Raw genomic sequence first — 114,492 nt, forward strand, 5'->3', positions numbered from 1 at the left:
TCTGCGGCGGTTACGCGGCGGGGGCGATCATCGGCTGGGGATCGTCCCAACTGGCCCTCGTCATGGGTGACTTCGGGCTGAGCGCCGCCGCGTTCGCCGCCACGGCCTCCTGTCTGTGGCACGGCCGCCGGCACGCCGGGCGGCTGCGCCCGGCCTGGCTGCTGTTCGCCGCCTCCTCGGCCATGGCCGGGCTGGGGAACGCCGTATGGGGCTGGTACGAGGTGGTGCTGGGCCGCCCCGTGCCGACGCCCTCGGTCGCCGACTTCTGCTTCCTGCTCTTCGCGCCGCCCGCCATCGTCGGGATGCTGGTGCTCGCCAAGCGCCCCACGAGCCGCGCCCGGTGGATCTGTCTGGGGCTGGACGCCTGGCTGATCGCCGGATCGCTGGTCACGCTCTCCTGGAGCCTCGCGCTCGCCCACACCGGGGAGTTCGGCGCGGACGGCGCCTCCGTGGCCCGCGGCGCCCTGTCGCTCGCCTATCCGCTGCTGGACATCGTGCTGGTGAGCATGGTGATCGTGCTCCACTTCCGGCGCTCCTCGGGCAACCGCTCCGCGATCAACACCGCGATCGCCGCCTTCGCGCTCACCGTGCTGTGCGACGCGCTGTTCACCTCGCCGCTGCTGCGCGAGCACTACCGCTCCGGGCAGATACTCGACGCCGGGTGGTTCGCCGGTTCCGCGCTGCTGGCGTACGCACCATGGGTGGCCCGCCGCGAGGCCGCCCAGAACCCGCCGCCGGCGCGCCGCTCCCCGCAGCAGAGCGTTCCCATCGCGGGCTCGCTCGCCGCACTCGCGCCCTATCTCGCCGCCGCCGTCTGCACCTTGGGGGTCCTGTTCAACGTGATGGACGGCCGGCCGATCGACGGGGTGGTGCTCTTCACCGCCTGCGCGGTCGTGCTCGCCCTCGTCGTCCGACAGGCGATCATGCTGATGGACAACATCAGGCTCACCCAGGAACTCGCCCACAAGGAGAACCACTTCCGCTCCCTGGTGCAGAGTTCCAGCGATGTGATCATGATCGCCGCGCCCACCGGAATCCTGCGCTACGTCAGCCCGGCCGCCTCCGGGGTCTACGGCCGCGACGCGGACGAGATGATCGGCTCCGAGCTGGCCTCCCTCATCCACCCCGAGGATCTCGGATCGGTGGTCCACGAGGTCCGCCGGTTCCTGGCCGCCTCACCGGGCGAGGAGCCCACCACGCGGATCGAATGCCGCTTCCGCTCCGGCTCCGGCGACTGGCTCAACGTGGAATCCACGATCAACCGCCACCACGGCGGGCTGATCTTCAACAGCCGCGATGTCACCGAGCGGGTCCGGCTCCAGGCCCAGCTCCAGCACAACGCGGAGCACGACCCGCTCACCGATCTGCCCAACCGCGCCCTGTTCACCCGTCGGGTCGCGCACGCCGTCGCCGGCCGCCGCCGTACGGACGCCGGCACCGCCGTGCTCTTCATCGACCTCGACGGCTTCAAGGCGGTCAACGACACCGTCGGCCACCACGCCGGGGACGAGCTGCTGGTCCAGGCCGCCCGCCGGCTCCAGGAGTCCGTGCGGTCCGGGTCCGGCGACTGCGCGGCCCGGCTCGGGGGCGACGAGTTCGCCGCCCTCATCCTCGGTGACGGCGAGGGCGACGCGGGCACCCGCGAGCAGCGCATCATGGAGATCGCCGACCGGCTGCGGCTCCGGCTCTCCCAGCCCTACCGGGTCGAGGGCGGCACCGAGGTCCGCGTGGCCGCCAGCATCGGCGTCGCCTTCGCCGAGTCCGGCACCAGCCCCGGCGCCCTGATGCGCAACGCCGACCTGGCGATGTACCGCGCCAAGGCCGCGGGCAAGAACCGCGTGGAGCTCTACGCACCGCAGATGCAGGCCGAGGTGGCGCGGCGCGCCGAGGTCGCCACCAGACTGCGCGCCGCCCTGCACGACGGGGAGTTCGTACTGCTGCACCAGCCCGTCGTCGAGCTGACCAGCGGCCGGATCACCGCGGTCGCGGCCCAGGCCCGCTGGCGCTCGGCCCAGGGCATCCTGTTCACCCCCGCCGAGTTCCTCCGGGTCGCCGACAACGGCCGGGGGAGCGGCGAGGACACCGCCCGTACCGCCGAGCTGTCCCGCTGGATGCTGGAGGCGGCCGTGGAGCAGGCCGCCCAGCGGCGCCGCGACGGCCATCCGGTCCCGGTCTGCGTACGGCTCCCCGCGAGCCGGCTGGTGGACAAGTCGATGCCGCCCAAGGTCGTGGAGACCCTGCTGGCCCGCCATGGGCTGCCGTCCGGCGCGCTGATCCTGGAGCTCACCGACAGCGATCCACGGGTGCCGCTGGACGAGCTCGAGCACCGCCTCGGCGCGCTGCGCCGTCTGGGGGTGCGGATCGCCCTCGACGGCTTCGGCAGCGGCTATGCCGCGATCAGGGCGCTGCGCAGGCTCCCCATCGATGTGCTGAAACTGGACCCCGGACTGGTCGAGGGAGTGGTCGAGTCCTCACGGCTGCACAAGATCACCGCAGGGCTGCTGAGGATCGCCGGCGACCTCGGAATGCAGTCCATCGCAGAGGGGGTGGAGTTGCCCGAGCAGATTGTCACCCTGCGCGGTATGGGATGCACCCACGCCCAGGGGGCGGCCTTCAGCGGGCCGCTGGACGAGCACCGGCTGCGCCGGGCGCTGCTGCGCGGCGGCTATCCGGTGCCGCGCCCGGAGCCCCCGCTGCTGGTCGGCGGCGCCCTGCCGATCCGGCACGGCGTTCATGGCGGGCACGGCGGCTCCCACGGCCCGCGCCGTACGGAGCCGCACACCCACCCGCCGACCCGCTCAAATACTGAGACGCCCGTCCCACCCACTTGACACCCGATATGCGCGGGGGGGAGGGTCGGAGCCATGCGCACCCGAATTCTCGTACTTGGACAGCGCGTCGGCTGAGCAGGGCTCATCGAAGCCCTGCGGACCCTCACCGGCGCGCTCCCCTCGCTTGCCTTACGGCACGAGGGGTTTTTTGTTGCACCGGCAGGGTCCGGTGCACTGCCCCGCCCCCTCCCTCCCGCACCGAACCTCATCTTCGAGAAGAGAATGCCGATGACCGAGCAGGCCTCCGGGTCCCATCACCCCCAGCCTCGGCCCCGTAGCGGCGGACCGCAGTCCGCCCCCGTCGAGCACGTCACGGGCGCGCAGTCCCTCATTCGTTCCCTCGAGGAGGTGGGTGCCGACACCGTCTTCGGCATCCCCGGTGGCACGATCCTCCCCGCTTATGACCCGATGATGGACTCCTCGAAGGTCCGGCACGTGCTCGTCCGCCATGAGCAGGGCGCCGGCCACGCGGCCACCGGCTACGCCCAGGCCACCGGCAAGGTCGGCGTCTGCATGGCGACCTCGGGCCCCGGAGCGACCAACCTGGTCACCCCCATCGGCGACGCCCATATGGACTCGGTCCCGATCGTCGCGATCACCGGCCAGGTGGCGTCCAAGGCCATCGGTACGGACGCCTTCCAGGAAGCGGACATCTGCGGCATCACCATGCCGATCACCAAGCACAACTTCCTGGTCACCCAGGCCGAGGACATCCCGCGCACGATCGCCGAGGCATTCCACATCGCCTCCACCGGCCGCCCCGGCCCGGTCCTGGTCGACATCCCCAAGGACGTGCTCCAGGCGCAGACCACCTTCTCCTGGCCGCCGCAGACCGATCTGCCCGGCTACCGCCCGGTCACCAAGCCGCACGCCAAGCAGATCCGCGAGGCCGCCCGCCTGATCAGCCAGGCCGAGCGCCCGGTGCTGTACGTCGGCGGCGGTGTGATCAAGGCCCGGGCCACCGCCGAGCTGAAGGTGCTGGCCGAGCTGACCGGCGCGCCGGTCACCACCACCCTGATGGCGCTGGGCGCCTTCCCCGACAGCCACCACCTCCACCTGGGCATGCCGGGCATGCACGGTACCGTCGCCGCCGTGACCGCGCTCCAGAAGGCCGATCTGATCGTGGCGCTCGGCGCCCGCTTCGACGACCGCGTCACCGGCAAGCTGGACTCCTTCGCCCCGTACGCCAAGATCGTCCATGCGGACATCGACCCGGCCGAGATCGGCAAGAACCGCGCCGCCGACGTGCCGATCGTCGGGGACGCCCGCGAGGTCATCGCGGACCTGGTCGTCGCCGTCCAGGCCGAGCACGACGCGGGCCACGCCGGTGACTACAGCGGCTGGTGGGAGGACCTGAACCGGTGGCGGGAGACCTACCCGCTCGGCTACGACCAGCCCACCGACGGCAGCCTCTCCCCGCAGCAGGTCATCCAGCGGATCGGGCAGCTGGCGCCGGAGGGCACGATCTTCGCCGCGGGCGTCGGCCAGCACCAGATGTGGGCCGCCCACTTCATCGACTACGAGACCCCCGCGACCTGGCTGAACTCCGGCGGCGCCGGGACGATGGGCTACGCCGTCCCGGCCGCCATGGGCGCCAAGGCCGGCGCCGGCGAGGGCCGTACGGTCTGGGCGATCGACGGTGACGGCTGCTTCCAGATGACCAACCAGGAGCTGGTCACCTGCGCGCTGAACAACATCCCGATCAAGGTCGCGATCATCAACAACGGCGCGCTGGGCATGGTCCGCCAGTGGCAGACCCTCTTCTACAACCAGCGCTACTCCAACACGGTCCTGCACTCCGGCCCCGACGCCCCCGCGCAAGCGAGCCTGGGCACCCGCGTCCCCGACTTCGTGAAGCTCTCCGAGGCCATGGGCTGCGTCGGACTGCGCTGCGAGGACCCGGCCGACCTCGACGCCGTGATCGAGAAGGCCAACGCGATCAACGACCGCCCGGTGGTCGTGGACTTCATCGTCCATGAGGACGCCATGGTCTGGCCGATGGTCGCGGCCGGCACCTCCAACGACGAGATCCTGGCGGCGCGCGACACCCGCCCGGACTTCGGCGACGGCACGGACGACTGAGACCAGGACCGAGAGAGAGAAGAGACCGAGCCCATGTCCAAGCACACGCTCTCCGTCCTGGTGGAGAACACCCCCGGCATCCTGGCCCGGATCGCCGCCCTGTTCTCCCGCCGCGGCTTCAACATCGACTCGCTGGCCGTCGGCGTCACCGAGCACCCCGACATCTCCCGGATCACCATCGTGGTCAATGTCGAGGAGCTGCCGCTGGAGCAGGTCACCAAGCAGCTCAACAAGCTGGTCAACGTGTTGAAGATCGTCGAGCTGGAGGACGGCCAGGCGATCCAGCGGGAGCTCGTCCTGGTCAAGGTCCGCGCCGACAACGAGACCCGCTCCCAGATCGTCGAGATCGTCCAGCTGTTCCGCGCCAAGACCGTGGACGTCTCCCCGGAGGCCGTGACCATCGAGGCCACCGGCAGCAGCGACAAGCTCGAGGCCATGCTCAAGATGCTGGAACCGTACGGCATCAAGGAGCTGGTCCAGTCCGGCACCATCGCCATAGGGCGCGGCGCCCGCTCCATCACCGACCGGAGCCTGCGCGCGCTCGACCGGTCCGCCTGACCCCGCCCGACCAGCGGAGCCACGGTCCGGCGCCACCCGCGCGCCGGACCGGATGGCGAGACCCCGAAACCTTCACCCGCCCGCCCGTCATACGGTGGGAAGCACAACCCACACGCTAGGAGATTCCCGAAGTGGCCGAGCTGTTCTACGACGACGACGCCGACCTGTCCATCATCCAGGGCCGCAAGGTCGCAATCCTCGGCTACGGCAGCCAGGGCCACGCCCACGCGCTGTCGCTGCGCGACTCGGGCGTCGACGTCCGGGTCGGCCTGCACGAGGGCTCCAAGTCCAAGGCCAAGGCCGAGGAGCAGGGCCTGCGCGTGGTCACCCCGGCCGAGGCGTCCGCCGAGGCCGACGTGATCATGATCCTGGTCCCGGACCCGATCCAGGGCAAGGTCTACGAGGAGTCCGTGAAGGACAACCTGAAGGACGGCGACGCGCTGTTCTTCGGGCACGGTCTCAACATCCGGTTCGACTTCATCAAGCCCCCGGCCAACGTGGACGTCTGCATGGTCGCCCCCAAGGGCCCGGGCCACCTGGTCCGCCGCCAGTACGAGGAGGGGCGCGGCGTGCCGTGCATCGCGGCCGTCGAGCAGGACGCCACGGGCAACGCCTTCCCGCTCGCACTCTCGTACGCCAAGGGCATCGGCGGCACCCGTGCCGGCGTCATCAAGACCACCTTCACCGAGGAGACCGAGACCGACCTCTTCGGTGAGCAGGCGGTGCTGTGCGGCGGCACCTCGGCGCTGGTCAAGGCCGGGTTCGAGACCCTGGTCGAGGCCGGTTACCAGCCGGAGATCGCGTACTTCGAGTGCCTCCACGAGCTCAAGCTGATCGTGGACCTGATGTACGAGGGCGGCCTGGAGAAGATGCGCTGGTCGATCTCCGAGACCGCCGAGTGGGGCGACTACGTCTCCGGTCCGCGGATCATCAACGAGTCCACCAAGGCCGAGATGAAGAAGATCCTCGGCGAGATCCAGGACGGCACCTTCGCCAAGAACTGGATGGCGGAGTACAACGCCGGCCTGCCGAAGTACAACGAGCTGAAGAAGGCCGACGAGAACCACCTGCTGGAGACCACGGGCAAGGAGCTGCGCAAGCTCATGAGCTGGGTCGACGAGGAGGCGTAACCGCGCCTGGTGGCGCGGAGGCCGTGCCCCGGGTGCGGCGGGGGTCCCCGGACCCCCGCCGCACCCGGTTCGCGCTTTGTCCATCGCGCACCACCACGTGCGGGTGATCCTGCCGCAACGGCACATGACGAAGGCCCGACCGCCACTACACTCATCAACAGCAAGCGCGTCAGGCTCACAGCGTCGTGCGTCTCCCACGCGGCTGACCCCTTCACCGCCAGCGGCCGTCGGGACGGCCGTCCGCTGAGGACTAGTGAGGACTGAAGACCACGTGAGCACTGCTTCCACTGGTAAACCCGTCGTACTCATCGCCGAAGAGCTCTCTCCGGCGACGGTCGAGGCCCTGGGCCCGGACTTCGAGATCCGGAACTGCAACGGGGCGGACCGAGCCGAGCTCCTTCCCGCCATCGCCGATGTGGACGCGATCCTCGTCCGCAGCGCGACCAAGGTCGATGCCGAGGCCATCGCCGCCGCGAAGAAGCTGAAGGTGGTCGCCCGCGCGGGCGTCGGCCTGGACAATGTGGACGTCTCGTCCGCCACCAAGGCGGGCGTCATGGTCGTCAACGCGCCGACGTCCAACATCGTCACCGCCGCCGAGCTCGCCTGCGGTCTGCTGGTGGCCACGGCCCGGAACATCCCGCAGGCCAATGCCGCGCTGAAGAACGGCGAGTGGAAGCGCAGCAAGTACACCGGTGTGGAGCTGAGCGAGAAGACCCTGGGCGTGGTCGGCCTCGGCCGCATCGGCGTCCTGGTGGCCCAGCGGATGTCCGCCTTCGGCATGAAGGTCGTCGCGTACGACCCGTATGTGCAGCCCGCGCGGGCCGCGCAGATGGGTGTGAAGCTGCTCTCGCTGGACGAGCTGCTCGAGGTCGCCGACTTCATCACGGTCCACCTCCCCAGGACCCCCGAGACGGTCGGCCTGATCGGCGACGAGGCGCTGCACAAGGTCAAGCCCGAGGTCCGGATCGTGAACGCCGCGCGCGGCGGGATCGTGGACGAGGTGGCGCTGGCCGCCGCCCTCAAGGAGGGCCGGGTGGCCGGGGCCGGGCTCGACGTCTTCTCCCAGGAGCCGTGCACCGAGTCCCCGCTGTTCGAGTTCGACAATGTGGTGGTCACCCCGCATCTGGGCGCCTCGACCGGTGAGGCCCAGGAGAAGGCGGGCATCGCGGTCGCCCGCTCGGTGCGGCTGGCGCTGGCCGGCGAGCTGGTCCCGGACGCGGTGAACGTCCAGGGTGGCGTCATCGCCGAGGACGTACGGCCCGGGCTGCCGCTGGCCGAGAAGCTGGGGCGGATCTTCACCGCGCTGGCGGGCGAGGTCGCGGTCCGCCTCGATGTCGAGGTGTACGGCGAGATCACTCAGCACGACGTCAAGGTGCTGGAGCTGTCGGCACTCAAGGGCGTCTTCGAGGACATCGTGGACGAGACCGTCTCGTATGTGAACGCGCCGCTGTTCGCGCAGGAGCGCGGGGTCGAGGTGCGGCTGACCACCAGCTCGGAGTCGAGCGAGCACCGCAATGTGGTGACCGTGCGCGGCACCCTGTCGGACGGCGAGGAGGTCTCGATCTCCGGCACGCTGGCCGGCCCCAAGCACCAGCAGAAGATCGTCGCGGTGGGGGAGTACGACGTGGATCTGGCGCTCGCCGACCACATGGCCTTCCTCCGCTACACCGACCGCCCGGGTGTGGTCGGCACGCTCGGTCGCATTCTCGGCGAGGCGGGCATCAACATCGCGGGGATGCAGGTCTCGCGGGCCACGGCGGGCGGTGCCGCGCTGGTGGCGCTCACGGTGGACGACACCATTCCGCAGCCCGTGCTCACCGAGATCGCCGAGGAGATCGGCGCCACCTCGGCCCGCTCGGTCAATCTGGTCTGAGCCGCTCAAGGCATCACCCACCTGGGCCCGGTCCCCGCTTCGGCGGGGGCCGGGCCCAGGTCTTTGTGCGTCCACGGCGGCAAGGCGCGCCGGGGGGTTCCGAATCTTTTTCATCGTGTGTTGAATAATGGCGGTGGGCTCGCTACGCTCGCAGTTATGTGGAGAGAATTTCTCCACATAACTGTAGGTATGTGCCGTGCTGTCAGGAGAGCCCCGTGTCCGCAGACGCCGAGACCGACGCCCTTACTGGCGTCCCGTCGCACCCCATGCGCGCCGACGCGCGGCGCAACCGGGAGCAGATCCTGCGCGCCGCCCGCGAGGTCTTCGCCGATCAGGGGCCGGACGCCCCGCTGGATGAGATAGCCCGGCGCGCCGGGGTCGGCATCGCGACCCTCTACCGGCGGTTTCCGCACCGTGCCGATCTGCACCGAGGGGTCGCCATCGAGGTGCTGACCGCGCTGGTGGAGGCCGCGAGCCGGGCCGCCGCCGAGGAGGACGATCCCTGTCTCGCGCTGCGCCGCTTCATGCATGCCGCCCTCGACTTCAAGATCGGCTCGGTGATGCCCTCTCTGCTGGGCCGGTTCACCGTGGACGAGATCCTCGACGGCGTCCCCGGCGACGCCGTCGACCCGATCGACGCGATGCTCCTGCGTGCCCAGGCCCAGGGGCTGGTCCGGAGTGATGTCGTCTTCGGCGACATCACGCTGATGATCATCCGGCTGACGCGGCCGCTGCCCGGCGGCGGCCTGTTCGCCCCGGATGACGCCCTCGCCCATCGCCAACTGGACGTCTACATCGACGGGTTGCGCCCCACCGGTTCCCCGCGCCCCACCACCCCGCTCGGCGGCCCGGCCGTCGACGCGGAGGCGTTCAAGCGCATCCGGGAGCGAGTGGTCGACGACGCTCGCGAGGCCCATGACGTCCGGGAGGCCCGAGGCGCCCACGACGCCCCGGGGGCCCGAGGTGCCCACGACGCTCGCGAGACCCGCTCCGACCCCGACCCCGGCCCCGACGCCGACGCCGCTCCTGGTCCCGCCTGACCTCCCACTCCGCTCGCCTTCCGCAAGACCAGAAAGGCATCGTCATGTCCCAGCCCTCGCAGGCACCGCCGCAAGCCAACCCCCGGCGCTGGCTCGCCCTCGTCTTCATCGGCCTGGCCCAGCTGATGATCGTCCTCGACATCACCATCGTGAACATCGCCCTGCCGTCGGCCCAGAGGGACCTCGGCATCTCCGACGGCGACCGGCAGTGGGTCATCACCGCCTACACCCTGGCGTTCGGCAGTCTGCTGCTGCTCGGCGGCCGGATCGCGGACTACACCGGCCGTAAGCGCACCTTCCTCATCGGCCTGCTGGGGTTCGCCGGGGCCTCCGCGCTCGGCGGTGCCGCCTCCGGTTTCGAGATGTTGCTCGCGGCCCGCGCGCTGCAAGGCGCCTTCGCCGCGCTGCTCGCCCCCTCGGCGCTGTCGCTGCTCGCGGTGAACTTCACCGAGCCCCGTGAGCGCGCCAAGGCGTTCGGCATCTTCGGCGCGATCGCGGCGGGTGGCGGTGCGATCGGGCTGGTCGTCGGCGGACTGCTGACCGAGTACCTCGACTGGCGCTGGTGCCTGTACGTCAATGTGCCGATCGCGGTTGTCGCGGCCTTCAGCTGGTCCGTGCTGCCCGCCGACACCCGCGCCGAGGGCCGGGCCCGGTTCGACCTCCCCGGTGTGCTGCTGGCGGTGTGCGGGCTGGTGGCCGTGGTCTACGGATGCAGCGAGGCCGAGTCCGAGGGCTGGGACTCCAGGCTGGTGACCGGGCTGCTCATCCTGGGCGCGGTGCTGCTCTTCGCCTTCGTGATGGTGGAGCGGAACGTGGCACGGCCGCTGCTGCCGCCGCGCGTGGTGGCGGACCGCACCCGTGGCAGCGCCTATCTGGCGGTCGGCCTCTCGGTGGTCGGCATGTTCGCGATGTTCCTCTTCCTCACGTACTACATGCAGCTCGTCAAGGGGTACTCGGCGCTGCTCACCGGTGTGGCGTTCCTGCCGATGACCGGGGCGGTGCTGGTCGGCGCGGGCGGCGTGGCCTCGCGCCTCATCCCCAAGGTGCCGCCGCGACTTCTGGTGGCCCCCGGTCTGCTGATCGCGGCCACCGGAGTCGTCCTGCTGGTGCCGCTGGACGTCGACAGCTCGTACGCGGCGGGGGTGCTGCCCGCCGAGCTCCTGGTCGGCTTCGGCATGGGTCTGGTGATGGCGCCCTCGATGAACTACGCGACCCATGGCGTGGGCGCGGGGGACGCGGGGGTCGCCTCCGCCACCGTCAACACCGCTCAGCAGATCGGCGGTTCGATCGGCACGGCGATGCTCAACACCATCGCCACCAGCGCGACCTCGGACTACATGGCCTCGCACGCCCGGCAGATGACACCGCGGACGGCCAAGGCGACCGCCAAGGCCGGTCTGGTCGAGGGCTTCTCGCACGCCTTCGTCGTCTCGTCCTCGATCCTGGTGGGTGCCGCGGTGGTCGTGGCCCTGCTGATGAACACCCCGCGCCCGGTACGCGAACCCGGCACCGAAGGCGCCACCCCGCTCCCCGCCCACATGGGCTGACGACGCCCCGCGTCCCGTTGGCCCTCCACTCCACGCCCGGAGCGGAGGGCCTCTGGCGGTGGTGGGTCAGGGAGTGGGGTCGGGGCGCGGCGCGCGGGCGGCCAGCTCCAGCAGCTCATCCACCGACCACTGGTCATAGGCGTGCTCGCCGTGCTTGGCGGCGATGACGCGGCCGTCCCCGCCGATCAGGAAGTCCGCGGGCAGCCCCAGCCGGCCCCCGGGCTGGCTGGGCTCGGGGAGCTTCTCCCTGCCGCGGAGGATGGCCCACACGCCGGTGACCAGCGCCCACGCGATCGGCCCCCAGGCGCGCGGGCTGAGCAGCGCCCTGCGCGCCTGCTCCACCCCGAACTCGCGGTACAACCGCTTCCCGGGGTCGGCGACGACGGCGAACGGCAGCCCGTCCGTGTGCTCGCGCAACTCCTCGGCTATGTGATCGGCGCGATCCAGCTCGAACACCTCGGACCGCTGTCCGGCGCGGGCACGGTCACGATCTCCGAGCTGCCGTCCGACGAGTTCCCCTACCTGGCCGACACGGCACGACAGGCCCGGAGCGTGGGGATGGAGCCGGCCCGGGTCAATGGCGGGAGGCGCCTCCACTCGTGTGGGTGGCGTCTCCGGCGTTCCTGCCCGCTACCCTTGGTCACGCGGCCAGAATCCCGTCCATGGGAGGAACCATGACTGCTGAACCGCTTCCGGCCTGGGCCTTTCCGCCCCCGGGCGGATTCACCGCAGACGACCTTGACCGCATTCCGGATCTCCCGCCGCACACTGAGCTGATCGACGGGAGCCTGGTTTTCGTGAGTCCGCAGAAGAGTTTTCACTCGCTGGCGATGTATTTGCTGGAGAAGGGGCTCCGGGCGTCGGTGCCGGAGACGCTGCGGGTGCGCCGCGAGATGACGATCACTCTCGACAGCGGCAACCGTCCCGAGCCGGATATCTCCGTCGTGCGGGCCGAGGCGACCACCGCTGACGCCCATGAGACGGGCTACAAGGCTGTTGACACCGTCCTCGCCGTAGAGGTGGTGTCGCCGGAATCGCAACTTCGCGACCGCAAGCGGAAGCCGCAGCTCTATGCCGAGGCGGGGATCCAGCACTTCTGGCTGATCGAGAAGGACGCGGGCAGCCGCCCCGTTGTGCACGTGTACGAGCTGGATTCAGTGACCGGCTGCTACGTCCCCTCCGGTATCCACCACGACCGCCTGAAGCTCACGGTCCCCTTCGACATCGACATCGACCTTACCGAGATCGACCGGCTGTAGGCCCCTCGGAGGCCGAGGGGCCGGCCGGTGGCTAGCCCGCCAGCTCGTAGGCGTAGTCCGGTGAGAAGGCGCCCGCCGGGCCCGCGCAGCCGTCGACTTCGCCCGGGGGCTTGACCCAGAGGTAGGCGTCGATGGCCGGGTCGCCGGTGTTCGCCGTGGGGTTTTCGCCGACCTTGCGGCCGTGGGGGTCGCACCAGGCGTTGTCGGGGGCGGGACCGTTGCCGTTGCGGCTGGTGTCGATGACGGCGGTGAGCCCGGAGGAGGTGCCGAGCTGGGCGAGCACGCTCTTGGTGAAGGCCACCTCGTCGGCGGTGCGGCGGAAGTTGGAGACATTGCTGTAGATGCCGTCGCCGCTGGTCAGCACCCCGGCCGAGCGGAGCCGCGACGCCTGGACGGCGGCGCTGTTCCAGGCCGAGTGCCCGGCGTCGAAGTACACCCGGGCGTTGGGGTTCGCGCTGTGGATGGCGGTGGCGGCGCGGGCCAGGGAGGCGTAGCGGCCGCTCAGCTCGGTGGACGAGAGGCAGCTGATGAGCGCGATCGAGTCGGGTTCGAGGATGATCACGGCGGGCCCGCTGCCCAGCCCGGCGGCGAAGCCGCGCACCCATGTGTCATAGCTCGCGAGGTCGGGCGCGCCGCCCGCGGAGGCCCCGCCGCAGTCGCGGTTGGGGATCTGATACGTCACCAGCACGGGGATCTGGCCCTTGGCGGAGGCGGCGGAGCTGACCTTGCGGACGTCCTCGGTGACGGTGGCGGGGGAGTACCGGGAGAACCACACGGCCTGGGGCTGACTGGCGATCCGCGAGGCGATGCGCTGCTGCCGGGAGTCGTTCGGATTGGCGGCGACCCACTTGTTGACGAGCGAGTCGGGGTTGTTGAAGAACCGGGTGTCGCCCGGCAGTTCGCCCGCGACGGCCCGCGGTGCGTGGGCCGCGCCGATCAGGAAGGCGGCGGCGAGCCCGGCTGCCGCTAACGCTCTGGTGATGCGCACGGTGCGTCACTCCTCTCGCGTGGGGTGGCTGCTCAGACCTCTGGCCGCCGTATCCGGCCGCCGTCCTCTGGTCGCCGCCGGGCGGGGAATGGTTGCCGTGGTGTTCGAGGAAGGCCGTACGGGTGCGGTCAACTCGCCCTGCACATAACGCCTGTTGGGGCCCCACCATCGTGGTGGGGCCCCCAACAGGCGTCACGCCGTGGCTCAGCGACTCGGCACCGCCTCGTCCGCGTCGGTCGAGCGCGCGTCCTCGACCGCCGGGCCGACGTCCTCCGCCCCGACCCGGCGCAGTGTCACCAGGGCCAGGATCGCGCCCGCCACCAGGACGGCCGCCCCCGCCCCGCACGCGATCCGCATCCCGTGGGTGAACGCCTCGCGCGCCGCGTCCAGCAGATGCTCACCGGCCCGCCCCCTCAGCGAACCCGCCACCGCGGCGGCCGCGCCCAGCGTCTCGCGCACCTGGTCGAGGGCGTCGGCGGGCAGTCCGGCGCCCAGCGAGTCCTTGACGTCGCTCCGGTAGACGGCGGTGCCGACGCTGCCGAGCACCGCCATGCCCATCGCCCCGCCGAACTCCTGGCCGGTCTCCAGCAGCGCGGCCGCCGAGCCCGCCCGCTTCGGTGGGACGGTGCCGATGGCCAGGTCGGTGACGAGCGACATCACCGCGACGATCCCACTGGCCAGGACGGCGGCGCCGATCAGCACGGTCCACAGCGCGTCCGTACCGGCCAGGGCCAGAATCCCGTAGCCGATGGCCGCGGTGAGGAACCCCGCGCCGATCACATACGCCCGGTTGGCGCCGCGCTGGACCGCCGCGGCCGCCGCCGGACCGGCGACACCGACGCAGACGGACGGGGCCAGGCTCCACAGCGCCGCCTCCAACGGGCCCTTGCCGAGCACCGACTGGAGATACTGGGTGGTGAAGTAGGCCGAGCCCATCATGGCGAAGGTGGCCAGCGCGTTGAGCGCGATCGACGGGCCGAAGCCGCGGTGGCGGAACAGCTCCGGGCTGATCATCGCGTCGCGCCGGATGCGCTGGCGCCGTACGAAGACGGCGCCGATGGCGAGACCCGCCAGGATGGACAGCACCGGGACCGGGCCGGCGCCGTTGTCGGCGGCGATCTTCTTCAGCCCGTAGATCACCGGGAGCACGGCGGCCATCGACAGCGGCACGCTCGGCAGGTCGAACGGGCCGGGCGCGGGGTCCTTGAACTCCGGCACCAGGAGCGGCACCAGCGCCAGCAGCAGCACCATCGCCGGGACGTTGATCAGGAAGACCGAGCCCCACCAGAAGTGCTCGATCATCACCCCGCTCAGCACCGAGCCCAGCGCGACACCGCCCGCCATGGCCGACGACCAGATCGCGATCGCCTTGGTCCGCTGCTTCTCGTCGAGGAAGAGGTTGCGGACCAGCGCCATCGTCGAGGGCATCAGCGTGGCGCCGCCGATCCCCAGTACCGCCCGTGCGGCGATGAGCATCTCGGCGCTCCGCGCGTACGCCGCCGCCACGGACGCGGCGCCGAAGGCCGCGGCCCCGAACAGCAGCAGCTTCCGCCGTCCGAAGCGGTCGCCCAGCGCTCCCATGGTGATGAGCAGCCCGGCGAGGGCGAAGGCGTAGATGTCGAAGATCCACAGCTGCTGGGTGGAACTGGGGTGCAGCTCCCGGCTGATGGCCGGCACCGCGAAGTACAGCACCGACACATCCATGGAGACCAGGAGGAGCGGAAGCATCAGGACCACGAAGGCGGTCCATTCCCTGCGTCCGGCGCGTGGGCCGGTGGAAGTCGGGGTCATGACGGTGACTATACGAGCGTCTTAAACAGTCGTCTAGTACAACTGTGTAAGACAACCGTGTGGGACGTTCGTCTAGGACGGTCGTATGGGATCGGGATACCCTGGCGCCATGGGACATCGAGAGGATCTGCTGGCCGGGGCCAAGCGCTGCCTTGAGGAGAAGGGCTGGTCCCGTACGACGGCGCGGGACATCGTGGCCGCCTCGGGCGCCAACCTGGCCTCCATCGGCTACCACTACGGCTCCAAGGACGCCCTGATGCGGGAGGCGCTCTTCGCCTCCATGGGCGACTGGGCCGATGACGTCCAGCGGTCCCTCGAGGCGGACGCCCCGGCGGGCGAGGGCCCGGACACCGGGCTGCGGGAGCGGTTCGAGGCCCGGTGGACCCGGGTGCTCGAGCTGTTCGACAAGCACCAGGCGGTGTGGCGCTCCCAGTTGGAGGCCATCCTCCAGGTCCAGCACGATCCCGAGCTGCGCGCTGCCTTCGGCCGGGCCCAACCGGAGGGGCGCCAGGGGCTGGTGGGGCTGATCCACGGCATCGACGAACGCGATGTGGACGAGGAGACCTCCCGGGTCATGGGCTCGTTCTATATGACGCTGGTGAGCGGGATGGTCGTCCAGATGGCCATCGACCCCGACCTCATGCCCAGCGCCCATGACCTCGTCGAGGCGATGCGCCGGATCGTCGGCGACGCCCCCGTGACACCGGCCGCCCCAGACGCCCCGGACGCGCCCAGCGCCCCCGTCGGCTGACCCCCGGGCTCAGTGCCCCGGCGGCCCGAGCCGCGCGGCCTTCAGCGTCATATGGAGCAGCAGCCGGTCCTCGCCCGCGTCCAGGTCGAGACCGGTCAGCTGCCGCACCCGCGAGAGCCGGTAGTACAGCGTCTGCCGGTGGATGCCCAGCCGCTGGGCGGTGCGCCCGGCCTGGCCCGCGCAGTCGAGGAAGGTCTCGGCGGTGCGGGCGAGCTCGGCGTGCGCGGGCTCAAGCAGCGGCCGTACGGCGGCGTCGGGCGGCAGCGCGGGCAGCGCGGCCAGCAGTCGGTACGGGCCGATGGCGGACCACTCCGCGACCGGGCCCAGGTGGGTGTCGGCATGCGCCGCCCGCGCCGCGGCCAGCGCCTCCTGCCAGGCGGCGGGCAGATCCTCCAGCCCGCGCCGGGGAGCGCTGACCCCGGCGGCGGCCCCGGGCGCCGGTCTCCCCGGGCCCCCGCCGCCCGCCGTGGCCCGGGGCGAGCGCAACAGCTGCTCGGCCGTCGCGCGGGCCGGGTCCAGGGCGGAGGCCGCACGCAGCCGGACCAGCGCCGCCAGCCCCGCTCCGGGCGCCCCGGACACCCCTGTCGCCGCGTCCCCCGGCAGCGCGCACGCGGCCACGATGCCCGGTAGATGGGGGAGGCCCGGGTGGTCCGCGTCCTCGCCGGTCCCCGGCGTCCACGGCACCACCGCCACCAGCGCCAGCGGCCCGTCGGCCGCTCCGCGCAGCGCGGTCCGCAGCCCGGAGCGGGCGGCGTCCCGTCCGGCCGGCGGTCCGGTCAGCGCATCGCGCAGCAGCTCCCCGAGTTCCTCCCCGGCCCGCGCCTCGGCCGCCAGCAGCGCCCCGATGCGGTCCGCCGTCTCCATCGCGCGGACCAGCCGGGGGTCCCGCGCGCCCGCCGGGCCGCCCAGTTCCAGATCGGCGAGATGGCCGTCGTCCAGCAGCCAGACATAGCCGTGCACCACCCCGCGGTGCCGGACGGGCAGACAGATGCGGCCCATGAACACCCCGGCCGCCGGGTCGGGCGGAATCCGCAGCGGGGCCTGCGCCCGGGCGATCCCGAACGCCTCGAACCAGGCCCGCACCGCCGCCGTCGAGCGGCGCTGGAGGATCGAGCGGGTGCGCACCGGGTCCAGCGCGGGCTCCGCCGTGCCATCGCCGTCCTCGCTGTCCTGGGCACCGAAGGCGATCAGCGCGAAGTCGCGGTTCTCCAGGGTCGCGGGTGCCCGGAGCACCGCCGTGATCTCGTCCACCAGCTGCTGGTAGTCGTCGCGCATGGGGTCCGCCTCTTCCCGCTTTCGCCTCCCACACTCTCATACAGATGTCTGAGATCCCGGCCACGGATGCGTGACAGCTGTCGATGGTCCGGAATCCGCGCCATCCTTAAGTTTCACGGTGAGTTGCCGTTGCCGTTCATCGGCCGTCATCGTGGAGGTGCCCCGTGCTGGGACCCGTGCTGCTCGCCGCTTCGCGCAGTGCCGCCATCCGCCGTATCGTTTCGGCCGCGCCGGTCACCCGCCCGATGGTGGACCGCTTCGTCGCCGGGGAACGGCTGGCCGAGTCCCTGGGGGCGGTGCGGTCGCTGACCGCCCGCGGCCTGGACGTCACCCTGGACCATCTGGGCGAGGACGTGACCGACCGGTCCGAGGCGCTGCGCAGCCGCGACGCCTATCTGGCGCTGACCGAGGCGCTGGCCGCCGAGGGACTCGCCGGGCGCGCCGAGATGTCCGTGAAGCTCTCCGCCTTCGGCCAGGCGCTGCCCGGCGGCCACGATCTGGCGCTGGCCAATGTGACCCCGGTCGTGGAGGCCGCCGCCGCGGCGGGCACCACCGTCACCCTCGACATGGAGGACCACACCACGGTGGACTCCACCCTCGCCGTCCTCGGCGAGCTGCGCAGCCGCTTCCCGCAGACCGGCGCGGTCCTCCAGTCCTATCTCTTCCGGACCGAGGACGACTGCCGGGCGCTGGCCGGGGAAGGCTCCCGGGTGCGGCTGGTGAAGGGCGCGTACAACGAGCCGGCGAGCGTCGCCCACCAGGACAAGCGCGAGGTGGACCGCGCGTATGTGCGCTGTCTGAAGATCCTGATGGCCGGTGACGGCTACCCCATGATCGGCTCGCACGATCCGCGCATGGTCGCCATCGCCCAGGACCTGGCGCACCGCCTCGGGCGCAAGCTGGACGAGTACGAGTTCCAGATGCTGTACGGGATCCGCGTGGCCGAGCAGGAGCGGCTGGTGGCGGAAGGTCACCGTATGCGGGTTTACGTCCCGTATGGCACAGACTGGTATGGGTACTTCATGCGCCGCCTCGCGGAGCGTCCCGCCAACCTCACATTCTTCCTGCGCTCGCTGGTCGGCCGCCGCTGACCGCTCTCGGAATCGCAGAACTCGTAAACCCCCGACGCCCCCGACGATCGAAGGAGACAAGGGTCATCATGGACGCCGTCACCCAGGTCCCCGTGCCGGTGAACGAGCCGGTGCACACCTACGCCCCCGGTACCCCGGAGCGCGCCCGCCTCGAGACCAAGCTCAAGGAGCTCGGCGAGAACCCCATCGACCTGCCGATGACCATCGGCGGCCAGAAGCGGATGGGAGCGGGGGAGCGCTTCGACGTCGTCCAGCCGCACAAGCACTCCGCCCGCCTGGGCACCTACGGCAACGCCACTCGAGCGGACGCGCGGGACGCGATCGACGCGGCCCTGGCCGCGGCCCCGGCGTGGCGCGCGCTCAGCTTCGACGACCGTGCCGCGGTCATCCTCAAGGCCGCCGATCTGCTCTCCGGCCCCTGGCGGGAGACGCTCGCGGCGTCCACCATGCTGGGCCAGTCGAAGACCGCGCAGCAGGCGGAGATCGACACCCCCTGTGAGCTGATCGACTTCTGGCGGTTCAACGTCCACTTCGCCCGCCAGATCCTGGCCGAGCAGCCGGTGACCAACTCGCCCGGGGTCTGGAACCGCACCGACCACCGGCCGCTGGAGGGGTTCGTCTACGCGATCACCCCCTTCAACTTCTCCGCCATCGCGGGCAACCTCCCGACCGCCCCCGCCCTGATGGGCAACGTGGTGGTCTGGAAGCCGTCCCCGACCCAGACGCACGCCGCCGTGCTGCTGATGGAGGTGCTGGAGGCGGCCGGGCTGCCCAAGGGCGTGATCAACCTGGTCACGGGCGACGGCAAGGAGGTCTCCGAGGTGGCGCTGGCCCACCCGGACCTCGCGGGCATCCACTTCACCGGTTCGACCCGTACCTTCCAGTACCTGTGGAAGACGGTCGGCAACAACATCGAGAACTACAAGACCTATCCGCGGCTGGTCGGTGAGACCGGCGGCAAGGACTTCATCGTCGCCCACCCCTCCGCCGACCCGGCGGTGCTGAAGACGGCGATGACCCGCGGCGCCTTCGAGTTCCAGGGCCAGAAGTGCTCCGCGGCCTCCCGCGCCTATGTGCCGCGCTCCCTGTGGGAGAACGGCCTCAAGGAGGAGTTCGCCACCGAGGTCAACGGGCTGACCATGGGCGATGTGGCCGACCTCGACAACTTCATGGGCGCGGTCATCGACGAGCGCGCCTTCGCCAAGAACAAGGCGGCGATCGACCGGGCGAAGTCCGACCCGACGATCGAGGTCGTCGCGGGCGGCTCCTACGACGACAGCGAGGGCTGGTTCGTCCGCCCGACCGTGCTGGTCTCCACCGACCCGGAGAACGAGATCTTCAAGGACGAGTACTTCGGCCCGATCCTCGGGGTGCACGTCTACGAGGACGAGGAGTACGACACGATGCTGAAGCAGATGGAGTCGGCCGCCCCGTACGGGCTGACCGGCGCCGTCATCGCCCAGGACCGCGCGGCGGCGGCCGCCGCCTGTGAGGCGCTGCGCTTCGCGGCCGGCAACTTCTACATCAACGACAAGCCGACCGGCGCCGTCGTCGGCCAGCAGCCCTTCGGCGGCGGCCGCGCCTCCGGCACCAACGACAAGGCGGGCGCCAAGCAGAACCTGATGCGCTGGACCTCCACCCGCTCCATCAAGGAGACCCTGGTCCCGCCGACCGACTACCGCTACCCGCACATGGGCTGACCCCCGGGCCCGGCGACCCGCGCCCCCGGACCGCGCTGAAGTGGTCCGGGGGCGCGGTGCTGTCGGGGGGCGCGTCGGGGGAAATCTGTGGACGCCCGATGCGCGGCGGTGCTAGCGTCAAGCAGTCAAGTAGGCACTATTTACCGCAGTTTACGTGGGTAACCAGGCGCGGGATCGCCCACGGACTTGCGATCGGCCGCCGTTGGTCGAGGTCGGACGGGGGTCGGCCTCGATCATCGGCGTGACGCCGAGAGATGATCACCCTGGGTCAGTGGCCGATATCACGCTGTTCGCGTCTCAGATAGTAGGACGTCCGACTAATTGTGCAGACACTGACGCTCCGCTGCCTTACTTTTGTGGAAGCCGAACGTCTCGCTGCATCCAGCGATGGCGGCCGCGGCCGGTGCACACCGCGCAGGCGACCCCTGCCGCACCCAGGCCCCCGCCCCTTCCGGCAGCCACCTTCTCGGGGAGCTTTCCTTCCCCCCGGGCGTTCACCGGGGTTCAGCAGAGGAGATGTGATCATGGCCGAGACGACTGTCCGCAGGATCCGCCGCAAGACCGACAACACCGACCGCAAGAAGGCGGCCGCCGCGCTCCAGCGCGCCCTCGACCGCCGGGACAACGGCGGCGCCACCGGTCACTGACGCCGGGGCCGGGTCACCTCGAAGCGGTCGACTCGCTGGCCCGACTCCGCCAGGGCCGTGACCGTGAGCCTGGGGCGGGGGCCCGGCTCCACCTCCACCGCGAGGAACGAGAAGCCGGTGTAGCGGACCCGGGACCAGTCCGCGCTGTCCCGGTCCTTCTCGCCGTCCCTGGTCCAGTGGTAGGTCTTCACCTCGTCGAGGTCCTTGACGTGCCCCTCGTAGCTGTCGGGCACCGGGAACTCGTAGAGCTTCGCGCCCGCCCCGCCCGCCGTCACATAGACGATCCCGTCGCGCACCGCGTCGGCGCTCCCCTCCACCGGGACCCGTCGGGCGACCTTGCCGCCCCGGAGGGCGTCGGTCCGCTCGTAGACGTGGTTGTGGCCGTTGATGACCAGGTCCACCTCGTGCTCGTCGAACAGCGGCACCCACGCGTCGCGCACCCCGCCGTCCGAGGCATGGGCGCTGGTGGTGGAGTAGGCGCAGTGGTGGAAGAAGACCACCAGGAAGTCGATGCCGGGCCGCTTGCGCAGCCGCCCCAGCTCCCGGTCCAGCCACCGGGTCTGCGCCCCGTCCGTGTACCCCTTGTTGGCCGGCATCTCGTACGACACGTCATTGGCGTCCAGGGCGACCACGCCCACGTTCCCGTAAGGGAACGAATAGACCCCGGGCGCCTTGCGCGGGTCCGGGCCGTTCCCGGGCAGCGACCAGCGGGCCAGCTGGCCGCCGTAGCCGTCGGGGGAGTACCACGCCTCCATGTCGTGGTTGCCGGTGGTCACCATCCACGGCACGCTCGCCGCGACAGAGTCGGTCTGGGCGAGGAAGGAGTCCCAGACCCGGGCGTCATAGAGGTCGGACTTCTTCCCGTGGCCGGTGGTGTCCGCGTAGCACAGATCCCCGGCGTGCAGATGGAACGACGGGCTCTGGCCGAGGATCAACTGGTCGTTGGCGAGCGCGTCATAGCTCACCCCCTGGTCCCCGAAGGCGGTGAAGACGAACTTCCCGGGCCGGTCCGGCGCGGTGCGGAAGGTGCCCACGGACGCGAAGTGACGCGGCTCGGCCGGATCGCGGTCCGCGTGCCCGACGCCGTAGTAGTAGGTGACCCCGGGGCGCAGGCCGTCCACCGCGGCGTGCAGATAGAACTGGTCGACCGCGGGCAGCTGGTCGCTCAGCGACGGGGTGCGCAGATGGCGCACCTCGGCCTCGACCTTGCGGGTCAGCTCCAACGGGCTGGTGCCGAGCCGCACATACGGCTTGCGCACCGCGAACGGCACCTGCCAGGAGATCCGCATCTGGGTCCGCGGATCGGCGCCGAAGGCCAGATGGCGGCCGAACGGGGCGACCAGCGCGCCGTCCACCGTGGCGGCCCCCGGCCTCGGGCCCGCGGCCGGCGCCGGTTTGGTGTCGGCCGCGCACGCCGCGCCGCCCAGCAGCCCCGCGCCCGCGGCCGTGCCCGCCGTGGCGGCGCCCGCGCGCAGCACCCGGCGGCGGGAGAGCCGGGCCCGCAGATACTCGTGCTGCTCCGCCATGGTCATCCGCTGGGCGAGCCGCTCCGGTACGCCGAACCGTGGTGTATCCATGGACCGGAATGTCCCCCGAGCGGTCAACGGCGCGCCATACAGGGGGTGAACGGGTGATTGCCGCTGCGCGGCCGTCCGAATGGTGGAACGCCTATGTCAATCCATGGGACGAGCGGTAGGGTCCCGGTATGTCTCGCAGCATTCGCCTCGCAGTGATCCCCGGTGACGGTATCGGCCAGGAAGTCGTGGCCCAGGGCCTGAAGGTCCTCTCCGCCGCCCTTCCGCAGGACGTGAAGCTGGAGACCAGGGATTATGACCTCGGCGCCCAGCGCTGGCACGCCACCGGCGACACCCTGCCGGACGCGGAGCTGGAGTCGCTGAAGGACCACGACGCGATCCTGCTCGGCGCCATCGGCGACCCGTCGGTGCCCTCGGGCGTGCTCGAGCGCGGGCTGCTGCTCAAGCTGCGCTTCGCCTTCGACCACTACGTCAACCTGCGTCCGTCGAAGCTCTTCCCGAACACCGCGTCCCCGCTGGCCGGCCGCCCCGACATCGACTTCGTGGTGGTCCGCGAGGGCACCGAGGGCCCGTACGTGGGCAACGGCGGCTCGATGCGCACCGGCACCCCGGACGAGGTCGCCACCGAGGTCAGCCTGAACACCGCCCACGGGGTCGAGCGCGTGGTCCGGGACGCCTACGAGCGCGCCAACGCCCGGCCGCGCAAGAAGCTGACCCTCGTGCACAAGAACAACGTCCTGGTGCACGCCGGCCACCTGTGGAAGAACATCTTCGACCGGGTCGGCCAGGAGTACCCCGAGGTCACCACCGACTATCTGCACGTCGACGCCGCGACGATCTTCTTCGTCACCCAGCCGGAACGGTTCGACGTGATCGTCACCGACAACCTCTTCGGTGACATCCTCACCGACCTCGCCGCCGCCGTCACCGGCGGCATCGGACTCGCCGCGAGCGGAAACATCAACCCCTCCGGCGCCTTCCCGTCGATGTTCGAGCCGGTCCACGGCTCCGCGCCGGACATCGCGGGCACCGGCAAGGCCGACCCGACGGCGACCGTGCTGTCGGTGGCCCTGCTGCTGTCGCACCTCGGCTACGGGGACGAGGCGGCCCGTATCGAGACCGCCGTCGCCTCGGACCTCGCCGAGCGGGACGCGGCCGCGCCGCGCACCACCGACGAGATCGGCGACGCGCTCGCCGCCCGAGTATCCGGCTGACCCCAGCCTGTGCCAGTGCGCGGCTGGGTGCGACCATCGACCTTGGGCCGCGCGTTGCACGACGCTCACTTCCCCGGCCCCACCTAGGAGATAATCCCCGGTGGGGCCGCTGTGTGAAGAAGAGCTTGGACGTCCTAACACCGCTTGCGGGCAGGATGGTGTGAGCGCGGTCCGCCACAACCGAAGGTGAAGGACTACCTGCCATGACGACGCCCACGATCGAGCTCAAGCCCTCCTCCCACCCCCTTCCCGCCGCCGAGCGGGAGAAGATCCTGGCCAACCCCGGATTCGGCCGCCACTTCACCGATCACATGGTGACGGTCAAGTGGACGGAGGGCCGTGGCTGGCACGAGGCCCAGCTCGTGCCGTACGCCGCGCTCTCGCTCGACCCGGCGAACATGACGCTGCACTACGCCCAGACGATCTTCGAGGGGCTCAAGGCGTACCGCCGGCCCGACGGCACCGTGGCCACGTTCCGCCCCGACCAGAACGCCGAGCGGTTCCAGGCGTCCGCGCGCCGCATGGGCATGCCGGAGCTCCCCGTCGAGACCTTCATCGCGGCGTGTGACGCGCTGGTCACCCAGGACAAGGCGTGGGTGCCGGGCCATGGGGAGCAGTCCCTGTACCTGCGGCCCTTCATGTTCGCCACCGAGGTCGGGCTCGGTGTCCGGCCCGCGAACGAGTTCCTCTTCGTGGTGATCGCCTCCCCGGCCGGGGCCTACTTCCCCGGCGGTGTGCAGCCGGTCTCGGTCTGGCTCTCGGAGGAGTACGTCCGCGCGGCGCCCGGCGGCACCGGCGCGGCCAAGACGGGCGGCAACTACGCGGCCTCCCTGGTCGCCCAGGCGCAGGCCGCCGAGCAGGGCTGTGACCAGGTGGTCTGGCTGGACGCGATCGAGCGCCGCTGGATCGAGGAGATGGGCGGGATGAACCTGTACTTCGTGTACGGGAACCGCATCGTGACCCCCGAGCTGTCCGGTTCGCTGCTGCCGGGGATCACCCGCGCCTCGCTGCTGGAGATCGCCGCCGACCTCGGCTACGAGGTCACCGAGGGTCGGATCTCCGTCGACGACTGGCGTGAGGGCAACGCCGACGGGACCCTCACCGAGGTCTTCGCCTGCGGTACGGCGGCCGTGATCACCCCGGTCGGCTCGGTCAAGTCCGCCCGGGCGAGCTGGACGGTGGCCGACGGTGAGCCGGGCGAGGTGACGATGCGGCTGCGCAGGGCGCTGCTGGACATCCAGACCGGCGCCGCCCCGGACCCGCATGGCTGGATGCACCCCCTGGGCTGAACCCCCTGGGCCGGCCTTCGGGCGTCATCTGGTTGACACCCGGGGTTCGCATCCTGAGACGGATGAGAGCGCGGGGGCGGAATGTGCCACACTGCCTCCGTGCTCTCGTTCGCCATGATTATTGGCAGCAGGCGCGCCGGTCCGCAGTGACCGCCCGTACGACCCGGTACAGGGCGGCCACCGTGCCCCAGACCCGCGCGCAGACCTCTCGCACCCGCGAGGGGTCTTTTCGTTTTCCGGACCATCCCGCCGGAGGCGAAGCGTGAGGGATCATAGGAGGGCGCGGAACCGGATATTCCGGTAGACCGAGATCCATCCGACAGGAGCCAGACCAACCATGAAGGATCTGCCCGACGACGGCTTCCATGTCTTCGACACCACCCTGCGCGACGGAGCGCAGCGCGAGGGCATCAACCTCACGGTCGCGGACAAGCTGACCATCGCCCGTCACCTGGACGACTTCGGCGTGGGCTTCATCGAGGGCGGCTGGCCCGGCGCCAACCCGCGCGACACGGAGTTCTTCGCCCGGGCCCGCGCCGAGATCGACTTCCAGCACGCCCAGCTGGTGGCGTTCGGCGCCACCCGCAAGGCGGGGGTGCGCGCCGAGGACGACGCCCAGGTCAAGGCGCTGCTGGAGTCCGGGGCGCCGGTGATCACCCTGGTGGCGAAGTCCCACGACCGCCATGTGGAGCTGGCCCTGCGCACCACGCTCGAGGAGAACCTCGCGATGGTCCGCGAGACCGTCGCCTACCTGCGGTCCCAGGGCCGCCGGGTCTTCCTCGACTGCGAGCACTTCTTCGACGGCTACCGCGCCAACGCCGGCTACGCCAAGCAGGTCGTCTCCGCGGCCCACGAGGCGGGCGCCGAGGTGGTGATCCTCTGCGACACCAACGGCGGCATGCTCCCCGGCCAGATCGACGCGGTGGTCCGCACCGTGCTGGCCGACACCGGGGCGCGGCTGGGCATCCACGCCCAGGACGACACCGGCTGCGCGGTCGCCAACACCCTCGCCGCCGTGGACGCGGGCGCCACCCACGTCCAGTGCACGGCCAACGGCTACGGCGAGCGGGTGGGCAACGCCAACCTCTTCCCCGTCGTCGCGGCCCTGGAGCTCAAGTACGGCCGCCGGGTGCTGCCGGAGGGCGCCCTGGAGGAGATGACCCGGATCTCGCACGCGATCGCCGAGGTCGTCAACCTCACGCCGTCCACTCACCAGCCCTATGTGGGTGTTTCCGCCTTCGCCCACAAGGCCGGACTGCACGCCTCCGCGATCAAGGTCGACCCGGATCTGTACCAGCACATCGACCCCGAGCGGGTCGGCAACACCATGCGGATGCTCGTCTCCGACATGGCCGGACGGGCGTCGATCGAGCTCAAGGGCAAGGAGCTGGGCATCGACCTCGGCGGCGACCGGGCGCTGGTGGGCCGGATCGTGGAGCGGGTCAAGGAGCGGGAGCTCGCGGGCTACACCTACGAGGCCGCCGACGCCTCCTTCGAGCTGCTGCTGCGCCAGGAGGTCGAGGGCCGTCCCCGCCGCTTCTTCCGCGTCGAGTCCTGGCGGGCGATCGTCGAGGACCGCCCGGACGGCACCCACGCCAACGAGGCCACCGTGAAGCTGTGGGCCAAGGGCGAGCGCATCGTCGCCACGGCGGAGGGCAACGGTCCGGTCAACGCGCTGGACCGGGCGCTGCGGGTGGGTCTTGAGCGGATCTATCCGCAGCTGGCGACGATGGAGCTGGTGGACTACAAGGTCCGCATCCTGGAAGGCAAGCACGGCACCGAGTCCACGACCCGGGTGCTGGTCGCCACCGCGGACGGCCAGGGGGAGTGGTCGACCGTGGGCGTCGGGGAGAACGTGATCGCCGCGTCCTGGCAGGCCCTGGACGACGCCTACGCCTATGGGCTGCTGCGGGCCGGAGTGGACCCGCAGGAGTGACGCGCCGGCCGGAGCGAGGAGGCGGACGGTGCGGCTCCGGCGGCGGCCGGAGTAGGGTGCGGGGAGCGGAGCGCGGCCGATGTGCTCCGTTGCCCGGTCCGGCCGCACGGCCGCTCCGGCGGAGGGCGGCCATCCGGGTGGTCGCGCCCGCCCCTCGCACCATCACGGCCTGGAGGTTTGTGGGGTGCCGACAGGGCCGATAGTCCTTTAGGACACCAGGTAGTGGGAAAGCCGCTGTCCAGTTCTGTTCCGCCTGCCCACCAAAACGCCCTTGACGTTGTAGGGAATTGACATGCGTTTCCGGGGGTCCGGGAACGTACCGTCATTGCATGACCAATCTCGAAGGTGCGCCTGCTGAGGCGAGTGACGTTCGCGGGCGCGTCGCCGAGCTGCACGCGATTCGCGAGCAGGCTCGGCGCGGCCCGAGCGAGCGGGCGACCGAGGCCCAGAAGGCCAAGGGGAAGCTGACGGCTCGCGAGCGGATCGATCTGCTGCTTGACGAGGGGTCCTTCAACGAAGTGGAGCCGCTGCGGCGGCATCGTGCGACCGGGTTCGGGCTCGAGGCCAAGAAGCCTTACACCGATGGTGTCGTCACCGGCTGGGGGACCGTCCACGGACGGACGGTGTTCGTCTACGCACACGACTTCAGGATCTTCGGCGGGGCGCTGGGGGAAGCGCACGCCACCAAGATCCACAAGATCATGGACATGGCCATCTCGGCCGGGGCGCCGCTGGTGTCCCTCAACGACGGCGCCGGTGCCCGCATCCAGGAGGGCGTCTCGGCGCTCGCCGGTTACGGGGGCATCTTCCAGCGGAACACCAAGGCGTCCGGTGTCATCCCCCAGATCAGCGTGATGCTCGGCCCGTGCGCGGGCGGCGCGGCGTACTCCCCGGCGCTGACGGACTTCGTCTTCATGGTCCGGGAGACCTCGCAGATGTTCATCACCGGACCCGATGTGGTCCAGGCGGTGACGGGCGAGAAGGTCAGCCAGAACGGACTGGGCGGCGCGGATGTGCACGCCGAGACCTCGGGCGTGTGTCACTTCGCCTACGACGACGAGGAGACCTGCCTCGAGGAGGTCCGCTACCTCCTGTCGCTGCTGCCGCAGAACAACCGCGAGAACCCGCCGACCGTCGAGTCCGACGACCCGGCCGCCCGGCGCGGCGACGCGCTGCTCGACCTCGTCCCGGCCGACGGCAACCGGCCGTACGACATGCGCAAGGTCATCGAGGAGATCGTCGACGACGGCGAGTACCTCGAGGTCCACGAGCGCTGGGCGACCAACATCATCTGCGCGCTGACCCGGCTCGACGGCCAGGTGGTCGGCATCATCGCCAACCAGCCGCAGTCGCTGGCCGGGGTGCTGGACATCGAGGCGTCGGAGAAGTCCGCGCGCTTCATCCAGATGTGCGACGCCTTCAACATCCCGCTGGTCACCTTCCTCGACGTGCCCGGCTTCCTGCCCGGTGTGGACCAGGAGCACGGCGGGATCATCCGGCACGGCGCCAAGATGCTGTACGCGTACTGCAACGCCACCGTGCCGCGGATCTCCGTCATCCTGCGCAAGGCGTACGGCGGCGCCTACATCGTGATGGACTCCCAGTCCATCGGGGCCGATCTGACCTACGCCTGGCCGACCAACGAGATCGCGGTGATGGGTGCCGAGGGCGCAGCCAACGTGATCTTCCGCCGTCAGATCGCCGGGGCCGACGACCCCGAGGCCATGCGCGCCCGCATGGTCAAGGAGTACAAGTCCGAGCTGATGCACCCGTACTACGCGGCCGAGCGGGGGCTGGTCGACGATGTGATCGACCCGGCCGAAACCCGTGAGGTCCTCATCCGGTCCCTGGCGATGCTGCGCGACAAGCACGCCGACCTGCCGTCCCGCAAGCACGGCAACCCGCCGCAGTAACCCTCGCGTTCATGACCTCGCGCGGGACCCGCGCGACAAGGGAGAAGAGAAAACCGTGAGCACATCCAGCGATATCGCCGATCCCGCCGCCGCGGCGGCGGCCACCCTGGTCCGGGTCGAGAAGGGCCACGCCGACGCCGAGGAGCTCGCCGCGGTCACCGCGGTGCTGCTCGCCCGCGCGGCCGCCGGAACCCACCGGACCGCCGGCTCCTCCACCCGCCCGAGCCGCAGCGCCGCCCGCTGGCGCCGTCTGGAGCGCCGCCCGGCGTTCAGCGCGCCGCACAGCTGGCAGGGCTGACCGCCCAGCGGCACAGCTGGCAGGGCTGACCGCCCAGCGGCACAGCTGGCAGGGCTGACCGCCCACAGGCGCCGCCGTGCCCGGACGGCCGCACACCGCCCGGACGCCCGAGAAGCCCCGCCGAAACGCACAAATCCCCTGTTCTCCTTCGGAGAGCAGGGGATTTTGGCTTCCGCCGTCGGCCTCGGCTAGCGCAGCCGGGCCATCAGCGCGTGCTCGACCAGGGTGATCAGCGCGCTCTTGGCCTCGCTGCGGTGGCGGGCGTCGGTGGTGATGATCGGCGCGTCGGGGCCGATCTGGAGGGCCTCGCGGACCTCTTCGGGGTTGTAGGGCTGGTGCCCGTCGAAGCCGTTGAGGGCGATGACGAAGGGCAGGCCGGAGTTCTCGAAGTAGTCGACCGCCGGGAAGCAGTCGGCGAGGCGGCGGGTGTCCACCAGGACGACCGCGCCGATGGCGCCGCGGACCAGGTCGTCCCACATGAACCAGAAGCGGTCCTGGCCGGGCGTGCCGAACAGGTACAGGATCAGGTCCTGGTCCAGCGTGATGCGGCCGAAGTCCATGGCCACCGTGGTGGTGGTCTTGTCCGGCGCGTGGGTGAGATCGTCGATCCCCGCCGAGGCGGAGGTCATCACGGCTTCGGTGCGCAGCGGGTTGATCTCCGAGACCGCGCCGACGAACGTGGTCTTGCCCACGCCGAAGCCGCCCGCCACCACGATTTTCGCGGAGGTGGTGGAGCGGGCTGCACCGCTAGAGCTTGCGAAGTCCACTGAGCACCCTTTCGAGCAGTGTCACGTCAGGCTGACCGCCGGCGGACTCGTCGCCGCCGGGCTGATGGATCGCGACGAGCCCCGCCTCGGCCAGGTCGGCTACGAGGATGCGGGCTACGCCGAGGGGAATGGTGAGCAGTGCGGAGATCTCGGCGACCGACTTGATCTCGCGGCACAGTTGGCAGATCCGCTGGTGCTCGGGCAGTTGGCCCTGGAGCTGAGCGGGGTCGGCCGTGGTGTGCACCAGCGCCTCGATGGCGAGCTGGTACCGGGGCCGGGTCCGGCCCCCTGTCATGGCGTACGGGCGCACCAGAGGGTTATGAGTGCCACCCGCGGGGGAGGAAGGTTCCGGGGCTGGGCGCTCAGGCGGCTGTACGGGCTCGATACGGGGCGCGGGCGGCGCGTCGTACCAGGACCCCTCCGACGGCCCGGGAGGCGCGTAGGAGGGCGTGTACGGCTGTTGCTGGGGTCGCTGCGGCTGCCGCCGCGGGGGCTGCTGCTCCCGCTGGGGCTCCGGCTGCTGTGGCGAGCGGGCCTGGCGGCTGGGTGCGGAGGGGAAGTTGTAGCGCTTCACTGGGCCCTCTCCGCGCGGCTCGGACGGCTGCCCGTGGGCGTACGGATATCCGCTAGGGGGCGTTGCCACGTGTCCTCCTCCAACTCGCCTGTCTTGCCGGTCGCGCCACCGCACCCTATGGCGCGGTGGCGCGAAACGCACTCCATGTTTGCTAGTTGAGAAGACTGCCCTGCAATTCCGCGCGGAGATCCGGGGTGAGGACGTTGCCCGCGCGATCGACCAGCAGGGCCATCTCGTAGCCGACGAGGCCGATGTCGCACTCGGGGTGGGCGAGCACGGCGAGGGAGGATCCGTCGGAGATCGACATGATGAAGAGGAAGCCTCGTTCCATTTCGACGACGGTCTGGTTGACCACGCCGCCTTCGAAGATGCGGGAGGCTCCGGAGGTGAGCGAGGTCAGGCCGGAGGCCACCGCCGCCAGTTGATCGGCTCGGTCACGGGGGAAGCCTTCGGACATCGCCAGAAGGAGTCCGTCGGCGGAGACCACCACCGTGTGGGACACCCCGGGGGTGTTGTCCACGAAGTTCGTGATCAACCAGTTCAGGTTCTGCGCCGCCTGGCTCATCGGGCTCACACTAACGCTCCTGATCGTAGGTGCTGCCGGGGCCGAAGCCCTGTTGGTCATGCTGGTCACGCCCGGGGGTCCCGGATCCCGCGTCGCGTCCCCGCTGGACGCCGCGGCGCAGGTTGCTCAGCCTGCCGCGGATGTCCTCCGGGGCGCGGGAGACCTGGGGGCCGCCCTGTCCGGTCGGCTCCGCGGCGCCCTCGACCAGATTGGCCTTGGGCACCCGGCGGGGCAGGCCGGACGATGTGACCCCGCCGGCCTTCGGCTCGCGCAGCCGCTCGGCACGGTGCCAGCGGTGGTCGTTCTCCGACTGCCACGGGGCACCGTCCTCCTGCTGCTGGGGAGCCTGATAGGGCCGCTCCGGCGCCGCGGGCGCCGCCGGGTCCCCGACCATCCCCTGTGCCCCTGTTTCCTCGGACGGCTGCCACTGCTTGTCACGACGCGGAAGCCCGGCGTCGGTCATCGAGTGGATTCCGCTCGGGGAGGGGCCCGGACGGTGGAACTCTACGCGGTCCCGAGAAACTTCGGGAGCGCTGGGTCCTGATTCCGCTTCGGTCCCGAACTGCGACGCGTAGGGCATCTCGAAAGATCCGGAATCGCCCCACTCTCCCTGTTGGGAGGGTGAGTTGTAGCCGATGTACGGCTGCTGTTCGGATTCCGTTTGAGTTGTGTAATCCGCTTCCGGTTGCGTAAAGGCGGAATTCTGGTAAGCGGACTGCGCCAACGGATCGGAAGCCGCCTGGTCATGCCGCGGATCCTGCTCGGGCGGGGTGGCCCCCATTCCGCTGTACTGGCCCAGGAACTGGTTCTGCCCCTGGTCCCGGTCGTAGGCGGAGTCGTCGAAGCCCAGCTCGGCGGCGGTGCGCGAGGACAGCTCGGTCGCGTCCTCGTAGGAGGGCGCGGGCCGCGGCTCGGGAACGATCCGGGAGACCGTGAAGTCGTCCTGGGGCAGCTCCTCGCCGCCACCGCCGTGGGTGATCGCCTCGGGCAGCATCACCAGCGAGGTGGTGCCCGCCAGCTCCCCGGAGGGGCGCAGCTGGACCCGGATGCCATGCCGGTCGGCGAGGCGGCCGACCACGAACAGGCCCATGCGCTGGGACACCGAGGCGTCCACCGTCGGCGGATTGGCCAGCTTGTGGTTGATGTCGGCGAAGTCCTCGGCGGTCAGGCCGATTCCCTTGTCGTGGATCTCCACCACCACCCGGCCGTCGGGCAGCCGGGTCGAGGTGACCCGCACCTTGGTGTGCGGGGAGGAAAAGGTGGTGGCGTTCTCCAGCAGCTCGGCCAGGAGGTGCACCAGGTCGGTCACCGCGGTGCCGTGGATCTCGCTCTCGGAGATCCCCGCCAGCTCGATCCGCTCGTAGGACTCCACCTCCGAGGAGGCGGCCCGCAACACGTCGATCAGCGGCACCGGCTGGTTCCAGCGCCGGCCGGGCTCCTCGCCCGCGAGGATCAGGAGGTTCTCGCCGTTGCGCCGCATACGGGTGGCGAGGTGGTCCAGCCGGAAGAGGTGCTCCAGCTGGTCCGGATCGGCCTCCCGGCTCTCCAGTTCGGAGATCAGGGTCAGCTGCCGCTCGATCAGTCCCTGGTTGCGACTGGAAAGGTTGGTGAAGATCGCGTTGACGCCGCCGCGCAGCATCGCCTGCTCGGCCGCGAGCCGGATCGCCTCGCGGTGCACCTGGTCGAAGGCGCGGGCCACCTCGCCGATCTCGTCCCGGGTGTTGATCGGTATCGAGCTGACCCGGGTGTCCACCCGTCCGGGGTCGGTGCGGGAGAGCTGGCCGACCACCGCCGGCAGCCGCGTCTCGGCGACCTCGAAGGCGGCGTTGCGCAGTTGCCGCATTGAATGGCTCATCGAGCGGGCCATCCGGGCGGCCACGAAGAAGGCGGCGAGGAGCGCCAGCACCACGATCGCGCCGTTCACGATCGCATCGCGCCGGGCGTCCGATGAGATCTGTGCCGCCTCGTCCACGGCCTTGTTCACCAGGGTCTGCTCGACGTCCCGGTAGGCGTTGAACTTGATCGTGGAGGCGTTGAACCAGGAGTCCGGGGTGACCCCCTGGGCGGCCAGCGCGGAGGGGCTCGCACCGCTGCCCATGGCCTTGATCATCTTGTCCATACCGGGCGGCGCCACGAACTTCTTGCCGTCCGCCTCGGCCTTCCGCTTCGCCTCGGCGATTTGCGTCTGCGCACGCTTCTCCGCCGCGGTGAGGGTGTCCTCGAGCCGGGTCACGTCCTGCGGGGTGCCGGCGGCCTCGAACTCCCCGAGCGCGATGCCCTCGAGGTAGACGTACGAGGTGAAGGCGGTGAGCTGGGTCTTGCGGTCGGTCGCGGACGGGCCGGGCTTCACCAGCAGATGGGTGCCGATGGAGCGCTGGAGCGACTCCGCGCCCTTGGCCAGGGATACCGCGTAGACGGTACGGCCGTATGACGTGATATTGCCGGTGCCCAGGCCCAGTTCATTGGCGAACTCGGTCAGCCCGTGCTCGACGGTGACATAGCCCTCTTCGGTCTTCACCCCGTCAAGGCGGTCGGTGTAGGCGTTCCGGCGCAGGGCGGCCAGCTGCGGTTCGCTGGCCCTGAAGGCTTTGAGGCGGCGTTTCAAGCTGGGCGTCTGCGGCATGTCGGCGACGGCCTTGTCGAAATCCTTCTTCGCCGCGTCGCTGGCGGCCCGGGCCTTGGCCACCGTGGCCTCGTTGGTGCCGCTGAGCAGCGGGCCCGCGGTCAGGTCGCGCTCGTTGACCAGGGCGTGGGCGTAGGTGGTGGCGGCCCGGACGACCTGGGCGGTGCGCTCGGCGTCCCGCGCCTCGTTCCAGGTGGAGACCGATGAGGCGACCTGGAAGCCACCGAAGACCAGGGCGACGAGCACGGGGATGAGCAGGATCGCGTACAGCCGGCCGCGCACCCGCCAGTTCCGAGGGGAGATCCGGCCACCACTGGGTGCGGGTGGCTCCGCTGCCTCGGCGGGCGACGCCGCTGTACCTGTACGCGGCGGCGGGGTGAAGTTCCCTCGCGCCTCTCGCGCGGGGTCCGGCTTGCTTCGCCTCACTCGACCAACAACCTCTCGGCATCGGCACCTGATTCGTGCCGTTCCCAGCTGAGCCCTGACTGCCCAGTTCAGCGAATTCCAGCACGCCGCGCGGGTGCTTTCCAAACAGTGCGCAAAGCGCTCAGTGCGTTGTCTGGACCAGAGAAAAAAGGGGCGTTACGGCTGAGACATGTCGAATAACGAACTATTTGAGTGCGCACCGGAGCTGCGTGATCGCGCTCTGTATCGACAGCCGGTGCATATCTCTGTCGAAACGTTATGATCGACGAGCGGGCCGTGTCGTTCGACACAGCCCGCCCTACGTCAGTTTTCCGACAACTTCCGGACAGCGGCCCCTACTTGAGTCGGGCCATCAGCGCATGCTCGACCAGCGTGATGAGCGCGCTCTTGGCCTCGCTGCGATGGCGCGCGTCGGTGGTGATGATGGGAGTGTCCGGGCCGATCTGGAGGGCCTCGCGGACCTCTTCGGGGTTGTAGGGCTGCTGGCCGTCGAAGCCGTTGAGGGCGATGACGAAGGGCAGGCCGGAGTTCTCGAAGTAGTCGACCGCCGGGAAGCAGTCGGCGAGGCGGCGGGTGTCCACCAGGACCACGGCGCCGATGGCGCCGCGGACCAGGTCGTCCCACATGAACCAGAAGCGGTCCTGGCCGGGCGTGCCGAACAGGTACAGGATCAGGTCGTCGTCGAGCGTGATGCGGCCGAAGTCCATCGCCACGGTCGTCGTGGTCTTGTCCTGGACGTGGCTCAGATCGTCGATCCCCGCCGAGGCCGACGTCATCACGGCTTCGGTGCGCAGCGGGTTGATCTCCGAGACCGCGCCGACGAACGTGGTCTTGCCCACGCCGAAGCCGCCGGCCACCACGATCTTCGCCGAGGTGGTCGCGCGGGAGGGGGGAGCACCGCTAGAGCTTGCGAAGTCCACTGAGCACCCTTTCGAGCAGTGTCACATCCGGAGTGCCGCCCGCTTCCGAACCGCCCCCGGGCTGGTGGATCGCCACCATGCCGGCCTCCGCCAGGTCCGCCACCAGGATGCGTGCCACGCCGAGGGGGATGTTCAGCAGCGCCGAGACCTCGGCGACCGACTTGACCTCCTGGCACAGGTGGCAGATCCGCTGGTGCTCGGGAAGGAGCCCCTGTAGATGCACGGGGTCGGCCGTCGTGCTGACCAGCGCCTCGATGGCGAGCTGGTAGCGGGGCCGGGTCCGGCCACCGGTCATGGCATAGGGGCGCACCAATGGCTGGTCGCCTTCACCCCCGTACGGCGATTGGTGATGGCCGCCGTACGGGCCGGGCGAGGCGGGGGGCGGGGTCATGGATCCTCCGGTCGGACAACAAGGTGACGGTGGTGCCGTCGGTCGGTGCCGGTGGGGGGCCGCCCGGCGGTGTGGCCGGGCGGGCGGGCGTCGGATGGTCGTTGGATCAGTTCAACAGGCTGCCCTGAAGTTCGGCACGCAGGTCCGGGGTGAGGACACTGCCTGCGCGATCGACCAGCAGGGCCATCTCGTAGCCGACGAGGCCGATGTCGCACTCGGGGTGGGCGAGCACGGCGAGGGAGGATCCGTCGGAGATCGACATGATGAAGAGGAAGCCTCGTTCCATTTCGACGACGGTCTGGTTGACCACGCCGCCTTCGAAGATGCGGGAGGCTCCGGAGGTGAGCGAGGTCAGGCCGGAGGCCACCGCCGCCAGTTGATCGGCTCGGTCACGGGGGAAGCCTTCGGACATCGCCAGAAGGAGTCCGTCGGCGGAGACCACCACCGTGTGGGACACCCCGGGGGTGTTGTCCACGAAGTTCGTGATCAACCAGTTCAGATTCTGCGCCGCCTGGCTCATCGGGCTCAACTAACGCTCCTGCTGGTAAGTCGGGCCAATGCCGCGATCATGGTTGTCGCCGAGTCCGGTACCGGCCCGGCGACCCTGCTGGATCCCACGGCGGAGGTTGGTCAGCCTTCCGCGTACATCATCGGGCGCGCGAGACACCTGCGGCCCAGTCCGTTCGGGCTGCTGCGGCTGCTGGTGTGCGGCGCCCTCCACGAGGTTTGCGCGCGGCACCCGCCGTGGCAACCCGGAGGACGTGATACCGCCGGCCGCGGGTTCGCGGATCTGCTCGGCGCGGCGCCAGCGCTCGTCGTTGTGGGGCGACGTGCGCCAGTGGGAACCCGTGCTCCGGCCGTTGAGACCGGCGCCGCCGCCCGGGCCCGCCGGGGCGCCCGATCCGGCGAAGTCCCCCATGCCCTGGGACGCCGGCTGCGGCTCGCGGGGCGAGGGGGGCGGTACGGCCGAGGCGGGCCGGCCGGGGGTGGGCTCGGGCGCGGAGGGCGCGGACGGGAACGACCGGCCCCCGTCCCGCGGGCCCGAGTTGCCCGGGTCGGCGACCTGGGGGTGATGCCAGGTCGACTCGATGGTGTCGAAGATGGGCGTACGGCCGTCGCCGGGACCGGCGGCGGGCGGCAGCGGGTCGTTCGCGCGCCGCTCGGGCTCGCCGCCCTGGGAGTCCTGGGGCAGCGCGTACTCGCCGGTGCCGCTCATGTCCGGGCGCGGGAATTCGCCGGTGTCGCCGGGACCGCCCAGGTTCGGGCGCGGGAATTCGCCGGTGTCGCCGGGACCGCCCACGTTCGGGCGGGGGAACTCTCCGGTGTCGCCGGGACCGCCCATGTTCGGACGCGGGAACTCGCCCGTGTCGCCGGGGCCGCCGATGTTCGGGCGCGGGAACTCGCCCGTGTCGCCGGGGCCGCGGCCGCCGCGCGGGGCGGCGTCCTCGAACCGGGGCTGGGCGTACTCGCCGGTGTCGCCCGGGCCCTGGCCGAGCTCCTGGCGGGCGTACTCACCGGTGTCGCCCGGGCCGCGGCCGTAGTCGGGGCGGTTGAACTGGCCGGTGTCGGACAGCCCCTGTCCGGCCTGCGGCCCGCCGGGCGCGCGGCGCGGCTCGAACATGCTGGGGCCGTCGGTCAGCTGCGGCAGCTCTCCGGTGTCGCCGGGGCCGCGGTTGCCGAACGGATCGCGCCGCTCCGCCGGGCCGCCGAGCTCCGGACGGGCGAACTGGCCGGTGGACTCGTACTCCTCGTGCCCGCGCGGGGTGTCCCCGGCGTCGCGCGGAGTGCCCGGCCAGTCGTCCTCGCCGGACGCGCGGCGCGCGCCCCAGCTGGTGCCGGGCTGCGCGGGTGCCGGAAGCTCGGGCGCGGGGCCGCGGGTGGGCAGCTGCGGGCGGCCGCCCTGGTCGCCCGCGTCGGCCCGGGCCGGGGCGCCGGTCGGCGGGGCGACGGTCGGGTTCTCGCCGCGCGTCGGCAGCGGGGGACGGCCGGAGGGGGCGCCGGGGCCGCCCTGCTGACCGCCGGGACCGGAGGGGGCGTTGGTCCGGGGGCCGGGAGGCCGTCCGCCCTCGAAGAAGTTGGGGCCGCCGGCCGGGGCGCCGCCCGAGGGGCCCGCACCCGCGCCGACCGGCCGGGTCGGCAGTCCGCTGCCGCCACCGTTGCCCGGCAGCGCGGCGCGCGAACCGGAGCCCGGGACCTGGCGCCGCGAGGGCGCCGAGCCGAGCAGTCCCGCGCCGCCGCCCTGGGCGCCGCCGTTACCGGCGCCCGGTCCGCCCTGGCCGCCCTGACCGCCGGCGGCCTGCGGGGCCGGCTTCCTTCCGCCCTGGGCGACATCGACCGGCAGCATGACCAGCGCCGTCGTACCGCCCGAGTCGGACGGCCGGAGCTGGATGCGGATGCCGTGGCGCAGCGAGAGGCGGCCGACCACGAACAGGCCCATGCGCCGGGAGACCGACACATCGACGGTGGGCGGGGAGGCCAGCCGTTCGTTGATCGCCGCCAGATCCTCGGGCGAGAGCCCGATACCGGTGTCGTGGATCTCGACCAGCACCCGCCCGTCGGGCAGCGCGTGACCGGTGACCTTGACCTTGGTCTGCGGCGAGGAGAAGGAGGTGGCGTTCTCCAGCAGCTCGGCGAGCAGGTGGACGAGGTCGTTGACGACCCGGCCCGCGACCTCGGTCGCCGGGACCGAGCTGAGCTCGATGCGCTCGTACTGCTCCACCTCGGAGGCGGCCGCGCGGAGCACGTCCACCAGCGGCACCGGGCGGGTCCACCGGCGGCCCGGCTCCTCGCCCGCGAGGACCAGGAGGTTCTCGCCGTTACGGCGCATACGGGTGGCGAGGTGGTCCAGCTTGAACAGCGAGGAGAGCTGGTCCGGGTCGGCCTCGCGGCTCTCCAGCTCGGAGATGAGCGAGAGCTGGCGCTGGATGAGGCCCTGGCTGCGGCGCGAGAGGTTGGTGAACATCGCGTTGACGTTGCCCCGCAGCAGTGCCTGCTCGGCGGCGAGCCGTACCGCCTCGCGGTGCACGTCGTCGAAGGCCGCGGCCACCTTTCCGATCTCGTCCCGGCTGTGCACACCGACGGACTCGACGGAGGTGTCCACATCCTGCGGATCGGACTCGGAGAGCTGCTTGACCAGTTCGGGCAGCCGCTTCTGGGAGACCTCCTGCGCGGTGTCCTGGAGACGGCGCAGCGAGCGGACCATGGAGCGGGCGACGACGAAGGCGCCGACCAGGGAGACACCGAGGACCAGCAGGATCAGCGCACCGTTGAGGATCGCGTCCTGCTGGGCGGAGTCGCGGAGCTCACGAGCCTTCTGCTGCATCTCGCTGAGCAGCGTCTCCTCGATCTTGCCCATCTCTTCGATCTTGATACTGTCCTGGTCGTACCAGTCAAGATCGGTCCGCTTCTCCGCCTTGAGCCCCTCGGGGTCGCGCACCGCGCGGTCGGCGTACATGGTCGCCGCCTTGATGTCGGGGCGGCTGTCCAGCGGCTCGAGCAGATCCTCGGAGTTGCCCTGGCGGATCTGCTTGAAGCGGCCGAGCGCCTCGTTCTCCTTGTCCACCGCGGTCCTGGCGAAGCGGCGGTCGTTGGCGGAGAAGTCGGCGCCCTTGGGGTCGGCGAGAGCGGCGCTGATGAGCGCGCGCTGGATGGAGGCGTACTCCTTCGCGGAGGAGAAGGTGGCGAGCGCGCGGGTGTTGTTGATCATCGCGCGGTTGCTGGTCGCCTGCGCCATGTCCTGGGAGAGCGAAAGCAACGAGTTGATCAGCTCGTTGTAGTTCTGGACCGTCAGCGAGTAGTACTGGCTGTTGTCGTAGGCCGTGTCCCGGACCTCGTTGATCTTGCCGAGCTGACGGTCGATGTTGACGAGCGTGGACTGCACACCGGCCAGCGACTGGTCACCGGGGTCGATCTGGTGGGTGGCGTCGCGGAACGCCGCGATCGCGCGGTTGGTGTCCTCGCGGGTGGAGACGACCCGGTCGTCCTTGTCGTTGCCCTTGCCCGCCAGCGGACCGGCCGACTTGTCGCGCTCCTCCTGGAGCGCGCTGGCCAGCTGGGTGGCCTGCTGCGTCATCTCGGTGAGCAGCTTCATCTGGTCCAGCTGCTGGATGTTGTCCAGCGAGCCCTCGATGCGCAGTGCGCCCAGCGTGGTCGCGGCGACCACCGGGAGCGCGAGCAGGGAGACCAGTCGGGTGCTGATGCGCCAGTTGCGCAGGGCCATGCGACTGCCGGGCCCGGTGGGGCCGGAGGGCTTCGCCTTGGCCGGCGGCTCCGTGGCGTCTGCGCCGCCACCGCCGCTGGGCGCACTGACCCGGGTGGCGCTCTGCGCACCGGCATCGGGGCTCTGATCGCTCAGCGTCCTGCCGTTGCTTCCCTGGGCGCGCTGGGGCGAGGAGCCGCGGTCGGTCGCGCCGCGCGGCTCCGGGTCCGCCGAAGCTTCCCCTCGGCCCTGGCGGGCCTGGGGAGCCCCCATACCATCCCTCTTGAAACGTCCCTGCACTAGCGTCGCAACCTCTGGACCAGGCGCCCCGCCGGCTTGAGCGGCGGAGCGGTGTCGAGTCGTGGGGGACCGCGATCCCCCCTGTCGGTCGTGAGTGACCGGCGCGCATCCTTTCGTGTCGACAAGAGGAGCCCCCCGCCGCTCGGCGCCTCTGACGTTGCGCCCCCGTGCGCGCCGGTGATTCCCGCGGCGGTCCCGGGAATTCCAGCACAGTGCCGGATGCTGCAACAAGGGCAATGGATAAGGCTGTGATGCGCGTGACGCTCAGTGCGGACTTTATTACGGGACGTAGAAAGCCATGTCGGCGATAACGGACTTTCGCGTACGAATCGAACGGCGCAATCGAGTGTCCGGCTAGCGATGATCAAGAGCGGAACGTCAGGTTCGGGTATGCGATGTCCGTTTAGCGCGATTAGGCAACTGTCTTCTATGTCGCATTTGCCTGATCGTTCGTGAGCAATATCACATACTGGCGGCGACTTTTCCTGCGAATCGATGGGCAAGGCCGCCTCTAGCCTGACGCTTTACACAGCCGGAACGAACGACAAGAGCGAGGCGTACACCCCAGTGAAGACGACGATGATGTTCCGCTCCATGGCCAACCCGCGGCGCACCACCCTGGCCCATGTCAAGGACGTCCAAGAGCTCAAGGACGCCAAGGACATCGCCACGGACATCGAGGACACCGGCGCGCCCGAGGAGCAGCCGGAGCAGCGCGTCGATCTGCCCAACCGGACCGCGAACCCCAAGCGCACCGTGCTGACCGAGGCCCCGGGCAACTGACTCCCCGGGCCGTGGTGGGCGCCACCACCGGCGGCAGGCGGGACGGCGGCGCGCGGGACGCGGAGCGATAGCCTGGAGCGTCAGTCTCCAGCGAGTTCAGTCAGGAGCCAAGGCTTCCCGTGCGCATCGCCAGATTCTCCATCGACGGCAACGTCGCCTTCGGCGTGGTGGAGGGCGAACCGTCCGATCCGGACGGCCCCGTCATCGACATCATCAAGGGCCACCCCTTCGCCGAATTCGAGCGCTCGGGCCAGAAGGTCCCCCTGAGCAAGGTCCGGCTGCTGCCGCCCGTCCTGCCGAACAAGGTCGTCGGAATCGGGCGCAACTACGCCGAGCACGCGGCGGAGCTAGGCAACGAGGTCCCCGACGTCCCGGTCGTCTTCTTCAAGCCGTCCACCTCCGTGGTCGGCCCCGGCGACCCCGTCGCGTACCCCTCCTTCTCCTCCGAGGTGCACTACGAGGCCGAGCTGGCCGTGGTCATCGGACGGATGTGCCGCGAGGTTCCGCGTGACCGCGTCCAGGACGTCATCCTCGGCTACACCTGCGGCAACGACATCACGGCCCGCGACGCCCAGCGGCGCGAGAAGCAGTGGGCGCGGGCCAAGGGCTTCGACACGTCCTGCCCGCTCGGCCCCTGGGTGGAGACCGATATCGACCTGACGCGCGCGGGCGACCTCGGCATCATGTGCACCGTCAACGGTGAGCAGCGTCAGCTCGGCCGTACGAGCGAGATGGTGCGCCCGATCGAGGATCTGATCGTGCACATCACCGAGGCGATGACGCTGCTCCCCGGCGACGTCGTGCTCACCGGCACTCCGGCGGGCGTCGGCCCGCTCTCCGTCGGCGACGAGGTCGCCGTCACCATCGAAGGCATCGGCACTCTCACCAACAAGGTGATCAAGCGTGGCTAGCGCACCCTCCTCCGCCCCCGTGCGGGTTCGTTTCTGTCCCTCGCCGACCGGCAACCCCCATGTCGGCCTGGTCCGCACGGCCCTGTTCAACTGGGCCTTCGCCCGTCACCACGGCGGCACCCTGGTGTTCCGCATCGAGGACACCGACGCCGCGCGCGACTCCGAGGAGTCCTACACCCAGCTGCTGGACGCCATGCGCTGGCTGGGCTTCGACTGGGACGAGGGCCCCGAGATCGGCGGTCCGCACGCCCCCTACCGCCAGTCGCAGCGGATGGACCTCTACCGCGAGGTCGCGGAGAAGCTGCTGGAGGCGGGCCACGCCTACCGCTGCTACTGCACCGCCGAGGAGCTGGAGGAGCGCCGCGAGGCGGCCCGCAAGGCCGGCCGGCCCTCCGGCTACGACGGGAAGTGCCGCACCCTGACCGCCGAGCGGATCGCGGGGTACGAGGCCGAGGGGCGCGTCTCGATCGTGCGCTTCCGGATGCCGGACGAGCCGATCACCTTCACCGATCTGGTGCGCGGTGAGCTGACCTTCGCCCCCGAGAACGTCACGGACTACGGGATCGTGCGGGCCAACGGCGCGCCCCTCTACACGCTCGTCAACCCCGTCGACGACGCGCTGATGGAGATCACGCACGTACTGCGCGGCGAGGATCTGCTCTCCTCCACCCCGCGGCAGATCGCGCTCTACCGCGCGCTCGCCGAGATCGGTGTGGGCGGCGGTCAGGTGCCCGCCTTCGGACATCTGCCGTACGTCATGGGCGAGGGCAACAAGAAGCTCTCCAAGCGTGACCCCCAGTCGTCGCTGAACCTCTACCGGGAGCGCGGCTTCCTCCCCGAGGGGCTGCTCAACTACCTCTCCCTGCTGGGCTGGTCGCTCTCCTCCGACCGGGACGTCTTCTCGCTGGAGGAGATGGTCGAGGCGTTCGACATCTCGGCGGTGAACGCCAACCCGGCGCGCTTCGACCTCAAGAAGGCCGAGGCGATCAACGCGGACCACATCCGGCTGCTGGACGTGAAGGCGTTCATCGAGGCCTGCGAGCCCTGGCTGAGGGCCCCGCACGCGCCGTGGGCCCCGGAGGCCTTCGACGCGGCCGCCTTCGAGGCGCTGGCCCCGCTGGCCCAGACCCGGCTGACCGTTCTGTCCGACATCACCGCGAACGTGGACTTCCTCTTCCTCGACGAGCCGGTGGCCGACGAGGCGTCCTGGACCAAGGCGATGAAGCCGGGCGCGGACGCGCTCCTGGCCTCGGTCCGCACCCGGCTCGCCGAGGCGGACTGGAACGCCGAGACCCTGAAGGCCGCGGTCCTCGCGGCCGGCGAGGAGCACGGTCTGAAGCTGGGCAAGGCCCAGGCGCCGCTGCGGGTCGCGGTCACCGGTCGCACGGTCGGACTGCCGCTGTTCGAGTCCCTGGAGGTCCTGGGCCGTGAGCGCACGCTGACCCGGGTCGACGCGGCGCTGGCGAAGCTGGCCGGATAGGGGGGCGTGAGGCGCCGCCCGCGCCCGCGAGGCGGCGCCACTCGCGGTGATACTCGTTTTGGTGGCCCGTCCACCATCGGGTAATGTTCTTCCTGCGCCGGACGGGCCGCCGAGAGGTCGGACCGGAGACGCAAACCAAACAAAACCCCTTACGAGGGTGGCGTTTTGGTGGGGTATGGTGTAATTGGCAGCACGAGTGATTCTGGTTCACTTAGTCTAGGTTCGAGTCCTGGTACCCCAGCAGGAGATCTCCCGGGTGTCCGGTGGATCTCTTGATCAAAGCAGGACCAAGCCCCCGTTGTGTAGCGGCCTAGCACGCTGCCCTCTCAAGGCAGTAGCGCCGGTTCGAATCCGGTCGGGGGTACGGATCTCTTCGCGAGACGGAGATCGCTAGAGCCCCCGTTGTGTAGCGGCCTAGCACGCCGCCCTCTCAAGGCGGTAGCGCCGGTTCGAATCCGGTCGGGGGTACTGGTCTATACCATGGGCTATGGTGTAATTGGCAGCACGAGTGATTCTGGTTCATTTAGTCTAGGTTCGAGTCCTGGTAGCCCAGCGCAGCACCTGTGCTGATTCAGGCCCCCGTTGTGTAGCGGCCTAGCACGCCGCCCTCTCAAGGCGGTAGCGCCGGTTCGAATCCGGTCGGGGGTACGGAAGGTAAGCCCTCCGCGGTGATCGCGGGGGGCTTTTCCGCGCGTCGTCATTCCTTGATGCGGCGGCCGGACTCCTCGGTCTGGGCCAGGCGTCGCAAGCTGAGCAGCACCGGCTCGTACAGCACGGTCAGCGCGACCGCCGCCTCGATCCGTTCGGAGAGGGTGCTGTACTTCTCGATGACATCCAGCTCCTCGACGGCCAGTTGGGACGCCAGCCGGGCGTACGGCAGCAGGTGGTCGGTGTCGTGCGGGTAACCGAGGCGGGCCAGCGAGGCCACGGATTCGATCAGCGTCCGGTACGCCGGGGAGGCGTCGCCGATTTCCCGGCCGTAGCTCCAGTCGAGCCGGTCCAGCAGGGCGTCCACATGCTGCCGGGCGCGCACCGTCTCCGGTGTTTCCTCTGCGGGCTCCGGGCCGTGCGGCAGTCCGAAGATGGCGGCGCCCATTCGCATGTGCTCGCTTAGCGACTCGTCCTCGGCGGCCTCCAGCACCTCGCGCGCGGTGGCCACCGGCATCCGGCCCACCTGGATCAGTGCCCGCACCAGCCGCAGTCTGCGCAGGTGCTCCTCGCCGTACTCGGACTGGGTGGCGGTGATCCGCTCGCCCTGCTGTAGCAGCCGTTCGCGTAGGTAGTACTTGATCGTCGCGGTGGACACCCCGCTGCGCTCGCTCAGCTCCGCCAGTCGCATCCCTCTTGCACCTTCCATGGGAGAGTGGCACTATCCAACGGTCGGGTAGTGCTGCTATCCAAGCTTATCGCCGAGCCCGGAACGAGGGGATCACTATGGGTGTCAGGCCGATCGAGGGTCGTATGACCGCCGAGGCCGAGGGGGAGGTCACCGTCTTCCTGATCGGCATGCGCGTCAACCGCTTCCGCGCGCTGCGGAGCTGGTGGCCGGTCTTCACCGCGATGCCGCGCATGCTGCGCGAGCTGTCGCGGGACGCGGAGAGCGGATTGCTGGCTCACCAGGTGCTGGTCGGTCCGCCCCGGATGCTGTACGTCGTCCAGTACTGGAGCTCGCACGAGAAACTGCTGGAGTACGCGGCGGCTCAGGACGCGGAGCACCGTCCCGCCTGGGCGGCGTTCAACCGGCGGATGCGAGAGGGTAAGGGCAAGGTCGGCTTCTGGCATGAGACCTATGTGGTGCCGACGGGGGCGCATGAGGCTATCTACTACAACATGCCGGCGTTCGGCCTGGCCAAGGCTACCGGGGTCGTCCCGGTCGGCCGCCGCGGAGAGCGCGCGGCCGACCGGCTGTCGCTGTAGTAAGGGGGCGCCATGGGCGCCGTAAGGCGCCCATCAGTTTCCTCGGCGGAGGGCGTCCGTCAGGCGGGCCGCCGCGTCGATGACCGCCTGGGCGTGCATGCGGCCCGGGTGGCGGGTCAGCCGCTCGATCGGTCCGGAGACCGAGACGGCGGCGACCACGCGGTTGGACGGGCCGCGAACGGGCGCGGAGACGGACGCCACGCCGGGTTCCCGCTCGCCGATCGACTGGGCCCAGCCCCGCCGCCGTACGCCCGACAGGGCCGTGGCGGTGAAGCGGGCTCCCTGGAGCCCACGGTGCAGCCGCTCGGGCTCCTCCCAGGCCATCAGCACCTGGGCGGCCGAGCCGGCCTTCATGGGGAGCGTGGAGCCGACCGGCACGGTGTCCCGCAGTCCGGACAGCCGCTCGGCCGCCGCGACACAGATGCGCATGTCTCCCTGGCGCCGGTAGAGCTGCGCGCTCTCGCCGGTCACGTCCCGGAGATGGGTGAGTACGGGCCCGGCCGTGGCGAGCAGCCGGTCCTCGCCCGCGGCCGCCGCCAGCTCGGCCAGGCGGGGGCCCAGAATGAAGCGCCCCTGCATATCACGTGCCACCATCCGGTGGTGCTCGAGTGCCACCGCCAGCCGGTGTGCCGTCGGGCGGGCGAGGCCGGTCGCCCCGACCAGCCCGGCGAGGGTGGCCGGACCGGACTCCAGGGCGCTCAGAACCAGAGCCGCCTTGTCGAGAACGCCGACACCGCTAGTGTTGTCCATGGGACGATACTCACGTCTCACACTGTGAAACGCAAGTTCAATTTCCGGGGATACCCGCCACCCTGTAAATGGCGGGCCCGCGGACCAGGGCACGCACTCGACTCGAGTTTGGGCCGGCACTGGCGCCGGCCGGAGGGAAAGCGATGGGACGGACACTCGCGGAGAAGGTCTGGGACGACCATGTCGTCCGGCGCGCCGAAGGCGAGCCTGACCTGCTCTTCATCGATCTGCATCTGCTGCACGAGGTGACCAGCCCGCAGGCGTTCGACGGCCTGCGCAAGGCCGGCCGCACGGTCCGTCGTACCGATCTCACCCTCGCGACCGAGGACCACAACACCCCCACCCTCGACATCGACAAACCGATCGCGGACCCCGTTTCGCGCGCCCAGTTGGAGACGCTGCGCAAGAACTGCGCGGAGTTCGGCGTCCGGCTGCACCCGCTCGGCGATGTCGAGCAGGGCGTCGTCCACGTGGTGGGACCGCAGCTGGGACTGACCCAGCCGGGGACGACCGTGGTCTGCGGTGACAGCCACACCTCCACCCACGGCGCCTTCGGCGCGCTCGCGTTCGGCATCGGCACCAGCCAGGTCGAGCATGTGCTGGCGACGCAGACGCTGCCGCTCGCGCCGTTCAAGACCATGGCGATCACCGTCGAGGGCGAGCTGCCCGAGAGCGTCACCGCCAAGGACCTGATCCTGGCGATCATCGCCAAGATCGGCACCGGCGGCGGCCAGGGCTATGTGATCGAGTACCGCGGCCCGGCCATCGAGAAACTCTCGATGGAGGCCCGGATGACCGTGTGCAACATGTCCATCGAGGCGGGCGCCCGCGCGGGCATGATCGCCCCGGACGAGACCACCTTCGCCTATCTGGAGGGCCGCCCGCACGCCCCCCAGGGCGCCGACTGGGACGCGGCCGTCGCGTACTGGCGCACCCTGCGCAGTGATGACGACGCGGTCTTCGACCGTGAGGTCGTCATCGACGCCTCCGAACTCGCCCCGTTCGTCACCTGGGGCACCAACCCGGGCCAGGGCGCGCCGCTGTCGGAGTCGGTCCCGGACCCGGCCTCCTTCGAGGACGCCAGCGAGAGCTACGCCGCCGAGAAGGCCCTGGAATACATGGGCCTGACGGCCGGTCAGCCGCTGCGCGACATCAAGGTGGACACGGTCTTCGTCGGCTCCTGCACCAACGGGCGCATCGAGGACCTCCGCTCCGCCGCCTCGGTGCTGTCCGGCCGCGCGGTGGCCGACGGCGTACGGATGTTGGTGGTCCCCGGTTCGGTGCGGGTCGCACTCCAGGCCGTCGAGGAGGGGCTGGACAAGGTGTTCACCGCGGCGGGGGCCGAATGGCGGCACGCGGGCTGCTCGATGTGCCTGGGCATGAACCCCGACCAGCTCGCGCCCGGTGAGCGGTCGGCGTCCACGTCCAACCGCAACTTCGAGGGCCGGCAGGGCAAGGGCGGCCGGACCCACCTGGTCTCGCCGCAGGTCGCCGCCGCCACCGCGGTGCTGGGCCATCTGGCCTCGCCCGCCGACCTGTCCGACGCCGCCGTATCGACTCCCGTGGGGGCCTGAGCAGTCATGGAAGCATTCACCACGCACACCGGCCGGGCCGTCCCGCTGCGCCGCAGCAACGTGGACACGGACCAGATCATCCCGGCGCACTGGCTCAAGAAGGTCACCCGCGACGGCTTCGAGGACGGCCTCTTCGAGGCGTGGCGCAAGGACCCGGAGTTCGTGCTCAACAAGGCCGAGCACAAGGGCGGAACCGTTCTGGTCGCCGGGCCCGACTTCGGCACCGGCTCCTCGCGCGAGCACGCGGTGTGGGCGTTGCAGAACTACGGCTTCAAGGCCGTCGTCTCGTCCCGCTTCGCCGACATCTTCCGGGGCAACTCCCTCAAGAACGGGTTGCTGACCGTCGTCCTGCCGCAGGAGACCGTGGACCGGCTGTGGAAGCTGGTCGAGGCGGACCCCACCGCGGAGGTCACCGTGGACCTCGTCGAGCGCCAGGTCCGGGCCGAGGGCATCACGGCTGATTTTGAGCTTGACGAGAATGCTCGGTGGCGACTCCTGGAGGGTCTGGACGACATCAGCCTCACCCTCAGGGAGGAGGATTCGATCGCTTCGTACGAGGCGCGTCGCCCCTCCTTCAAGCCCAGCACCGTGGAGGTCTGACCCCCCGGTTCTCCCTGTACAGAGCGGGTTTGGCAAGATGCGCCGCCGGTCCTCGGACCGGCGGCGCATCGGCATGTTGAGGCCCCGTGAAGCGACAACTCGCCTCAGATGGCACAATCAGTGCATGGAACGCGACGGCCAACTCGAGCTCTACGGCATCGTCGCCGACCGGCTCAAGGAAGCGCACGCAAAGGTGCGCGCACTGCAAGTCCCGGAGGGCGTACGGATGGCGCTGTCCCGGAAGCTGCTGGTCATCACCTCAGCGGCGAAACACGATCTCGCAGACGCGGCAAAGCGCCTGGAGCGGTTGATGAACGACCTCGACGAGGGGCGTTTCCCCCAAGATCCCGACACCGACGGAAGTCCGTGACGATCGAGTACGTTGCGGCACAAGGGTGATTAGCCCGTTTCGTGTTTGATTTGCGGTATATATCTGCCTAACGTGCGAAAAGGCTTGAACACATTGATTCCGGCAATGTCTCCGAAGGGGAAGACGTGAACAAGGCGCAGCTCGTAGAAGCGATTGCCGACAAGGTCGGCGGCCGTCAGCAGGCCGCCGATGCCGTAGACGCCGTCCTGGACGCCATCGTCCGGGCGGTCGTCTCCGGGGAGCGAGTTTCGGTCACTGGATTCGGTTCGTTCGAGAAGGTGGAGCGGCCCGCCCGGTACGCCCGTAACCCCCAGACCGGGGAGCGCGTGCGGGTCAAGAAGACCTCGGTGCCCCGCTTCCGTCCCGGCCAGGGCTTCAAGGATCTGGTGAGCGGCTCCAAGAAGCTCCCGCGCGGCGGCGAGGTCGCCGTGAAGAAGGCTCCCAAGGGCAGTCTCCAGGTGGCGGCGAAGAAGGCCGCGGCCAAGAAGGCGGCCGCCAAGAAGGCTCCTGCGAAGAAGGCTCCCGCGAAGAAGGTGACGGCCAAGAAGGCCCCCGCGAAGGCCGCGGCCAAGAAGGCCCCCGCCAAGAAGACAACAGCCAAGAAGGCTCCCGCCAAGGCCACCGCGAAGAAGGCCCCGGCGCGCAAGACGAGTGCCCGTAAGACCACCGCGAAGAAGACCACCGCCAGGAAGCGCTAGCCGGCGGCGCTCAGGCGCCCCACCGCATCCGCGCCGGGCCGGGCTCCCCGAGGGAGCCCGGCCCGCGGTGCTGTCGGAGCCCGGGGTCCCAGGGGTCCGTACGCGGAAACCTCCGTGGCGCTCGGTTTCGTCCGCCGGGCCCGGAACCCTACGGCGCTCAGAACGTTTGGAGCGTGACGAAGACGACCCGGCGCTGCTCGCCCTCGCCTTCCACCTCGATCCGCACCCGCTGCCCCGGGCGCAGCATCCGCAGCCCCCCGGCGTCGAAGGCCGCGGTGTCGAACGGCAGCGGGGTTCCGTCGTCCAGCAGCACGCTGCCGGCGCGGGTCTCGGGGTCGTACGTATAGGCGGTTCCCTGCATGTCCGCCAGCCTAGCCCTGGTGTGGGCGCCCACGCCCAGGGCCACCGCCGCGCGCAGGTCCCCGGCCGTGTCCACGTCGCGCCGCACCGAGTCCACCCCCGCCAGTTCGATCTCCCGCGCCCCCGACGCCCGGTGCCGGTCCCGCGACGGACCCCCGAAGGCGGGCGCCAGCTCGGCGCCGGGCGCCGCCGAGAGCAGCGTGGTGCCCACCCCCGCGGCGTCCGCCAGGAAGGCGCGTGAGAAGCCGGAGGCGGCCTCGAGCACCAGGTCGAGCTCCACCGTCCGCAGCGCCGGGAGATCGGCGTTGAGGGCCGCCACGGCGGCCTCGGGGCGCTCCCCGCGGACCGCGCGGGCGCCGTGCGCCAGTGCCGCGTTCAGTCCGCGCCCCGGGGAGTCGGGCAGGATCCGGGCGCCGAGGGCCGACAGCTCACGTCCGGCGAGCGGGTCGTCGGTGACGACGGTCACCCCCCGCACCCATCGGCTCGCCAGCGCCGCGCCCACCGTGTCCTGGGCGAACGCGAGGGCGAGCGAGGCCCGGGGGCCGTCCCCCGCGGCGTCGGAGAGCCTGGTCTTGGCCCGCGTCAAGGGCTTCAGCGGCACCACGAGGGTCCAGGTCACAGGGGCTCCGTTTCTTCCCACGGGCCTCATTCTGACCTGCTGCCCGGCTCGCCGAAGACGTGCGGGGTTACGGTGTCCTCGACAGACGGGGTGCCTGGAGCGACACTTGTGCGGCCGCCAGGGCGGCAGCAAGCCAGCAGGTCAGCAGGGTCCAAGAGAGGATGTTCCGAGTGTCCGGCCGCAGAATCGGCTTCTGGTACCGCATGGCAGCGGTCTTGTGCAAACCGCCGCTGGTGGTTCTGTTCAAGCGGGACTGGCACGGAATGGAGCACATTCCCGCCGACGGTGGATTTATCACCGCGATCAATCACAACTCGTATCTCGACCCGCTCTCCTACGCGCACTTCCAGTACAACACCGGAAGGGTGCCGCGCTTCCTCGCCAAGGCCGCCCTCTTCAGAGGCGGCTTCGTGGGCACCATGCTCCGCGGCACCGGCCAGATCCCCGTCTACCGCGAGTCCACCGACGCCGCCAACGCCTTCCGGTCCGCCGTGGACGCCATCAACAAGGGGGAGTGCGTGGCCTTCTACCCCGAGGGCACCCTCACCCGCGACCCGGAGATGTGGCCCATGCGCGGGAAGACCGGCGCCGCGCGGGTCGCCCTGCTCACCAAGGCCCCGGTCATCCCCGTCGCCCAGTGGGGGGCCAACGAGGCCGTGCCGCCGTACGCCAAGGAGAAGCGGGTCCGCCTCTTCCCCCGTAAGACGCTCAAGGTGCACGCCGGCCCGCCGGTGGACCTGTCCGAGTTCTACGGCCAGGAGCCCACCGCCGAGGTCCTCAGGGCGGCCACCGACACCATCATGGACGCCATCACCGAGCTCCTCTCCGAGGTGCGCGGCGAGCCGGCGCCCGTTCAGAGGTACGACCGGCCCACCCGGTCCAGCACCGACGGCCCGCCGCTCCCGCTGGCCGATGAGGAGAGCAAGTGACGCGCTGCGCCGTCTTCGGCACCGGCTCCTGGGGCACCGCCTTCGCGATGGTGCTCGCCGACGCGGGGTGCGAGGTGACGCTGTGGGGGCGCCGGCCCGGTGTCGTCGAGGCCATCAACACCGGCCGCGGCAATCCCGACTACTTCCCCGGGGTGCGGCTCCCCGACGGTCTGCGCGCCACCACCGACCCGGCCGAGGCCGCCGCCGGCGCGGAGTTCACCGTCTTCTCCGTGCCCTCCCAGACGCTGCGCGGCAACCTCACCGACTGGGCCCCGCTGCTGGCCGCCGACACGGTGCTGGTCTCCCTGATGAAGGGCGTCGAACTCGGCACGGCCAAGCGGATGAGCGAGGTCGTCCAGGAGGTCGCCAAGGCGCCCGCGGAGCGCGTCGCGGTGCTCACCGGGCCCAACCTCGCCAAGGAGATCGCCGCCCGGCAGCCCGCCGCCGCCGTGGTGGCCTGCCCCGACGAGGGCGTGGCCCGCCGCCTCCAGAGCGCCTGCCACACCGCGTACTTCCGCCCGTACACCAATACCGACGTGGTCGGCTGCGAGCTGGGCGGCGCGGTGAAGAACGTCATCGCGCTGGCCGTGGGCATCGCCGACGGCATGGGCCTCGGCGACAACACCAAGGCGTCGCTCATCACCCGCGGCCTCGCCGAAACGACCCGGCTGGGCCTGGCGATGGGCGCCGACGCGCACACCTTCGCGGGCCTGGCGGGCATGGGCGACCTCGTCGCCACCTGCTCCTCCCCGCTCTCCCGCAACCACACCTTCGGCACCAACCTGGGCCGCGGGATGACACTGGAGGAGACCATCGCGGTCACCAAGCAGACCGCGGAGGGCGTCAAGTCGTGCGAGTCGGTGCTGGATCTCGCCCGCCGCCACGACGTCGACATGCCCATCACCGAAACCGTCGTCGAGATCGTGCACGACGGCAAACAGCCCCTTGTCGCACTCAAAGAGCTGATGTCCCGCAGCGCCAAGGCCGAGCGGCACTGACGCCACGCGGACCGCAAGGTAACCTCAACGCGATATGAGCAGCCAGACCCCTTCCTCAAGCCCTGTTCCGGCTTCCTCCGGAGGCGAGCGGCGGAAGCCGCGCGTCGCCGTCGTCTTCGGCGGCCGCAGCTCCGAGCACGCGATCTCGGTGGTCACCGCGGGCGCCGTGCTGCGCGCCATCGACCGCGAGAAGTACGACGTGCTGCCGATCGGCATCACCACGGACGGCCGTTGGGCGCTGACCGCCGACGAGCCCGACCGGATGGCCATCGCCAACCGCGAGCTGCCCAGCGTCGAACGGCTCGCCGAGTCCAGCGAGGGCTCGGTCGTCCTCCCGGTCGACCCGGGGAACCGCGAGGTCGTCTACAGCGAGCCGGGGGCGGTGCCCAAGGCGCTGGGCGACGTCGACGTGGTCTTCCCCATGCTGCACGGGCCGTACGGCGAGGACGGCACCCTCCAGGGGCTGCTGGAGCTGTCCGGGGTGCCGTACGTGGGCGCCGGGGTGCTCGCCTCCGCCGTGGGCATGGACAAGGAGTACATGAAGCGGGTGTTCGTCTCCTTCGGGCTGCCCGTCGGCCCGTACGAGGTGATCCGCCCCCGGGCCTGGGAGCGGGAACCTTCCGCCGCCCGCCGGCGGATCGTGGAGTTCGCCGAGGAGCACGGCTGGCCGCTCTTCGTGAAGCCCGCGCGCGCCGGCTCGTCCTTCGGCATCAGCAAGGTCGAGGGCCCGGCGGACCTGGACGCGGCCGTCGAGGAGGCCAGGCGCCACGACCCGAAGGTCATCGTGGAGGCGCTGCTGCGCGGCCGTGAGATCGAGTGCGGGGTGCTGGAGTACGAGGACGGGCCGCGCGCCAGCGTGCCCGCCGAGATCCCGCCGGTCTCCTCCCACGCCTTCTACGACTTCGAGGCGAAGTACATCGACGCGGCGGACGGCATCGTGCGCGCGCCGCTCACCGAGGAGCAGACCCGCCGGGTCCAGGAGCTCGCGGTGGCCGCCTTCGAGGCGGCGTCCTGCGAGGGGCTTGTACGGGCCGACTTCTTCCTGCTGGACAGCGGTGAGTTCGTGATCAACGAGATCAACACCATGCCCGGCTTCACCCCGATCTCGATGTACCCGCGCATGTGGCAGGAGAGCGGCGTGAGCTACCCCGAGCTGGTGGACCGGCTGCTGGAGGCCGCGCTGCGCCGCTCGACGGGGCTGCGCTAACCGACCGGCCGCGCCAGCCGCACGGGGCCGCGCCAGCCGCACGGGGCCGCGCCAGTCGCACCGGGCCGGGCTAGGCCACGCCCTTCGGGACCGTCTCCTTGACGGCGCGGGCGAGGTCGAGCAGGGGGTTGATCTCGGGGGAGTACTTCCCGGGCACGGTCACCTCGACATAGGCCCGGCGCAGTACGGTGGTGAAGCGGTAGCCGTCCTTGCGCTTCTCCGGGAGCCACTCGACGCCGTTCACCTCGGCCGAGTCGGTCTTGGAGCCCATCGCCTCCGGCCGGGGGACCCCGCAGCGCAGCTGCACGGCGGGGTCTCCCCACACGGCTGTGTAGTCCGAGGCGGGCTCGGCGGTGCCCCGCTTCAGCCCGTTCACGGCGTCGGGCAGTTCCTTGTGCAGCGCCCGGCATATCGCGGCCGCCTGTGGGGCCGGAGTGGGAACCGCGGGCGCCTTGGTGTCGTCGGAATCCCCGGTGAAGGAGCAACCGGCCACCGGCACCAGGGCCAGGGCCACCGCGGTGGACAGCGGAACGAGCCGTCGGGCGAGACTACGGTGTGCGGAATTCACCGGCCGATCATACGGGGGAGCTAGAGATGGACGACCGGGCAGGTCAGGGTACGGGTGATCCCCTCCACTTGCTGGACTTTCGCGACCACCATGCGGCCGAGCTCATCGACCGTGTCGGCCTGGGCCCGCACGATCACGTCGTAGGGGCCCGTCACGTCCTCCGCCTGTATCACCCCGGGGAGCTTGGCGATGACGTCGGCCACGGTCGAGGCCCTGCCGACCTCGGTCTGGATCAGGATGTACGCCTGTACCACGGAACCTCCAGGGCGGCTACGAGGATCATGTGGAAAGAAGGGACGCCACGGTACCGCGTCGCCATGCGGCGCGGGGAGACCCGCGCGGGGAGCGCGGCGCGGCGGAAAGCGGTCACGAGTACGAAGGGGCGATGGGATGAAGGGCACCGTGGGCGAGTTGGGGGAGTTCGGGCTCATCAGAGAGCTCACATCCCGGCTCACCACCACCCCGGCGGTGAGGTTGGGGCCCGGTGACGATGCCGCGGTCGTGGCCGCGCCCGACCGGAGGGTCGTGGCCAGTACGGACATCCTGCTGGAGGGCAGGCACTTCCGCCGGGACTGGTCCACCGCCTATGACGTCGGCCGTAAGGCCGCGGCCCAGAACCTGGCCGACATCGCGGCCATGGGCGCCGTGCCGACGGCCCTGCTGCTCGGCCTGGTGGTCCCCGCCGATCTGCCGGTGACCTGGCCGGCCGAGCTGATGGACGGCATCCGCGACGAATGCCAGGTCGCGGGCGCGGCCGTGGTGGGCGGTGACGTCGTGCGCGGGGACACCATCACCGTCTCCATCACCGCACTGGGCGATCTGCGCAACCACGATCCGGTCACCCGATCCGGTGCCCAGCCCGGCGACGTCGTCGCCGTCACCGGGTGGCTGGGCTGGTCGGCGGCCGGACACGCGGTGCTCTCGCGCGGCTTCCGCTCGCCGCGGGCCTTCGTCGAGGCGCACCGGCGGCCGGAGCCGCCGTACCACGCCGGTCCCGCCGCCGCCGGGCTGGGCGCGACCGCGATGACCGATGTGAGCGACGGGCTGGTGGCCGACCTCGGGCATATCGCTGAGGCCAGCAAGGTCCGCATCGACCTGCGCTCGGCGGACATCGACGTCCCCTCGCAGATGTCGGACATCGGGCAGGCGGTGGGCGTCGATCCGCTCCAGTGGGTGCTCAGCGGGGGAGAGGACCACGCCATCGTGGCCACCTTCCCGCCCGACGCCAAGCTGCCGGCCCGCTGGAAGGTGATCGGCGAGGTGCTCAACCCCTCTGCGCTGCCCCAGGTGACGGTGGACGGAGCTCCCTGGGCACACGGGGGCTGGGACCACTTCGGCGACGGTAAGGGCGCCGAGTGACGGTGATGTGCGACCGTAAGGGCGCCGAGTGACGTTGCCGGGTGACGGTATGGGCGCCGAGCGACCGTAAGGACGCCCTGGGGGACGTTCGGGGGTGCCGGGGCGCCGAGTAGATTCGGTGCCATGGCTCTACCTCCCCGCCTCCCCCGCCCCGCCCATGACGGCTCGGTGCCCGTGCGCGTCCTCACCGTCGCCGGATCGGACTCCGGCGGCGGTGCGGGCATCCAGGCCGACCTGAAGACCATGCTGGCCCTGGGCGCCCACGGCATGAGCGTGATCACCGCGGTGACGGCGCAGAACTCCCTGGGCGTCCAGGGCGCCTGGGAGCTGCCCGCCGAGGCCGTACGGGCCCAGTTCCGCAGTGTGGCCGACGACATCGGCGTCCAGGCGGTCAAGACCGGCATGCTGGCGACCGCCGAACTGGTCGAGACCGTCGCCGCGCTGCTCGCGGACGTCACCGCCCCGGTGGTCGTCGATCCGGTCGGCGTCTCCAAGCACGGTGACCCGCTGCTGGCCACCGAGGCGCTGGACGCGGTCCGTACGAAGCTGCTGCCGACCGCGACCGTCGCCACACCCAACCTGGACGAGGTGGCCCAGCTCACGGGCGTCCGCGTGGAGTCGGAGGACGACCAGCGGCGGGCGGCCGGGGCGGTGCTGGGCCACGGCCCGCGGTGGGCGCTGATCAAGGGTGGCCATCTGCCCGGCGGCGACGCGGTGGATCTGCTCACCGACGGCGCCGAGGAGCACTGGCTGCGCGCGCCGCGCCAGGACAACCGCCATACGCACGGCACGGGGTGCACCCTGGCCGCGGCCATCGCCACGTATCTGGCGGGTGGCTACGAGGTCCCCGAGGCCGTCACGGCGGCCAAGGACTACGTCACGGGCGCCATCGCGGCGGGCTTCCCCCTGGGCACGGGCATCGGCCCGGTCGACCATGGGTGGTTGTCGGAGGGGACCGGCTGAGGGCACGCGAAAGGCCGGTCCACGCCATAGGTGGACCGGCCTGGGCGTACCGGTATCCCGCTTGCGCGGGGAGGCCGTGCGACTAGACGACTAGCGCGAAACCTTGCCGGCCTTGATACACGAGGTGCAGACGTTGAGCCGCTTCGGGGTGCGACCGACCACAGCGCGCACCGTCTGGATGTTGGGGTTCCAACGACGGCGGGTGCGGCGGTGCGAGTGCGAGATGTTGTTGCCGAAGCCCGGCCCCTTGCCGCAGACGTCGCAGTTGGCAGCCACGGGTTACTCCAAAGACGGGTCAACCTCGCTTCTCGCGAGGAGACAGGACACTGAACGGATGCCCCGGGCGTTGACTGAATCGTGGAGGATCCGGCGGCGCCTGGGGGGAATGGCCCGATTCGCATCGGGCAACCGGAGCAGCATACAACGGCCACTCCCGTACAACGAAACTATCATGGCTGCCCCGGCACCCGCCGAGGGCGGCGGCTACCCTGCGATGACGCGATGCCCACCCCGCCCCAGCAGCCTCCGAGGAGGATCTTTCGTGCCGCACACGCTCGATGCCGATGCGGTACGGACCTGGTGCGGGCTCGCCCTCGACGCGCTGGGCCGGGCCCGTGCGGACATCGACGCGATCAACGTCTATCCGGTCGCGGACGGAGACACCGGCACCAATCTGTATCTGACCGTCGAGTCCGCCGCACGGGCCGTGGACGCCGCCTTCGACGGCCACGCGACCTCGGCCGCCGTGTCCCGTCCCACCCTCGCCGATGTGGTGCGCGCCATGGCCCATGGCGCGCTGATCGGCGCGCGGGGCAACTCCGGCACGATCCTGGCGCAGCTGCTGCGCGGTATGGCGGACGTCCTGGCGGACGGCACGCCTGACGGGAACCCGGGCGCAGGCGAGGCGGACGGGAACCCGGGCGCAGGCGAGGCGGACGGGCTGCGGCGGGCGCTGCGGCGCGCGGTCGACCTCGCCTACCTGGCCGTCGCGCACCCCGTCGAAGGCACCGTCCTTACGGTCGCCGTGGCCGCCGCGGAGAGCGCGGAGCGCGCCACGGGCGACGTCGCCACGGTGGCCCGCGCCGCGTACGAGGGCGCCCGTGCGGCGCTCCAGGCCACCCCCGGACAGCTCGACGTCCTCGCCCGCGCGGGGGTGGTCGACGCGGGCGGCTACGGCCTGGTGACGGTCCTGGGCGGGCTCGCCCAGGCCCTGTCGGGCGAGGCCCCCGCGGCGCTCGCCCCGGCCCGCCCCGGCCGTGACGCCCTGGCGCCCACCGGGACCGGCGGGCAGGATCTGGCGGGCTGCTCCGCCGACGGCGCCCCGGACGGCGGGCCCGCCTTCGAGGTGATCTACCTCCTGGAGGCCGGCGACACGGCCGTGACGGCCCTGAGGGAGCGGCTGGACGCCCTCGGCGACTCCCTGGTGGTCGTCGGCGGCGACGGCCTGTGGAACGTCCACGTCCATGTGGACGACGCGGGGGCGGCCGTGGAGGCGGGCATCCAGGCCGGGCGCCCGTACCGCATCCGGATCACCCATTTCGACGGCGCCGCCGTCCGTAAGGCGGGCTCGGGCGGTCCGGACCGCCCGAGCCCGGCCATCGTGCTGCCGGACCAGTCCGGCGCCCAGGCCCCCACGGGCGGCGTGCGCGCCGAGCGCGCGCCCCGAGCCGTGGTCGCGGTCGTCCCCGGCGACGGGCTGGCCGCGCTGTGCGCCGAGGCGGGCGCGACCGCGGTCGCCACCCGCCCCGGGGAGCCGCCCGCCAGCGGTGAGCTGGTGGACGCGGTCCGCCGGGCCCACGCCCGGGAGGTCGTACTGCTGCCGAACGACACCGAGCTGCACCACACGGCGGCCGCGGCCGCGGCCCAGGCCCGCGCCGAGGGCGTACGGGCCGCGGTGATCCCCACCCGCTCCGCCGTCCAGGGCATCGCCGCGCTCGCCGTCCACGAGCCGGGCCGCAGCTTCGACGAGGACGTGGTCGCCATGACCTCGGCCGCGGGCGCCACCCGCTACGCGGAGCTGGCCGTCGCCGAGCGCCAGTCCTGGACCATGGCCGGGGTGTGCCAGGCCGGGGACGTCCTGGGCATGATCGACGGCGATGTGGCGGTGATCGGCTCGGAGCTGGCCGCGACCGCCGAGACGGTGCTGGACCGGATGCTGGCGTCGGGCGGTGAGATGGTCACGCTGGTACTCGGCGCGGACCTTCCGGACGAGGTCGCCGAACGGCTGGAGCGGCATGTGCGGGAGGGGCACTTCGCCGTCGACACGGTCGTCTACCGCGGCGGTCAGCCCACCGCGCCGCTGATCATAGGCATCGAATGAGCCCGGCGGCCGATCCCCGGGCCGCCCCGCCGAGATCACCCCGCCGGAATCACCCCGCTCGTCATCCCCGATTGTCACCCCCGTGGTGTGCAATGGACGGGTGCCCGTGCTGGATGAACCCCTGAAGAAGGTCCTGGGCGGCAACACCGCGAAGGTGATGGCCGACCATCTCGACCTGCACACCGTCGGCGACCTGCTGCACCACTACCCGCGGCGGTACGCGGAGCGCGGTGAGCTGACCCGGCTGTCCGACCTGCCCCTGGACGAGCATGTGACCGTGGTGGCGCAGGTCGCCGACGCCCGGGTGCACACGTTCAACGGCGGCCGGGGCCGGCGGCTGGAGGTCACCATCACCGACGGCAGCGGCCGTCTCCAGCTGGTCTTCTTCGGCAAGGGCGTCCACAAGCCGCGTACGGAGCTCCAGCCCGGCACCCGCGCGATGTTCGCCGGGAAGGTCTCGGTCTTCAACCGCAAGCGGCAGCTGGCCCACCCGGAGTTCAAGACGCTGGGCGCGGGGAGCGGCGCGGAGGCCGTGGAGGCGTTCGCCAATCAGCTGCTGCCGCTGTACCCGGCGTGCAAGCAGATGGAGTCCTGGCAGATCCAGCAGGCCGTCGACACCGTGCTCGGCCCGGCCGGTCACGAGGAGTCCGCGCTGGCCGGGCTGATCGACCCGCTGCCCGAGAGCCTGCGCGAGGGCCGGGGGCTGGCCACGCTCCCCGAGGCGCTGCGCAAGATCCACCGGCCGGGCACCAAGGCCGATATCGCGACGGCCCGGGACCGGCTGAAGTGGGACGAGGCGTTCGTCCTCCAGGTGGCGCTCGCCCGGCGGCGGCAGGCCGACGCCCAGCTGCCCGCCGCGCCCCGCAAGCCCGCCCCGGACGGGCTGCTGACCGCCTTCGACGCCCGGCTGCCGTTCACCCTCACCGAGGGCCAGCGCAAGGTCAGCGAGGAGATCTTCGCCGACCTCGCCACCGACCACCCCATGCACCGGCTGCTCCAGGGGGAGGTCGGCTCGGGCAAGACCATGGTCGCGCTGCGCGCGATGCTCGGCGTCGTGGACGCCGGGGGACAGGCGGCGATGCTCGCGCCCACGGAGGTGCTCGCCCAGCAGCACCACCGCTCGATCACCGAGATGATGGGGGAGCTGGCGGAGGGGGGAATGCTGGGCGGTGCGGAGCAGGGCACCAAGGTGGTGCTGCTCACCGGCTCCATGGGTGCCGCGGCCCGCCGTCAGGCGCTGCTGGACCTGGTCACCGGCGAGGCCGGGATCGTGATCGGCACCCATGCCCTGATCGAGGACAAGGTCCAGTTCCACGATCTCGGCCTGGTGGTCGTGGACGAACAGCACCGCTTCGGGGTCGAGCAGCGCGACGCCCTGCGCTCCAAGGGCAAGCAGCCCCCGCATCTGCTGGTGATGACGGCCACGCCGATCCCGCGCACCGTCGCCATGACCGTCTTCGGCGACCTGGAGACCTCCGTCCTGGACCAGCTGCCCTCGGGCCGCTCCCCGATCGCCTCCCATGTGGTGCCCGCCAAGGACAAGCCGCACTTCCTGGCCCGCGCCTGGGAGCGGGTGCGCGAGGAGGTGGCCGCCGGTCACCAGGGCTATGTGGTGTGCCCCCGGATCGGGGACGAGGAGGACGAGTCCAAGGCGGCGAAGGAGAAGTCCGCCGAGGACGAGGCCGAGAAGCGCCCGCCGCTGGCCGTCGTGGACGTCGCCGAGCAGCTCGTCAAGGGCCCGCTGAGCGATCTGCGGGTGGAGGTGCTGCACGGGCGGATGCAGCCCGAGGCCAAGGACGAGGTGATGCGCCGCTTCGCCGCGGGCGAGGTGGACGTCCTGGTCGCCACGACCGTCATCGAGGTCGGTGTGAACGTGCCGAACGCCACCGCCATGGTGATCATGGACGCCGACCGGTTCGGCGTCTCCCAGCTGCACCAGCTGCGCGGCCGCGTCGGCCGGGGCGCGGCCGCCGGGCTGTGTCTGCTGGTGACCGACATGCCCGAGGGCAGCCCCGCCCGGGCGCGGCTGGGCGCGGTCGCGGCCACGTTCGACGGCTTCGAGCTGTCCCGGATCGACCTGGAGCAGCGCCGGGAGGGCGATGTGCTCGGCCAGGCCCAGTCCGGGGTCCGCTCCTCGCTGCGGGTGCTCGCCGTCATCGACGACGAGGAGGTCATCGCGGCGGCCCGGGAGGAGGCGGCCGCGATCGTGGCCGCCGATCCGGAGCTGACCGGATACCCGCAGCTGCGCACCGCGCTGGACGCCCTGCTGGACAAGGAGCGCGCGGAGTTCCTCGACAAGGGCTGAGAGCCCGCGGGGAGCGCCCGGCCCCCGCCCGCCCCGGTACGCCATATCGTGGAGATGCGGCGGCTCCGCCCGGAAGGGCACCCGGCGCCGCTGCCCCGACCACCGCGAAGGACGGCCCCCACCCATGACCCGCGTGATCGCCGGAGCGGCCGGCGGCCGCCGCCTGGCCGTGCCGCCGGGAAACGGCACCCGACCCACCTCGGACCGGGCGCGCGAGGGCCTGTTCTCCACCTGGGAGTCGCTGCTCGGCTCGCTGGACGGCGCCCGCGTCCTGGACCTGTACGGCGGCTCCGGCGCGGTCGGCCTGGAGGCGCTGTCCCGCGGCGCCGCCCACACGCTGCTGGTCGAATCCGACCCGCGGGCGGCCCGCACGATCCGCCAGAACGTCCGCGCCCTCGGTCTGCCCGGCGCGGAGCTGCGCACCGGCAAGGCCGAACAGACCATCGCCGGACAGGCCCCCGTCACCGGCCCGTACGACGTCGTTTTCCTGGATCCGCCCTACGCGGTCACCGACGGCCAACTCCGCGAGATCCTCCTCACACTCCTGGGGAAGGGCTGGCTAGCGCCCGAAGCGCTGGCCACCGTTGAGCGGAGCACACGAGGTGGGGAGTTCGTGTGGCCTGCCGGATTCGAGGGGCTCAGGGCCCGTCGCTACGGGGAGGGCACGCTTTGGTACGGTCGCGCCGCCTCGACGTGCGAGAACGCGTCATGACCGGACCCGAGAGCGAGGAACTTCCGTTGCGCCGCGCAGTCTGTCCGGGGTCGTTCGACCCCGTCACCAATGGACACCTCGACATCATCGCCCGTGCCTCCAAGCTCTATGACGTCGTGCACGTCGCCGTGATGATCAACAAGTCGAAGCAGGGCCTGTTCACGGTGGACGAGCGGATCGACCTCCTCCGCAAGACCACCGAGGAGTACGGAAACGTTCAGGTGGAGGCGTTCCACGGCCTCCTGGTGGACTTCTGCAAGCAGCGGGACATCCCCGCGATCGTCAAGGGGCTGCGGGCCGTCAGCGACTTCGACTACGAGTTGCAGATGGCCCAGATGAACAACGGACTCTCCGGCGTGGAGACGCTGTTCGTGCCCACCAACCCCACCTACAGCTTCCTCTCCTCCAGCCTGGTCAAGGAGGTCGCGGCGTGGGGCGGCGACGTCTCCCACCTGGTGCCCCCGTTGGTCCTGGAGGCGCTCGCCGAGCGGCTCGGCCGGAAGTAGCGGCTGACGGGGCGTCAGTGGCTGTCCGGGAGGCGCCCGCTGGCCGTACAGTCGTCCCGTTCGTGTCCCGTACCCATCCGCATCCAGACAGTCTGCGAGCACCCACAGTGGACGTGCAGAAGAAGCTCGACGAGATCGTCGATACCGTCGGCGGCGCCCGGTCCATGCCCATGTCGGCCTCGTGCGTGGTCAACCGCGCCGAGCTGCTCGCCATGCTCGAAGAGGTGCGCGCGGCGCTGCCGGACTCCCTGGCCCACGCCCAGGAGCTGATCGGCGGCCGGGACCAGATGGTCGAGGAGGCCCACCGGGAGGCCGAGCGGATCATCGAGTCGGCGCACGCCCAGCGCGCCTCGCTGATCTCGGACACCGAGCTGGTGCGGAAGTCCCAGGAGGAGGCCGACCGGATCCTCACCGAGGCCCGCCGGGAGGCCGAGGAGATCCGCGTCGAGGCCGACGACTACGTGGACAGCAAGCTGGCCAACTTCGAGGTCGTGCTCACCAAGACCATCGGCTCGGTCGACCGCGGCCGGGAGAAGCTGCTCGGCCGCGCCCCCGGCGCCGAGGACGGCCTCGGGCAGCCCGAGGAGGGCCCGGAGCGCAGCGCCGACCCGGCCACTCTGCGGCACCGCGCGGACGAGTACGTGGACACCAAGCTGGGGGCCGTCTCCGCGGTCCTCGCCAAGACCCTGGAGGCGGTCGGCCGGGGCCGCCAGAAGCTGCTCGGGGCCCGGCCCGCCGATGAGCTCGGCGCCCATATGGCGGCCCAGGACGAGGCCGGGATGGCCCTGCGGACCACCGACGACGACTATCTGGCGGACCTGGCCCAATCCCAGGCGGACCTCGTCCAGCCCGTCGCCCCGCCCGACCAGGCGGCCGCCGACGCCGCGTACTACGCCGCCACCGCGGCCTACCAGCAGCAGGACGCGTACGGCTACCAGCAGGCGTACGCACAGCAGGACCCGTACGCCGCGCAGGGCGGCTATCAGCAGGACGCCTATGGCTGGCAGCAGCAGGCCCAGGGCTACGATCCGAACGCGGCCTACGTGCCCCAGCAGCCCCAGCAACTGCCCCAGCACCAGCACCAGCAGCAGCAGCCGGGCGCCGCGCTCGACGAGACCAGCCTGTTCGACACGAGCATGATCGACCTCGATCAGCTCCGCCAGTACGAGCAGGGCCGCTGAGCGCTCCGAGGTGAGTGGGGAACCCCTTCTCCACCGGGCGGATTGGGTCTACGGCGGCCCGTCCAGTATCCTGGCTCTTCGGTCGCGCGTACGTCCGCGATCTTGGCTGCCCGTTTCGTAGCGGATCGGGTGGCCCACCGCAGCGTAGAAAGCAGGAAGCCCTGAACGCCCGCCTCGACCATCGCGCCCCTCTCGTGTTCGACACGCGTGAGCTGGGCCGCCGTCCCGGTGCGCTCAAAAGGGTCTCCCGCTCCGTGGTGGCGCCCAAGGACCTCGGCATCGAGGTCATCGGGGTGCGGGAGGGCGCGACGATCGAGCTGGACCTCCGCCTGGAGTCGGTCATGGAAGGGGTGCTTGTCACAGGCACCGCCCGTGCGCCGCTCACGGGGGAGTGCGTAAGGTGTCTGGAGCCGCTGGAGCGAGAGCTCGAAGTGGACTTCCAGGAGATGTACTCCTACCCCGACGCCGACGACCGGAGCCGCGAAGCGGATACCGGCGACGACGCCGAGGAGGAGGACATGCTCTTCCTCGAGGCCGACCTGTTCGACCTCGAGCCCGTGCTGCGCGACGCGGTGGTGCTCGCACTGCCGTTGCAGCCGGTGTGCCGGGAGGACTGCCCGGGGCTGTGCGCCGACTGCGGTGCGCGGCTCGCGGACGACCCCGGCCACCACCACGAGTCCGCCGACATCCGTTGGGCGGCATTGCAGGGACTCGCCGAGACCATGAGGGACGGCGAGAAGGACAACGCACCCCGCGAGCGCGGGGATGACTCACAGGAGAAGTAGCCGTGGCTGTTCCGAAGCGGAAGATGTCGCGCAGCAACACGCGCCACCGCCGGTCGCAGTGGAAGGCTGCGGTCCCCAACCTGGTGGCGTGCGAGCGCTGCCACGAGCCGAAGCAGCAGCACATCGCGTGCCCGAGCTGCGGCACCTACAACCGCCGCCAGGTCCTCGAGGTCTGATCGGCGGGTGACAGGCTCTATGTCAGACGCCACCACGCCCCCGCGCAAGCGCGGTGAAGCGGCCCAGGCGGACACGGCCTCGTCTCACACGATCCTGGAAGGGCGGCTCGGGTACCAGCTCGAGTCCGCCCTTCTGGTGCGTGCGCTGACCCACCGCTCCTTCGCGTACGAGAACGGCGGGCTGCCCACCAACGAGCGGCTGGAATTCCTCGGGGATTCGGTGCTCGGCCTGGTGGTCACCGACACGCTGTACCGCATCCACCCCGACCTGCCCGAGGGCCAGCTGGCCAAGCTGCGGGCCGCGGTGGTCAACTCGCGCGCGCTCGCGGAGGTGGGCCGCGGCCTCGACCTCGGCGCCTTCATCCGGCTCGGCCGGGGCGAAGAGGGCACCGGCGGCAGGGACAAGGCTTCCATCCTCGCCGACACCCTTGAAGCGGTGATCGGCGCGGTCTATCTCGACCGGGGGCTCGACGCCGCCGCGGAGCTGGTCCACCGGCTCTTCGACCCGCTCATCGAGAAGTCCTCGAACCTCGGCGCGGGCCTGGACTGGAAGACCAGCCTCCAGGAGCTGACCGCCACCGAAGGGCTCGGGGTCCCTGAGTACCTGGTCTCCGAGACCGGTCCCGACCACGAGAAGACCTTCACGGCTGCCGCCCGCGTCGGTGGTGTCGCGTACGGCACCGGCACCGGCCGCAGCAAGAAGGAAGCCGAGCAGCAGGCGGCCGAGGCCGCCTGGCGCGCCATCCGCGCGGCTGCCGACGAGGCCCAGGCGAAGGCCAAGGCGGCCGACGCCGGTACCGCGGGCACGGCGGCGGACGGCGGAGCCGCCGCCGACACGGCCTCCCCGGCACGCTGATCGGCCTTCCCGACCCGCACCGTCCAGCACGTCCGTAACGCCTCTCACCGCCCCCGCGGCGGACGGCCCGCCCCGGGCCGTTCCGCCCGGGGGCGGTGAGGGCTCGAAGGCTCAAGGAGGCCCCCGTTGCCCGAGCTGCCCGAGGTCGAGGTGGTCCGCCGCGGACTGGAGCGCTGGGTCAGCGGCCGTACGGTCGCCGAGGTCCAGGTGCTGCACCCCCGCGCGGTCCGCCGCCACCTCGGTGGCGCGGAGGACTTCGCGGCCCGACTCCGGGGCCGCCGCGCCGGGACCGTCCGGCGCCGCGGCAAGTACCTGTGGCTGCCGTTCGACGACGGCGCGCCCGCCGAGTCCGTCCTGGCCCACCTCGGGATGAGCGGGCAGCTGCTGGTCCAGCCGGCCGAGGCGCCCGACGAGAAGCATCTGCGCATCCGGGTCCGCTTCGCCGACGACGCGGGCACCGAGCTGCGCTTCGTCGATCAGCGCACCTTCGGCGGGCTCTCGCTGCACGACACCGTCCCCGGCGACCTGGAGGGGCTGCCGGACGCCATCGCGCATATCGCCCGCGACCCGCTGGACCCCGCCTTCGACGAGGCCGCGTTCCACCTCGCGCTGCGCCGCCGCCGCACCACCATCAAGCGCGCGCTGCTGGACCAGTCGCTGATCAGCGGGGTCGGCAACATCTACGCCGACGAGGCGCTGTGGCGCGCCCGGCTGCACTACGACCGGCCCACGGCCACCCTCGCCCGGCCGCGCGCCGCCGAACTCCTGGACCATGTGCGCGAGGTGATGACCGCCGCGCTCGCCGTCGGCGGCACCAGTTTCGACAGCCTCTATGTGAACGTGAACGGCGAGTCGGGGTACTTCGAGCGCTCCCTGGACGCCTACGGCCGGGAGGACGAGCCCTGCCGCCGCTGTGGCACCGCGATGCGCCGCCGCCCCTGGATGAACCGCTCCAGCTACTTCTGCCCGCGCTGTCAGCGCCCGCCGCGCCCGGCCACCACGGGGGCCCGCCCGGCGTCCGGCGCGGCCGCCGCCTCGCCGCTCCCGGCGCGCGTGGTGTCGTAGCGCTCCCGGGCCGTCAGCACCTCGGGCATCCGGTCCTCGACCAGGTGGATAAGGGCCAGCAGCCGCTCGGCGACCGCGCTGCCCAGCGGGGTCAGCCGGTAGTCCACCCGGGGCGGGTTGGTCGGCTGCGCCTCGCGGTGCACCAGACCGTCGCGCTCCAGCGCGTGCAGCGTCTGGGACAGCATCTTCTCGCTGACGCCGTCGACCCGCCGCCGCAGTTCGTTGAAGCGGAAGGTGCTGTCGTGGAGCGCGCTCAGGATGAGGCCGCCCCATTTGCCGGTGACGTGCTCCAGCGTGCCGCGTGAGGGGCAGGCGCGGGCGAACACGTCGAAGGCCAGGTTCTCCGTGTCCACCTCGGTGGACTCCCCGCCAGTGCGTTCACTGTCCATACCCACACCATACGCGCACTCAGCGCTGACTCCAGGGTCGCGCTTTCGGCTGGTGAGTGTGCTGCTCGTACGGGCATGAGGAAGCCCGGGGCGCCTTCGTACGCCCCGGGCTTTCATACCTGGCCGGATGCGGAGGCCCGCTCGGGGGCTCCGCTCGGTGGCTCAGTAGCCGAAGTCCTGGGTCCACCAGGGGCCGCCGTCGCCGAAGTGCGCGCCGACGCCCAGTCGCTTGAACGAGCAGTTGAGGATGTTGGCGCGATGGCCGGAGCTGTTCATCCAGGAGTCCATCACGGACTGTGCGTCCGACTGGCCGCGGGCGATGTTCTCCCCGCCCAGGTCCAGGATGCCCGCGCCCTCGGCGCGCTCCCAGGGGCTGTCGCCGTCGGGGTTGATGTGGTCGAAGAACTGTCGCAGGGACATGTCCTCGCTGAAGTCCTCTGCCAGCTGGGCGAGTTTGGAGTCGGCCGTCACGGGGTCGCAGCCGACCTTCTTGCGCTCTTTGTTGACGAGGGTGAGGACTTCGGCCTCCGAGGCGGCCTCGGGTCCGGCCGAATTCGCCGGGGGTTCGGGAGCGGTCGGCTCCGTCGAGGGCGTCCGCGACGGCTTGCCGTGCCCGCCGCCGTTCGCGCCGCCCTTGCCGTTGCTGTTGTCGCTTCCCTTGCCCTTGCCGTTTCCGCCGGGCCGGTCGTTCCCGGAGGGCTGGGAGGGCCCGGGCTGCTCCGGCGGGGTGGTGGAGGGCGTCTCAGAGGGCTTGGCGGGGGTCTTGGGGGGAGTTGTGGAGGGTGCGTGAGTCCGATCGTCACCACGGCTGGGCGGCACCGTGCCACGATCGGTGGGGGTCGCGGACTGCGAGCCCTGTGTCTCCAGGCCGGAGTCCGAGGGACCGCCCGCCTGGACCTGTCCGGCGGAGTCATTGCCCCCGCCGAGTTCGTAGCCGTTCGGACCGAGTCCGGAGGCCATCGCCACGGCGCCGACCGCGACAGCGGCGGATACGCCCAACAGTCCGGTCCGGACCGGAGCGAGGGGGCTCCGGTGCGGTCCCCGGTGGCGGCCTGCGGCGGCCACCTGCGCCGGGGTACCGGGGGCAGATCGTCGATGGCGGCCCATCTCCTGCCTTCCTTGTGTGCTCGGCGTCAAAAGTCGCTCTAAATGTGTCACTCGTGTGCGCGAGCCATGTATCACTCGTGTGGGTGAGTCCTGTTGAGCCGGGACTGTACGCCATTCGGGCCCCAACGCGCCTGCCCACTGGGCAATTCGATGGTTTAGCGGCTGCTCGGACGGGGGGTTAGCGTGCGCATATGAACGAAAGAGTCCGCCTCACCGTGTGGGTCCGCGGCCGCGTCCAGGGCGTCGGCTTCCGCTGGTACACCCGGGCCAACGCACTGCGCATCGGGGGCCTCGTCGGCTTCGCGTCCAATCTCGCCGACGGGCGGGTGCAGGTGGTCGCGGAGGGCCCGCGTGCGGAGTGCGAACAATTGCTCGAATGGCTCCGGGACGGCGACACGCCCGGGAAAGTCGAGGGAATCACCGAGATCTGGGACACACCGCGCGGCGGCTACGACGCCTTCGAGATCCGTTGATCAACTCACCGGAGACGCTCTCCGCGGCCCCCTCTGACCACGCCTTCCCTGCGCACGGTGAGCAGAAATCGGCTGATGGTTGCCAACGGGGCCGCGCCATGGAAGGCTGCGGAGTCACGAAAGATCCCCGACCGCGCTGGGTCATCTGGAGAGGGGCGGGACCGTCCGCCGTCAGTGTGCTCTCGGCCCCTGCGGGCCCGTCGGCGTGTGATCGTGTTGACCCTCAAACCAATTGGTGAGACGCTGGAAGCCCCGCGCACCTTAACTGTTTGCCGCGCAGCACGGTAGTAATTTCGGCAGGCAGCGCGGGTGCAAATCCCTCACGACCCACACCGCTTCGGTCGGTCACTCAGTGTGGAGGACCATCCATCATGGCAAAGGCGCTTCTCGGTTACGTCGGCGGTTCCGACCCCCGAGTCCTCGCCGAGATGCGACGGCTTCAGCAGCGCGTCCAGGACCTTGAATCCGAGATCGTCCGGATTCAGGCCGAGAACGACGCGCTGTCCGCCGCCGCTCGTCACGGCGACTCGCTGCTCGAAAGCATCGACGTATCCCAGGCGGAGCCTGCGCTCGCCTGACCCAGCCCCAGGGCCGGTCGGGCTGCATCGTCAGCCGCTTGAGAATCTTCAAGGGACGCTTCGGCGTCCCTTCGTCGTATCCCCAGTGTGCCTCCGAGCCACCCTTACCGACTGATGTGCCCCTCTCTTCCGGCGGTGAAACCGATCATTGCTGAAACAGAGAAAAAGCCGGGGCGGGTGCGCCGCGCCACCGTCATGGGACGGTGCGGGAGGAAGCACGGCGGGTAGAGTCCAAAGGCGTGCATCTCAAGAGCCTGACCCTGCGAGGGTTCAAATCCTTCGCCTCCGCCACGACGCTCCGGTTCGAGCCGGGCATCACCTGCGTCGTCGGCCCCAATGGCTCGGGCAAGTCCAATGTCGTGGACGCCCTTTCGTGGGTCATGGGCGAACAGGGTGCCAAGTCCCTGCGCGGCGGCAAGATGGAGGACGTCATCTTCGCCGGGACCACCGGCCGTCCCCCGCTCGGCCGCGCCGAGGTCTCGCTCACCATCGACAACGCCGATGGCGCGCTGCCCATCGACTACGCCGAAGTCACCATCACGCGGATCATGTTCCGCAACGGCGGCAGCGAGTACCAGCTCAACGGGGACACCTGCCGGCTGCTGGACATCCAGGAACTGCTCTCCGACTCCGGCATCGGCCGTGAGATGCACGTCATCGTCGGTCAGGGTCAGCTCGACGGGGTGCTGCACGCCGACCCGACCGGCCGCCGCGCCTTCATCGAGGAGGCCGCGGGCGTCCTCAAACACCGCAAGCGCAAGGAGAAGGCGCTGCGGAAGCTGGACGCGATGCAGGCCAACCTCGCCCGCGTCCAGGACCTCACCGACGAGCTGCGCCGCCAGCTCAAACCGCTCGGCCGGCAGGCCGCGGTGGCCCGGCGGGCCGCCGTCATCCAGGCCGACCTGCGCGACGCCCGGCTGCGGCTGCTCGCCGACGACCTGGTGACCCTGCGCGAGGCGCTGCGCGCCGAGGTCGCCGACGAGGCCGAGCTCAAGCGGCGCAAGGAGGCCGCCGAGACCGATCTGCGCGCCGCGCAGCAGCGCGAGGCGGCGCTGGAGGAGCAGGTGCGGCGGCTCGCGCCCCGGCTCCGGGACGCCCAGCAGACCTGGTACGAGCTCTCCCAGCTCGCCGAGCGGGTGCGCGGCACGATCAGCCTGGCGGACGCCCGGGTCAAGAGCGCCACCTCCGCCCCCGGGGAGGAGCGGCGCGGCCGCGACCCCGAGGACATGGAACGCGAGGCGGCCCGCATCCGGGAGCAGGAGGCCGAGCTGGAGGCCGCCCTGGAGGCGGCGAGCCGGGCGCTGGACGACACCGTGGAGCACCGGGCCGAGCTCGAGCGGAGCCTGGCCGAGGAGGAGCGCCGGCTCAAGGACGTGGCCCGCGCCATCGCCGACCGCCGCGAAGGGCTCGCCCGGCTCCAGGGCCAGGTGAACGCCGCGCGCGGCCGGGCCGGTTCGGCCCGCGCCGAGATCGAGCGGCTGGCCGCGTCCCGCGACGAGGCACAGACCCGGGCGGTCGCCGCACAGGAGGAGTACGAGCAGCTCAAGGCGGAGGTCGACGGACTCGACGCGGACGACGCGGAGTTGGCGGAGCGCCACGAGGCCGCGAAGCGTGAGCTCGCCGAGGCGGAGGCCGCGCTGAGCGCGGCCCGCGAGGCGGCGACGGCCGCCGAACGCGAGCGCGCGGCCACCTCCGCCCGGCATGACGCCCTCGCCCTCGGCTTGCGCCGTAAGGACGGCACGGGCGCCCTTATGGCAGCCGCCGACCGCCTCGGCGGACTCCTGGGCCCCGCCGCCGAACTCCTCACCGTGACCCCGGGCTTCGAGGTCCCGGTCGCCACGGCCCTGGGCGCCGCCGCCGACGCGATCGCCGTCAGCGGCCCCCACGCGGCCGCCGAGGCGATCCGCCTCCTGCGCGCCGACGACGCCGGCCGCGCCGCCCTGCTGCTGACGACGCCAGCGGCGGAGAAGCCGCCGTCGGCCGACCTCGCGGAGCCCTCGGCCACCACCCTGGCGGAGTCCCCGTCCGCCGCCTCGGACCCGGGCAGCTCCGGCGAGCCAGCGCCCGGGGGCACCCACGTGCCGGGCACGCGCGCCGAGGGGGCCGCGCGGAGCGAGCCGGACCAGGGGCCCGCACCGCGACCGACGGCCACCCCGGCGGCGCCCCGCGCTCTCGTTGGCACGTTCGAGCCAGGCGCGGCACCGGACGCGAACGCCGAAACGCCCACGGCCGGGGCCGGTTCCCCCGCTGCGGAGGGCTCCCCGGAGACGGCTGACGGCGCTGCTGCCGTGCCCGGTACGCGGGTGCCGGGTGCCGATTCCGTGGGCCGAGATGACCCCACGGCCGGGGCTGGTTCACACGCTGGCGCGCCGCAGGGCTCCACCGAGACGGTTGACCGTGCTGCCGCCGTGCCGGTCACACGGTCCCCGGACGGTCCGGTGGCCGAGTCCTACGGCTCCGATGAGGGCCCTCGGCCGGGTGGTGCGTCGGAGCCCGTCGGTCCGGTCACGCCGCAGGCCGTCGCCGATGCTGCGGGGGCGTCTCCCGGCACGGTTGACGGCGCTGCCGCCGTGCCCGGTACGCGGGTGCCGGGGGCCGACTCCGCGGGCCGGGATGGTACCGAGGCCGCGAGCGAGGGGCGCGAGGCCCTTGCGGCGCTCGGCGGCGGGTCGGCCGTGACCGAGGCCGGTGCCGCGGTCGCTGCCGTCGGTGGGGCGGCCGCGGCGGGCGTTTCCGCGCGGGTGCCGCAGCCCGCCGGGGGAGAGGCGGCCGTACCGGGCGTTGGGCCCGGGGACGCGCCGGGCGGGAGGGCCGCGGCCGTCGAAGCGTTGCCGCGGGTGGCGGATTTGGTGGCTGGGCCCGCGGCGCTGCTGCCCGCCGTAAGGCGGTTGCTCGACGGCATGGTGGTGGTCGAGAGCCTGGAGGAGGCCGAGGAACTGCTCGCGCGGCGGCCGGAGTTGACGGCCGTGACCGCCGAGGGCGACCTGCTCGGGGCGCATTTCGCGCAGGGCGGGTCCGCCGGGGCGCCCACGCTGCTGGAGGTGCAGGCGTCCGTCGACGAGGCCGCGGCCGAGCTCGAGCGGCTCGCCGTACGGTGCGAGGAGCTGGCCGGGGCGCAGCGCGCGGCGCAGGAGCGGCGGGCCGAGTGCCTGGCGCTCGTCGAGGAGCTCGCGGGCCGCCGGAGCGCGGCGGACCGGGAGAAGTCGCGGGTCGCGCAGTCGCTGGGCCGGCTGGCCGGGCAGGCGCGCGGGGCCGCCGGGGAGGCCGAGCGGAGCACCGCGGCGGTCGCCAGGGCCGAGGAGGCGCTGGAGCGGGCCACCGAGGAGGCCGAGGAGCTCGCCGAACGGCTGGCCGTGGCGGAGGAGGAGCCGGGTGAGGAGGAGCCCGACACCTCCGTACGGGACCGGCTGGCGGCCGACGGCGCCAACGCCCGGCAGACCGAGATGGAGGCGCGGCTCCAGGTCCGTACGCATGAGGAGCGCGTCAAGGGGCTCGCGGGGCGGGCCGACGCGCTCGACCGGGGCGCGCGCGCCGAGCGCGAGGCCCGGGCACGCGCCGAGCAGCGGCGCGCCCGGCTGCGCCATGAGGCCGAGGTGGCGTCGGCCGTGGCCTCCGGCGCCCGCCAGTTGCTGGCGCATGTCGAGGTGTCGCTGGTACGGGCCGAGCGGGAGCGGGACGCCGCGGAGCGCGCCAAGGCCGAGCGGGAGCGGGAGCTGGACGCCGCCCGCGGCCAGGGGCGTGATCTCAAGGGCGAGCTGGACAAGCTGACCGACTCGGTGCACCGGGGTGAGGTGCTGGGCGCCGAGAAGCGGATGCGGATCGAGCAGCTGGAGACCAAGGCGCTGGAGGAACTGGGCGTCGAACCGGCCGGGCTGATCGCCGAGTACGGCCCCGACCAGCTGGTCCCGCCGTCCCCGCCCGCCGAGGGCGAGGTACTGCCGGAGGATCCTGAGGATCCGCGCAACCAGCCGGTGCGGTACGTAAGGGCGCAGCAGGAGAAGCGGCTGAAGGCCGCGGAGCGCGCGTATCAGCAGCTCGGCAAGGTCAATCCGCTGGCGCTCGAGGAGTTCGCCGCGCTGGAGGAGCGGCATCAGTTCCTGAGCGAGCAGCTGGAGGACCTCAAGAAGACCCGGGCCGATCTCCTCCAGGTGGTCAAGGAGGTCGACGAGCGGGTCGAGCAGGTCTTCACGGAGGCGTACCGGGACACCGCGCGCGAGTTCGAGGGCGTCTTCTCGCGGCTGTTCCCGGGCGGGGAGGGGCGGCTGGTGCTGACCGACCCCGAGAACATGCTGACCACGGGCGTGGATGTGGAGGCCCGGCCGCCGGGCAAGAAGGTCAAGCGGCTGTCGTTGCTGTCGGGTGGTGAGCGCTCGCTGACCGCCGTGGCCCTGCTGGTGTCGATCTTCAAGGCGCGGCCGAGCCCGTTCTATGTGATGGACGAGGTCGAGGCGGCGCTCGACGACACCAATCTCCAGCGGCTGATCCGGATCATGCAGGAGCTCCAGGAGGCTTCCCAGCTGATCGTGATCACTCACCAGAAGCGGACGATGGAGGTCGCCGACGCGCTGTACGGCGTCTCCATGCAGGGTGACGGCGTCTCGAAGGTCATCAGCCAGCGCCTGCGGTGACCGTTTCAATACTTGAAGTCAAGACTTGCTCCCGCATGTCGGCGTGCTGGAGCGATTTCTTCGTCACACCCTATTGACTTCGAAACTTGAAGGAATAGTCTCTGCAACGTTGCTTTTACCTTCAAGTGGTGGTCGATGTCTCGGCAGCGACCGCTGGAAGGGCCAGCCGTCCCCCCACGTCCGGCGCCGTTGCCGGGCGGGCGTCAGGAGTTCACGTTGTCCACCACCGTGCAGGCACAGGGAGCCGAGGGCCGCAAGGCCCAGCCGGATCACCTCGGCCACGTCATCTTCATCACCGCAGCCGCCGCGATGGGCGGCTTTCTCTTCGGCTACGACAGCTCGGTGATCAACGGAGCGGTCGAAGCCATCCGCGGCAAGTACGACATCGGCTCCGCGGCCCTCGCCCAGGTCGTGGCCATCGCCCTGATCGGCTCGGCCATCGGCGCCGCCACCGCCGGCCGGATAGCCGACCGGATCGGCCGGATCCGCGTCATGCAGATCGCCGCCGCCCTCTTCACGATCAGCGCGGTCGGCTCGGCGCTGCCCTTCTCGCTGTGGGACCTGGCCTTCTGGCGGGTGCTCGGCGGCGTCGGCATCGGCATGGCCTCGGTGATCGGCCCGGCCTACATCGCCGAGGTCGCCCCGCCCGCCTACCGCGGCCGGCTCGCCTCGTTCCAGCAGGCCGCGATCGTCGTCGGCATCGCCGTCTCCCAGCTCGTCAACTGGGGCATCCTCAACCTCGCCGACGGCGACCAGCGCGGGCAGATCGCCGGCCTGGAGGCATGGCAGTGGATGCTCGGCGTCATGATCATCCCGGCCGTCCTCTACGGGCTGCTGTCCTTCGCCATCCCCGAGTCGCCCCGCTTCCTGATCTCCGTCGGCCGCACCGCCCAGGCCAAGCAGGTCCTGGAGGAGGTCGAGGGCAAGACCGTGGACCTCGATGTGCGGGTCGCCGAGATCGACCACGCCATGCGCAGCGAGGAGAAGTCGACCTTCAAGGACCTCCTGGGCGGCCGGTTCGGTCTGCTGCCCATCGTCTGGATCGGCATCGGGCTCTCGGTCTTCCAGCAGCTCGTCGGCATCAACGTGGCGTTCTACTACTCCTCGACGCTGTGGCAGTCCGTCGGCGTCGACCCGAGCAGCTCGTTCTTCTACTCCTTCACCACGTCGATCATCAACATCCTCGGCACCGTGATCGCGATGATCTTCGTCGACCGGGTCGGCCGCAAGCCGCTCGCGCTCATCGGCTCCGTGGGAATGGCGGTCTCCCTCTCCCTGGTGGCCTGGGCCTTCTCGGCGCACCTGGTGGACGGCAAGCTGCCGCACGCGGAGGGTGTCCTGGCGCTGATCGCGGCCCACGCCTTCGTGCTGTTCTTCGCCCTCTCGTGGGGTGTGGTGGTCTGGGTCCTGCTCGGCGAGATGTTCCCGAACAAGATCCGCGCCGCCGCCCTCGGCGTCGCCGCCTCCGCCCAGTGGATCGCCAACTGGGCCATCACCGCCAGCTTCCCGAGCCTGTCGGACTGGAACCTGTCGGGTACGTACATCATGTACACGGCCTTCGCCCTGCTCTCGATCCCGTTCATCCTCAAGTGGGTGCCGGAGACCAAGGGCAAGGCGTTGGAGGAGATGGGCTGACCCCCCCGCCGCCCACTCCTCGCAACAGGAGAACTGCCCCGCCTCAGCCCTTTGAGGCGGGGCAGCACTCATCAGTCCTTGAGGCGGGGCAGCACGCGTTCCGCGAACAGCCGCAGGGACCGCCAGCCCTCCTCGACCGGCATCCCGCCGCACAGCGGATGAAGCACCAGACTCGCCATCTCGCCGCCCTCCTCCGCCAGCGCCACGCACTCCTCCGGGGTGACGATGCGGTAGACGCCCTCCTGGCGCAGCGCCGCCACGTCCTCGGCCCGTGAACGCACCGCCGAGCGCACCGTGCCCTGCTGCCAGGACGCGTACCTGCGCGCCTCGTACAGCAGATGGCTGCCGTACTCCTCCCAGGCCCGGTCCGGGTCCTCGGACAGATGCAGTAGCGGGGTGGCCGCCGGGGGCATGAGACACCAGCCCTCGGTGCCGTACTCCTCCCGCCGTGCGTGGTAGTACGCCTCCAGCTCCGGCAGATGCGCGCTGGGGAAGAACGGCAGGCCCAGGCGCGCCGCGCGACGCGCCGCCGCCTGGGAGCTGCCGCCGATCAGCAGCGGCGGATGCGGCCGGGTGTACGGGCGCGGGGTGATCCGGACGGTGCGGCCCCGGTACTCGAAGGGCTCGCCCGTCCAGGCCGCGAGCAGCGTCTCCAGCGCCTCGTCCTGGAGCGCGCCGCGCCGCTTCCAGTCCGTGCCCAGGGCCGCGTACTCCTCCGGCCGGTAGCCGATCCCCGCCACCGTGATCAGCCGCCCGCCACTGGCCAGATCCAGTACGGCGAGGTCCTCGGCGAGCCGCAGCGGGTCGTACAGCGGCGCGATCAGCGCCGAGACGGTGACGGTGATCCGGCGGGTGGCGCCCAGCAGCGTGCCCGCGAAGGCCAGCGGGGCGGGCAGCCAGTTGTCGGGGGACCCGTGGTGTTCCTCGGTCTGGAGGGTGGAGACGCCCCGCTCATCGGCGAAGGCCGCCATCTCCAGCGCGGCGCGGTACCGCTCGGACAGGCCGCGCGGGGTCGCGTCGGGATCGACGAGGTTGAGGCGTACGACCGTGACGGGCATGCGGATGTCCTCCTTCGTCATGGGACGCGGCAGCCGGACCGTATCTGACGGACCGTCAAATCGCTACCGTCATGGCCCGTTCGGCCCACCGCACGGGCACGGCCGGGGCGGATGACTCATGTGCCTGGGACGCGGGGCGGCCCATGGTGAGGGCCGGCCCTCACCATGGGCCACAGCCCGCACACACCCACTGAGGAGGGGCGCGTGACGATCAGCACGGGGGAATCGCTCATCACCGCGGCCGACATCGACGACCTCATCGCCCGGGTCCGGCAGACCGCCGGCGACCCCGGGCCCCTGGAATCCGCCAAGGCCACGCTCTTCTGCGGCGACGGCGACGGCGACGGCGAGGGCGATGGCGCCAGCGCCGGTACCGGTCCCGATCCCCAGGCCGCGCGGCTCATCCGGCAGCGGCTGCTGGTGACCGCCCTCCGCCACGGGGGCGCGCTGCTGGCCAAGCTGCTCAGCCGGCTCAGCCCCCGCGAGACCGCCATGGTGCGCCGCTACGCCCACCGGCTCGCGAACTTCCTCGACACGCTGGAGGTCTGGGCGGCGCAGCCCATCATGCTCGCCCTGATGCGCTTCGGACTGCCTTACGGAGAGGCGGAGACGATCGCGGTGGCCGTACTGCTGCTCGTGGGGTGAGCACCGGAGACCGGCGCCGGCTATGGAAACGGGGGTGCTAGGAGGTCACCGGTTCGGGTGGGCCGGGGCATCCGCGCACTTCACGGCCGCGGTGGCGGGTAGTGCTCGGGGCGAGACACAAGGAGAACGACCATGCGCCCTACCCGAATCCGCACGGCGATCGCCCTCGGCCTGAGCGCCGGGGCCGTCATGTGGACCGCGGCCACCTCCCCAGCCACCGCCTCCTCCCACGCCGCCACGACCGCCGACACCGACTGGCGGGAGGCGGGGCACTACGACACCACCGCGGCCTGCAAACGCGCGGGCAAGGCCGGTGTCGAACGGCACAAGTGGGCGGAGTACAAATGCCGCCCCGGCCGCAACGACAACTACGTCACGCTGTGGGTCAGAGGCAGCGGCTCCGGCGCGGCGCGCGCCCTGACCGCCGGGCCGGCCGCCGGTTGAGATGCGACAGGCCGCACTGCCGAAGGACCGCGCCGTGCGCGCCGCGGGCGGGGTATCGGCACTGATCGTGGTGGTCCTGGCCGGATGGGTGGCCGGGCTGCTGCGGGTCAACGACGAGTGGCTCGCGCTCGCCTACCCCCACCCCCGGGGCGCCACCGTACTGACCAGGGTCGCCGTGGGCGTCCCGGTGCTGGGCGTCGGCGTGCTGCTGCTCGCCGAGCGCTCGGCCCGGCGCTACGGCGGCGTCCTGCTGGTGGCCGGCGGCCTGTGGCTGCTGCCCTCGGCCGCCGCCGGGCTGTTGGGCCTGGCCGACCTGGGCACCACGGGCGCCGTGCTGTCCCTGCTGCTCGCCGCCGCCAAGATGGCCTGCCGCCCGCTGACCGTACTGCTGCTGCCGCTGTGGCTGTTCCCCCGGGGCGGGCGCCGGCGGTGGCAGTGGTGGGTGATCAGTCTGGGCGCGTCCGGCTACTGGCTGGGGTACGCGGGGCTGTGGCTGATCAGCGAGCCCCGGGTGGGCTCCGTGGCCAACCCGGCGTTCTCCACCGCGAGCGGCCAGTGGGCCTTCGACCACCTCGACGCCTACGCCGAGGCCGAACCCTGGGTGCTGCGCAGCGTCGCCGCGGCCGTCACCGCCGCCCTGTGCTGCCGCGCCGCCGTCTCGCGCGGCGCCGAGCGGCGCGACTGGGCGCTGCTGGCCGCCGCCTACCCGGCCTGCGTCTCGCTCCTGTTGTCCCAGTGGGGCGAGGGCGTGCCCACCATCGTGGCCCGTACGGTCGGCAGCGCCGTATGGGCCGCCGCGATCTGCCTCGGCGTCGCCCGCACCGGCATATGGCGGCTGGACCGCTCCACCAGCCACCGTCTCGCCCGCGCCTTCGTGCTCACCTCCCTGGCCGCCGTGGTGGTCTGCGCGGTCGTCGCCGTCCAGGCCGGGCTCCCCTCCGTACGCAGCGGGGCCACGACCATCACCGCCGGATGCGCCCTGGTGCTCGGCTGGGGGCTGCGGCCCAGCGCCCGCAAGCTCACCCTCTGCGTCGAGCGCGTCTTCTACGGGCCCAGGGCCCGCCCGCACGAGGCCGTGAGCGCCCTCGCCGTACGGCTGCAACAGGCCCCGCACCCCGGTGAGGTGCCCCAGCAGATCTGCCGCAGCGCCGTGGAGGACCTCGGCGTCTCGGGCGCCGCCGTCAGCGTCGACACCCGCGCCGGACCCCGGCGGCTGGCCTCCGCGGGGGCCCCGCTGACCGGCCCGGTCCAGACGTATCCGCTGCGCCACCACGGCCGTACCGTCGGACGGCTGGAGGTCTCCCGCGACGGCTCAGGCACCCCCGCCGAACGCGACAGCGGACTGCTCTCCGTCCTCGCCGACCAGGCCGCCCCCGCGCTCGCCGCGCTGCGCCTGGCCGAGGAGGCCCAGGCCGCCCGCGAGCGCTTGGTGCTCGCCCGCGAACAGGAGCGCCGCCGGCTGCGCCGGGAGATCCACGACGGGCTGGGCCCCCAACTGGCCGCCGTAAGGCTGCGCCTGGACATCGCCCAGACCTCCTGCCCGCCCGGCCACCCCGCCACCCCGCAGCTGTGCGAGGCCGCCGAGACGCTTGCCGAGGCCCTGGTCGAGGTGCGCCGGATCACCGCGGGCCTGGCCCCGGCCGCGCTGGCCGACCGCGGACTCGCCGGTGCGGTCCGCGACCTGGCGCACCGGCTGGGCGTCGACGGTTTGCGGGTCAGCGTGGCCAGCCGCCCCGCCGCACTGCCCCCGCTGTCGCCGGGCGTGGAGACGGCCGCGTACCGGATCGCCGCGGAGTCGCTGACCAACGCCGTACGGCACGCACGGGCGCGCCAGGTGCGCGTCGAGCTGACCGCGGGCCCGGACACCCTCGAGGTCAAGGTCACCGACGACGGCAGCGGCCTGCGCGAGACCGCGGTGCCCGGCGTCGGCCTCGCCTCGGTCACCGAACGGGCCGAGGAGATCGGCGGCTCCTGCTCGGTGACCGGATCGGCGACCGGCACGGTGGTCCACGCGGTGCTGCCCCTCGCCGGACCGGGCGAACACGGCAACCCGGAGGAGCACCGGAAGCCGACCGGGCACGAGGCCTGCCGGGCCCTCCTCAAGACCAGCGGATCGATGAGCCGGGCGCCGTGAGGGTTTTGCGCCCCGGCGGGGGCACCTCCCAGCGGTAGCCGGGGGAGACTTTTGCGCCCCGGAGGCGAACCGGGCCTCAAAAAAGAAAGGTGCGAGCGAAGCGTGTCGCAGTGGAGAGTGCTGCTGGTGGACGATCATCCCCTCTTTCGGGAGGGGCTGGCCGCCGCCGTCAATCTCGATGACGCGTTCACCGTCGTCGGCCAGGCGGCCTGCGCGGACGGGGCGATGGCCGAGGCCGTGCGCACCGGCCCGGATCTGGTGATGATGGATCTCGCGCTGCCGGGCCGGTCCGGGCTGGAGGCGACCCGGCGGATCCTGTGCGATCACCCCGAGGTCCGGGTGCTGGTCATGACGATGTCGGAGGACGACGACAGCCTGCTGGCCGCCCTGCGCGCCGGGGCCCGCGGCTATCTGCTCAAGGGCGCGGGCCGGGACGAGATCCTGCGGGCGCTGCACACCGTGGCGCGCGGCGGCGCGGTCTTCAGCCCGCGGATGGCCGAGCGGCTCGGGGCACTGGTCGGCGCGTCGGGTTCGGCGTCCGCGAAGGAGGCGTTCCCGACGCTGACCGCCCGGGAGCTGGAGGTGCTGGATCTGCTCGCGGCCGGGCTCGGCTATCGCCAGATCGCCCAGCGGCTGGTGGTGACGGACAAGACGGTGCGCAATCACGTCGGATCGATCTTCGCCAAGCTCCAGGTGCGCGACCGCGCCCAGGCGATTGTGCGCGCCCGGCAGGCCGGGCTGGGAGGCGAATGACTCGCTCCCCCTCGTGGCTGATACTGGGGGGCGTTATGGAATACCTCATCCTTGCCGTAGTCATCGCTGTGGTCGCGGTCGCCGCGATCAGCGGGCTCGTGATCAGCGGCCGCAAGAAGAAGCGGCTGCCCCCGCCCCCGCCGAGCAGCCCCACCGTCACCGCGCCGCCCGCCGAACCGCACGTCGGTGAGGAGGCCGAAACCCCGCGTGAGGAACCACGCAGAACCATCGAGGAGGTGGATCTCCCGGGCGCCGGGGCCCCGGCCGCGACCGCGGAGGCACCCGCGCCCGAGGCCCCGCCGATCGAGGTCCCGGAGCCGACCGCCGGCCGGCTGGTCCGGCTGCGCGCCCGGCTGTCCCGCTCCCAGAACACTCTGGGCAAGGGCCTGCTGACGCTGCTGTCCCGGGAGCACCTCGACGACGAGACCTGGGAGGAGGTCGAGGACACGCTGCTGACCGCGGACGTCGGTGTGGCGCCGACCCAGGAGCTGGTCGAGCGGCTGCGGGAGCGCGTGAAGGTGCTCGGCACCCGTACGCCCGACGAGCTGCGCGGTCTGCTGCGCGAGGAGCTGCTGCACCTCATCGGCACCGAGGCCGACCGTTCGGTGCACACCGAGAGCGGTGTGGGCGCGAACGGTGAGGAGAAGCCCGGTGTCGTCATGGTCGTCGGAGTCAATGGCACCGGTAAGACGACCACGACCGGCAAGCTGGCCCGGGTGCTCGTGGCCGATGGCAAGTCGGTCGTGCTCGGCGCGGCCGACACCTTCCGCGCCGCGGCCGCCGATCAGCTCCAGACCTGGGGCGAGCGGGTCGGCGCCCGTACGGTCCGGGGGCCGGAGGCCGGCGATCCGGCGTCGGTCGCCTTCGACGCGGTGAAGGAGGGCATCGCCGAGAGCGCGGATGTCGTCCTGATCGACACCGCCGGGCGGCTGCACACCAAGACCGGTCTGATGGACGAGCTGGGCAAGGTCAAGCGGGTCGTGGAGAAGCACGGCGCGGTGGACGAGGTACTGCTGGTCCTGGACGCCACGACCGGGCAGAACGGCCTGGTGCAGGCGCGGGTGTTCGCCGAGGTGGTGGACATCACCGGCATCGTGCTGACGAAGCTGGACGGCACCGCCAAGGGCGGCATCGTGGTGGCGGTCCAGCGCGAGCTGAACGTCCCGGTCAAGCTGGTGGGCCTGGGCGAGGGCGCGGACGATCTCGCGCCGTTCGAGCCGGAGGCGTTCGTCGACGCGCTGATCGGCGGCTGAGGCCGGTGATGGGGGGATCACCCGTATCGCGCCGGACGGGCCGGGGATGAACTCCCGGCCCGTCCGGCGTTTCGCGTAATGACCGGACCGCGGGGAATCAGCCCCCGGCCCGGTGGCTCACATAGGCCAGCGTCCCCAGCACCAGCCGGGCGTGCGGCGGGCGGCCCGCGGTGTCGAGGGTCGGCGGGCGCAGCCAGCGGACCGGTCCTAGCCCGCCGAGGTCCGAGGGCGGGGCGGTGATGTGGTCGCCCGCGCCCAGGCAGCGCAGATCGAGGTCGGCGTCGTCCCACCCCATGCGGTACAGCAGCTCGGGAAGTTCGGCGGCGGCGCCGGGGGCGACGAAGAACTGGGCGCGCCCGTGCGGGGTGGCGGCCACCGGGCCGAGGGGCAGCCCCATCCGCTCCAGCCGGACCAGCGCGTGTCCGCCCGCGTACTCCGAGACCTCCAGGACGTCGAACGAGCGGCCCACGGGCAGCAGTACGGCCGCCCCCGGGACCCGCTCCCACGCGGCCGCGGCGGCGTCCAGGGTGGCGCCTGCCGGGACGCCCGGGGCGAAGGCGAGCGGATGCGCCCCGGGGGAGGGACAGTCCCGGTCACCGCATGAACATTCGTTTCTGCCGCCCCCCGAGCCCCGTGCCGCCCGTGCGCCCGGCACCACGTCCCAGCCCCACAGCCCGGTGTACTCCGCCACCGTCGTGGACTCGGACGTACGGCCGCGGCGCCGTGAGCCGGACCGCATGTCCCGGATGCCGCCGATCGTGAAGCCCATGCCCCCTCCAACGGGTCCCGCTCTCGATGGTTACGAGTCGGAGCGCCGCGATGACGCTCCGTCGCCGATGAGGTGCGGCGGTGTGCGCTCCGATGTGACGGAGGTGGTGAGACGCGACCCGCGCGCCCCCACGTGCACCCCTTCACCTCTTCCCGTCGCCTCGGTGTCAAGTGAATCGTGGGAAACGGCAACCGGGTTCATTCGAAGGGGTGGCGAATGGTGGCGTTTTCGGGAACCGCCTCGCCGGAGGCGTGATCGTAGGATTACTTTCAGTGCACGGTCCCTGGAAGCGGCGCTCGCTCGAATGCGAGCTGACGGCGGGCGGAGTACGGATCGGTACATGCCACTGGCATGAGGCGGTTCCCCGTCCGGACGGTTGATGCGCCGCATCCCGGGGACAACTGACCGTGACAGAAGGCATTCTGGTGGCGGTTCGGGAAGATTCGTGGGATGGGGGCGTTCCGGGTGGACGACGGCGGCGGCGGTGCTGGGAAGCGCCCCAATGCGCAATTGGGGTCGTGGTTCGTGCGCAGCGGCTGGTCGAAGGGGGAGCTGGCGCGCCAAGTGAACCGCAGAGCACGGCAGTTAGGCGCTCATCACATCAGCACGGACACCTCGCGGGTGCGCCGCTGGCTGGACGGCGAGCAGCCCCGTGAGCCGATTCCGCAGATCCTCTCCGAGCTTTTCTCCGAGCGCTTCGGCTGTGTGGTCGGCATCGAGGACCTCGGGCTGCGCGCCGTCCACCGGTCACCGTCCGTATCCGGGGTGGACCTGCCCTGGGCCGGGCCCGAAACGGTCGCGCTGATCGGCGAGTTCTCCCGCAGCGATCTGATGCTGGCCCGCCGCGGCTTCCTCGGCACCTCGCTCTCGCTGTCCGCGGGCCCCGCCCTCATCGAGCCCATGCAGCGCTGGCTGGTGCCCTCGACGAGCGGACAGTCCGGCGGCGCCAGGGCGGCCGACGGCGGGCGCGCGCGCCGGGTCTCCCGGCTCTCCGAGCCCGAGCTGGAGCTGCTGGAGTCCACCATCGTGATGTTCCGCGCCTGGGACGCCCAGTGCGGGGGCGGGCTGCGCCGCAAGGCGGTGGTCGGCCAGCTGCACGAGGTCACCGATTTGCTCCAGGAGCCGCATCCGGACGCGGTCTCCCGGCGGCTGTTCAAGGTCGCGGGCGAGCTCGCCCAGCTGGCCGGGTGGATGAGCTATGACATCGGACTCCAGCCCACCGCGCAGAAGTACTTCGTGCTCGCACTCCACGCCGCCAAGGAGTCCGGCGACCGCCCCCTCGGCTCGTATGTCCTCTCCAGCATGAGCCGCCAGATGATCCATGTCGGGCGGCCCGATGACGCGCTGGAGCTGATCCACCTCGCGCAGTACGGCAGCCGGGAGAACGCCACGCCGCGCACCCAGGCCATGCTGTATGCGATGGAGGCCCGCGCCTACGCCAATATGGGCCAGCCCAGCAAGTGCCACCGCGCGGTGAAGATGGCCGAGGACACCTTCGCCGATTGCGCCGGGGGCGACGGCGACCCGGACTGGATCCGCTTCTTCTCCGAGGCCGAGCTCAACGCGGAGAACGCCCACTCCTACCGCGATCTCGCCTATGTGGCCGGCCGCAGCCCCACCTACGCCAAGATGGCCGACCCGGTGATGCGCAAGGCCGTGCAGCTCTTCGGCCAGGAGACCGAGAACGAGTCCGGCCCCCAGCGTTCGTATGCGCTCAACCTGATCGGCATGGCCACCGTCCACCTTCTTCAAAAGCAGCCCGAGCAGGCCGCCGCGGTCGCCCGCGAGGCGCTGCCGCTCGCCAAGCGGGTGCGCTCGGAGCGGGTCAACAACCGGCTGCGCAAGACCGTGGACACGGCGGTGCGCCAGTTCGGCGACGTGCCGGAGATCACCGATCTCAGTGAGCGGCTGGCCACCCTGATGCCCGACACCCCCGAGACGACGGGTCCCGGCCAGGCCGTCTGAGCGGCCCCGGCGATGATCGCGACACCGTAACGGAGGGCTCCGGCCCGCCCACCGCGGTTCACCGCCACGTAACACTCCCGCGCCCTTCGTCACTGCGGTGAAACATCGGGCGGCATTGGCTGAAACGGCGCTGGGCCAACCTCGAGGCGAATACCGGCCCACCGATGTCCTGCCCGCACGGGCCGTCGCTTCGAGGAGACGTCCACATTGAATGGCGCAAATACAGCGTTCGTCTTGATCAGCGCCGCGCTCGTGATGCTGATGACCCCCGGCCTGGCCTTCTTCTACGGCGGCATGGTGCGGGTGAAGAGCGCCCTGAACATGCTGATGATGTCCTTCATCTCGCTCGGCGTCGTCTCGCTGCTGTGGGTGCTGTTCGGCTACTCGCTCACCTTCGGCGATGACGTCGGCGGCGGGCTGCTGGGCAATCTCGACCACATCGGATTCAAGGGCATCGAGCCGACCTCGCTGTGGGGCGAGAAGCCGGACGCGATCCCGGTCCTGGCCTTCGCGCTCTTCCAGCTGATGTTCGCGGTGATCACCCCCGCGCTGATCAGCGGAGCCGTCGCCGACCGCGTCAAGTTCGGCGCCTGGACGCTCTTCATCGCCGTATGGTCCACGGTCGTCTACTTCCCGGTCGCGCACTGGGTCTGGCAGGCCGACGGCTGGCTGTTCAAGAAGGAGGTCATCGACTTCGCGGGCGGCACGGCGGTCCACATCAACGCGGGCGCCGCGGGCCTCGCGGTGGCCCTGGTGCTCGGCAAGCGCATCGGCTTCAAGAAGGACCCGATGCGCCCGCACAACCTGCCGCTGGTGATGCTCGGCTCCGGTCTGCTGTGGTTCGGCTGGTTCGGCTTCAACGCCGGCTCCGCCCTCGCCGCCAACGGAACCGCCGCCAACATGGCCTTCAACACCCAGATCGCCACCGGCGTCGCCATGCTCGGCTGGCTCGCCTACGAGCGGATCCGGCACGGCGCGTTCACCACCCTGGGCGCCGCCTCCGGCGCGGTCGCGGGCCTGGTCGCCATCACCCCCTCCGGCGCGGCGGTCAACGCCTGGGGCGCCATCGTGATCGGCCTGGTGGCCGGAGTCGTCTGCTCCTGGGCCGTCAGCCTCAAGTACAAGCTGGGCTACGACGACTCGCTCGACGTGGTCGGAGTGCACCTGGTCGGCGGTCTCATCGGCACCCTCCTGGTCGGCGTCCTGGCCACCGACGGTGTCGGCGGCGTGACCCAGCTGGGCAAGCAGGCACTCGGCGCCTTCACGGTGCTGCTCTACTCCTTCGCGGTCTCCTGGATCCTGGCCAAGATCATCCACGTCACCATCGGCTTCCGGGCCAGTGAGGACGACGAGCTCGGCGGCGTCGACCAGGCGTTCCACGCCGAGACCGCCTACGACTTCAGCGCGGTCGGCGGATCCCCGCGTAGTACGGTGCCCGCCGGCCAGGCTGGCGCGTCCGCGCCGCAGAAGCCGCACAACAAGAAGGTGGACGCGTGAAGCTCATCACCGCAGTAGTGAAGCCGCACCGGCTCGACGAGATCAAGGAAGCCCTCCAGGCGTTCGGCGTCCAGGGCCTGACCGTCACCGAGGCCAGCGGCTACGGCCGTCAGCGCGGCCACACCGAGGTCTACCGGGGCGCGGAGTACACCGTCGACCTGGTGCCCAAGGTGCGCATCGAGGTCCTGGTCGAGGACGAGGACGCCGATGACCTCGTCGATGTCGTGGTCAAGGCCGCCCGCACCGGAAAGATCGGGGACGGCAAGGTCTGGAGCGTCCCTGTGGAGACCGCGGTCCGCGTCCGCACCGGGGAGCGCGGCCCGGACGCCCTCTGACCCCTCCGGACCACCAGTGGCACGCGGACAGGGAGCCGAGTTGACGGACAGCCTCGAGACCACGACCCACACCACCGACTCGGGGCCCGGCGGCTACGCGGCGGCGCGGCTGCGACTCCTCCAGGAGGGGTCGCGGTCCGGGCCGCCGCGCCGCACCGCCCTGGCCGACCTCACCGACCAGTGGCTGGCCGCCCTGCTCACCGGCGGTGCGGAGACCGCCGGGATCGAGCGGGGCGTCGCCCTGGTGGCCGTCGGCGGCTACGGACGCGGCGAACTCTCCCCGCGCAGCGACCTCGATGTGCTGCTGCTGCACGACGGCTCCGCCGACCGTTCGGCCCTCGCCGCGCTCGCCGACCACATCTGGTACCCCGTCTGGGACATGGGCCTCGCCCTCGACCACTCCGTGCGCACCCCCGACGAGGCCCGCGGAACCGCGGCTGAGGATCTGAAGGTCCAGCTCGGCCTGCTCGACGCCCGCCACATCGCGGGCGACGCCGCGCTCACCGCCGATCTGCGCACCACCGTCCTCTCCGACTGGCGCGCCCAGGCCCCGCGGCGGCTGCCCGAGCTCCACGCGCTGTGCCAGGAGCGCGCCGAGCGCCACGGAGAGCTCCAGTTCCTGCTCGAACCCGATCTGAAGGAGGCCCGCGGCGGGCTCCGCGACGCCACCGCGCTGCGCGCCATCGCCGCCTCCTGGCTCGCCGACGCCCCGCGCGAGGGCCTCGACGACGCGCGGCGGCGGCTGCTGGACGCCCGCGACGCGCTCCATCTGTCCACCGGCCGCGCCACCGACCGCCTCGCGCTCCAGGAGCAGGACCAGGTCGCGGGCGCCCTCGGGCTGCTGGACGCCGACGCCCTGCTGCGTCAGATCTACGAATCCGCCCGGATCATCTCCTACGCCTCCGATGTCACCTGGCGCGAGGTCGAACGGGTGCTGCGCGCCCGCTCGGCCGCCCGGCCCCGGCTGCGCGCCCTCCTCGGCGGCCGCGGCGGGCGCGGGGGCGCCGGAAGCGGCGCGGACGCGGGGGAGCGCAGCCCGCTCGCCGAGGGCGTGGTGGAGCAGGACGGCGAGGTGGTGCTGGCCCGCGCCGCGCGCCCCGACCGCGACCCCGTGCTCCCTCTGCGGGCCGCCGCGGCCGCCGCCCAGGCCGGACTGCCGCTGTCCCCGCACGCCGTAAGGCGGCTGACCGCCGCCGCCCGGCCGCTGCCCGTGCCGTGGCCGCCCGAGGCCAGGGAGCAGCTGATCACGCTGCTGGGCGCGGGCGAGTCCACCGTCGGAGTGTGGGAGGCCCTGGAGGCCGAGGGGCTGATCACCCGGCTGCTGCCGGACTGGGAGCGGGTGCGCTGCCGTCCGCAGCGCAACCCCGTCCACCGCTGGACCGTGGACCGGCACCTGGTCGAGACCGCGGTCCGGGCCAGCGCCCTCAGCCGCCGGGTCGGCCGCCCCGATCTGCTGCTGATCGCCGCGCTGCTGCACGACATCGGCAAGGGCTGGCCCGGCGACCACTCGGTGGCCGGCGAGACCATCGCCCGCGACGTCGCCGCCCGTATCGGCTTCGACCGCGCGGACGTCGCGGTCCTCGCCACCCTCGTACGCCACCATCTGCTGCTCGTCGAGACCGCCACCCGCCGCGACCTGGACGACCCGGCCACGGTGCGGTCGGTCGCCGAGGCCGTCGGCAGCGCCACCACCCTGGAACTGCTGCACGCCCTCACCGAGGCCGACGCCCTCGCCACCGGCCCCGCGGCCTGGAGCGCCTGGCGCGGCTCCCTCGTCGCCGACCTGGTCAAGCGGGTCTCGGCGGTGCTCGCCGGCGAACCCGCGGACGACTGGTCCACCCCGCAGCACACCACGGCCGAGCAGGAGCGCCTCGCGGTCGAGGCATGGCGCACCGGCGGCCCGGTGCTGGCCCTGCACGCACGCTCCGAGGCGCTGCCGCCGGGCGAAACGGGCCTCCTTACGGACGTCACCGAAGGGCCGCCGGAGGAGGGGGCCACCGGCCCCGAGCCGATCGGCGTGGAACTTCTCATCGCCGTCCCCGACCAGCCCGGCGTCCTCGCCACGGCGGCCGGCGTCCTGGCCCTGCACCGCCTTACGGTGCGCGCGGCGGACCTGCGCGCCGTCGAGCTGCCGTCGGAGCTGGACGCGGCGGGCGCCGTGGGTGGGGTGCTGCTGCTGAGCTGGCGGGTGGCGGCCGAGTACGGCTCGCTGCCCCAGGCCGCCCGGCTCCGGAACGACCTGCTCCGCGCCCTGGACGGCTCGCTCGACATCGTCGCCCGCCTCGCCGAGCGCGAGGCCGCCTACCGCAAGTACCCCCGCCGCCGCGGGGTGCACGCCCCACCACCCCGGGTCACGGTCGCCCCCGGCAGCTCCCAGCTCGCCACCGTGATCGAGGTCCGCGCCCAGGACGCCCCCGGCCTGCTGCACCGCATCGGCCGCGCCCTGGAACACGCCGGCGTCGCGGTCCGCAGCGCCCACGTCTCCACCCTCGGCGCCAACGCGGTGGACGCGTTCTATGTCACAGACGACTCCGGCGCCCCGCTGAAGCCCATGCACGCGGCCGAGGTGGCCCAGGAAGTCGAGCGAGCGCTGACGAGCACACCTGGCGCTTGAGCACGATTCAGCTCATCCGGGCCCATCCCGGCCTCTCCGGCGGGGCTTACCCCAGCCTCTGGGGCTGAGTCTCCGCTCGACCCACCGTGGCCCGAGGGGCGGATCGCCCTGCTTCCCAGCCCCTCCGGCGTTTGAGGAGCGGGGCCGGGAGCTGAGGCTCGCTCGGCCCACCGTGGCCCGAGGGGGTGGCCAAGCCCACTTCCCAGCCCCTCCGGCGTTTGAGGAGCGAGGGCTGAGCCCCCTCGGGCCGGCGTCGCCGGAGGGGGCGGATCGGCCCCACCTACCAGCCCCTCCGGCGCTTGAGGAGCGGGGTCCGGGGCGGAGCCCCGGCGGGGGCACGGGGGCGGAGCCCCCGGAACAACAGTCGCGCCGCAAACCCGGGGGCAGACCGTTCGTGCGACGGGCGGATACCCTTGGAGGCCGACCACCGACCCGACATCCGACCGAAGGATTCGCGACCACCGTGTTCGATACCCTCTCCGATCGCCTCGCAGCGACTTTCAAGAACCTCCGGGGCAAGGGACGCCTCAGCGAGGCGGACATCGACGCCACGGCACGCGAGATCCGGATCGCCCTGCTCGAAGCCGACGTGGCGCTGCCCGTCGTCCGGGCGTTCATCAAGCAGGTCAAGGAGCGCAGCCTCGGCGCGGAGGTCTCCCAGGCGCTCAACCCCGCCCAGCAGGTCATCAAGATCGTCAACGAGGAGCTCATCGGCATCCTCGGCGGCGACGCCCGGCGCCTCCGCTTCGCCAAGCAGCCGCCGACCGTGATCATGCTCGCGGGTCTACAGGGCGCCGGTAAGACCACGCTCGCCGGAAAGCTCGGCCGCTGGCTGAAGGGCCAGGGACACACCCCGCTGCTCGTCGCCTGTGACCTCCAGCGCCCCAATGCCGTCAACCAGCTCTCGGTGGTCGCGGAGCGGGCCGGAGTGGCCGTCTTCGCCCCCGAGCCGGGCAACGGCGTCGGCGACCCGGTCAAGGTGGCGCAGGATTCGATCGAGTTCGCCCGCACCAAGCAGCACGACGTCGTGATCGTCGACACCGCGGGCCGCCTCGGTATCGACGAGGAGCTGATGCGGCAGGCCGCCGACATCCGCGACGCGGTCCGCCCGGACGAGGTCCTCTTCGTCGTCGACGCGATGATCGGCCAGGACGCGGTGAACACCGCGGAGGCGTTCCGCGACGGCGTCGGCTTCGACGGTGTGGTGCTCTCCAAGCTGGACGGCGACGCGCGCGGCGGTGCCGCGCTGTCCATCGCGCATGTCACCGGCCGCCAGATCATGTTCGCCTCCAACGGCGAGAAGCTGGACGACTTCGACGCGTTCCACCCGGACCGCATGGCGTCCCGCATCCTCGGCATGGGCGACATGCTCAGCCTGATCGAGAAGGCCGAGCAGACCTTCAGCCAGCAAGAGGCCGAGAAGATGGCGGCCAAGCTGGCGAAGGGCCCCAAGGAGTTCACGCTCGACGACTTCCTGGCGCAGATGGAGCAGGTCCGCAAGATGGGCTCCATCTCCAAGCTGCTCGGCATGCTGCCGGGCATGGGCCAGATGAAGGACCAGATCAACAACCTGGACGAGCGGGATGTGGACCGCACCGCCGCCATCATCAAGTCGATGACCCCTGGCGAGCGCCAGGACCCCACGATCATCAACGGCTCGCGCCGCGCCCGTATCGCCCGCGGTTCCGGCGTCGAGGTGAGCGCGGTCAAGAACCTGGTGGAGCGGTTCTTCGACGCGCGCAAGATGATGTCGAAGATGGCCCAGGGAGGCGGCATCCCGGGGATGCCCGGGATGCCGGGCATGCCGGGCATGGGCGGCGGCAACAAGCGCAAGGGCAAGCAGCAGAAGAAGGCCAAGGGCAAGCAGCGCTCGGGAAACCCCATGAAGCGCAAGGCCGAGGAGCAGGCCGCCGCGGCGCGCCGCGAGCAGGGCGGCGCGTTCGGGCTGCCCAACGGCGACCAGAGCGGTCAGGACTTCGAACTCCCCGACGAGTTCAAGAAGTTCATGGGCTGAGCCGCCCCGGCCTCCGAGCCGCCCCGGCTCACGAGCGGCCCCGGCCCCCGAGCGGCCCCGGCACTCGAGCAGCCCCGGCTCACGAGCCGCCCCCGTACGAGCGAACCGTAAGGCCCCTGCGCACACCGCCAGGGGCCTTACGCGATGGCCCGGTTCAGACGCGGCAGATCAGATAGCGGAAGACGTTCGGCATCCACACCGTGCCGTCCGCCCGCTGATACGGATGCAGCGCCTCGGTGACCTCCTTACGGACCTGGGTCGGATCCGTGGCCCGCTCCGCCGCGTCGAAGAGCCCGGTCGACAGCAGTCCGCGCACCGCGCTGTCCATGTCGGCGTACCCGAACGGGCAGGCCACCCGGCCCGAGCCGTCGGGCCGCAGGCCCGCCCGCGCGGCCAGCTCCTCCAGGTCGTCCCGGCCGCACAGCTGCCAGCGCGCGGGAGGGGGCACCTCCCGGTGTTGGCCGGGGGCGCACACGGGATCGGCGAGCCGGGCGCCCACCCGCAGCACCCCGGAGGTGGCGCAGCGCTCCGGCGGGCCCCATCCGGCGAGCACCACGGCCCCGCCGCGCTCGGTGCCGGCCGCGGCGGCAGCGAGCGTGGAGGCGGCGGCGGACACCGTCGCACCGGGGCCTCCCGCGCTCAGAGCGCACAGCGGCTCGAAGGCGGTCACCACCGTGAAGTCCGCGTCCGCGGCGGCCTCCCGCACGCAGGGGCTCTCCGGGCCGCCGAGGCCCAGCCGGGCGGGCCGCGCCCGGTCGCCCGGCGCGCCCGCGGCGGTCAGCCGCTCCCGCGCGAGGTCCAGGCGCCGCTCGTCCGTGTCCACCCCGCAGACCGCGGCGCCGCGCGCGGCCGCGATGAGGAGGGCCAGTCCGGAGCCGCAGCCCAGGCCCAGCAGACGCGTTCCGGCGCCGACGTCCAGCCGTTCGTACACGGCCTCGTACAGCGGGACCAGCATCCGCTCCTGGATCTCCGCCCAGTCCCGGGCGCGGGCGTGGGCGTCCGTCGTCCACGACGAGGAGGGGCGCGGGCGGTGCCGCCGTACGAGCGTAGATGTCATCGAAAGGGCCCCAATCAGCGAAGAGCTGTGCCGTCGTCAGATTCGGTGTCACATCCCCCGTGGTGCGTTTCCCCCGTGGTGCGTTGTGACGTCCCACCCCCAAATGCCAGGGAACTCCGCATCCGTCCCCGCGTCCAGAGGTTTCACGGCCGTGCTTGCGTACCCCCTTTGTGCGCCCCCGCACACCTGTGCGTACGTCTCGCTCCCCGAACCGCCCCCTGGCCTCCGCCGGGCCGCCGGACGGCCGTGGGCGCGGTGCGGGCGGTGGCCGGCACTGATCGGCTCGTTCTGGTCCGATTCTCGGTTCGGTACCCCCGGGCCGTACGATCGGCGCCATGGCTAAGGCTCCCGTGCTCACCCCCCAGGCGGAGGACTTCCCCCGCTGGTACCAGGACGTGATCAACAAGGCCGAACTGGCCGACAACGGGCCGGTGCGCGGCACCATGGTGATCCGACCGTACGGGTACGGGCTGTGGGAGCGGATGCAGCAGGACATGGACGCCCGCATCAAGGCGGTCGGCGTCCAGAACGCGTACTTCCCGCTCTTCATCCCGCAGTCGTATCTGGCCAAGGAGGCCGATCACGTCGAGGGGTTCGCGCCGGAGCTCGCGGTCGTCACCCATGGCGGCGGTAAGGAGCTCGAGGAGCCGGTCGTCGTGCGGCCCACCTCCGAGACGATCGTCAACGAGTACTTCTCCAAGTGGGTGCAGAGCTACCGCGATCTGCCGCTGCTGATCAACCAGTGGGCCAATGTGGTGCGTTGGGAGCTGCGGCCGCGGCTGTTCCTGCGGACGACCGAGTTCCTGTGGCAGGAGGGCCACACCGCGCACGCGTCGTACGAGGACGCCCGGGCCTTCGCCGCCCGGATCCACCGCGAGGTCTACGCCCGGTTCATGGAGGACGTCCTGGCGATGGACGTGGTCCTGGGCCGCAAGACCGCCCGGGAGCGGTTCGCCGGCGCCCTCAACACCCTCACCCTCGAAGGGATGATGGGCGACGGCAAGGCGCTCCAGCTGGGCACCAGCCATGAGCTCGGCCAGAACTTCGCCCGGGCCTTCCACACCAGCTATCTGTCCAAGGACGGCGAGCAGGAGCTGGTCTGGCAGACCTCCTGGGGCAGCACGACCCGGATGGTCGGCTCGCTGGTGATGATGCACGGCGACGACAACGGCCTGCGGATCCCGCCGAGGCTGGCCCCGATCCAGGTCGTGGTGCTGGCGATCAAGGGTGACGACGCGGTGCTCGCCAAGGTCCGCGAGATCGGCGAGCTGCTCACCGCGGCGGGCGTGCGGGTCCATGTCGACGACCGTACGGACACCCCCTTCGGGCGGCGCGCGGTCGACTGGGAGCTCAAGGGCGTGCCGGTCCGGGTCGAGGTCGGCCCGCGCGACCTGGAGGGCGGCACCGCGATGGTGGCCAGGCGGATCCCCGGCGGCAAGGAGCCGGTGCGCGCCGAACTGCTGCCGGAGCTGCTGCCCAAGGTCCTGGAGGAGGACCAGGCGCTGCTGCTGCGGCAGGCCCGTGAGCGCCGTAAGGCGCGCACCACGGACGTGACGACCATGGAGGAGGCCGCCGAGGCCGCGGCCGCGGGCGGCTGGGCCCGCATCCGGTGGGCGGACCTGGGGCCGGAGGGCGAGGCGGCGCTCGCCGAGCGGTCCGTGTCCGTCCGGTGTCTGGTCACCGAGGACGGGGCGGTGCCGGACGCCGACGACGCGCCCGGTAACGTCGCGTTCGTCGCGAGAGCCTACTGACGTCGCGGGATCCGGCGTCGCGAGGGCCTACTGAACCGGTACGTACCGGCTTGGTGCGCGGTGCGTGGCTCATCCATACATCTACGCACCCGCCCCTCGTCGTCGTACATCACCGTGAACTGACTGGTACGTGCAAATTATTTGGGATGCCCCGGAATCGGAACACCGGACCGGTCCCGCTCGTTAGCACGACGTGAGCACGACACCACCTGTTCTCGCCGCAGAGCTGGCACAGGCGTGGGCCGATATTCAACGGCACCACCCCGAGCTGCCGGATCTAGCCGCGCCCGAATCGCTGATCGGAGAATCGTCGTCCGCATGTGGCGCCGAGCTCTCCTTCGAACGGCTGCTGCATGAGGCAGTGCATGGGATCGCCGCTGCCCGCGGTGTCCGTGACACCTCACGCGCCGGCCGCTACCACAACCGCCGGTTCCTGGCGATCGCCGAGGACCTGGGTCTTGACCACCCCGAGGAGCCGCATCCCAGCAGTGGCTTCTCGCTGGTCACCCTCAGTCCGGAGGCGAGAAAGCGGTACCGGACGACCATCGAACGCCTCCAGCGCGCACTCAAGGCGCACACCGTGGCGACCACCGCCGAGACCTCCCGCACCTTCCGCGGCCCCGCCGCGCGCCACGGCTCGTCCGGTGGCGGGGTCCGGGTCAAGGCGGTGTGCGACTGCGGGCGCAATGTCCGCGTCGTCCCGTCGGTGCTGGCCCAGGCGCCGATCATGTGCGGTGGATGCGGGAAGCCGTTCCGCATTCCGGAGGCGGTGGCCGCGGTCGGCTGACCTGTCACGGTGTGGCACAATGGTCTGCTGTACTCGACAGTCGACCAGGACCCCTCTCTCCTCCGACTGACGCGTCCATCGGGCACTCGGGTACCGCAACCCCACGCGGCACGTCGCAGTGCTCAACCACGTCAAGACCAGGAGACACCACTTCCGTGGCAGTCAAGATCAAGCTGAAGCGTCTGGGCAAGATCCGGTCGCCCCACTACCGCATCGTCGTCGCCGACTCCCGTACCCGCCGTGACGGCCGGGCGATCGAGGAGATCGGTCTGTACCACCCGGTGCAGAACCCGTCGCGCATCGAGGTCGACTCGGAGCGTGTGCAGCACTGGCTGAAGGTCGGCGCGCAGCCGACCGAGCCGGTGCTGGCCATCCTGAAGGTCACCGGCGACTGGCAGCAGTTCAAGGGTCTGCCCGCCCCGGCCCCGATGAAGGTTGCCGAGCCGAAGGCCGACAAGCGCGCGCTGTTCGAGGCGGCCGCCAAGGACGCCGGTGACGAGCCGAAGGGTGAGGCGATCACCCCGAAGGCGAAGAAGGCCGACAAGAAGTCGGACGAGGCGGCCGAGTCCGCTGAGTCCACCGCGTCGACTGAGGCCTGAGGATGCTCGAGGAGGCCCTCGAGCACCTGGTGAAGGGCATCGTCGACAACCCCGACGAGGTGCAGGTGGCCTCGCGCAACCTGCGGCGCGGGCGGGTGCTGGAGGTCCGGGTGCACCCCGATGACCTCGGCAAGGTGATCGGCCGCAACGGCCGCACCGCACGCGCCCTGCGCACCGTCGTGGGCGCCATCGGCGGCCGTGGGATCCGCGTCGACCTCGTCGACGTCGATCAGGTCCGCTGAGGCGATCAAGAAGAGCACCGGCACGGGCCGGGGAGGGCCTTGGGCCGTCCCCGGCCCGTGTGTGTGAAGGGACATCGCATCGTGCAGTTGGTTGTCGCGCGGATCGGCCGTGCCCATGGCATCAAGGGCGAGGTCACCGTCGAGGTGCGGACGGACGAGCCGGAGCTGCGGCTCGGCCCGGGCGCCGTGCTGGCCACCGAGCCCGCCTCGGCCGGGCCGCTGACCATCGAGTCCGGCCGGGTGCACAGTGGCCGGCTGCTGCTGCGCTTCGACGGCGTACGCGACCGCAACGCCGCGGAGGCGCTGCGCAACACCCTGCTGATCGCGGAGGTCGACCCGGAGGAACTCCCCGAGGATCCCGAGGAGTTCTACGACCATCAGCTGATCGACCTCGATGTGGTCACCGTGGACGGCACGGAGGTCGGGCGGATCTCCGAGATCTCCCATCTGCCGTACCAGGATCTGCTGGTGGTGAGGCGCCCCGACGGGGGTGAGGCCCTGATCCCGTTCGTCTCCGAGGTCGTGCCGGAGATCGATCTGGAGGCGCAGCGCGCCGTGATCGACCCGCCGCCGGGGCTGCTCGACGAGGCCGAGGCGGAGATCGCGGGCAGCCGTGGCGAGGGGCCCGCGGGCAACCGTAAGGGCGACACCGCGGGCGGCCGTGAGGATGAGTCGTCATGAGGCTCGACGTCGTCACGATCTTCCCCGAGTATCTGGAGCCGCTGAACGTCTCGCTGGTCGGCAAGGCCCGCGCCCGCGGCCGGCTCGACGTGCGCGTCCACGATCTGCGCGCCTGGACGCACGACCGGCACAACACGGTCGACGACACCCCGTACGGCGGCGGCCCCGGCATGGTGATGAAGCCCGAGCCCTGGGGCGAGGCGCTTGACTCGATCATGGCGTCGGGCGAGGCCGAGGGGCTGGTCAAGCCCACACTGATCGTGCCGACCCCGAGCGGCCGTCCGTTCACCCAGGCCCTCGCCGTCGAGCTCGCCGAGCGCCCCTGGCTGGTGTTCGCGCCCGCCCGCTACGAGGGCATCGACCGCCGGGTGATCGAGGAGTACGGCGAGCGGCTGGAGGTCCACGAGGTCTCGATCGGCGACTACGTCCTGGCCGGCGGCGAGGCCGCGGTGCTGGTGATCACCGAGGCGGTGGCCCGGCTGCTGCCCGGCGTGCTGGGCAACGCCGAGTCGCACCGCGACGACTCCTTCGCCCCCGGCGCGATGGCCGACCTCCTGGAGGGGCCCGTTTACACCAAGCCCCCCGAGTGGCGCGGCCGCTCCATCCCGGAGGTGCTGATCAGCGGCCACCACGGCAGGGTCGCCCGCTGGCGCCGGGACGAGGCGTTCCGCCGCACCAGCGAGAACCGCCCCGATCTGATCGAGCGCTGCGACCCGGCGACGCTCGACAAGCACGACCGTGCGCTCCTGGCCGAGCTGGGCTGGGAGGAGCTGCCCGGAACGGGTGGTACGACCGGCGGCACGACCAGCGGGGCGAGCGGCGGGGCGACCGGTGGGGCCCGATTTGGGCGGCCGGACCGAGCCGTGGAAGAATAGGCCGCTGCCGTACGTCCGGGTGTGCGCCCCTGCCACAGGGGGACCGACGCCCACCCGATGAGGGCGGCACTCCGAATCATCATCCGATATGCCGCTGATGACCTGTGGCATCAGCGAAGAAAGCAGACGATCATGTCTCACCTGCTCGACACCGTCGACTCCGCGTCGCTGCGCAGCGACATCCCGACCTTCCGCCCCGGCGACACGGTCAACGTCCACGTCCGCGTCATCGAGGGCAACCGCTCCCGTGTCCAGCAGTTCAAGGGCGTCGTCATCCGCCGCCAGGGCTCCGGTGTCCGCGAGACCTTCACCGTCCGCAAGGTGAGCTTCAGCGTCGGCGTGGAGCGCACCTTCCCGGTGCACACCCCGATCGTCGAGAAGATCGAGGTCGTCACCCGCGGTGATGTGCGCCGGGCGAAGCTGTACTACCTGCGCGACCTCCGCGGCAAGGCCGCCAAGATCAAGGAGAAGCGCGAGAGCTGAGCTCGCGGCTGGATCGCGGCGATTTTGCGCGACTACTGAGCTACCGCCGGATCATCCGGCCGGGCCGGATAGGCTCTGGCCCGATGAACACCGAAGGACAGCTCGCGGAGCGCGACCGCTCCCCGGGCTCCGAGAAGGAGCGCGAGGGGCGGTCGCGCTCTTCGCATGCCTCCGCGCGGACCGGGGAGCCCCCGGCCGCCGGGCGGCTGCCGCACAGGCGGGCCTGGGGCTGGCTGACCGGCGGCGGGCGCTGGCGGCGGGCGGCGCTGCTCGCGACCGCTTGTGCCGCGTTCGTGCTGCTGGTGAGCGGCTTTGTGGTGCAGCCGTTCCTGATCCCCAGCGGTTCCATGGAGAGCACCCTCCGCCCCGGGGACCGGGTCCTTGTGAACAAGCTCGCCTACCGTTTCGGGGACGATCCGCGCCGCGGCGACGTTGTCGTGTTCGACGGAGCCGGTTCCTTCGGTGCGGAGGAGCCATCCGGGAATCCGGTGACGGGTCTGCTGCGCAAGGCCGCCGCGGCGGTCGGGCTGGCCGAACCGGCCGAGTCCGACTACGTCAAGCGCGTGGTGGGCATCGGTGGTGACCGGGTCACCTGCTGCGACGAGCGGGGGAGGATCGAGGTGAACGGTCAGCCGGTGGACGAGCACTATCTGCACCCCGGGGACAGCCCCTCGCGGGTGCGTTTCGACATCGTCGTGCCCGAAGGACGGCTGTGGGTGATGGGCGACCACCGCGACGCCTCCCGGGACTCGCGCGACTATCTGGGCGCCCCGGGCGGGGGCACGGTCCCCGTCGACAAGGTGATCGGCCGCGCCGAGTGGATCGGCTGGCCGTTCGGCCGCTGGTCCGGCGTACCCCGGACGGACGCCTTCACGAGCGTGCCCGCGGCGCCCGGCCGCATACCGTCCGCTGCCACCGGTGGTGCCCATGGGTAAGCGCGGGCGTCCTCGTGCCAGGGCGCGCCAGACCGCTCCGCCCGTCGGCGTCGACCTGGGCACTCCCCGTCCGCCGGGCGAGCGCCGGGTGGGCGGGCGTGCGGAGCGGCGCAAGATCCAGCGTCGTATCAAGCGCAGGCGGCGCCGTTCGGCCGTCAAGGAGATACCGATCCTGGTGGGCGTGGCGCTGGTGATCGCGCTCGTCCTGAAGACCTTCCTGGTGCAGGCGTTCGTCATTCCGTCCGGCTCGATGGAGCAGACCATCCGGATCGGCGACCGGGTGCTGGTGGACAAGTTCACCCCGTGGTTCGGCTCGAAGCCGGAGCGCGGCGATGTGGTGGTGTTCAAGGACCCCGGGGGGTGGCTGGACGACGAGCGGAAGCCGCCCAAGGAGGACCCGCCGGTCATCAAGCAGGGCAAGGAGTTCCTGACCTTCATCGGGCTGCTGCCGTCCTCCGACGAGCAGGACCTGATCAAGCGGGTGGTCGCGGTGGGCGGCGACACCGTGGAGTGCTGCGATACGAACGGTAAGGTCACCGTCAACGGAACGCCGCTGAACGAACCGTATCTGCACCCGGGCAATCCGCCGTCGCAGAAGCAGTTCAAGGTGACGGTCCCTCAGGGGCGGATGTTCGTGATGGGCGATCACCGGTCCAACTCGGCGGACTCCCGGGTCCATCTGGACGAGCCGTACCAGGGCACGGTGCCGGACAACATGGTGGTCGGCCGCGCAGTGGTGATCGCTTGGCCGTTCGGGCACATGCGGCGGCTCGAGGAACCGGGCACCTACGCCTCGGTGAAGGACGCGCCGAGTGGGGCGACACAGGCCGAGGGATCGGCACATAGGCTGTCCCCCATGGATCAGCAAGGAATGGTCCAGCTCCCGACCCCTGCGGAACTCCCGCTCGTTATGGGAGTGGTGATCCTGCGCCGTTCGTGGGGCAGGCGGCAGTCAGGCGTGAGGAGTGGATGTGGGGGATTTGGCGGTCGGCGCACGATCCGGTCACGAAGAGCCCGAGAGGCAGCCCGGGACGGGGGCGGAGCACCCCACGGACGGGGCGGACGAGGCGCCCGAAGCCGGTGCACCCACGAACGGGGCGGCTGCCGCACCCAGGGCGTCGGACCCACACGGAGCCGATGGCGGACCGGAACCCTCCGATCCCCAGGACGGTCCCGGCGCGGCTGATCCGTCCGGGCCCGGGGGCGGGGTGTCGACGCCGGGCCCCGGGAAGCCCGGCGGGCCCGGGAAGCTCGGCAAGCCCAAGAAGGTGCGCTCCTTCTGGAAGGAGCTGCCGATCCTGGTCATCATCGCGCTGGCCCTGGCGCTGCTGATCAAGACCTTCCTGGTGCAGGCGTTCTCGATCCCGTCCGACTCGATGCAGGACACCCTCCAGCGGGGCGACCGGGTGCTGGTGGACAAGCTCACCCCGTGGTTCGGCTCCGAGCCGGAGCGCGGCGAGGTGGTCGTCTTCCACGATCCGGGCGGCTGGCTCGGCGAGTCGCAGACCAAGAGCTCCGGCCCGGTCGCCGAGGGCATCCAGAAGGCGCTCAGCTTTATCGGGCTGATGCCGTCGGCGGAGGAGAAGGACCTGATCAAGCGGGTCATCGCGGTCGGCGGGGACACCGTCTCCTGCAAGCGCGGCGGCAAGGTGATGGTCAACGGCAAGCCGCTGGACGAGCCGTACATCTTCCCCGGGAACACCCCCTGTGACGAGAAGCCGTTCGGCCCGATCAAGGTGCCCGAGGGCCGGATCTGGGTGATGGGTGACCACCGACAGGACTCGCTGGACTCCCGATACCACCAGAACCTGAACAACGGCACGGTCTCGGTGGACGATGTCGTCGGGCGCGCGATCGTCATCGCCTGGCCGATCAACCGCTGGGCCACCCTGCCGGTGCCGGGCACCTTCGACCAGCCGGGTCTGGGCGCGGCCGCCGCGATGGCCCCCTCCGCCCTGGGGTTCGCGGGTGCGCTGCCGATCGTGCTGTGGCGCCGCCGCCGACTGATCGCCAAGGTCCGCACGGAGGCCGAGAGCCGGCCGGAGCGGTTGACCGCCGACTGCTGACGGGGCCCGTACCGCCGGGTAAGGTGCGGTTCCGTGTGCCCCGGGGCACACGGAACCTGATCTTCTACGTCTGTTGCGTACGGCGGGAGCACTGGAAATGAGCGGAGCCCGAGGGGTGGGGGGCGGCAAGCCGCGGCGCACGCCCGGCAGCGTGCTGTCCGGGCTGGCGGTGGCCGTCGGCTGTGTGCTGTTCCTTGGAGGCTTCGTCTGGGGCGCGGTGCTCTACAAGCCGTACACGGTCCCCACCGACTCCATGACGCCGACGATCGGCAAGGGCGCCCGGGTGCTGGCGGAGCGGGTCGACGGCGGCGATGTGCGCCGCGGCGATGTGGTGGTCTTCCGCGATCAGGTGTGGGGCGACCTGCCCATGGTGAAGCGGGTCATCGGGGTCGGCGGCGACCGGGTCGAGTGCTGTGACAAGCAGGGTCGGCTGCGGGTGAACGGCAAGGTCCTTGAGGAACCGTATCTGCGCTCGGGGGAGCAGGCGTCCTCCTCGGCCTTCTCCACCACCGTGCCCAAGAACCGGCTGTTCCTGATGGGCGACCACCGCAGCGACTCCCTGGACTCGCGGGTGCACCTCACCGACGAGGCGGGCGGCGCCGTGGAGCGCGGCGCGGTGGACGCCCGGGTGGACGCCACCGCCTGGCCGCTGGGGTCCTGGGGGACCGTGGGGCGGCCCGACGCCTTCAAGGCGCTGCCGGGCGGGATCTCGCAGCCGGGCCCGCTGGGGCCGATCCTGATCGCGGTCATCGTGGGCGCGGTGCTGATCCTGGCGGGCGCGGCCCATGGGCCGATCGCCCGGCGCAGGGCGGGCGGCGGCGCCCCGCGGGACCAGGCGGCGAAGGGGAAGGTGGCCGCGAGTGGCTGAGGGAACCGACGGGGCCGAGCGGACGACCGGCACGGACGAGCGGCGGCTGCGGAAGGTCGCCCGGGTGGTGCTGCTGGATCCGCAGGACCGGATCTTGCTGCTGCACGGCTTCGAACCGGACGATCCCTCGTCCACCTGGTGGTTCACCCCGGGAGGCGGCCTGGAGGGCGAGGAGAGCCGCGAGGAGGCCGCGCTCCGCGAACTCGCGGAGGAGACCGGGATCACCGATGTGCGGCTCGGCCCGCTGCTGTGGCGGCGGATCTGCTCCTTCCCGTTCGCCGGGCGGCGCTGGGACCAGGACGAGTGGTACTACCTGTGTCGTACCCAACAGACCCCGGCGCGGGCCGGCGGCGGGCTGACCGAGCTGGAGCGGCGGAGCGTGGCCGGTCTGCGCTGGTGGACGGCGGATGAGCTGGTCACGGCCACCGAGCCGGTGTACCCGACACGGCTGCCGGAGCTGTTGCGTACGCTGCTCGTCGAGGGACCCCCGAGTGCACCGGTGATCCTGGAGACTGAGCGCGTCTGACGCACAATGGGGGGACGCACGGCTGAAGGGGAACATGCCATGAGCGCCGAGGACCTCGAGAAGTACGAGACCGAGATGGAGCTGAAGCTCTACCGGGAGTACCGCGATGTCGTCGGTCTGTTCAAATATGTGATCGAGACCGAGCGCCGCTTCTATCTCACCAACGACTACGAGATGCAGGTGCACTCGGTCCAGGGTGAGGTCTTCTTCGAGGTGTCGATGGCCGACGCCTGGGTCTGGGACATGTACCGCCCGGCCCGTTTTGTGAAGCAGGTACGGGTTCTCACGTTCAAGGACGTGAATATCGAGGAGCTGAACAAGAGCGACCTCGACCTTCCGAGTGGCTGACTCAGTCTTCCGAGTGGCTGAGTTTTCCACAGCCGGGCGGCTGTCCACAGGAATGCTCCAAGATCCCTGAGCGGGGCGCGGGGGCGTCACAGTCGGTGCCGGAGGTGGTGCCGAATGAACGCCCGAGGAGCCCTGGGCCGCTACGGCGAGGGTGTGGCGGTCCGCACATTGGCGGAAGCCGGGATGACCGTCCTGGAGCGCAATTGGCGATGCCGGGACGGCGAGATCGACATCGTCGCGCTCGACGCCGGGGCGCTGGTGGTGTGCGAGGTCAAGACGCGCCGTGAGAGTGGCTATGAGCATCCGATGGCGGCCGTCGGACCGGACAAGACCGAGCGGCTGCGGTGGCTGGCGGAGCGCTGGCTGGAGCGGCACGGCGGCCCGCCGCCGGGCGGGGTGCGGATCGATGTGGTGGGGGTGGTGCTGCCCCGCCGGGGCGCGCCCGTGGTCGAGCATGTGCGAGGGGTGGCCTGATGGGGTTCGCCCGCACCTGCTCGGTGGCGCTGGTCGGGGTCGAGGGCGTGGTGGTGGAGGTCCAGGCCGATCTGGAGCCGGGAGTGGCCGCCTTCACCCTGGTCGGTTTGCCCGACAAGAGCCTGGTGGAGAGCCGGGACCGGGTCCGCGCGGCCGTGGTCAATTCCGGCGGTGAATGGCCGCAGAAGAAGCTCACGGTCGGGCTCAGCCCGGCATCCGTCCCCAAGGGCGGCAGCGGCTTCGACCTTGCCGTGGCCTGTGCGGTGCTGGGTGCGGCCGAGCGGGTGGACCCACGTGAGATCGCCGATCTGATGATGATCGGGGAGCTGGGTCTCGACGGCCGGGTGCGGCCGGTCCGCGGGGTACTGCCCGCCGTGCTCGCCGCTTCCGAGGCGGGCTACCGCCAGGTCGTGGTCCCCGAGCAGACGGCGGCGGAGGCGGCCCTGGTGCCGGGCGTCTCGGTGCTGGGTGTGCGGAGCCTGCGCCAGTTGATCGCGGTGCTGACGGATGAGCCGGTGCCCGAGGAGGAGGAGCCCCAGGAGCTGGGCCGTCCCGATCCGATGCTGGCGGGGCTCACCGTGCCCGGCGCCGGTATGGGTACCGGTGTCGCCGCGGTGCCCGGGGCCGGGCCGGGGCGGCCCGATCTGGCCGAGGTCGCCGGGCAGCGGGCCGCGCGCACCGCCCTGGAGGTCGCGGCCGCGGGCGGGCACCACCTCTTCCTGAACGGGCCTCCAGGTGCCGGGAAGACCATGCTGGCCGAGCGGCTGCCCGGACTGCTGCCGCCGCTCACCCAGCAGGAGGCCCTGGAGGTCACCGCGGTCCACTCGGTCGCCGGGGTCCTCCCACCGGGGCAGCCCCTGGTGGAGACCCCGCCGTACTGCGCCCCGCACCACTCGGCGACCATGGCCGCGCTCGTCGGCGGGGGCAACGGCCTGCCGAGACCCGGCGCGGTCTCGCTCGCCCACCGTGGAGTGCTCTTCCTGGACGAGGCTCCCGAGTTCAGCGGGAAGGCGCTGGACGCCCTGCGGCAGCCCCTGGAGTCGGGGCATGTGGTGGTCGCCCGGTCCGCCGGGATGATGCGGATGCCGGCGCGCTTCCTGCTGATGCTGGCGGCCAACCCCTGCCCTTGCGGGCGCCACGGTCTGATGGGCGACGTCTGCGAGTGCTCACCCGCCACGGTCCGGCGCTATCAGGCACGGCTGTCCGGACCGCTGCTGGACCGGGTGGACCTGCGGGTCCGCGTCGAGGCGGTGAGCCGGACCGAGCTCACCGGGGCGCGCGCCGGGGCGGAGAGCAGCGCGTCCGTCGCGGCCCGGGTCCAGGAGGCCCGGGAGCGGTCCGCCGCCCGGCTCCACGGCACCCCCTGGCGGCTGAACAGCGAGGTGCCGGGCCATGAGCTGCGCACCCGCTGGCAGCCGTCCCCCGGTGCGCTGCGCGAGGCCGAGCGCGATATGGAGCGCGGGCTGCTCACCGCCCGGGGGCTCGACCGGGTGCTGAGGGTCGCCTGGACCGTCGCCGACCTGGCCGGACACGACCGGCCCATGGCGCCGGACATCGCCGAGGCGCTACAGCTGCGCACCGGGATCAGCCGTGGGGTGCCGATCCCGGCGGGGGAGTGCTGATGCAGGCGTCTTGGACGCCCGGTCGCGGCGCCGTTCCCGCCCTGTTCTCGGAGTCTGGGCGGGGGCAGGGCGGCTGGGACGAGGGGCAGGCGTTCCCGGAGGGGCGGGGTGTCCCGGATGAGAGGAAGGGACCGCCCGAGGGGCGGGGCGTCCCGGTCGAGGGGCAGGAGCTCCTCGGGGAACGGGCCACCCCGGACGACGGGCAGGAGCTCGCTGAGCGGCGGCGCGTCCCGGAGGAGGAGCGGCTGGCACGGGCGGCGCTCACCCGGCTCGTGGAGCCCGGGGACGAGACCGTGGGGCGCTGGCTGCGCCGTATGGGGCCGGTGGCGCTGTGGCGGGCGCTCACCGGGAAGGGCGGGCCACCGCCCGGGGCCACCGGGGAGCGGCTGGCCGGGTGTGCCCTCCGGGCGGCCGGGGTGGACCCGGTCGCCGACCTCGCCCTGATCGCCCGGTGCGGCGGACGGTTCATCTGTCCCGGGGATCTGGACTGGCCCGGTCAGCTCGACGATCTCGGTGACGCTCGCCCGGTCGGGTTATGGGTGCGCGGTCGGGCCGACTTGCGGATGTGGGCGCTGCGCTCGGTCGCCGTGGTGGGCGCGCGGGCCTGTAGCGACTACGGCGCGTATGTCGCGGCGTCCCTCGGCACAGGGCTCGCCGAGCGGGGCTGGGTGGTGGTCTCCGGGGCGGCCCACGGTGTGGACGGCGCGGCTCACCGAGGGGCGCTCGCCGCGGGTGGGGCCACCATCGCGGTGCTCGCCTCAGGTGTGGACGTCCCCTATCCGCGGGCGCACACCGAGTTGATCGAGCGCATCGCGGAACAGGGCCTGGTGCTCGCCGAGTTGCCACCCGGGGCGCATCCGACGCGCCCCAGATTCGTGCTCCGTAACCGGGTCATCGCCGCCCTCACCCGCGGCACGGTCGTGGTCGAGGCCCAGTACCGCAGCGGATCGCTGGTCACCGCGCGCCGGGCACAACAGCTCGGGCGGTCCACCATGGGGGTGCCAGGACCGGTGACCAGCGGGCTCTCGGCCGGTGTGCATGAACTGCTGCGCGGCGAGGCCGTCCTGGTCACCGACGCCGCCGAAGTGGCCGAGCTCATCGGCGGCATCGGAGACCTCGCCCCGGAGCGGCGGGGGCCACTGGTCGAGCGGGACCTGCTCGATCCCGTGACGGCACGGGTGCTGGAAGCGTTGTCGGCACGGGGCGGCAACCGCCTGCGGGATGTGGCCCGGGAATCCGGGACCGGCTGCGACGAGGCCCTGGGGCGGCTCCATGAACTGCTCGCCCTGGGCTTTGTCGAACGTCATGGCGATCGATGGGAGTTGGTCCCGCCCGTGCGCCGGAGCGACGGCGCACGGCGAGGCGATCCCCCGAATCGGGGCAATCGGGTGAAAGGGTTGAGGCGATGACCGTATCCGCACACCGCCGAGCCGACGCCCTTCGCATACCGCGACGCCTCAGTCACGCTACGCTCACAAGGTTTCCGGCGGAAGCGTACGTCCTCACCCATGTCATGGCAGAACGGCTCAAGGCGACGAATGCCCCAGCACATCTCCGGGTCTGACAGCGCGGCGCCGCCCGCGGCCCGCGGCGCGGTGCGCCCTGCCGCGCCCTCATCGCTCGACGAGCTGTGGCGGTCGTACAAGACCACGGGCGACGGCCGGCTGCGGGAGCAGCTGATCCTGCACTACTCACCGCTGGTGAAATATGTGGCCGGCCGGGTCAGCGTCGGGCTGCCCTCCAATGTCGAACAGGCGGACTTCGTCTCGTCCGGGGTCTTCGGACTCATCGACGCCATCGAGAAGTTCGACCCCGAGCGCGCCATCAAGTTCGAGACCTACGCGATCACCCGGATCCGTGGCGCGATGATCGACGAGCTGCGGGCGTTGGACTGGATCCCGCGGTCGGTCCGCCAGAAGGCCCGGGCCGTGGAGCGGGCGTACGCAACGCTGGAGGCCCAGCTGCGCCGCACTCCCTCGGAGGCCGAGGTGGCCACCGAGATGAGCATCAGCCTGGAGGAACTGCACGGCGTCTTCAGCCAGTTGTCGCTCGCCAATGTGGTCGCCCTGGAGGAGCTGCTGCACGTCGGCGGCGAGGGCGGTGACCGGCTCAGCCTCATGGACACCCTCGAGGACACCGCGGCGGACAACCCCGTCGAGGTGGCCGAGGACCGGGAGCTGCGGCGGCTGCTTGCCCGGGCGATCAACACCCTTCCGGAGCGGGAGAAGACCGTGGTCACGCTCTACTACTACGAGGGGCTCACGCTCGCCGAGATCGGCCAGGTGCTCGGCGTCACCGAGAGCCGGGTCAGCCAGATCCACACCAAGTCGGTGCTCCAGCTGCGGGCGAAACTCGCCGACGTCGGGCGCTGAATCGTCCCTCCGGCATCGCCCTCCGGGCGACCTCTTCCGTAGAGTGGTCGGGTGCCCAGGATTCGAGCGGCCTCAGTGGCCGAGCACCGGACGATGCAGCGCGCGGCCCTGCTGGAGGCCGCCCGCACCCTGCTGTCCGAGGGGGGTACGGAGGCGCTGACCTTCCCCGCCCTCGCCGAGCGCACGGGACTCGCACGGTCCTCCGTCTATGAGTACTTCCGCTCCCGCGCCGCCGTGGTCGAGGAGCTGTGCGCCGTGGACTTCCCGGTCTGGGCCGCCGAGGTCGAGGCCGCCATGGAGCGGGCCGACGGGCCCGAGGCGAAGATCGAGGCGTATGTCCGCCGGCAGCTCGCACTCGTCGGCGACCGCCGGCACCGCGCGGTGGTGGCGATCTCCGCCGGTGAGCTGGACGCGGGCGCGCGGGAGAAGATCCGGGCGGCCCATGGCGGGTTGATCGCCATGGTGGTCGAGGCCCTCGCGACCCTCGGTCATGAGCAGCCCCGGCTCTCGGCCGTGCTGCTCCAGGGCGTCGTGGACGCCGCGGTCCGGCGCATCGAGCTGGGCGCGGCCGAGGATCCCGAGCGGATCACCGAGGCGGCCGTGGCCATGGCCCTGCGCGGCGTCCGGGGCTGACCGCCCGGCCCTTCCACTGCCCCCGCGGGCGCGCGGGGGCGCGGCCCGGACGACCGGGCGATCCGGGCCGACCGGACCGACTCGGGCGGCCCAGCCGGATCCGGGCCCAGAGGGACGCCGCCACCAGCGCCGCGGCCGTCGGCAGCCGGGTGTTCCCGGCGGGGGAGGCGAGTCCGGAGAGCGTGGGCGCGTCGCGCACCCCGAACACCGGGAGCAGCCGGGACGGCCCGCCCCGCAGCATCGACGGCGGCAGCAGCGACAGCGGATCGAGATAGCGGTCCCCGCGCCGCAGCCCCCAGTGCAGACAGCCCGACCGGCAGTGGAAGGGCCCGGGCGCCACCACGCCGACCACCTGCCCGGCGGTCACCCGCTCCCCCTGGGCCACCGTGGCGCGCACCGGTTCGTAGGTGGTCCGCAGGGGAGGGGAGCCGGTCCCGGACACCTCGATCACCAGCACACCACGGCCCACGACCGGGCCCACGAAGCTCACCCGCCCCGGGCCCGCCGCTCGGACCCGCTCGCCCGGACGTGCCGTGAGGTCGACCCCGCGGTGCCCCGCCGCCCAGGGCGCCGGGGGCGGCCGCCAGCCCCTCAGCACGGCAGGCCGCACCGCGCCCGGCGCACCGTCGACCGGCCACGACCGCTCCCCGCCAGGCGTTGACCCCTCCCCGCCAGGCGTTGACCGTTCCCCGCCCGGCCTGGACCGCTCCCCGCTCGGCCTCGTCCCCAGCTCCGGCGCCGCGCGCGAAGCAGGCGCCGCGCGCGGCTCCGCCGCGGCCCGTACCGCCGAAGGAGGTGACACCGGAAGAGAGGCCGCAGGCACCGACAGCACTGGCCGCACCGACAGTGCCGACAGCGCCGACAGCACAAGAATCACCAGGGCAAGAGTCCGCCCCACCACAAGCCTTCGCATGCCCCCACGATGGCCGGGCGGCCCGGAACGGGGGGATCATGGACGGAATCGGGGGACTACTCACGGGTTGTGGATAACGCCGTCACCCGGCACCGCACCGGTCCCGTACACTTCTTATGGCGATCCGGGTCACCGGATCGACTTCGCACGCCCCGCCACCGGTGCTCCGATCGCGCATCGGTCAGCTCGGTGGCCGCGCCCCTCGGTCCTCGGACGACCCCCGAAAGGGCCCCGTCCGTGGCAGGCGCGCCGGGACGTCAGGAGCGGCGGCCGCCCGGCCGCCGTGGAACCGAGTACCTCAAGGAGTACGGCCATGGCCGTCGTCACGATGCGGGAGCTGCTGGAGAGCGGCGTCCACTTCGGGCACCAGACCCGCCGCTGGAACCCGAAGATGAAGCGCTTCATCTTCACCGAGCGCAACGGCATCTACATCATCGACCTGCTCCAGTCGCTGTCGTACATCGACCGCGCCTACGAGTTCGTCAAGGAGACCGTCGCCCACGGCGGCTCCATCATGTTCGTCGGCACCAAGAAGCAGGCGCAGGAGGCCATCGCCGAGCAGGCGACCCGCGTCGGCATGCCGTACGTCAACCAGCGCTGGCTGGGCGGCATGCTCACCAACTTCTCGACCGTCTACAAGCGCCTTCAGCGCCTGAAGGAGCTCGAGCAGATCGACTTCGAGGATGTGGCCGCCTCCGGCCTCACCAAGAAGGAGCTCCTGGTCCTCTCCCGTGAGAAGGCCAAGCTGGAGAAGACCCTCGGCGGTATCCGCGAGATGCAGAAGGTGCCGAGCGCCGTCTGGATCGTGGACACCAAGAAGGAGCACATCGCCGTCGGTGAGGCGCGCAAGCTCCGGATCCCGGTCGTCGCGATCCTCGACACCAACTGCGACCCGGACGAGGTCGACTACAAGATCCCGGGCAACGACGACGCGATCCGCTCCGTCACCCTGCTCACCCGGGTGATCGCCGACGCCGTCGCCGAGGGCCTCATCGCCCGTTCCGGTGTCGCCACCGGTGACGAGAAGGCCGACAAGGCCGCGGGCGAGCCGCTCGCGGAGTGGGAGCGCGACCTGCTCGAGGGCGAGAAGAAGGCCGACGAGGGCGAGGCCAAGCCGGCTGAGGCCGCTGCGGACAAGCCCGCCGAGGACGCCGCCAAGCCCGCCGAGGCCGTCGCGGACAAGCCCGCCGAGGACGCCAAGCCCGCCGAGACCCCCGCCGCGGGCACCGAGCAGGGCTGACCACTCAGACGTCACTCAGACGGTGTATGACGGCGGGGGACGGTGCCGGTGGCGCCGCCCCCGCCGTTCACCCGTAGAGCTTTCGACTTTCGAGAAGAGATTCACAGATCATGGCGAACTTCACCGCCGCTGACGTCAAGAAGCTCCGTGAGCTGACCGGCGCCGGCATGATGGACTGCAAGAAGGCGCTGGACGAGGCCGAGGGCGTCGTCGACAAGGCCGTCGAGATCCTGCGCGTCAAGGGCCAGAAGGGCGTGGCCAAGCGTGAGGGCCGCAGCGCCGAGAACGGCGCCGTCGTCTCCCTCATCGCGGACGACAAGTCCTCCGGCGTGCTGGTCGAGCTGAAGTGCGAGACCGACTTCGTGGCCAAGGGCGACAAGTTCGTGGCCGTCGCCGACGCCATCGCCGCCCACGTCGCCAAGACCTCCCCGGCCGACCTGGAGGCCCTGCTGGCCTCCGAGATCGAGGCGGGCAAGACCGTTCAGGCGTTCGTCGACGAGGCCAACGCGACCCTCGGCGAGAAGATCGTCCTGGACCGCTTCGCGCAGTTCTCCGGCGGTTTCGTCGCGGCGTACATGCACCGCACCAGCCCGGACCTGCCGCCGCAGGTGGGCGTCCTGGTCGAGCTGGACAAGGAAGACGCCACGGTCGCCAAGGACGTCGCGCAGCACATCGCCGCCTTCGCCCCGAAGTTCCTCACCCGCGACGAGATCCCGGCCGAGACGGTCGAGAACGAGCGCCGGGTCGCCGAGGCCACCGCCCGCGAGGAGGGCAAGCCCGAGGGCGCCCTGCCGAAGATCATCGAGGGTCGCGTCACCGGCTTCTTCAAGGAGAACGTGCTGGTGGACCAGCCGTTCGCCAAGGACAACAAGAAGTCCGTCCAGAAGGTCCTGGACGAGGCCGGTGTCTCGCTCAAGCGCTTCGCCCGTTTCCGCGTCGGCGTCTGAGCCGAGCAGCGAATGACCGGCGACCCCGATAGGGTCGTAGGCAGCCAACCGTCGACCGGTCGGCCGCAGATGTGACGAGGAGGCCATTGCCGCAGAGGTCGTAACAGGACCCGTCCGGCAGTGGCCTTCTTCGTATGTGCACGAGGAGATCTCCAATGAATCACGGCGCGGACGCCAAACAGGCCGCCGATGACAAGAGGGCGCACGGCGCGGCCCCACACGGTCGCTTCCTGCTGAAGCTGTCCGGCGAGGCGTTCGCCGGAGGCGGGGGACTCGGTGTCGACCCCGATGTCGTGCACGCCATCGCCCGCGAGGTCGCCGCCGTGGTCAGGGACGGTGCCGAAATCGCCATCGTCATCGGCGGCGGCAACTTCTTCCGCGGTGCCGAGCTTCAGCAGCGCGGTATGGACCGGGCCCGCTCGGACTACATGGGCATGCTCGGAACCGTCATGAACTGTCTCGCCCTCCAGGACTTCCTGGAAAAGGAGGGCATCGACTCCCGCGTCCAGACCGCCATCACCATGGGCCAGGTCGCGGAGCCGTACATTCCGCTGCGTGCGGTGCGCCATCTGGAGAAGGGGCGTGTGGTCATCTTCGGCGCGGGTATGGGTATGCCGTACTTCTCCACGGACACCACCGCGGCCCAGCGAGCGCTGGAGATCGACGCGCAGGCCCTGCTCATGGGCAAGAACGGCGTGGACGGGGTCTATGACTCCGACCCCGCCCGCAACCCCGACGCGGTGAAGTTCGACGCCCTGGAGTACGGCGAGGTGATCACTCGGGACCTCAAGGTCGCGGATGCCACCGCGATCACGCTCTGCCGGGACAACAAGCTGCCCATCCTCGTCTTCGAGCTCCTGGCCGAAGGAAACATCGCGCGTGCGGTGAAGGGTGAGAAGATCGGCACGCTGGTGAGCGACCAGGGCTCCCGGGCCTGACGGCTCGAACGGGGGATGGACAACGGCCTGCCGGTCGGACACCGTGCAGGAGAAGACGCACGCAGGGGCGAGGCTCTGCTTACTGATAACACCAGGAGCAAGTGGTGATCGAAGAGATCCTCCTCGAGGCCGAGGAGAAGATGGAGAAGGCCGTTGTGGTCGCCAAGGAGGACTTCGCCGCGATCCGCACCGGGCGTGCGCACCCGGCGATGTTCAACAAGATCGTGGCGGACTACTACGGTGCGCTGACGCCGATCAATCAGCTGGCGTCGTTCTCGGTGCCGGAGCCGCGGATGGCCGTGGTCACGCCGTTCGACAAGACCGCGCTCCGCAATATCGAGCAGGCGATCCGGGACTCCGATCTGGGCGTCAACCCGAGCAATGACGGCAACATCATCCGTGTGGTGTTCCCCGAGCTCACCGAGCAGCGCCGTAAGGAGTTCATCAAGGTCGCCAAGGGCAAGGGCGAGGACGCGAAGATCTCGATCCGCAGCGTCCGCCGCAAGGCCAAGGAGTCCATCGACAAGCTGATCAAGGACGGCGAGGTCGGCGAGGACGAGGGGCGCCGCGCGGAGAAGGAGCTCGACGACACCACGGCGAAGTATGTCGCGCAGGTGGATGAGCTGCTCAAGCACAAGGAAGCCGAGCTGCTCGAGGTCTGATGAACGACTCTTCCTGGGGGGCCCCACCAAGCGCCGGACTCCGGGGACCTGGCCGCCAGGGCACCTCCCCTGGCTATGGCTGGGAGGTGCCCACTTCTTCGGCGGGTCCCGCGCACGAGGTGGGTGAGGCGGCGCAAACTCGCCCCATGCCCACCGTGCCCCACGCAGGCGGCGACTCCGGCGAGGCCGCCGACCGTGACCGGGGGGCCGCTCGGCTGAGCGGCCCCCTCTTCCGCGACGAGCGGGAGCCGCAGCCCGGTCCCCGGCAGCCCGCCGGGCGCCGGCCGACGCCCCCCGAGCCCGCGCCCGACCCGGCCTCCGCCGACGGCGCGCCCGGCACCGGACAGGGCAAGAAGAGCGCGGGCCGGAACCTGCGGGCCGCGATAGGGGTGGGCATCGGCCTCGGTGTGATCATCTTGGCCTCGCTCTTCATCTACAAGCCCGTGTTCGTGGGCGTGGTGGCGGTCGCGGTGGTGGTCGGGCTCTGGGAGCTGACCTCGCGTCTGGCCGAGCGCAAGGACATCCGGGTCCCCCTGGTGCCGCTCGCCGTCGGCGGGGTCGCCATGGTCGTTGCCGGCTATGTGCGCGGTGCCCAGGGCGCGGTGGTGGCGGTCGCCCTCACGGCGCTCGCGGTGCTGGTCTGGCGGATGACCGAGCCGCCCGACAACTACCTCAGGGACGTCACCGCGGGCGTCTTCGCCGCCTTCTACGTGCCGTTTCTGGCCACTTTCGTGGCGCTGATGCTTGACACCGACGACGGCCCGTGGCGGGTCCTGACCTTCCTGCTGCTGACCGTGGTCAGCGACACCGGGGCGTACGCGGTGGGCTGGCGCTTCGGCAAGCATCCGCTGGCCCCGCGCATCAGCCCCGGCAAGACCCGCGAGGGGCTGCTGGGCGCGGTGGCCTTCGCGATGGTCGCGGGCGCGCTGTGCATGCAGTACCTCATCGACGACGGCGTCTGGTGGCAGGGCCTGCTGCTCGGCCTCGCCGCCGCGGTCAGCGCGACCCTCGGCGACCTCGGCGAGTCCATGATCAAGCGCGACCTCGGCATCAAGGACATGGGCAAGCTGCTGCCCGGCCATGGCGGGATCATGGACCGGCTCGACTCGCTGCTGCCCACCGCGCCGGTGGTGTGGCTGCTGCTGGTGATCTTCGTGGGCGGCGGCTGACCGCGCCCGCCCACGGGCCCCGCGCCACTCCCGGCGCGGGGCCCTTCGTACGTCTGCGACACTGGGAAAACCATGCCTAAGCCCGGAGAACTCACCTTCGTCGCGCCGCGTGGGGCCAAGAAGCCCCCGCGGCATCTTGCCGACCTCACGCCCGCCGAGCGCCGGGAGGCCGTCGCCGCCCTCGGGGAGAAGCCCTTCCGGGCAGGTCAGGTGTCGCGTCACTACTTCGCGCGCTATGCCGACGACCCCGCTCAGTGGACCGACATCCCGGCCGCCGCGCGCGAGAAGCTGGCCGCCGGGCTGCTGCCGGACCTGATGAGCGTGGTGCGGCACATCAGCTGTGACGACGACACCACGCGCAAGACGCTGTGGCGGCTGTTCGACGGCACGCTCGTGGAGTCCGTCCTGATGCGCTACCCGGACCGGGTCACCATGTGCATCAGCTCACAGGCGGGCTGCGGGATGAACTGCCCGTTCTGCGCCACCGGGCAGGCGGGGCTGGACCGGAATCTGTCCACCGCCGAGATCGTGCACCAGATCGTCGACGGGATGCGGGCCCTCCGCGACGGGGAGATCCCCGGTGGCCCGGCCCGGCTGTCCAACATCGTCTTCATGGGCATGGGCGAGCCGCTGGCCAACTACAACCGCGTCGTCGGCGCCATCCGCCGGCTCACCGACCCCGAGCCCGACGGGCTCGGCCTGTCGCAGCGCGGTATCACCGTCTCCACCGTCGGCCTCGTACCGGCGATGCTGCGGTTCGCGGACGAGGGCTTCAAGTGCCGGCTCGCGGTGTCGCTGCACGCCCCCGACGATGAGCTGCGCGACACCCTCGTGCCGGTCAACACCCGCTGGAAGGTGCGCGAGGTCCTGGACGCCGCGTGGGAGTACGCGGAGAAGTCCGGCCGCCGGATCTCCATCGAGTACGCGCTGATCAAGGACATCAACGACCAGGCGTGGCGCGCCGATCTGCTCGGCCGGCTGCTCAAGAGCCACCGGGTGCATGTGAACCTCATCCCGCTCAACCCGACGCCGGGCTCCAAGTGGACGGCGTCCCGGCCCGAGGACGAGAAGGCGTTCGTGGCGGCCCTGGAGGCCCATGGGGTGCCGGTGACGGTCCGGGACACCCGGGGCCAGGAGATCGACGGGGCCTGCGGGCAGCTGGCGGCTTCGGAACGCTGAGCACCGGCTGATACGGTGCCTGGCATCGTCGCATCATGCGGTCGTCATAGAAGCGAACATCCGTACAAGTGAACATTCCGACAGGGGAGCGCTCAGAGCGCTGAGAGTGCGGCACGGCCGCAGACCCTCGGACCTGATCCGGGTCATACCGGCGTAGGGAGTCAGCATCACCATGAACAGTCAGCTTCGGCGTGCCATCTCGGCCGCCCTCCTCGGCTCAGTGGCCCTGGGCGCGCTCGTCGGCTGCGGCGAGGACACCAAGAGCGGCTCGGACTCCAAGACGGTCACCCTGGTCACGCATGACTCGTTCGCGGCCTCCAAGGCGGTCCTCAAGGAGTTCACCAAGGAGACCGGCTACAAGGTGCGCGTGCAGGCCGGAGGCGACGCCGGAGCCGCCGTCAACCAGGCGATCCTGTCCAAGGGCCACCCCCAGGGCGATGTGTTCTTCGGTGTCGACAACACGCTCCTCTCCCGCGCGCTCGACAACGACCTGTTCACCGCCTACACGGCGAAGGGGCTCGACAAGGTCCCGGCGGCCCTTCAGCTCGACCGGGCCGAGCACCGCGTCACTCCCGTCGACTTCGGCGACATCTGCGTCAACTACGACCGGAAGTACTTCGCCGACAAGAAGCTGACGCCGCCCCGGACGCTGGACGATCTGACCAGGCCCGCCTACAAGAACCTCCTGGTCACCGAGAACGCGGCCACCTCGTCCCCCGGTCTCGGCTTCCTCCTCGCCACGGCCGCGAAGTACGGCGACGACGGTTGGAAGGGCTACTGGAAGAAGCTGCGTGCCAACGGCGTCGAGGTCGTCGACGGCTGGGAGCAGGCGTATTACGACCGGTTCTCCGGTTCTGCGGGCGGCGGCAAGGGCGACCGGCCGCTCGTCGTCTCCTACGCCTCCAGCCCGCCCGCCGAGGTGGCCGACGCCAAGAGCAAGCCCGCGGAGGCCCCCACCGGGGTGGCGACGGGCACCTGCTTCCGGCAGGTGGAGTTCGCCGGGCTGCTGAACGGCGCGGGCAACACCAAGGGCGGCAAGGCGCTGCTGGACTTCCTGCTGAGCAAGCGGTTCCAGGAGGACGTCCCGCTGAACATGTACGTCAACCCGGCGCGCGAGGACGCCAAGCTGCCGGAGCTGTTCACCCGATACGGGGTCAGGATCGGCGACTCGGCCACCCTGACGCCGCAGAAGATCGCCAAGAACCGTGAGCCGTGGGTCAAGACATGGTCCTCGCTGGTCCTGTAGAGCCCCGCGAGAACCGTAAGAAGGCCGACGGCCACCGTAAGGCCGATACGGGCGAGGGCGGCGGCCGTCGTGCGATCGCCCTCC

Annotated in this window: 101 protein-coding genes, 5 tRNA genes, 2 pseudogenes and 1 riboswitch (1 of these 109 cut by a window edge); of the genes and pseudogenes, 83 read left to right on the plus strand and 25 right to left on the minus strand. The window is 71.4% G+C overall.

The window, feature by feature from the left end:
* The 7 genes from ACJX2R_RS35400 to ACJX2R_RS35430 all read left to right on the plus strand — a co-directional run.
* Window positions 1-2,831 carry the 3' portion of a putative bifunctional diguanylate cyclase/phosphodiesterase gene (locus tag ACJX2R_RS35400; RefSeq protein WP_262701727.1) on the plus strand. 85 nt of this gene lie to the left of the window's left edge, so 2,831 of the gene's 2,916 nt are visible here — the last part of the coding sequence; its start codon lies beyond the left edge, outside the window; the stop codon is at window positions 2,829-2,831.
* 228 nt (window positions 2,832-3,059) lie between these two features.
* Entirely contained in the window at window positions 3,060-4,913 is a 1,854-nt protein-coding gene (locus ACJX2R_RS35405; RefSeq protein ID WP_413103427.1) for an acetolactate synthase large subunit, read from the plus strand.
* Window positions 4,914-4,946: 33 nt separating this feature from the next.
* Complete coding sequence (gene ilvN / locus ACJX2R_RS35410; protein ID WP_191065556.1) at window positions 4,947-5,471, plus strand: acetolactate synthase small subunit; 525 nt, start codon at window positions 4,947-4,949, stop codon at window positions 5,469-5,471.
* Window positions 5,472-5,602: 131 nt separating this feature from the next.
* Window positions 5,603-6,601: a ketol-acid reductoisomerase gene (gene ilvC / locus ACJX2R_RS35415; RefSeq protein ID WP_262701729.1), complete on the plus strand. Its 999-nt coding sequence runs from the start codon at window positions 5,603-5,605 to the stop codon at window positions 6,599-6,601.
* A gap of 271 nt (window positions 6,602-6,872) precedes the next feature.
* A complete protein-coding gene (serA, locus tag ACJX2R_RS35420; RefSeq protein WP_262701730.1) occupies window positions 6,873-8,474 on the plus strand; it encodes a phosphoglycerate dehydrogenase in 1,602 nt (533 codons plus the stop codon).
* Between the two features lie 215 nt (window positions 8,475-8,689).
* Window positions 8,690-9,514: a TetR/AcrR family transcriptional regulator gene (locus ACJX2R_RS35425; protein ID WP_413103428.1), complete on the plus strand. Its 825-nt coding sequence runs from the start codon at window positions 8,690-8,692 to the stop codon at window positions 9,512-9,514.
* 44 nt (window positions 9,515-9,558) lie between these two features.
* The gene (locus tag ACJX2R_RS35430; RefSeq protein ID WP_413103429.1) at window positions 9,559-11,061 is read left to right on the plus strand and encodes an MFS transporter; all 1,503 of its coding nucleotides are present in this window, start codon (window positions 9,559-9,561) and stop codon (window positions 11,059-11,061) included.
* A 66-nt stretch (window positions 11,062-11,127) separates the two neighbouring features.
* Here ACJX2R_RS35430 and ACJX2R_RS35435 read toward each other — a convergent pair whose 3' ends face one another.
* Window positions 11,128-11,517, minus strand: coding sequence for an AhpC/TSA family protein (locus tag ACJX2R_RS35435; protein WP_413103430.1), 390 nt, complete (start codon window positions 11,515-11,517; stop codon window positions 11,128-11,130).
* A 218-nt stretch (window positions 11,518-11,735) separates the two neighbouring features.
* Here ACJX2R_RS35435 and ACJX2R_RS35440 point away from each other — a divergent pair, with 218 nt between their 5' ends.
* Complete coding sequence (locus ACJX2R_RS35440; protein ID WP_037948486.1) at window positions 11,736-12,320, plus strand: Uma2 family endonuclease; 585 nt, start codon at window positions 11,736-11,738, stop codon at window positions 12,318-12,320.
* Window positions 12,321-12,351: 31 nt separating this feature from the next.
* Here the strand turns inward: ACJX2R_RS35440 and ACJX2R_RS35445 are convergent, their stop codons facing one another.
* Together ACJX2R_RS35445 and ACJX2R_RS35450 are read right to left on the minus strand one after the other, a co-directional pair.
* Window positions 12,352-13,308, minus strand: a complete 957-nt coding sequence (locus ACJX2R_RS35445) for a glycoside hydrolase family 6 protein (protein WP_413103431.1) — start codon at window positions 13,306-13,308, stop codon at window positions 12,352-12,354.
* A 204-nt stretch (window positions 13,309-13,512) separates the two neighbouring features.
* Complete coding sequence (locus ACJX2R_RS35450) at window positions 13,513-15,099, minus strand: MFS transporter (protein ID WP_413103432.1); 1,587 nt, start codon at window positions 15,097-15,099, stop codon at window positions 13,513-13,515.
* Window positions 15,100-15,208: 109 nt separating this feature from the next.
* Here ACJX2R_RS35450 and ACJX2R_RS35455 point away from each other — a divergent pair, with 109 nt between their 5' ends.
* A complete protein-coding gene (locus ACJX2R_RS35455) occupies window positions 15,209-15,850 on the plus strand; it encodes a TetR/AcrR family transcriptional regulator (RefSeq protein ID WP_413103433.1) in 642 nt (213 codons plus the stop codon).
* 9 nt (window positions 15,851-15,859) lie between these two features.
* Here the strand turns inward: ACJX2R_RS35455 and ACJX2R_RS35460 are convergent, their stop codons facing one another.
* Window positions 15,860-17,125, minus strand: coding sequence for a PucR family transcriptional regulator (locus ACJX2R_RS35460; RefSeq protein ID WP_413103434.1), 1,266 nt, complete (start codon window positions 17,123-17,125; stop codon window positions 15,860-15,862).
* 164 nt (window positions 17,126-17,289) lie between these two features.
* On the opposite strand from ACJX2R_RS35460, the gene ACJX2R_RS35465 reads away from it, so the two are divergent.
* From ACJX2R_RS35465 to ACJX2R_RS35475, 3 genes are all read left to right on the plus strand, one after another.
* Complete coding sequence (locus ACJX2R_RS35465; RefSeq protein ID WP_413103435.1) at window positions 17,290-18,216, plus strand: proline dehydrogenase family protein; 927 nt, start codon at window positions 17,290-17,292, stop codon at window positions 18,214-18,216.
* 68 nt (window positions 18,217-18,284) lie between these two features.
* Complete coding sequence (pruA, locus tag ACJX2R_RS35470) at window positions 18,285-19,916, plus strand: L-glutamate gamma-semialdehyde dehydrogenase (protein WP_413103436.1); 1,632 nt, start codon at window positions 18,285-18,287, stop codon at window positions 19,914-19,916.
* A gap of 524 nt (window positions 19,917-20,440) precedes the next feature.
* Window positions 20,441-20,563, plus strand: coding sequence for a hypothetical protein (locus tag ACJX2R_RS35475; RefSeq protein WP_020868213.1), 123 nt, complete (start codon window positions 20,441-20,443; stop codon window positions 20,561-20,563).
* Here the strand turns inward: ACJX2R_RS35475 and ACJX2R_RS35480 are convergent.
* Window positions 20,557-22,140 (minus strand): purple acid phosphatase family protein, encoded by a 1,584-nt coding sequence (locus ACJX2R_RS35480; RefSeq protein WP_413103437.1) that lies wholly within the window; start codon window positions 22,138-22,140, stop codon window positions 20,557-20,559. The genes ACJX2R_RS35475 and ACJX2R_RS35480 overlap by 7 nt on opposite strands.
* 128 nt (window positions 22,141-22,268) lie before the next feature.
* On the opposite strand from ACJX2R_RS35480, the gene ACJX2R_RS35485 reads away from it, so the two are divergent.
* From ACJX2R_RS35485 to ACJX2R_RS35505, 5 genes are all read left to right on the plus strand, one after another.
* A complete protein-coding gene (locus ACJX2R_RS35485) occupies window positions 22,269-23,312 on the plus strand; it encodes a 3-isopropylmalate dehydrogenase (protein WP_413103438.1) in 1,044 nt (347 codons plus the stop codon).
* Window positions 23,313-23,515: 203 nt separating this feature from the next.
* A complete protein-coding gene (locus ACJX2R_RS35490; RefSeq protein WP_262706292.1) occupies window positions 23,516-24,601 on the plus strand; it encodes a branched-chain amino acid aminotransferase in 1,086 nt (361 codons plus the stop codon).
* Window positions 24,602-24,938: 337 nt separating this feature from the next.
* Window positions 24,939-26,537 (plus strand): citramalate synthase, encoded by a 1,599-nt coding sequence (cimA, locus tag ACJX2R_RS35495; protein ID WP_262706293.1) that lies wholly within the window; start codon window positions 24,939-24,941, stop codon window positions 26,535-26,537.
* Window positions 26,538-26,866: 329 nt separating this feature from the next.
* The gene (locus ACJX2R_RS35500; protein ID WP_262706294.1) at window positions 26,867-28,450 is read left to right on the plus strand and encodes an acyl-CoA carboxylase subunit beta; all 1,584 of its coding nucleotides are present in this window, start codon (window positions 26,867-26,869) and stop codon (window positions 28,448-28,450) included.
* Window positions 28,451-28,505: 55 nt separating this feature from the next.
* Window positions 28,506-28,748, plus strand: coding sequence for an acyl-CoA carboxylase subunit epsilon (locus tag ACJX2R_RS35505; protein WP_413103439.1), 243 nt, complete (start codon window positions 28,506-28,508; stop codon window positions 28,746-28,748).
* Between the two features lie 188 nt (window positions 28,749-28,936).
* Here ACJX2R_RS35505 and ACJX2R_RS35510 read toward each other — a convergent pair whose 3' ends face one another.
* From ACJX2R_RS35510 to ACJX2R_RS35545, 8 genes are all read right to left on the minus strand, one after another.
* On the minus strand, window positions 28,937-29,515 hold the full coding sequence (locus ACJX2R_RS35510) for a GTP-binding protein (RefSeq protein WP_075200410.1): 579 nt from the start codon (window positions 29,513-29,515) through the stop codon (window positions 28,937-28,939).
* Entirely contained in the window at window positions 29,496-30,158 is a 663-nt protein-coding gene (locus tag ACJX2R_RS35515) for a DUF742 domain-containing protein (protein WP_121824878.1), read from the minus strand. Before ACJX2R_RS35515 ends, ACJX2R_RS35510 begins: the two co-directional genes overlap by 20 nt.
* Before the next feature lie 82 nt (window positions 30,159-30,240).
* On the minus strand, window positions 30,241-30,654 hold the full coding sequence (locus ACJX2R_RS35520) for a roadblock/LC7 domain-containing protein (RefSeq protein ID WP_020868201.1): 414 nt from the start codon (window positions 30,652-30,654) through the stop codon (window positions 30,241-30,243).
* 10 nt (window positions 30,655-30,664) lie between these two features.
* Window positions 30,665-33,703 carry a nitrate- and nitrite sensing domain-containing protein gene (locus ACJX2R_RS35525; RefSeq protein WP_413103440.1) on the minus strand — a complete coding sequence of 1,013 codons (3,039 nt, stop codon included), beginning with the start codon at window positions 33,701-33,703 and terminating at the stop codon, window positions 30,665-30,667.
* A gap of 335 nt (window positions 33,704-34,038) precedes the next feature.
* Window positions 34,039-34,623: a GTP-binding protein gene (locus tag ACJX2R_RS35530; RefSeq protein ID WP_078956609.1), complete on the minus strand. Its 585-nt coding sequence runs from the start codon at window positions 34,621-34,623 to the stop codon at window positions 34,039-34,041.
* Window positions 34,604-35,014: a DUF742 domain-containing protein gene (locus ACJX2R_RS35535; RefSeq protein WP_014055140.1), complete on the minus strand. Its 411-nt coding sequence runs from the start codon at window positions 35,012-35,014 to the stop codon at window positions 34,604-34,606. Before ACJX2R_RS35535 ends, ACJX2R_RS35530 begins: the two co-directional genes overlap by 20 nt.
* Before the next feature lie 106 nt (window positions 35,015-35,120).
* The gene (locus ACJX2R_RS35540; protein ID WP_075200408.1) at window positions 35,121-35,543 is read right to left on the minus strand and encodes a roadblock/LC7 domain-containing protein; all 423 of its coding nucleotides are present in this window, start codon (window positions 35,541-35,543) and stop codon (window positions 35,121-35,123) included.
* A complete protein-coding gene (locus ACJX2R_RS35545) occupies window positions 35,544-39,485 on the minus strand; it encodes a nitrate- and nitrite sensing domain-containing protein (protein ID WP_413103441.1) in 3,942 nt (1,313 codons plus the stop codon).
* A 522-nt stretch (window positions 39,486-40,007) separates the two neighbouring features.
* Here ACJX2R_RS35545 and ACJX2R_RS35550 point away from each other — a divergent pair.
* From ACJX2R_RS35550 to ACJX2R_RS35585, 8 genes are all read left to right on the plus strand, one after another.
* A complete protein-coding gene (locus ACJX2R_RS35550) occupies window positions 40,008-40,295 on the plus strand; it encodes a hypothetical protein (protein ID WP_413103442.1) in 288 nt (95 codons plus the stop codon).
* Between the two features lie 119 nt (window positions 40,296-40,414).
* Entirely contained in the window at window positions 40,415-41,206 is a 792-nt protein-coding gene (locus ACJX2R_RS35555) for a fumarylacetoacetate hydrolase family protein (protein WP_020868197.1), read from the plus strand.
* A complete protein-coding gene (gene gltX / locus ACJX2R_RS35560) occupies window positions 41,199-42,686 on the plus strand; it encodes a glutamate--tRNA ligase (RefSeq protein ID WP_413103443.1) in 1,488 nt (495 codons plus the stop codon). The genes ACJX2R_RS35555 and gltX overlap by 8 nt, the downstream gene beginning before the upstream one ends.
* A 169-nt stretch (window positions 42,687-42,855) precedes the next feature.
* A tRNA-Gln gene (locus ACJX2R_RS35565) sits at window positions 42,856-42,927 on the plus strand.
* A 50-nt stretch (window positions 42,928-42,977) separates the two neighbouring features.
* Window positions 42,978-43,050: transfer RNA gene (locus ACJX2R_RS35570), tRNA-Glu, on the plus strand.
* Window positions 43,051-43,081: 31 nt separating this feature from the next.
* Window positions 43,082-43,154, plus strand: a tRNA-Glu gene (locus ACJX2R_RS35575).
* 13 nt (window positions 43,155-43,167) lie between these two features.
* Window positions 43,168-43,239 (plus strand) — tRNA-Gln (locus ACJX2R_RS35580).
* 22 nt (window positions 43,240-43,261) lie between these two features.
* A tRNA-Glu gene (locus ACJX2R_RS35585) sits at window positions 43,262-43,334 on the plus strand.
* Window positions 43,335-43,383: 49 nt separating this feature from the next.
* Here ACJX2R_RS35585 and ACJX2R_RS35590 read toward each other — a convergent pair.
* Window positions 43,384-44,025 (minus strand): MerR family transcriptional regulator, encoded by a 642-nt coding sequence (locus tag ACJX2R_RS35590; RefSeq protein WP_262703871.1) that lies wholly within the window; start codon window positions 44,023-44,025, stop codon window positions 43,384-43,386.
* A 95-nt stretch (window positions 44,026-44,120) separates the two neighbouring features.
* Here ACJX2R_RS35590 and ACJX2R_RS35595 point away from each other — a divergent pair, with 95 nt between their 5' ends.
* Window positions 44,121-44,603 carry a DUF4188 domain-containing protein gene (locus ACJX2R_RS35595; protein ID WP_413103444.1) on the plus strand — a complete coding sequence of 161 codons (483 nt, stop codon included), beginning with the start codon at window positions 44,121-44,123 and terminating at the stop codon, window positions 44,601-44,603.
* A 33-nt stretch (window positions 44,604-44,636) separates the two neighbouring features.
* Here the strand turns inward: ACJX2R_RS35595 and ndgR are convergent, their stop codons facing one another.
* Window positions 44,637-45,353 (minus strand): IclR family transcriptional regulator NdgR, encoded by a 717-nt coding sequence (ndgR, locus tag ACJX2R_RS35600; RefSeq protein WP_030834082.1) that lies wholly within the window; start codon window positions 45,351-45,353, stop codon window positions 44,637-44,639.
* A 143-nt stretch (window positions 45,354-45,496) separates the two neighbouring features.
* Here ndgR and leuC point away from each other — a divergent pair, with 143 nt between their 5' ends.
* From leuC to ACJX2R_RS35620, 4 genes are all read left to right on the plus strand, one after another.
* Window positions 45,497-46,927, plus strand: coding sequence for a 3-isopropylmalate dehydratase large subunit (gene leuC, locus ACJX2R_RS35605; RefSeq protein ID WP_413103445.1), 1,431 nt, complete (start codon window positions 45,497-45,499; stop codon window positions 46,925-46,927).
* A 6-nt stretch (window positions 46,928-46,933) separates the two neighbouring features.
* Complete coding sequence (leuD, locus tag ACJX2R_RS35610) at window positions 46,934-47,527, plus strand: 3-isopropylmalate dehydratase small subunit (protein WP_262703874.1); 594 nt, start codon at window positions 46,934-46,936, stop codon at window positions 47,525-47,527.
* Window positions 47,528-47,651: 124 nt separating this feature from the next.
* Entirely contained in the window at window positions 47,652-47,897 is a 246-nt protein-coding gene (locus ACJX2R_RS35615) for a hypothetical protein (RefSeq protein WP_020868190.1), read from the plus strand.
* 125 nt (window positions 47,898-48,022) lie between these two features.
* Window positions 48,023-48,595 carry an HU family DNA-binding protein gene (locus ACJX2R_RS35620; RefSeq protein ID WP_413103446.1) on the plus strand — a complete coding sequence of 191 codons (573 nt, stop codon included), beginning with the start codon at window positions 48,023-48,025 and terminating at the stop codon, window positions 48,593-48,595.
* Between the two features lie 364 nt (window positions 48,596-48,959).
* Here the strand turns inward: ACJX2R_RS35620 and cofC are convergent.
* Window positions 48,960-49,574: pseudogene (gene cofC / locus ACJX2R_RS35625) on the minus strand (2-phospho-L-lactate guanylyltransferase); the annotation flags it as partial.
* A gap of 170 nt (window positions 49,575-49,744) precedes the next feature.
* Here cofC and ACJX2R_RS35630 point away from each other — a divergent pair.
* Genes ACJX2R_RS35630 through ACJX2R_RS35640 form a run of 3 tightly spaced genes read left to right on the plus strand, consistent with a single transcriptional unit; the run spans window position 49,745 to window position 52,708 of the window.
* Complete coding sequence (locus ACJX2R_RS35630) at window positions 49,745-50,503, plus strand: lysophospholipid acyltransferase family protein (RefSeq protein WP_262703876.1); 759 nt, start codon at window positions 49,745-49,747, stop codon at window positions 50,501-50,503.
* On the plus strand, window positions 50,500-51,501 hold the full coding sequence (locus ACJX2R_RS35635; RefSeq protein ID WP_413103447.1) for an NAD(P)H-dependent glycerol-3-phosphate dehydrogenase: 1,002 nt from the start codon (window positions 50,500-50,502) through the stop codon (window positions 51,499-51,501). The genes ACJX2R_RS35630 and ACJX2R_RS35635 overlap by 4 nt, the downstream gene beginning before the upstream one ends.
* 34 nt (window positions 51,502-51,535) lie before the next feature.
* Window positions 51,536-52,708 carry a D-alanine--D-alanine ligase family protein gene (locus tag ACJX2R_RS35640; protein ID WP_413103448.1) on the plus strand — a complete coding sequence of 391 codons (1,173 nt, stop codon included), beginning with the start codon at window positions 51,536-51,538 and terminating at the stop codon, window positions 52,706-52,708.
* Window positions 52,709-52,778: 70 nt separating this feature from the next.
* Here the strand turns inward: ACJX2R_RS35640 and ACJX2R_RS35645 are convergent, their stop codons facing one another.
* Entirely contained in the window at window positions 52,779-53,276 is a 498-nt protein-coding gene (locus ACJX2R_RS35645; RefSeq protein ID WP_413103449.1) for a DUF3515 domain-containing protein, read from the minus strand.
* Between the two features lie 20 nt (window positions 53,277-53,296).
* Window positions 53,297-53,530, minus strand: coding sequence for an Lrp/AsnC family transcriptional regulator (locus ACJX2R_RS35650; protein WP_037948554.1), 234 nt, complete (start codon window positions 53,528-53,530; stop codon window positions 53,297-53,299).
* Window positions 53,531-53,666: 136 nt separating this feature from the next.
* Between ACJX2R_RS35650 and ACJX2R_RS35655 the strand changes: the two genes are divergently transcribed.
* Window positions 53,667-54,635 carry a thiamine-phosphate kinase gene (locus ACJX2R_RS35655; protein ID WP_020868182.1) on the plus strand — a complete coding sequence of 323 codons (969 nt, stop codon included), beginning with the start codon at window positions 53,667-53,669 and terminating at the stop codon, window positions 54,633-54,635.
* 123 nt (window positions 54,636-54,758) lie between these two features.
* Window positions 54,759-55,598: a bifunctional hydroxymethylpyrimidine kinase/phosphomethylpyrimidine kinase gene (gene thiD / locus ACJX2R_RS35660; RefSeq protein ID WP_413103450.1), complete on the plus strand. Its 840-nt coding sequence runs from the start codon at window positions 54,759-54,761 to the stop codon at window positions 55,596-55,598.
* Between the two features lie 90 nt (window positions 55,599-55,688).
* Here thiD and rpmB read toward each other — a convergent pair whose 3' ends face one another.
* Window positions 55,689-55,874: a 50S ribosomal protein L28 gene (gene rpmB, locus ACJX2R_RS35665; RefSeq protein WP_009714771.1), complete on the minus strand. Its 186-nt coding sequence runs from the start codon at window positions 55,872-55,874 to the stop codon at window positions 55,689-55,691.
* Between the two features lie 265 nt (window positions 55,875-56,139).
* Between rpmB and ACJX2R_RS35670 the strand changes: the two genes are divergently transcribed.
* From ACJX2R_RS35670 to mutM, 9 genes are all read left to right on the plus strand, one after another.
* Entirely contained in the window at window positions 56,140-57,918 is a 1,779-nt protein-coding gene (locus ACJX2R_RS35670) for a DAK2 domain-containing protein (protein ID WP_413103451.1), read from the plus strand.
* A 157-nt stretch (window positions 57,919-58,075) separates the two neighbouring features.
* Window positions 58,076-60,223 (plus strand): ATP-dependent DNA helicase RecG, encoded by a 2,148-nt coding sequence (gene recG / locus ACJX2R_RS35675; RefSeq protein ID WP_413106020.1) that lies wholly within the window; start codon window positions 58,076-58,078, stop codon window positions 60,221-60,223.
* 124 nt (window positions 60,224-60,347) lie between these two features.
* Complete coding sequence (gene rsmD, locus ACJX2R_RS35680; RefSeq protein ID WP_413103452.1) at window positions 60,348-60,935, plus strand: 16S rRNA (guanine(966)-N(2))-methyltransferase RsmD; 588 nt, start codon at window positions 60,348-60,350, stop codon at window positions 60,933-60,935.
* Window positions 60,932-61,441 (plus strand): pantetheine-phosphate adenylyltransferase, encoded by a 510-nt coding sequence (gene coaD / locus ACJX2R_RS35685; protein WP_182470741.1) that lies wholly within the window; start codon window positions 60,932-60,934, stop codon window positions 61,439-61,441. Before rsmD ends, coaD begins: the two co-directional genes overlap by 4 nt.
* Window positions 61,442-61,548: 107 nt before the next feature.
* Window positions 61,549-62,622, plus strand: a complete 1,074-nt coding sequence (locus tag ACJX2R_RS35690; RefSeq protein WP_413103453.1) for a cell division initiation protein — start codon at window positions 61,549-61,551, stop codon at window positions 62,620-62,622.
* Between the two features lie 194 nt (window positions 62,623-62,816).
* Window positions 62,817-63,407, plus strand: coding sequence for a YceD family protein (locus ACJX2R_RS35695; RefSeq protein WP_413103454.1), 591 nt, complete (start codon window positions 62,817-62,819; stop codon window positions 63,405-63,407).
* A gap of 2 nt (window positions 63,408-63,409) precedes the next feature.
* Window positions 63,410-63,583: a 50S ribosomal protein L32 gene (rpmF, locus tag ACJX2R_RS35700; protein ID WP_037948573.1), complete on the plus strand. Its 174-nt coding sequence runs from the start codon at window positions 63,410-63,412 to the stop codon at window positions 63,581-63,583.
* A 19-nt stretch (window positions 63,584-63,602) separates the two neighbouring features.
* Complete coding sequence (gene rnc, locus ACJX2R_RS35705) at window positions 63,603-64,439, plus strand: ribonuclease III (RefSeq protein WP_201850897.1); 837 nt, start codon at window positions 63,603-63,605, stop codon at window positions 64,437-64,439.
* 126 nt (window positions 64,440-64,565) lie between these two features.
* On the plus strand, window positions 64,566-65,504 hold the full coding sequence (mutM, locus tag ACJX2R_RS35710) for a bifunctional DNA-formamidopyrimidine glycosylase/DNA-(apurinic or apyrimidinic site) lyase (protein ID WP_262703885.1): 939 nt from the start codon (window positions 64,566-64,568) through the stop codon (window positions 65,502-65,504).
* Here the strand turns inward: mutM and ACJX2R_RS35715 are convergent.
* Complete coding sequence (locus ACJX2R_RS35715; RefSeq protein WP_413103455.1) at window positions 65,414-65,893, minus strand: winged helix-turn-helix transcriptional regulator; 480 nt, start codon at window positions 65,891-65,893, stop codon at window positions 65,414-65,416. The genes mutM and ACJX2R_RS35715 overlap by 91 nt on opposite strands.
* A 162-nt stretch (window positions 65,894-66,055) precedes the next feature.
* A complete protein-coding gene (locus tag ACJX2R_RS35720; protein ID WP_413103456.1) occupies window positions 66,056-67,000 on the minus strand; it encodes a CAP domain-containing protein in 945 nt (314 codons plus the stop codon).
* Window positions 67,001-67,191: 191 nt separating this feature from the next.
* On the opposite strand from ACJX2R_RS35720, the gene ACJX2R_RS35725 reads away from it, so the two are divergent.
* The 4 genes from ACJX2R_RS35725 (at window position 67,192) to ACJX2R_RS35740 (ending at window position 74,314) form a co-directional block, all read left to right on the plus strand.
* Entirely contained in the window at window positions 67,192-67,473 is a 282-nt protein-coding gene (locus ACJX2R_RS35725; RefSeq protein ID WP_201850889.1) for an acylphosphatase, read from the plus strand.
* A gap of 371 nt (window positions 67,474-67,844) precedes the next feature.
* The gene (locus ACJX2R_RS35730; protein WP_037948583.1) at window positions 67,845-68,051 is read left to right on the plus strand and encodes a hypothetical protein; all 207 of its coding nucleotides are present in this window, start codon (window positions 67,845-67,847) and stop codon (window positions 68,049-68,051) included.
* A gap of 239 nt (window positions 68,052-68,290) precedes the next feature.
* On the plus strand, window positions 68,291-72,679 hold the full coding sequence (locus ACJX2R_RS35735) for an AAA family ATPase (RefSeq protein ID WP_413103457.1): 4,389 nt from the start codon (window positions 68,291-68,293) through the stop codon (window positions 72,677-72,679).
* Window positions 72,680-72,895: 216 nt separating this feature from the next.
* Window positions 72,896-74,314 (plus strand): sugar porter family MFS transporter, encoded by a 1,419-nt coding sequence (locus ACJX2R_RS35740; protein WP_413103458.1) that lies wholly within the window; start codon window positions 72,896-72,898, stop codon window positions 74,312-74,314.
* A gap of 71 nt (window positions 74,315-74,385) precedes the next feature.
* Here ACJX2R_RS35740 and ACJX2R_RS35745 read toward each other — a convergent pair whose 3' ends face one another.
* Complete coding sequence (locus ACJX2R_RS35745; protein WP_262703890.1) at window positions 74,386-75,372, minus strand: LLM class flavin-dependent oxidoreductase; 987 nt, start codon at window positions 75,370-75,372, stop codon at window positions 74,386-74,388.
* 204 nt (window positions 75,373-75,576) lie between these two features.
* Here ACJX2R_RS35745 and ACJX2R_RS35750 point away from each other — a divergent pair, with 204 nt between their 5' ends.
* The 5 genes from ACJX2R_RS35750 (at window position 75,577) to ftsY (ending at window position 80,601) form a co-directional block, all read left to right on the plus strand.
* Entirely contained in the window at window positions 75,577-76,017 is a 441-nt protein-coding gene (locus ACJX2R_RS35750) for a hypothetical protein (protein WP_413103459.1), read from the plus strand.
* A 132-nt stretch (window positions 76,018-76,149) separates the two neighbouring features.
* A complete protein-coding gene (locus ACJX2R_RS35755; RefSeq protein WP_413103460.1) occupies window positions 76,150-76,461 on the plus strand; it encodes a hypothetical protein in 312 nt (103 codons plus the stop codon).
* 1 nt (window position 76,462) lies between these two features.
* Window positions 76,463-78,595, plus strand: coding sequence for a sensor histidine kinase (locus tag ACJX2R_RS35760; RefSeq protein WP_413103461.1), 2,133 nt, complete (start codon window positions 76,463-76,465; stop codon window positions 78,593-78,595).
* 102 nt (window positions 78,596-78,697) lie between these two features.
* Window positions 78,698-79,348 (plus strand): response regulator, encoded by a 651-nt coding sequence (locus ACJX2R_RS35765; protein WP_413103462.1) that lies wholly within the window; start codon window positions 78,698-78,700, stop codon window positions 79,346-79,348.
* Window positions 79,349-79,383: 35 nt separating this feature from the next.
* Window positions 79,384-80,601 carry a signal recognition particle-docking protein FtsY gene (gene ftsY / locus ACJX2R_RS35770; protein WP_262703895.1) on the plus strand — a complete coding sequence of 406 codons (1,218 nt, stop codon included), beginning with the start codon at window positions 79,384-79,386 and terminating at the stop codon, window positions 80,599-80,601.
* Window positions 80,602-80,698: 97 nt separating this feature from the next.
* Here ftsY and ACJX2R_RS35775 read toward each other — a convergent pair whose 3' ends face one another.
* Window positions 80,699-81,370 (minus strand): bifunctional DNA primase/polymerase, encoded by a 672-nt coding sequence (locus ACJX2R_RS35775; RefSeq protein ID WP_413103463.1) that lies wholly within the window; start codon window positions 81,368-81,370, stop codon window positions 80,699-80,701.
* 450 nt (window positions 81,371-81,820) lie between these two features.
* Between ACJX2R_RS35775 and ACJX2R_RS35780 the strand changes: the two genes are divergently transcribed.
* The 5 genes from ACJX2R_RS35780 (at window position 81,821) to ffh (ending at window position 89,795) form a co-directional block, all read left to right on the plus strand.
* Window positions 81,821-83,335 carry a hypothetical protein gene (locus tag ACJX2R_RS35780; RefSeq protein ID WP_413103464.1) on the plus strand — a complete coding sequence of 505 codons (1,515 nt, stop codon included), beginning with the start codon at window positions 81,821-81,823 and terminating at the stop codon, window positions 83,333-83,335.
* Window positions 83,336-83,542: 207 nt separating this feature from the next.
* The gene (locus tag ACJX2R_RS35785; protein ID WP_262703898.1) at window positions 83,543-84,832 is read left to right on the plus strand and encodes an ammonium transporter; all 1,290 of its coding nucleotides are present in this window, start codon (window positions 83,543-83,545) and stop codon (window positions 84,830-84,832) included.
* Window positions 84,829-85,167: a P-II family nitrogen regulator gene (locus ACJX2R_RS35790; protein WP_014055184.1), complete on the plus strand. Its 339-nt coding sequence runs from the start codon at window positions 84,829-84,831 to the stop codon at window positions 85,165-85,167. The genes ACJX2R_RS35785 and ACJX2R_RS35790 overlap by 4 nt, the downstream gene beginning before the upstream one ends.
* Before the next feature lie 40 nt (window positions 85,168-85,207).
* Window positions 85,208-87,781 carry a [protein-PII] uridylyltransferase gene (locus ACJX2R_RS35795; protein WP_413103465.1) on the plus strand — a complete coding sequence of 858 codons (2,574 nt, stop codon included), beginning with the start codon at window positions 85,208-85,210 and terminating at the stop codon, window positions 87,779-87,781.
* Window positions 87,782-88,244: 463 nt separating this feature from the next.
* Window positions 88,245-89,795: a signal recognition particle protein gene (ffh, locus tag ACJX2R_RS35800; RefSeq protein WP_413103466.1), complete on the plus strand. Its 1,551-nt coding sequence runs from the start codon at window positions 88,245-88,247 to the stop codon at window positions 89,793-89,795.
* Window positions 89,796-89,949: 154 nt separating this feature from the next.
* Here ffh and ACJX2R_RS35805 read toward each other — a convergent pair whose 3' ends face one another.
* On the minus strand, window positions 89,950-90,852 hold the full coding sequence (locus ACJX2R_RS35805) for a methyltransferase domain-containing protein (protein WP_413103467.1): 903 nt from the start codon (window positions 90,850-90,852) through the stop codon (window positions 89,950-89,952).
* A 335-nt stretch (window positions 90,853-91,187) separates the two neighbouring features.
* Here ACJX2R_RS35805 and proS point away from each other — a divergent pair, with 335 nt between their 5' ends.
* The 18 genes and pseudogenes from proS (at window position 91,188) to ACJX2R_RS35895 (ending at window position 106,114) form a co-directional block, all read left to right on the plus strand.
* Window positions 91,188-92,603: a proline--tRNA ligase gene (gene proS, locus ACJX2R_RS35810; protein WP_413103468.1), complete on the plus strand. Its 1,416-nt coding sequence runs from the start codon at window positions 91,188-91,190 to the stop codon at window positions 92,601-92,603.
* A 193-nt stretch (window positions 92,604-92,796) separates the two neighbouring features.
* A complete protein-coding gene (locus ACJX2R_RS35815; RefSeq protein WP_262703903.1) occupies window positions 92,797-93,390 on the plus strand; it encodes a hypothetical protein in 594 nt (197 codons plus the stop codon).
* Window positions 93,391-93,545: 155 nt separating this feature from the next.
* A complete protein-coding gene (gene rpsP, locus ACJX2R_RS35820; RefSeq protein WP_069866434.1) occupies window positions 93,546-93,989 on the plus strand; it encodes a 30S ribosomal protein S16 in 444 nt (147 codons plus the stop codon).
* Between the two features lie 2 nt (window positions 93,990-93,991).
* Window positions 93,992-94,231, plus strand: a complete 240-nt coding sequence (locus ACJX2R_RS35825; RefSeq protein WP_020868149.1) for an RNA-binding protein — start codon at window positions 93,992-93,994, stop codon at window positions 94,229-94,231.
* Between the two features lie 81 nt (window positions 94,232-94,312).
* On the plus strand, window positions 94,313-94,912 hold the full coding sequence (rimM, locus tag ACJX2R_RS35830) for a ribosome maturation factor RimM (RefSeq protein WP_413103469.1): 600 nt from the start codon (window positions 94,313-94,315) through the stop codon (window positions 94,910-94,912).
* Window positions 94,909-95,787 (plus strand): tRNA (guanosine(37)-N1)-methyltransferase TrmD, encoded by an 879-nt coding sequence (trmD, locus tag ACJX2R_RS35835; RefSeq protein WP_413103470.1) that lies wholly within the window; start codon window positions 94,909-94,911, stop codon window positions 95,785-95,787. The genes rimM and trmD overlap by 4 nt, the downstream gene beginning before the upstream one ends.
* 132 nt (window positions 95,788-95,919) lie before the next feature.
* Window positions 95,920-96,270 (plus strand): 50S ribosomal protein L19, encoded by a 351-nt coding sequence (gene rplS / locus ACJX2R_RS35840; RefSeq protein WP_020868146.1) that lies wholly within the window; start codon window positions 95,920-95,922, stop codon window positions 96,268-96,270.
* Between the two features lie 83 nt (window positions 96,271-96,353).
* Window positions 96,354-97,205: a signal peptidase I gene (gene lepB / locus ACJX2R_RS35845; RefSeq protein ID WP_413103471.1), complete on the plus strand. Its 852-nt coding sequence runs from the start codon at window positions 96,354-96,356 to the stop codon at window positions 97,203-97,205.
* Window positions 97,198-98,238, plus strand: a pseudogene (gene lepB / locus ACJX2R_RS35850) (signal peptidase I); the annotation flags it as partial. The gene lepB (ACJX2R_RS35845) and the pseudogene lepB (ACJX2R_RS35850), both read left to right, overlap by 8 nt.
* Window positions 98,186-99,271 carry a signal peptidase I gene (lepB, locus tag ACJX2R_RS35855; RefSeq protein ID WP_413106021.1) on the plus strand — a complete coding sequence of 362 codons (1,086 nt, stop codon included), beginning with the start codon at window positions 98,186-98,188 and terminating at the stop codon, window positions 99,269-99,271. The pseudogene lepB (ACJX2R_RS35850) and the gene lepB (ACJX2R_RS35855), both read left to right, overlap by 53 nt.
* A 97-nt stretch (window positions 99,272-99,368) precedes the next feature.
* Window positions 99,369-100,139: a signal peptidase I gene (gene lepB / locus ACJX2R_RS35860; RefSeq protein ID WP_413103472.1), complete on the plus strand. Its 771-nt coding sequence runs from the start codon at window positions 99,369-99,371 to the stop codon at window positions 100,137-100,139.
* The gene (locus ACJX2R_RS35865; RefSeq protein ID WP_413103473.1) at window positions 100,132-100,665 is read left to right on the plus strand and encodes an NUDIX hydrolase; all 534 of its coding nucleotides are present in this window, start codon (window positions 100,132-100,134) and stop codon (window positions 100,663-100,665) included. The genes lepB (ACJX2R_RS35860) and ACJX2R_RS35865 overlap by 8 nt, the downstream gene beginning before the upstream one ends.
* Window positions 100,666-100,704: 39 nt before the next feature.
* On the plus strand, window positions 100,705-101,013 hold the full coding sequence (locus ACJX2R_RS35870; protein ID WP_004944840.1) for a DUF2469 domain-containing protein: 309 nt from the start codon (window positions 100,705-100,707) through the stop codon (window positions 101,011-101,013).
* 114 nt (window positions 101,014-101,127) lie between these two features.
* On the plus strand, window positions 101,128-101,487 hold the full coding sequence (locus ACJX2R_RS35875) for a YraN family protein (protein ID WP_413103474.1): 360 nt from the start codon (window positions 101,128-101,130) through the stop codon (window positions 101,485-101,487).
* Entirely contained in the window at window positions 101,487-103,109 is a 1,623-nt protein-coding gene (locus ACJX2R_RS35880; protein WP_413103475.1) for a YifB family Mg chelatase-like AAA ATPase, read from the plus strand. Before ACJX2R_RS35875 ends, ACJX2R_RS35880 begins: the two co-directional genes overlap by 1 nt.
* Complete coding sequence (gene dprA, locus ACJX2R_RS35885; protein WP_413103476.1) at window positions 103,109-104,518, plus strand: DNA-processing protein DprA; 1,410 nt, start codon at window positions 103,109-103,111, stop codon at window positions 104,516-104,518. Before ACJX2R_RS35880 ends, dprA begins: the two co-directional genes overlap by 1 nt.
* Window positions 104,519-104,647: 129 nt before the next feature.
* Entirely contained in the window at window positions 104,648-105,481 is an 834-nt protein-coding gene (whiG, locus tag ACJX2R_RS35890) for an RNA polymerase sigma factor WhiG (RefSeq protein ID WP_262703915.1), read from the plus strand.
* A 93-nt stretch (window positions 105,482-105,574) separates the two neighbouring features.
* Window positions 105,575-106,114 carry a TetR/AcrR family transcriptional regulator gene (locus ACJX2R_RS35895; RefSeq protein ID WP_044581329.1) on the plus strand — a complete coding sequence of 180 codons (540 nt, stop codon included), beginning with the start codon at window positions 105,575-105,577 and terminating at the stop codon, window positions 106,112-106,114.
* On the opposite strand, the gene ACJX2R_RS35900 is transcribed toward ACJX2R_RS35895, so the two are convergent.
* Window positions 106,068-106,724 carry a murein hydrolase activator EnvC family protein gene (locus ACJX2R_RS35900; RefSeq protein WP_413103477.1) on the minus strand — a complete coding sequence of 219 codons (657 nt, stop codon included), beginning with the start codon at window positions 106,722-106,724 and terminating at the stop codon, window positions 106,068-106,070. The genes ACJX2R_RS35895 and ACJX2R_RS35900 overlap by 47 nt on opposite strands.
* A 616-nt stretch (window positions 106,725-107,340) precedes the next feature.
* On the opposite strand from ACJX2R_RS35900, the gene rpsB reads away from it, so the two are divergent.
* The 7 genes from rpsB (at window position 107,341) to ACJX2R_RS35935 (ending at window position 114,408) form a co-directional block, all read left to right on the plus strand.
* A complete protein-coding gene (rpsB, locus tag ACJX2R_RS35905) occupies window positions 107,341-108,267 on the plus strand; it encodes a 30S ribosomal protein S2 (protein ID WP_413103478.1) in 927 nt (308 codons plus the stop codon).
* A gap of 110 nt (window positions 108,268-108,377) precedes the next feature.
* Window positions 108,378-109,214 (plus strand): translation elongation factor Ts, encoded by an 837-nt coding sequence (gene tsf, locus ACJX2R_RS35910; RefSeq protein WP_262703917.1) that lies wholly within the window; start codon window positions 108,378-108,380, stop codon window positions 109,212-109,214.
* A 155-nt stretch (window positions 109,215-109,369) separates the two neighbouring features.
* Window positions 109,370-110,152 carry a UMP kinase gene (gene pyrH, locus ACJX2R_RS35915; RefSeq protein WP_413103479.1) on the plus strand — a complete coding sequence of 261 codons (783 nt, stop codon included), beginning with the start codon at window positions 109,370-109,372 and terminating at the stop codon, window positions 110,150-110,152.
* Window positions 110,153-110,256: 104 nt separating this feature from the next.
* Entirely contained in the window at window positions 110,257-110,814 is a 558-nt protein-coding gene (frr, locus tag ACJX2R_RS35920) for a ribosome recycling factor (RefSeq protein ID WP_030834259.1), read from the plus strand.
* Window positions 110,814-111,983, plus strand: a complete 1,170-nt coding sequence (locus tag ACJX2R_RS35925) for a phosphatidate cytidylyltransferase (RefSeq protein ID WP_262703918.1) — start codon at window positions 110,814-110,816, stop codon at window positions 111,981-111,983. The genes frr and ACJX2R_RS35925 overlap by 1 nt, the downstream gene beginning before the upstream one ends.
* Before the next feature lie 72 nt (window positions 111,984-112,055).
* On the plus strand, window positions 112,056-113,162 hold the full coding sequence (rlmN, locus tag ACJX2R_RS35930) for a 23S rRNA (adenine(2503)-C(2))-methyltransferase RlmN (protein ID WP_413103480.1): 1,107 nt from the start codon (window positions 112,056-112,058) through the stop codon (window positions 113,160-113,162).
* A 72-nt stretch (window positions 113,163-113,234) separates the two neighbouring features.
* Window positions 113,235-113,339, plus strand: a riboswitch (TPP riboswitch).
* Entirely contained in the window at window positions 113,335-114,408 is a 1,074-nt protein-coding gene (locus ACJX2R_RS35935) for a thiamine ABC transporter substrate binding subunit (RefSeq protein ID WP_413103481.1), read from the plus strand. It overlaps the preceding riboswitch by 5 nt.
* Window positions 114,409-114,492 lie beyond the last annotated feature (84 nt).

Source organism: Streptomyces sp. Inha503, assembly GCF_047215865.1.
Lineage (GTDB): Bacteria > Actinomycetota > Actinomycetes > Streptomycetales > Streptomycetaceae > Streptomyces > Streptomyces lycopersici.

Coding starts and splice junctions, on each gene's coding strand:
- ACJX2R_RS35880 (WP_413103475.1), top strand. CDS start 101,487: ATGGGGTTCGCCCGCACCTGCTCGGTGGCGCTGGTCGGGGTCGAGGGC.
- ACJX2R_RS35715 (WP_413103455.1), bottom strand. CDS start 65,893: ATGGACAGTGAACGCACTGGCGGGGAGTCCACCGAGGTGGACACGGAG.
- tsf (WP_262703917.1), top strand. CDS start 108,378: ATGGCGAACTTCACCGCCGCTGACGTCAAGAAGCTCCGTGAGCTGACC.
- ACJX2R_RS35520 (WP_020868201.1), bottom strand. CDS start 30,654: ATGAGCCAGGCGGCGCAGAACCTGAACTGGTTGATCACGAACTTCGTG.
- ACJX2R_RS35755 (WP_413103460.1), top strand. CDS start 76,150: ATGCGCCCTACCCGAATCCGCACGGCGATCGCCCTCGGCCTGAGCGCC.
- rpsB (WP_413103478.1), top strand. CDS start 107,341: ATGGCCGTCGTCACGATGCGGGAGCTGCTGGAGAGCGGCGTCCACTTC.
- ACJX2R_RS35720 (WP_413103456.1), bottom strand. CDS start 67,000: ATGGGCCGCCATCGACGATCTGCCCCCGGTACCCCGGCGCAGGTGGCC.
- ACJX2R_RS35805 (WP_413103467.1), bottom strand. CDS start 90,852: ATGACATCTACGCTCGTACGGCGGCACCGCCCGCGCCCCTCCTCGTCG.
- trmD (WP_413103470.1), top strand. CDS start 94,909: ATGAGGCTCGACGTCGTCACGATCTTCCCCGAGTATCTGGAGCCGCTG.
- ACJX2R_RS35725 (WP_201850889.1), top strand. CDS start 67,192: ATGAACGAAAGAGTCCGCCTCACCGTGTGGGTCCGCGGCCGCGTCCAG.
- rnc (WP_201850897.1), top strand. CDS start 63,603: ATGTCAGACGCCACCACGCCCCCGCGCAAGCGCGGTGAAGCGGCCCAG.
- lepB (WP_413103472.1), top strand. CDS start 99,369: ATGAGCGGAGCCCGAGGGGTGGGGGGCGGCAAGCCGCGGCGCACGCCC.
- ACJX2R_RS35780 (WP_413103464.1), top strand. CDS start 81,821: ATGGGGGCGTTCCGGGTGGACGACGGCGGCGGCGGTGCTGGGAAGCGC.
- ACJX2R_RS35455 (WP_413103433.1), top strand. CDS start 15,209: ATGGGACATCGAGAGGATCTGCTGGCCGGGGCCAAGCGCTGCCTTGAG.
- leuD (WP_262703874.1), top strand. CDS start 46,934: ATGGAAGCATTCACCACGCACACCGGCCGGGCCGTCCCGCTGCGCCGC.
- ACJX2R_RS35745 (WP_262703890.1), bottom strand. CDS start 75,372: ATGCCCGTCACGGTCGTACGCCTCAACCTCGTCGATCCCGACGCGACC.
- ACJX2R_RS35490 (WP_262706292.1), top strand. CDS start 23,516: ATGACGACGCCCACGATCGAGCTCAAGCCCTCCTCCCACCCCCTTCCC.
- ACJX2R_RS35535 (WP_014055140.1), bottom strand. CDS start 35,014: ATGACCCCGCCCCCCGCCTCGCCCGGCCCGTACGGCGGCCATCACCAA.
- ACJX2R_RS35475 (WP_020868213.1), top strand. CDS start 20,441: ATGGCCGAGACGACTGTCCGCAGGATCCGCCGCAAGACCGACAACACC.
- cimA (WP_262706293.1), top strand. CDS start 24,939: ATGAAGGATCTGCCCGACGACGGCTTCCATGTCTTCGACACCACCCTG.
- ACJX2R_RS35935 (WP_413103481.1), top strand. CDS start 113,335: ATGAACAGTCAGCTTCGGCGTGCCATCTCGGCCGCCCTCCTCGGCTCA.
- leuC (WP_413103445.1), top strand. CDS start 45,497: ATGGGACGGACACTCGCGGAGAAGGTCTGGGACGACCATGTCGTCCGG.
- ACJX2R_RS35550 (WP_413103442.1), top strand. CDS start 40,008: ATGGGCAAGGCCGCCTCTAGCCTGACGCTTTACACAGCCGGAACGAAC.
- ACJX2R_RS35870 (WP_004944840.1), top strand. CDS start 100,705: ATGAGCGCCGAGGACCTCGAGAAGTACGAGACCGAGATGGAGCTGAAG.
- ACJX2R_RS35875 (WP_413103474.1), top strand. CDS start 101,128: ATGAACGCCCGAGGAGCCCTGGGCCGCTACGGCGAGGGTGTGGCGGTC.
- ACJX2R_RS35480 (WP_413103437.1), bottom strand. CDS start 22,140: ATGGATACACCACGGTTCGGCGTACCGGAGCGGCTCGCCCAGCGGATG.
- ACJX2R_RS35440 (WP_037948486.1), top strand. CDS start 11,736: ATGACTGCTGAACCGCTTCCGGCCTGGGCCTTTCCGCCCCCGGGCGGA.
- ACJX2R_RS35405 (WP_413103427.1), top strand. CDS start 3,060: ATGACCGAGCAGGCCTCCGGGTCCCATCACCCCCAGCCTCGGCCCCGT.
- ndgR (WP_030834082.1), bottom strand. CDS start 45,353: ATGGACAACACTAGCGGTGTCGGCGTTCTCGACAAGGCGGCTCTGGTT.
- ACJX2R_RS35925 (WP_262703918.1), top strand. CDS start 110,814: ATGAACGACTCTTCCTGGGGGGCCCCACCAAGCGCCGGACTCCGGGGA.
- proS (WP_413103468.1), top strand. CDS start 91,188: ATGGCTAAGGCTCCCGTGCTCACCCCCCAGGCGGAGGACTTCCCCCGC.
- ilvN (WP_191065556.1), top strand. CDS start 4,947: ATGTCCAAGCACACGCTCTCCGTCCTGGTGGAGAACACCCCCGGCATC.
- dprA (WP_413103476.1), top strand. CDS start 103,109: ATGCAGGCGTCTTGGACGCCCGGTCGCGGCGCCGTTCCCGCCCTGTTC.
- ACJX2R_RS35775 (WP_413103463.1), bottom strand. CDS start 81,370: ATGGGCTTCACGATCGGCGGCATCCGGGACATGCGGTCCGGCTCACGG.
- ACJX2R_RS35545 (WP_413103441.1), bottom strand. CDS start 39,485: ATGGGGGCTCCCCAGGCCCGCCAGGGCCGAGGGGAAGCTTCGGCGGAC.
- coaD (WP_182470741.1), top strand. CDS start 60,932: ATGACCGGACCCGAGAGCGAGGAACTTCCGTTGCGCCGCGCAGTCTGT.
- recG (WP_413106020.1), top strand. CDS start 58,076: ATGGCCGACCATCTCGACCTGCACACCGTCGGCGACCTGCTGCACCAC.
- ACJX2R_RS35895 (WP_044581329.1), top strand. CDS start 105,575: ATGCAGCGCGCGGCCCTGCTGGAGGCCGCCCGCACCCTGCTGTCCGAG.
- ACJX2R_RS35655 (WP_020868182.1), top strand. CDS start 53,667: ATGAAGGGCACCGTGGGCGAGTTGGGGGAGTTCGGGCTCATCAGAGAG.
- ACJX2R_RS35450 (WP_413103432.1), bottom strand. CDS start 15,099: ATGACCCCGACTTCCACCGGCCCACGCGCCGGACGCAGGGAATGGACC.
- ACJX2R_RS35590 (WP_262703871.1), bottom strand. CDS start 44,025: ATGCGACTGGCGGAGCTGAGCGAGCGCAGCGGGGTGTCCACCGCGACG.
- ACJX2R_RS35760 (WP_413103461.1), top strand. CDS start 76,463: ATGCGACAGGCCGCACTGCCGAAGGACCGCGCCGTGCGCGCCGCGGGC.
- ACJX2R_RS35485 (WP_413103438.1), top strand. CDS start 22,269: ATGTCTCGCAGCATTCGCCTCGCAGTGATCCCCGGTGACGGTATCGGC.
- pruA (WP_413103436.1), top strand. CDS start 18,285: ATGGACGCCGTCACCCAGGTCCCCGTGCCGGTGAACGAGCCGGTGCAC.
- whiG (WP_262703915.1), top strand. CDS start 104,648: ATGCCCCAGCACATCTCCGGGTCTGACAGCGCGGCGCCGCCCGCGGCC.
- rlmN (WP_413103480.1), top strand. CDS start 112,056: ATGCCTAAGCCCGGAGAACTCACCTTCGTCGCGCCGCGTGGGGCCAAG.
- pyrH (WP_413103479.1), top strand. CDS start 109,370: ATGAATCACGGCGCGGACGCCAAACAGGCCGCCGATGACAAGAGGGCG.
- thiD (WP_413103450.1), top strand. CDS start 54,759: ATGGCTCTACCTCCCCGCCTCCCCCGCCCCGCCCATGACGGCTCGGTG.
- ACJX2R_RS35640 (WP_413103448.1), top strand. CDS start 51,536: ATGAGCAGCCAGACCCCTTCCTCAAGCCCTGTTCCGGCTTCCTCCGGA.
- ACJX2R_RS35430 (WP_413103429.1), top strand. CDS start 9,559: ATGTCCCAGCCCTCGCAGGCACCGCCGCAAGCCAACCCCCGGCGCTGG.
- ACJX2R_RS35730 (WP_037948583.1), top strand. CDS start 67,845: ATGGCAAAGGCGCTTCTCGGTTACGTCGGCGGTTCCGACCCCCGAGTC.
- ACJX2R_RS35615 (WP_020868190.1), top strand. CDS start 47,652: ATGGAACGCGACGGCCAACTCGAGCTCTACGGCATCGTCGCCGACCGG.
- rplS (WP_020868146.1), top strand. CDS start 95,920: ATGTCTCACCTGCTCGACACCGTCGACTCCGCGTCGCTGCGCAGCGAC.
- ACJX2R_RS35595 (WP_413103444.1), top strand. CDS start 44,121: ATGGGTGTCAGGCCGATCGAGGGTCGTATGACCGCCGAGGCCGAGGGG.
- lepB (WP_413103471.1), top strand. CDS start 96,354: ATGAACACCGAAGGACAGCTCGCGGAGCGCGACCGCTCCCCGGGCTCC.
- ACJX2R_RS35460 (WP_413103434.1), bottom strand. CDS start 17,125: ATGCGCGACGACTACCAGCAGCTGGTGGACGAGATCACGGCGGTGCTC.
- rsmD (WP_413103452.1), top strand. CDS start 60,348: ATGACCCGCGTGATCGCCGGAGCGGCCGGCGGCCGCCGCCTGGCCGTG.
- ACJX2R_RS35500 (WP_262706294.1), top strand. CDS start 26,867: ATGACCAATCTCGAAGGTGCGCCTGCTGAGGCGAGTGACGTTCGCGGG.
- ACJX2R_RS35825 (WP_020868149.1), top strand. CDS start 93,992: ATGCTCGAGGAGGCCCTCGAGCACCTGGTGAAGGGCATCGTCGACAAC.
- ftsY (WP_262703895.1), top strand. CDS start 79,384: ATGGAATACCTCATCCTTGCCGTAGTCATCGCTGTGGTCGCGGTCGCC.